Source organism: Marivivens donghaensis (assembly GCF_011806565.1).
Lineage (GTDB): Bacteria > Pseudomonadota > Alphaproteobacteria > Rhodobacterales > Rhodobacteraceae > Marivivens > Marivivens donghaensis_A.
Genome location: NZ_JAATOP010000006.1, coordinates 1 through 113,352, shown reverse-complemented (window position 1 = coordinate 113,352; position 113,352 = coordinate 1). Strand labels below are relative to the sequence as shown.

Below are 113,352 nucleotides of genomic sequence, written 5' to 3'. Positions count from 1 at the left end.
CAGCACGGCGTTCCTGTCCGCATCATCCCCGGCATTTCCGCAGGCATCGGCGGCCTGGCCTACGCTGGCGTACCCGTTACCCACCGCGATGTGAACCAGTCGGTCACGTTTGTCACGGGTCACGACCAGTCGGGCAACACGCCGCAATCGCTCGATTGGGAAGCGATCAGCAAGGGCTCGCAGGTCCTCGTGATCTACATGGGCATGAAGCACATCGCCCAGATCACCGAGTCGCTGCGCAATGCGGGCCGCCCCGCAAGCGAACCCGTTGCCGTGGTGACGAACGCCACGACCAAGAACCAACAGGTGTTGGAGACGACGCTCGGCACCATCGAGGCCGACATCGCCGCCGCCGGACTAGAGCCGCCCGCGATCATCTGCGTCGGCCGTTCGGTGCTGATGCGTCAGGTGCTCGATTGGCAAGGCATGGCCAACGGTGAAGCGCCGCGCAACCTCGATCCGCTGGGCCGCGGCAAGCCTGCCGAAAGCGCATGAGCGCTGGGCTGATCCTCGCGGCTCCGGCCTCCGGTTCGGGCAAAACCACGATTACACTCGGCATCCTGCGGGCCTTGGCGCGCATGGGTATCCCCGTGCGCAGCGGCAAGTCCGGCCCCGACTATATCGACCCGCGTTTCCATGAGGCCGCCACGGGCCAGCCGTGCCTGAACCTCGACGCTTGGGCGATGACGCCGGAGCGGATCAAGGGCATCGCGTGGGGCGACGATCTGATGCTGATCGAGGGCGCGATGGGCCTGTTCGACGGCGCGCCGCCTGATGGACGCGGCGCAACCGCCGACCTCGCCCGTCACCTCGGTCTGCCCGTCGTTCTGATCGTCGATGCGGCGAGCATGGCGGGGTCGATTGCTCCGCTCGTCGCTGGCTTCGCGGGCTTTGCGCCCGACGTCCGCATCGGCGGAGTGATCCTGAACAAGGTCGGCAGTCCGCGCCACGAAACGATGCTCCGCCACGCGCTCGAGCCGATGGGCATTCCCGTCCTCGGCGCCGTGATGCGGCAAACGGGGATCGTGACCCCTTCGCGCCATCTGGGTTTGGTCCAAGCCGAAGAGCGCACCGATCTGGAAGCGTTCCTCGACCTCGCCGCCGATCATGTCGCTGGGTCGGTTGATGTGGATGCCCTGACCGCGCTGGCCGAGCCGCTCCCCCAAGCGCGCCGTACACCTATTCAGCCACCCGCCCAGAGCATCGCCGTCGCCCGCGACCGCGCATTCGCGTTCAGCTATCCGCACCTCTTGCAGGATTGGCAGAGCGCGGGCGCCGAGGTGCGTCTGTTCTCTCCGCTCGCCAATGACCCGATCCCCGAGGCGGACCTGATTTACCTTCCGGGCGGTTATCCCGAGCTTTATGCTGGCCAGCTGACGGGTTTCATTGCAAGCCTTAAGAGTGCCGCTGAAACCACTGATATATATGGTGAATGCGGCGGATACATGGTGCTGGGCGATGGCCTCACCGATGCCGAGGGAACACGTCACGAGATGGCGGGCCTTCTGCGGCTGGAGACCTCGTTTGCCAAGCGCAAGCTCCACCTCGGCTACCGCGGTGTCCACGCAGAGCGCGGCCCGTTCACCGGCCACTGGGCCGCGCACGAATTCCACTACGCTACGACGCTGAAGGCCGAGGGCGAGCCGCTCTTTACCGCCAAGGATGCAGAGGGCAACGCGCAGCCACCTATGGGATTGCGACAAGGTCGCGCATACGGTTCCTTCGCGCACCTGATTGATCCGCGTTCATAAAGGCTTAAGAAGGTCGGGCCATATTTCGAGGTAACGATGACCGACTCTGTTTTGACGAACGACGCCCGCGCCAAACGCAACGTGACCGTACTGGTCATCGCCCAAGCGCTGCTGGGCGCCCAGATGCCGATGATTTTCGCGATCGGCGGTCTGGCAGGTAAGCAGCTTGCCTCAAATGCGTGCTTCGCGACGCTCCCGATTTCGATGATCGTTTTCGGGTCCATGACCACCGCGCCGTGGCTGTCGCCGTTCATGCAGAAATACGGTCGCCAGTCAGGATTTATGCTGGGCGCGACGGCGGGCATGATCGGCGCGATGATCTCGGCGGCGGGTCTTTACCTCGGTAATTTCGCGATCTTCCTGATCGGGTCGTACCTCACGGGTATCTACCAGTCCTCGCAGGGTTTCTTCCGCTTTGCAGCGACGGACACCGCGTCGGACGACTTCAAACCCAAGGCGATTTCCTACGTTATGGCGGGGGGCCTCGTGTCCGCCATCGTTGGGCCGCAGCTCAATAACTTCGCCAGCGGCACGATGAGCTACATCCCGTTCCTCACCAGCTACCTGATTATCATCGGGATTAACCTGTTCGGTCTCTTCCTGTTCCTCGGTCTCGACCTGCCCAAAGGCAGCCGCCGCGCGCCCGAAAGCGTTGCCGCCCTGCCCGCGCCGCGCTCCCGCAAGGAAATGTTACGCGACCAGTCGATCGTCGTCGCGATCATCGTCGGCATGGTCAGCTACGCGCTGATGAACCTCGTTATGACGTCCACGCCGCTCGCGGTCGTCGGCTGCGGCTACGGGACCGAGCAGGCGAACAACATCGTGACGGCCCACGTCCTCGCTATGTTCGTCCCGTCGTTCTTTACCGGCCACCTGATCGCCCGTTTCGGAGTAATCCGCATCATGAGCATCGGTCTGGTCATCCTCGCAGCCGCAGGCTTTGCCGCGCTGGCAGGCGTGCAATTGGCGGACGAGGCTGCGGCGCCGTCGCTCTTCAGCTTCTATGCGGGGCTGATCCTGCTGGGCGTGGGCTGGAACTTCGGCTTTATCGGCGCGACCACGCTGCTCGCGAAATCGCACGCCCCGCAGGAACGCGGCATCATTCAGGGCCTCAATGACCTCCTTGTATTCGGCGGAGTGACTGTGGCGTCAGTCGCATCGGGCGGTCTGATGAACTGTTCGGGCGGCGCGGCGATTGACGGCTGGACCGCCGTCAACCTCGCGATGGTGCCGTTTCTGACGCTCGCCGGCGGCGCGCTGATCTGGCTGGCGTTCAAGCCGAAGGGCTAATTACCAGCGGCCCGCAGCAGCCTTGAGCATGAGGCTGCCCTTGCGCCGGAACTCCGACGTATCGAGCCGACCTTCAGGCACTGCCTGCGGGTCGGCGATCGCCTTTTTCAGCAGCGCACGCGCACGCCATCCGGCACGCAGCGCGGGGGTCGCCGCACCGAAATCGGTTGACTGCTGCTTGTCCAGCATCCGCAAACCGTAGTCCGCAATATTCTTCACCTCGGCCAGCGTGCCGTGGGCGAAGGGCTTGCGGCCTGCCGCCTCAACCGCCGGCACGGCCATGAACCAGTTGGCGATGCCGCTAGCGATGGCCGCCTCGCGGATGTCTGCTTCCTGATCCTCGGAGGCTCCCAGAGCCAGCGCGGCAAGCACCATCAGGCTGCCCGCACTGCGGTCGATGTGGCCGATCACGTCTTCTTCGGAGGTGAACAGATCGCCGTTCAGGTCCCAGTACCGCGCGGTGATCATGGTCGAGAAAACCGACACCGGCAGCTGGGCCGACTGGATGACCGAGGCGAGCGGGCCGGCGACTTCGTGCGCGCGGGGCTCTGCGCCCTCGGCCGCTTCACCGACAATATCCTGCCACCACTGAAGCCGCATCTGCGCGATCATCGGCTCCTTGGTGATCCACGGTGCCTTCGCGATTTCGAGGTTGAAGGCGTAGAGCGGGAATAGCCGCTCGCGCGCCTCGGGCGGTGCGGACATCGCAGCGAGAAAGCGGTCCGGATCGCCCTTTTCAACCAGTTCGGCGCAAGCGGTCAGCGTCATACGGCCACGGCTCCGTCGCGGAAGAGCTTCCAGTTCACCGCGTCGAGCAGCGCCTCGAAGGACGCGTCGATGATGTTCTGCTTCACGCCGACGGTGGACCAACGGCGGCCCGTCGAGTCCTCGAAATCAATGATGACGCGGGTCACAGCTTCGACGCCGCCGTTGGTGATACGCACCTTGAAGTCGACGAGCTCCATGTCCTCGATGATCGCCTGATAGGGACCGAGGTCCTTGGCCAGCGCGTTCGACAGAGCGTTCACGGGGCCTGCGTCCTCTTCGCGGTCGGCCTGATCGTTCTCGTAGAAGCTGGTGACTTTCTGGGTGCCAATCCAGACGGAAACCACGGCTTCTGACACGGTCACGACCTCGCCTTTCGCATTGCGGCGGCGTTCGGAGATCACGCGGTAGCGGTCCACGTCAAAGAACGGACGCGGCTCGAACAGCATCTCGCGGGCCAGCAGTTCGAACGACGCCTGCGCGGTGTCGTAGGAATAGCCGAGCGCCTCGCGTTCCTTGATTTCGTCCAGAAGACGCGGCAGCGCGGGATCTTTGGGATCGACGTCGAAGCCAGCGTCGGCCAGACGGCGGCGCAGGTTCGACTGGCCTGCCTGATTGGACATCGGGATGATGCGGCTGTTGCCGACGAGGTTCGGCTCGATATGCTCGTAAGTGCTCGGGTCCTTGAGGATTGCCGACGCGTGCAGACCCGCCTTGTGCGCGAAGGCCGAGGCGCCGACATAGGGCGCCTGTTTCGCCGGAACGCGGTTCAGAATGTCGTCCAGAAGGCGCGACACCTTGCGGATACCGGCGAGCGCCTCTTCGGTGATGCCCGTCTCATAGGCCGACTTGTACGGCTCTTTGAGCAGCAACGTCGGGATGATCGTGGTGAGGTTGGCGTTGCCGCACCGCTCGCCCAGACCGTTCAGCGTGCCTTGGATCTGGCGCGCGCCTGCATCGACAGCGGCCAGCGAATTGGCGACCGCGTGGCCGGTGTCATCGTGGGTATGGATGCCAAGGTGATCGCCAGGGATGCCCGCCTCGATCACCTTGCCGACGATCTCGCGCACCTCGTGGGGCAGCGTGCCGCCGTTGGTGTCGCAGAGCACGATCCAGCGCGCACCGGAGTCGTAGGCCGCTTTGATCGCCTCAATGGCGTAGGGTGCGTTGGCCTTGTAACCGTCAAAGAAATGCTCCGCGTCAAACAGCGCCTCGCGGCCCGATTTGACGACATGCGCGACGGATGCGCGGATGTTCTCGGTGTTTTCTTCGAGCGTGATGCCGAGCGCGGTGCTCACGTGGAAATCGTGGGTCTTGCCGACCAGACAGACGGCGGGCGTGTTCGCGTTCATTACGGCGGCCAGAACGTCGTCATTTTCAGCCGAGCGCCCTGCCCGTTTGGTCATGCCAAAGGCGGCGAGCGTGGCCGTGTTCAGGTCCGGCACAGCGTTGAAGAAATCGCTGTCGGTCGGGTTCGCACCGGGCCAGCCGCCTTCGATGTAATCAACGCCCAGCTTGTCCAGCGCGGTCGCGATCTTCTGCTTTTCCGCGGTCGAGAATTGCACGCCTTGGGTCTGCTGACCGTCACGCAGCGTGGTGTCGTAGAGATACAGCTTTTCCTTGGACATCAGAGGCCCTCCAACTTGGCGGCGTCAAATCCGGCACCGGGTAACAGTTCAACGCCTGCCTTGGACATGCGGACCTCGACGCCCGCGTCCATCAGCGCTTTCTTCAACGCGTCGACCGCGCTGAAGTCCTTCGTTTCCATCGCCGCGGCACGGACAGCGGCGAGTTTGTCGGCATAGGCGGTCAGATCGACGCCCGCTGCCCATTCGCCCAGTTCGTCTGTCAGGAAACCCATGAACCGCGCGGAGGCTTTAAACGTGGCCGCGTCGCCTTTGGCCAGAACGTACAGGCGCGCGATGGCACCGGCGGTGTTCAGGTCATCGGCCAGCGTGTCGACCAGTTCGGCGTCGACCTCGCCCACGTCCACATCGGCGGTCAGGTTACGCCAGTTGCGCAGCGTCTGCTCCGCCTCGGCGCGCTTCTTGTCGGTCCAGTCCATCGGCTTGCCGTAGTGAGTGCCGAGCATCACCAGACGCACGACCTCTCCGGGGATGCCCTGATCCAGCAGGTCGCGGACGGTGAAGAAGTTGCCCAGCGACTTGGACATCTTCTTGCCCTCGACCTGAAGCATCTCGTTGTGCAGCCAGTAGTTGGCAAAGCCGCCCTCGGGGTGGGCGCAGCAGCTTTGGGCGATCTCGTTTTCGTGGTGCGGGAACTGGAGGTCGTTGCCGCCGCCGTGGATGTCGAAGGACGCGCCGAGCAGCTCATAGGACATGGCGGAGCATTCGATGTGCCACCCCGGACGGCCATAGCCCCACGGGCTGTCCCAACCGGGGGTGTCGGCATCGGACGGCTTCCAGAGGACGAAGTCCATCGGGTCCTCCTTGAACGGAGCGACCTCGACCCGCGCACCCGCGATCATATCATCGACCGAGCGGCCAGACAGCGCGCCGTAGTTTTCGTATGAGCGGACGCGGAACAGGACGTGGCCCTCTTTTTCGTAAGCGTGGCCCTTGGCGATCAGATCCTCGATCATGGTGATCATCGCACCAATCCACTCGGTCGCGCGGGGTTCCTGATCGGGGCGCATCGCGCCGAGGCTGTCCATATCGTCGTGATACCAGCCGATCGTCTCGTCGGTGATGTCGCGGATCGGGCGGCCCGTGGCGGCAGCGCGGGCGTTGATCTTGTCATCGACGTCCGTGAAGTTCCGCACGTAAGTCACGGATTTTTCGCCATAAACGTGGCGCAGCAGGCGATAGAGAATATCGAACACCAGAACGGGACGCGCGTTGCCAAGGTGGGCGCGGTCGTAGACCGTCGGGCCACAGACGTACATGCGCACATTCTGCGGGTCGATCGGTACGAAGTCCTCTTTCTTGCGGGACTTGGTATTGTGGAGTCGGATCGTCGTCATACGGCCTCTCTCGCGCACGGTTTTCGCCTGCGGGCTTTAGCAACTATCCTGTTCGGTGGAAACGTGAAAGAGCGGCCCGCGTGACTTTGTCAGCAGGTAATAATGCAGCAAATGATGATTGCGTTGCTCTTCATGTGCAAAGGGTTAGCACCCGTCTGCGGTCTGGTCCAGCATTTCTTGCAGCTTGCGAATGGTGTTGAGGTTACGAGCCGTGGTGTCGGTGCCCGTGGTGACCTTGTGCATCTTTTCGACCAGTTTGGAGCGGCCGATACCGTCGGGGGCATGGAGCCAGACAATCTGCCCAGATGCCGTGAGCGTTTCGCTTTCCGCCTTAAACTGAGCGAGCGCGTCCTGGTCGACGGTCGGCCTAGAGAAGCAGAAGAAGCCGTGGACGTGCTTGCCCTGTTCGGGGTCGAAGGGGCAGCTATTGGCCAGCGCGTCAAAGGTCTCGCGGTCATAAACGAGCGTCGGGATATCGAGGCCGAATGCGGACTTCATCGCCGATTGCAGAGCCGCAGCGTCTGCCTCTTCCGCTGCGAATGTCATGTTGCCAGACGCGATATATGTCTTTGCGTTCTGCCAGCCCAAGGTTGCCGCAAGCGCCTTCAGTTCCGCCATCGGCACCTTGTTGTTGCCGCCGACGTTGATGCCGCGCAGTAGCGCCACGTATGCCTGCATATCCGCCCCCTCTGGTTGCGGGCAGCGTGGCAAACGGCTTCTTAAAACGCAACAGGCCGCGCAAAAGCGCGGCCTGCCATCCAGTCTGAGGACCGGATTAGAAGTTGAAGCTGGCGCGAACAGCAACCGACGTCATGTCGATATCGTCGCCCGAACCTGCGTAGTCTTCGTATTCGTGCTTGAGGACTTCTGCACCAACGGTCCAGCTGTCGTTCCAAGCGTAGTCGGTACCGATACCGTAGACGTAACCGTCATCTTCGTACTCGGTGCCGCCGATGGTGGTGTTCAGCTGCGAGACACCTGCGGTTGCGTAGGGCAGCCACTGGCCGGCATCGTAACCAACGCGGACTTTGGCAGCCATTTCGCTGTCGACCGAGTTGTTGCCGTCTTCGATGTCGTAGCCGTCATAGGAGACTTCACCACCGACAACCCACGAACCCATGTCGTACTGGTAACCCGCGAATGCACCGTAGGATGCGCCGTCGGCTTCGTCTTCGTCAGTGACGTCAGCGTAGCCCAGCGACAGACCGGCGTAACCACCGGTCCAATCCATACCCATAACCGGTGCGGGCTCGACCACGACCACGTCTTGGACCGGTGCGGGAGCAGCCATGCCGCCAGCCAGAGCCGGACCAGCGAGGGTAGCAACAGCAGTGGAGGCGAGCAGAATATTTTTGATGAACATTGTATTTCCTTTCTGGGTGTGAACCCGTGTTCGGAAAGGGAAATGCGGCAGCGCGGCGATCAGTTCCGGCTGTTCCATCGATAGTTTGTGATGTGGTAAAAATACATCAACCCTTGGGTGGGGTGCTCACCGTTCCACCACCTACAGCTGCCTTCACGCCCGTGGTCGACGGGCAGGATGTCGGCAGCCCCCGCGCCACGCGAACAGCCAAGTATGCAAAGGCTTGCGCCTCCAGCATGTCACCGTCGAGGCCCACGTCCTCGACCGGCAGAACCTCGCAATCCATCGCCGCTTGGAGCATCTTCATCAGCGTGGCATTTTTCCGCCCGCCGCCGCAGACGAGCATCTTTGTGGGCTCGGTCGGGCAGTATTGCAGCCCTTGAACGACCGCCATCACGGAACAAGCCGTAAGGGTTGCCGCAGCGTCAGCGTCGCTGAGGTCCGCTACGGCATCGCTCAGACCTTTGAACTGGTCGCGGTCGAGCGACTTGGGCGGCAGGCGGTAGAAGTACCGATGCTCAAGGAAGTTCGCTACAATATCATCGTCCACATTGCCTTGCGCCGCCAGCGCGCCGTCCTCGTCATGAGACAGGCCGAGCCGCGCGGTCATCAGGTCGTTCACAGGCGCATTCGCGGGGCCGGTGTCGAAGGACAGCAAAGCGCCCTCTTCCTCCGGTTCGTCGTAGTCGGGATCGACCCAGGTGATGTTGCCAACACCGCCGAGGTTCAGGAAAGCGACCGGCTCGGTCGCGCCGATGAACTTGGCCAGTGCGAAATGGTAGAACGGCGCAAGCGGTGCGCCTTCGCCCCCGAGCTTCACATCGGCGCTGCGGAAGTCCCAGACGACCGGCTTTTCCAGCGCAGCCGCCAGCAGCCCGCCATCCCCGATTTGCAGCGTTCCGCGTCCGCGCGGTTCATGGGCGACGGTCTGGCCGTGAAAGCCAATCAGATCGACGTCCGCGAAACCTTCGAGGATCTCGCAATGCGCAGTTTCAACCACCTCTGCGGCGGCAACAAGCGCATCGCCCTGCCATTTGCCCAATGCGGCGCGCAGGATGGCGGTTTCTTCTGTGGTGTAGGGCCGGAATGCGGCCTCTCCGAACGATAAAATCTCAGTCCCGTCCGTCTCGATCACTGCGGCATCGACGCCGTCGAGTGACGTTCCGGACATAGCGCCAAGCGCTTTGACTGCCCCTGCCTTCAACATTGGCTTTCCCTTGTCCATTACCACGCTTATAGAGTGCCCCGTACTCAAACCAAGGACGAAATGATGACGTACCATCCCAAATCCGACTTCATGAATGTCATGATGCAACGCGGCTTCCTCGCGGACTGCACGGATTATCAGGGCCTCGACGAGGAACTAAGCAAAGGGGTGGTTCCGGGATATATCGGCTTCGACGCGACAGCGAGTTCGCTGCACGTCGGCTCGCTGATCCAGATCATGACCCTGCGTTGGCTGCAAAAGACAGGTCACAAGCCGATCACCCTCATGGGCGGCGGCACCACCAAGGTGGGCGACCCGTCGTTCCGTGCGGACGAACGCCCGCTGCTGACCGACGACAAGATCAACGAGAACATCGCCGGCATCAAAAAGGTCTTCTCGGCCTACATCGACTACGATGACACCACGCCGAACGGCGCGCTGATGCTGAACAACGCGGAATGGCTCGATGGTCTGAACTACCTCGAGTTCCTGCGCGATATCGGTCGCCACTTCTCGGTGAACCGGATGCTGTCGTTCGAGTCGGTGAAATCGCGCCTCGACCGTGAACAGTCGCTGTCGTTCCTCGAATTCAACTACATGATCCTTCAGGCTTATGACTTCCTCGAACTGAACCGCCGCTACGGCTGTCTGGTGCAGTTCGGCGGCTCGGACCAGTGGGGCAACATCGTCAACGGTATCGACCTGACCCGCCGCGTTCTGGATCACCAGATCTTCGGCCTGACCACTCCGCTGCTGACCACTTCGGACGGCAAGAAGATGGGCAAGACGCAGAACGGCGCGATCTGGCTGAACGAAGACCTGCTGTCCGCCTACGAGTTCTGGCAGTTCTGGCGCAACACCACCGACGCGGACACCGGCAGGTTCCTCAAGCTCTACACAGAACTTCCCGTGGAAGAGTGCGAGCGTCTTGGCGCGCTGGGCGGATCGGAGATTAACGAGGCGAAGATCATCCTCGCCAACGAAGTGACCGCGCTGCTGCACGGTGCCGAGGCTGCGAAAGCCGCCGAAGCCACCGCGCGTGAAGTGTTCGAAAAGGGCGGCGTCGGTGACGACCTGCCGACCCTGAGCATTCCGGCAGCCGAAGTCACTGACGGCATCTCGCTCGCGCAGCTCGTGGTGCGTTCGGGCCTCGCCAAGACCGGCAAGGAAGGCAAGCGCCTGATCGGTGACGGCGGTCTGAAGGTGAACGACGAGACCTGCACCGATGCGGGCCGCATGTTCTCGGCCGCCGATCTGGGCGAGCCGCTGAAGCTTTCGGCGGGCAAGAAGCGCCACGCGCTCGTCACGCTGGGCTGATCCGAGCGAAAACCAATTCAAACGCCGCTCCTTCGGGGGCGGCGTTTTGCGTTCTGCGGGCGGTTTGTGCGCCTATGCAGTCCGCAAGGCAAAGGCGGACCTTTTGCCGCACGTCCGAACCCGCTAAGGCTTGGCACAAGATATTTTCCAAAAGGTCGATTTATGGACAACGTTCGCGGTTCCATTCTCATGGTCTTGGCGATGCTCGGCTTCGCCATCGAAGACATGTTCATCAAACTGCTTTCCGCCCACCTGCCTGCGGGCGAGGTTCTGATGATCCTCGGCGTCGGCGGCGTGCTACTGTATTGGGTCGCGCTCCGCCGTCAGGGTGTGCCGCTGTTCAGCCGCGTGTTCTTCGAACGCGGCGTGGTCCTGCGCAACATTGCCGAGTTCGTCGGCACAGGCGCTTTCGTCGCGGCGTTCACGCTCGGCGAGATTTCGACGACTTCCGCGATCATGCAGGCGCTGCCGCTGGTCGTCACGATGGGCGGTGCGCTGTTCCTTGGCCAGCAGGTCGGCTGGCGCCGTTGGACCGCTATTTTCGTTGGCTTTATCGGTGTGGTGATCATCATCAACCCGCAGCCGTCGGGCGTTGATCCGCTGGCGCTTCTGGCGCTGGTCGCGGTGCTCGGCCTCGGATCGCGCGATGTCATCACCCGCCCGCTGCGCGGCCAGATCCACTCGCTGCAATTGGCGGCCTATGGCTTTGTGACAATCATTCCGCTCGGCGCGACGATGATGGTGCTGCAAGGCGAAACGCCCGTTGTGCCGCGCGGGATCGAGTATGTGTACCTGCTCGCCTGCATCTCTATCGGGGTCGTCGCCTACTATCTTCTGATCCTCGCGAGCCGGATCGGAGAGCTCGCTGTGGTTGCTCCTTTCCGTTACACGCGGATTCTGTTTGCGCTAACAGTGGGTGCTGTAGTATTTGCCGAGACGCTGGAACTCCACATGCTGGTGGGCTGTGCGATTATTGTCATGTCCGGAATCTATACGTTCTATCGCGAGTCCCGGGCGCGCCGCGCTTCCCTATCGTCAAGTGTACGGGTATAGCACTCGCGAAACTTTATTTTATTGACCGACAAGGATACGTCTCATGAGCATCATCATCGACATCCACGCACGAGAAATCCTCGACAGCCGCGGTAACCCCACCGTCGAAGTCGACGTCACGCTCGAAGACGGCACCATGGGCCGCGCCGCCGTTCCGTCGGGCGCTTCGACCGGCGCACACGAAGCCGTCGAAAAGCGTGACGGCGACAAGTCGCGCTACCTCGGCAAGGGCGTTCTGGAAGCAGTTGCTGCCGTGAACGGCGAAATCGCAGAAGCTCTCGTCGGTTACGACGCGCTGGAGCAGGTCGAAATCGACAATGCCATGATCGAACTCGACGGCACCGCGAACAAGGGCCGTCTGGGCGCCAACGCGATCCTCGGCGTCTCGCTCGCCGTTGCCAAGGCCGCTGCCGAGTTCACCGGCCAGCCGCTCTACCGCTACATCGGCGGCACCTCGGCCCGCGTTCTGCCCGTTCCGATGATGAACATCATCAACGGCGGCGAACACGCCGACAACCCGATCGACATTCAGGAATTCATGATCATGCCGGTTTCGGCAAACAACGTGAAAGAAGCCATCCGCATGGGTTCGGAAGTCTTCCACACCCTGAAGAAAGAGCTGTCGGCTGCTGGCTACAACACCGGCATCGGTGATGAAGGCGGCTTTGCTCCGGCACTGGAATCGACCCGCAAGGCACTCGACTTCATCCTCACCGCGATCGACAAGGCAGGCTACAAAGCCGGCGAAGACATCTTCCTCGCACTCGACTGCGCTTCGACCGAATACTACGTCGACGGCAAGTACGAGATGAAGGGCGAAGGCAAGTCGCTGACTTCGGAAGAGAACGCCGACTACCTCGCAGAGCTGTGCAACGACTACCCGATCATCTCGATCGAAGACGGCATGGCAGAAGACGACTGGGACGGCTGGAAGCTGCTCACCGACAAGATCGGCGAGAAGGTCCAGCTCGTTGGTGACGACCTCTTCGTGACCAACCCCGCCCGTCTGGCTGACGGTATCGAAAAGGGCGTTGCCAACTCGATGCTCGTCAAAGTGAACCAGATCGGCTCGCTGACCGAGACCCTGAAGGCCGTCGATATGGCTCACCGCGCGCGCTACACCAACGTGATGTCGCACCGCTCGGGCGAAACCGAAGACGCGACCATCGCCGACCTCGCAGTTGCCACCAACTGCGGTCAGATCAAGACCGGCTCGCTGTCGCGTTCGGACCGTCTGGCCAAGTACAACCAGCTGATCCGCATCGAAGAACTGCTCGGCACCACTGCCGAATACGCAGGTACCTCGATCCTGAAGAAGTAATTTCGGTCCACCCCGAAAAACGAAAAGCCCCGCGATTGCGGGGCTTTTTTGTTTTGCGGCCGTTTAGGCCAGAAGCCAGTCGGATGAACCTGCGCCGAAATCATCGACGTCCAGATCGGTCTTCATCACGATGACCTGCATGTCGGAGACGGCATCACCGTCCACATCGACATAAACAGTGGCGTGCTTGCCCTGATTGCTCCACCAGACCGAGTTCGCCGCCGCGCCGGTTTCCGAGATCAACAGCGTTTCGAAATCGTCGGTGGTGCTGTCGCCGTCCATCCAGGTGAAGTCAAGCTTGTCCGTGCCGCTGTCGAACTGCTTGATCTTGTCAGCCTTCTTGTTGTTGGCGCTGTCGCTGGTTTCCCAGAACACAAAGACGTCTTCGTCCTGATCCTTGCCAGCGACCATCAGATCCTTGCCGCCGCCGGAATAGAACACGTCAGCGCCCTTCCCGCCGTCCAGCTTGTCCTTGCCGCCGTCGCCCCAAAGTACGTCGTCGCCATTGCCGGACTTGATCTTGTCGTTGCCCTTGCCGCCGATCAAGAAGTCATCGCCGTTGCCGCTGGTGATCTTGTCGTTCCCTCCCGCGCCGTAGAACATGTTATCGCCGTACATCAGGCGGACGTTGTCGTTGCCCGCGAACACGCTTTCAAGGATCGCTTCGTCGTCATCGGTGGAGGGCGAGAGCACCGCAGAGATCAGATCCGCAATGTCGATATCAAGGCCGTAGATGTAGCCCATGATAGCCGGTTCATCACCCGAGATGTCCGCTTCGATCAACGCAGTGATCGTGCCCGACTGCGGGATGTTCGAACTGTCGATGACGAAATTCTCGCCGCCGAACGCGACTGCCCAATCGTAATCATAGAAGGCCGCCGCGAAGGCATCGCTGACATTGTCGCCGCCCAGATCGAAGTTGTAATCGAGGAATGTCAGGAATTCATCGGCTTCGCCAAATGCTTCGAGCGAGAAATCGGCAGGGAATTCAACGCCTGTATAGACCACTTTGACCATTGGGTAGCTCCATATTTTTCCGTTAGGTCAACTTAACCAGACGGGCAGCGGAGATGCGCAGGGTCAAAGGGGCAGCAAAAGCTATCAAACGTATGCAAGCAGGGGAAATGAAGTACCTCTTCGCACAACTGGAAACGGCGCGCCGCATGACCTTCCATGCAGCGCGCAGACGGCAGTGATCTGCCCTGATCAGATGTATTCGAACAGGAAATCGCCCTCGACGACGTCCTGCTTGAGAACCTTGATCTTCAGATCAGCCGACGCGTCCCCGTCGACATCGGCATAGACCCACGCGTGTTTACCGGAATTGTCGACCCAGACCGCATTGGCCGCCGCCGTAGCCGAGAACTCCAGTGCGTCGAATTCACTGGTGCTGGCGTCGCCGTCCATGCCGCGAAAATCGAACACATCCTCGCCGCTGTCGAACTGTTTCACACGGTCGTATTTATTGCCCGCACTTTCATTGGCGTCGCCATAGTGGACGTGATCCACATCTCGGTCTTTACCAACTTTGATCGTGTCCTTGCCCTTGTTGCCGTAGAAGTGGTCGGCCCCCTTCCCGCCGTCGAGTTTGTCGTTGCCGAAACCGCCGTCGAGCACATCGTCGCCGCCGTTCGCGATGATCTTGTCATTGCCGAGACCTCCCATAAGGCTGTCGTCGTAGCGGCCCGTTCTGATCGTGTCGTTGCCTTGGAAGCCCTTCATATACACGCCGTCGAACTTCAGCGTGATCTCGTCGTCACTGTCGAAAAGGCTCATCAGGAGATCGTATTCGTCGGAGTAATCAGACGCGTTCAGCGCATTCACCAACTGCGCGGCGTCAATCAGGAAGTCCGAGAAACTGCCAATCGCGTTCAAGGTGCTGCCGTCCATCTCGCCCTCTACGAGCGTTGTGATCGCGCCCGCTATGAGCGCGCCGTCGCTGTCGGTCATGAAGTTGTAGCCGCCAAAGGCGATGCCCCAATCGGTGTCGTCATACGTCACAACCACCCAATCCCGCGCCGTGATGCCCCCGATTGCCATGTCGGAGAGCAGATAGGGCGTGAACGTATCGCCGTCGATCACGTCCGCGATGCTGGCGAAATGGTTGGCGTCGGCGTCCATGTAATTGATGACTGTCATTGCAACATCCGATGTCTCTCGGGCTCCAGTCTGGGCGAGCGAGGCGAAGAACTGTACCGTGGCACAGGGGTGGCGCGGGTCTCATCGGTATTGGGAACGGCCCCGAAAGTCTTGCCGAAGCGGCCGCGCATGGTCAGGATGCGGGCATGACCACAGCATCCGACATCATCCGCAAACTCGACCTCAAACCCCACCCCGAGGGCGGGCATTACCGCCAAACGTGGATCGCGGACGGGGATGGACGCCCCGCTGGCACCTGCATCTATTTCCTGCTGGCGGCGGGCGAGCGGAGCCATTGGCACAAGGTCGATGCCGCCGAGATCTGGCACTATTACGCTGGCGCGCCGCTGCTGCTCCGCACGTCGGGCACGGACGAAGGCCCCGCAATCACGCGCCGCCTTGGCCCGGATGTCATGGCCGGTGACGCGCCGCAGTTGATCGTCGCGCCGCATGAATGGCAGGCCGCCGAGAGCACCGGCGACTGGACGCTGGTCGGCTGCACCGTCTCGCCTGCGTTCCGGTTCGCGGGCTTCGTGCTCGCCCCCGACGGGTTCGACATCCCTCAATAGCGTTACTGCGCCGCGATATTCGCCGCTGTCTCGTCGGCAATCTGGCCCGCCGCGCTTTCGACGTCGTGGATCGCGGTGAAGAGCTGGTTCATGTTCCGCATCTCGACGGCGCAAATGTCGTTCAACTCGCTGATCCGCTGCGCGATCTTCTGGGCGTTGTCGGAGGACGACCGCAGCGCGTGGGCGCTATCCTCGACCACCTTCACGCTGTTTTCCACCTGCCCGAGCGCCAGCTGAATCAGCTCGTCAATCTCGCCTGCGGCCTTGGTGGCGCGCGCTGCAAGCTGTTGGACCTCGCCCGCGACGACGGTAAAGCCCTTTCCCGCGCTCCCTGCCCGCGCGGCTTCGATCCGTGCGTTGATGGCGACGAGGTGCGTCTGGAACGCAATCTCTTCGATGTCCTTGACGAAGCGGCCCATGTCGAGCGTCGAGGCCGCGATTTCCTTCATCCGCACGTTCGCCGCATCAACGACGTTGCCGCCCTTGCTCGTCGTCTCGCGGATATGCGCGGAATCCTCTGCTGCGTCGTGAAGCGAGCTCTGCACCTTCTTGACGGTTTCAAGGATCGTGTTGGTCTGTTCGGTCAGCTTTACCATCTGGTCGGAGATATGGACCGACCGCGTCTGCGTCCGCTCGTAAAGTTCGTTCGTCTCCGCCAACTCGCGGCTGCGCTGGTCGAGAATGCGCTGCGTCTTCGCCTTTTGAGCCGCAACCTCGGCCTGCGCTTCCTCCAGCGCGTCGATCATGATGGAGATCTCGTTACTGCCGCGCGCGGGATAGCCGGACGTCCCATCGTGGACGCCCTCTTTGGCAGCCCGTGCGGTTCTGGCGAAGACCGTCAGGAACCCATTCACGATCAAACCGACCAGCACAGCGAACACGGCAAAACCGATGACTGCCATACCGAACTGACCGTAGATCGTTCTCAGCCGCGCGCCCGACAGTGCCTCCGCACTGCTCGCCAGCTCTCCAAACGCGATGTCCTGAATGCTGATGAGCCGGTCCAGCTGTTCGAGGCCCAGCGATAGCACCTGGACCACGCTGCCGGTGTCGACCTCGCCGCCATCAAGCGTGCCGCGCCGAAACCCCTCGGTAAACGCGGTGTCGACTTCAAGGAATTCGGCCACGATATCGGCATAGAGGGCATCGTCCTCCAGCGGCGCGACAATGCTCTTGATATACGTGCCATAGCGGAGCAAGGCGCTCGCGTTCACCTTGGTGCGGTCCACGCTGGCGAGGATGTTGATCTCCTGAATCATCAGGTTCTTGTACTCACGAATCGCTTGAGAGACTTCGCGCACACGCTCGAATTCCGCGTGGAGGTCGCCGCTCGGACCGACAAAAAGCTGCGATTGCAGCTTGCGGTATTCATCGAAAAACGCGGCAAAGTCCGCCTCGACCTCAAGCGCGTTGAAATCCTCACGCTGCGCCTGCTCGCGAATGGTGGGGATCGTCCGGGCGAATTCGACGATGTTGCCGAACTCGTCGAGCACCCCAAGCTCCTCATACTCGGGCCCGAATTCCAGCAATTCGGCCTCGGCCACGGCATTGTCGGTCCCCGACTGCTGCGCCGCCAACAGAGCGGCCGCCTCAGGCAGCCGCGTCACCACATAGGCGAAACCGGCGATATATTCGATCTCGGTCTTGTTCACGACCTCCCGCGCTGCTTCGAGCACAGCAAGCCGCCGCGCCGCATCCTGCGCATTCGCATAGTCACGGTAGTGGTTCGACAGGTCGTGAAAACTGACCCACCCGATCCACGCAAAAAGAGGTCCGATCACCAGCGCAGCAAGCCGCCCGATGGGCAGTTTCGTGACGATAGCCTGAGACAATTTCATGAGCACGTTCCATGGTTCCGCTCGAGTGGAAACGGCATAGATACGGCACTCTTTATCGCGCAGGGGTATAGGACGGAGTGATCAAAATAGACCCACGCTGTCCGACACCGTCCGCAGCGTGTGCGGGTATCGCAAAACGTGTCAGCAGGACGCGGGAAATGAGGAAAATGGCGCACCCAACAGGATTCGAACCTGTGGCCTTCGCCTTCGGAGGGCGACGCTCTATCCAGCTGAGCTATGGGTGCCTATGGCCAAGTTGCGTATGGGAACCTATAGCTTCGCAGCTATAGGCCCGCAATGGCAAAATCAGGCGAAGAGCTCGTGGCAGAGCTCTAGCGCGTCGACGAGTTTGTCGACCTCTTCGCGCGTGTTGTACATGCCGAAGGAAGCGCGGCAGGACGCGTTGATGCCCAGGTGATCCATCAGCGGCATGGCGCAGTGGCTGCCTGCGCGCACGGCGACGCCTTTTTTGTCCAGCACCGTGGAGATGTCGTGCGGATGGCCCGCGCCGTCGATGGTGAACGAGAAGATCGCGGCCTTGTCGTGCGGATTACCTTGGAGGTTCAACCAGTTGAGACCACGGAGTTTTTCGTCCGCGTAGGTGCGCAGATCGTGCTCGTGGCGGGCGACGTTCTCCATCCCGATGTTCATCAGGTAGTCGAGCGCTACGCCCATACCGATGGTCTGCACGATACCGGGGGTGCCGGCCTCGAACTTCATCGGGGCGTCGTTGTAGGACACCTCGTCACGACCGACTTCGCGGATCATATCGCCGCCGCCCATGAAGGGGCGCATTTCGGCCATACGCTCTTTGGCAATGAACATCGCACCGGAGCCCGAGGGACCGTAGAGTTTGTGACCCGTGATGGCGAAGAAATCGCAGCCGATGTCCTGCACGTCGACGGGCATGTGAACCGCGCTTTGCGAGCCATCGACAAGGACCGGAACGCCCTGTTCGCGGGCACCGGCGCAGATGGTTTTCACATCGACGATCGTGCCCAGAACGTTGGAGCAATGGGTGACCGCGACCAGCTTGGTCTTCGGGCCGACCGCATCCAGAACGGCCTGCGGATCAAGGTTGCCGTTGGCATCCGGCTCGACCCACTTCAGCACCACACCCTGACGTTCGCGCAGGAAATGCCACGGCACGATGTTGGCGTGGTGTTCGAGGACCGACAGCACAATCTCGTCCCCCGCTTCAAAGCGCGGCGCGGCCCATGCGTAGGAAATCAGGTTGATCCCCTCGGTGGTGCCGGAGGTAAAGACGATCTCGTCCTCGCTCGGCGCGTTGATGAACTTGCGAACGATGTCGCGGGTGCTCTCGTATTTCTCGGTCGCGAGGTTCGACAGGAAATGCAGGCCGCGGTGGACGTTGGAGTATTCCTCGGCGTAACCGCGCGTGATCGCGTCGATCACCACCTGCGGCTTTTGCGCAGATGCGCCGTTGTCGAGGTAGACAAGCGGCTTGCCGTTCACCTCGCGCTTAAGGATCGGGAAATCGGCGCGGATTGCATTTACGTCAAACATCTCAGGCCCCCTTTTCGGCCTCGATCAAAGTCAGCAGCAGGATCATGGCAAATGCCACGAGCCAGAGGCCACCGATAAAGTGGGTTCCCGGAACAGCGCCGTTCAGACCGAGCAGCAGCCCGTAGAACAGTCCGGCGGGCGACGTGGCGAGCAATGTCCAGAACATCGCGAGCCGCGCCGTAAAGAACGTGCCCTTCCCGCCAAGAACCTTGGCGATGAGGTGGGCGACGGCCGCGAGGCCGTAGAACAGCAGCGGCCACATGAAGATCCAGCCGAGCAGGCTGTAGGCCACAAGCTGGCTCATCTCTTCGCCGGTGATGTGGGCCTGACGGGCCAGCGCGGGCCACTGGGAAATGAAGACGATGAAACATCCGCCCATCAGGAAGGCCAGTGCACGGTCTTCGCGTTTCCCCATTGCCAGCAGTTTGCGCATCACCGCACGCGGCGCGCGCCACGTGCGGATCATGTCACGGCTCACGCTCATGCGCGGCGGCGCTCCAGCCAAGCAGCCAGACGCTCGGTCAGTTCGGCAGCAAGGTCGTCGTTCTCGATCTCAGCGACCGCTTCGGCGAGGAACGACAGCGTCAGCAGGTCGGTCGCTTCCGTTTTGCTCACACCGCGCGAACGCAGGTAATACAGAGCGGTCTCGTCGATCGCGCCAACGGTCGAGCCGTGCGAACACGCCACGTCGTCGGCGTAGATTTCCAGCTCGGGTTTGGCGAGGAAGTTGCTGTCGTCATCCAGCAGCAGACCCTGCGAGATCTGGTAACCGTCGGTCTTCTGTGCGCCTTGCTTCACGAGGATTTTGCCCTGGAACACGCCGGTCGCACCGTTGCGCAGCACCTTCTTGAACACCTGACGGCTTTCGCAGCGCTCGGCGTCGTGAGTGATGAACACGGTGTCGTCGTGATGGAAATCACGGCCATCACCGAGGCAGGCACCAGCCACATGCGCAATCGCATCGTCGCCGGTCAGTTCGATAACAGTCTCGTTGCGGGTGAGCACGCCGTTGACGGTCATGGTGAACGACTTGAACGCCGATTCAGTGCCAAGGCGGGCGAACAAACCCGTCACAGCGCGGCGTTCGTGGTCGCGGCCCTGCGCACGGATGTGGTGGAACGCGCCGGTGTCGGCCACGTCGACCTCGGTGACCTTGTTGAAGCGGGCCGCAGCGGGACCGTTTTCCAGCAGAGTGACCGAAGCGCCCTCTTCGACCTTCACAACGTGGTGCAGGATCGCGTCAGAGGTTTCGTTTTCGTGCAGGTACTGGATGTGGACCGGACGGCTGACGTTGCCGGTTGCGCGGATGACGATGCCATCGGTCGCGAACGCGGTGTTCAGCACGGCAAACGGACGCTCGACGGGGGTCTGGCCCGCAGATTCAAGCTTGCCGTAGAGGTCTTTGACCCAGTGGATATCGGCGGACATCGCGTCGGACAGACGTGCGATCTCCAGACCTTCTTGCGACAGATCGGACGACTGCGCGGCATCGAACACGCCGTCAACGAATACGATCTTCAGCGCATCGGCACCGGCGAACAGCGGAGCTTCGTCACCGTTGTCGAACACGGCAGCGACGGGCGCTTCGGGTGCGACAAGCGACGCGGGGTTGGTGTAGCGCCAGTATTCGTCACGCTTGATCGGCAGGCCCATAGCGGTCAGCCGGTTCAGCGCATCCTGACGGAGTTCGGTCGCCCACGCAGCGCCTTCCGGCAGCGTCAGAGCGGCCAGACGGGCCTCGGTCGCGTCAGCTTTGAGCTTCGGCAGCGCCATTACTGCACCTCCGCCAGAAGGTCTGCGTAGCCGTTGTTTTCAACTTCGAGAGCCAGTTCGGGGCCGCCCGACTTGATGATGCGGCCGTTTGCCATGATGTGCACGACGTCCGGTTTGATGTGGTCCAGAAGACGCTGATAGTGCGTGATGACGAGGAACGAGCGGCCTTCGTCGCGCAGCGCGTTCACGCCGTCCGACACCAGTTTCATCGCGTCAACGTCGAGGCCGGAGTCGGTCTCGTCGAGGATGCACATCTTCGGCTCCAGCATCGCCATTTGCAGGATCTCGTTACGCTTCTTCTCACCGCCCGAGAAACCGACGTTCACGGGACGCTTGAGCATGTCGGCGTCGATCTTGAGAGTCTTGGCCTTTTCGCGGACGATCTTGAGGAACTCGCCAGCGCTGTATTCTTCTTCGCCGCGTGCCTTGCGCTGTGCGTTCACAGCGGTGCGCAGGAAGGTCATGTTACCAACGCCCGGAATTTCGACGGGGTACTGGAACGCGAGGAACAGGCCAGCCGCAGCGCGCTCTTCCGGTTCCATTTCCAGAAGATCCACGCCGTCGAGGGTCGCTTCGCCCTCGGTCACTTCGTAGCCGTCGCGGCCCGACAGGACGTAGGACATGGTCGACTTGCCCGAACCGTTCGGGCCCATGATGGCGTGGACTTCGCCAGCGCCGATTTTGAGGTCGACGCCCTTGAGGATCTGCTTATCCTCTTCTTCAAGTTTGACGTGCAGGTTCTTGATTTCCAGCATTTAATTCTCCTAGCCGCCGGTGCGGCACATCGGCCCGAGGCCGTTCATTCCAAGCGCGAGACGCGCGATTAATCCAGCGAGACAGCAGTGCCCGAGGCCGAAACCATGAGCATCTGTCCGATAACTTCGTAGTCGAGATCGACACCCACCACCGCGTCGGCACCGCATTCGGCCGCGCGGACTTCCATCTCGCGCAGGGCGGTTTCACGGGCATCGGCGAGCTTCGCCTCGTAAGCGCCCGAGCGCCCGCCGATCACGTCGGTGATCGAGGCAAAGATGTCCCGTACGACGTTCGCGCCCATGATGGCCTCGCCGGTGACAATACCGTGGTATCCCGTCACGCGGCGACCTTCGATGCTGTTGGTGGTGGTGACGATCATCTTATTTCTCCGTCTTCAACTGAACATACTTGGCCAATCGCATACCCTTGCGGATTTCTGTGCCGTAGCTTGGATGTCCGGTTGCTTCTTCAGCGATGAGATGTACCGAAGCGCCTTGTAGCGCATCGGCAAACTCAATTCCGAAGAGGTGAATTGACAATGCCACCTCAGACTTTGAGGCGGACTGATATCGACGCTTTAACTCATCAACGAGAACACTGTGCTCCATTAGCCGACCGATCCTTCGAGCGAGATGGCAACCAGCTGCTGCGCTTCCATCGCGAATTCCATCGGCAGCGCCTGAAGCACTTCCTTACAGAACCCGTTCACCACGAGCGCCACGGCCTCTTCTTCGTCCATACCGCGCTGGCGGCAGTAGAAGAGCTGGTCGTCATCCACCTTCGAGGTGGTCGCTTCGTGTTCGACGCGCGAGGAATTGTTCTTCACCTCGATATACGGAACCGTGTGGGCACCGCACTCCGAGCCGATCAGCAAGCTGTCACACTGGGTGTAGTTTCGGCTGTTCTTCGCCTTCGGGTGCATCGACACCAGACCGCGGTAGGTGTTCTGCGCCTTACCGGCAGAGATACCCTTGGAGACGATGCGCGACTTGGTGTTCTTGCCAAGGTGCACCATCTTCGTACCGGTGTCGGCCTGCTGCATGTTGTTGGCAATCGCGATCGAGTAGAACTCGCCTTGGCTGTCATCACCGCGCAGGATGCACGACGGGTATTTCCACGTGACAGCCGAGCCGGTTTCGACCTGCGTCCACATCACCTTCGCACGGTCGCCGCGGCAGTCCGCGCGCTTGGTGACGAAGTTGTAGATGCCGCCTTTGCCGTTCTCGTCGCCCGGATACCAGTTCTGAACGGTCGAGTATTTCACCTCGGCGTCTTCCTCGACGATGATCTCGACAACTGCCGCGTGAAGCTGCGCGGTGTCGCGCTGCGGTGCGGTGCAGCCTTCGAGGTAGGACACGTAAGAGCCCTTGTCCGCGATGATCAGCGTGCGTTCGAACTGGCCAGTGTTCTCCGCGTTGATACGGAAGTAGGTCGACAGTTCCATCGGGCAGCGAACGCCCGGCGGTACGTAGACGAACGAGCCGTCCGAGAACACAGCCGAGTTCAGCGTGGCATAGTAGTTGTCGGTCGCCGGAACGACAGAGCCGAGGTACTTCTTGACCAGTTCGGGATGCTCGCGGATCGCTTCCGAGATCGAGCAGAAGATCACGCCGGCCTTTTCGAGCTCTTTCTTGAAGGTCGTGCCGACGGAAACGGAGTCGAACACCGCGTCCACAGCAACCTTGCGGTCACCTTCCTTGTAGTCCTCGGCGCCTTCGACGCCAGCAAGGATCATCTGTTCCTTGAGCGGAATACCGAGTTTTTCATAGGTCGCCAGCAGCTTGGGGTCGACCTCTTCGAGCGACTTGGGCTTTTCGACCATGCTCTTGGGACGCGCGTAGTAATACTGGTCCTGAAAATCGATCTTGGGATAGTCCACCATCGCCCAAGTGGGCTCTTCCATGGTTTCCCAACGCTCGAAAGCCGACAGACGCCATTCGGTCATCCACTCGGGCTCTTCGTTCTTGTCCGAGATGAGACGCACGATATCGGGGTTCACACCCTTGGGCGCGTACTCCATCTCGATATCGGTTTCCCAACCGTATTTGTATTTGCCCGAAAGCTTTGCAACGGCATCGACAGTTTCCTGATCGACCCCTTCCTTCACTTCGGTTCGGTCCAGTGCAGCCATGACCTTTCCCTTTCTTACGCGGCTTTTGCGCGCATCTTTTTATAGCGATCAACCCAAGCGTCGGCGAAGGCCAACACGTCGGCTTCAGTCGTTTCAATTCCCAGCGAAACCCGCGTCGCGCACGCGGCATCCGCTTCGTCAAATCCCATAGCGCGGAGCACTTTGCTTGCCTTCACTTTGCCGCTCGAACAGGCCGAGCCAGCGGAGATGGCGAACCCCGACAGGTCCATATTCATGACCTGCGTCTCGCCCTTCCAGCCGGGTGTCACATAGCAGGACGTGTTCGGCAACCGCTTGGCGGCCTTCCCCACAAAGATAGGTACGCCCGCGCCATCAGCAATGCGCTCTTCCATCAAATCGCGCAGCCTTGCGATCTCGTCCCAGCGGCCATCCGCCAGATCTTTCTGCGCAGCTTCAGCAGCAGCGGCAAAGCCTGCGATCCCGATGATATTCTCGGTGCCCGCTCGGCGCCCCATCTCCTGCCCGCCGCCAACCAGCTGCGCGGACAGATCATAGCCCTGCGGAATGACCAGCGCGCCAACACCCTTCGGACCGCCCAGCTTGTGAGCGGAGACAAACACCATCCCCACACCGGCCCACGCATAGGAAAACGGGATCTTCCCAAAGGCTTGGGTGATATCAGACACCGCCAGCCCCTCGGGCAGATCCTGGATGATACCGGTCTCCGAATTGGCAAGCTGCAACGTCGATCCCGCAGGATCACTCACAGCCACAGCACCATCACCGTGCACATCAAGCGAGGGCTCGACCCACGACAGTACGGCCTCGTGCTCGATCTCCGACCCCTGCAACCCGCGCCCCGCACAAGCCAGCGCCGCAGCCTCGGTCGAGCCGGAGACGAAGACGATATCCGCGTTCCCTGCCCCCAGAGCTTCCGACACCTGACGGCGCGCTTTTTCCATCAGCGACTTCGCAGCGCGGCCCTCGGAATGCACCGAACTGGGATTGCCCGCGACATCCATCGCGGCAACCATCGCATCGCGTGCCTCGGCGCGCAGCGGCGTCGTCGCATTATGATCGAGATAGACCCGCTTCACGCCGCGGCCCCTTTCACTTTGAAAAAAATACCTCGGGGGAGGCCGCCAACGGCGGACGGGGGCAGAGCCCCCACATATGCGGCGTCAAAAGTCACTCGTCGACCACTTCGAACAGCGACGGCACTGCCGGACACGGTGCGAGGCCATTGCTCACCACATCCGACAGACGCGCCTGATGGAGGAACACATAGACATGCGCCGACAGACCTTCCCAAAGGCGGTTCGTCAGCGATTGCGCACGGGTGCCGGAGTTCGCGCCGGATGCGCCAACGCCTTTGTGCATTGCACTTACGGTCTCGTCAACCGCAGCGAGAATATCGGCCACGCGGATGTCCGACGGAACCTTTGCCAGCTTGTAACCACCACCCGGACCGCGGACGGAATCCACCAGACCCTCGCGGCGCAGCTTCACAAAAAGCTGCTCCAGGTACGGCAGAGAGATGTTCTGACGCTTGGAAATTTCGGCAAGCGTCACCAGCGAGCCGGCAGGCTGCAAAGCAAGATCGGCAAGCGCGACAACAGCATAACGGCCTTTGGTGCTCAGTTTCATAGCTTTCAGACGGCTCCGATAAAGCGTTACAATATTGACGGATGCGGCTGACGTCATTACTTCGAGACCCAGCCCCGGCCCATCATGTAGGCCGGATTTAGAATCCTTCTAAGATGCCCGATGAATTTCGTCAAGAAATCCGGACACCAACTGCACAGGGACCCGAATGCCCGAAGTAATTTTCCCCGGCCCCGAAGGCCGGCTCGAAGGCCGTTACCACCCGCAGAAAGATCGTGACGCTCCGATCGCCATCGTTCTGCACCCGCACCCCCAGTTCGGCGGCTCGATGAACCAGCGCGTGGTCCACAAGCTGCACTACACGTTCTACAACATGGGCTTCACGGTTCTGCGGTTCAATTTCCGCGGCGTTGGCCGCAGTCAGGGTGAATACGATCAGGGCATCGGCGAGCTTTCGGATGCGGCATCGGCTCTGGACTACCTCCAGTCGATGAACACCGGCTCGAAGCACTGCTGGGTCGCAGGTTTCTCGTTCGGGGCGTGGATCGGTATGCAGCTTCTGATGCGCCGTCCGGAAATCACCGGCTTCATCTCGGTCGCGCCGCCCGCGAATATGTACGACTTCTCGTTCCTCGCGCCTTGCCCGTCCTCGGGTCTGATCATCAACGGCAGCGCCGACCGCGTCGCACCGCCCGCCGATACCGTCAGCCTCGTAAACAAGCTGCACGACCAGAAGGGCATCACCATCACTCACGAGGTTGTCGAGGGTGCGGGCCACTTCTTTGACGACGAACACCTCGAAACCATGAGCGATTCCGTCAAAGGTTACGTCCGTCGCCGCCTGACGGAGAATACGAGGTAATCCATGTCGCTCACCAACGAGCTGGCCGAAAAGCTCGCGCTTGATACCATCAACGCAGCCGACGCAATGGAAGACCCGAACCTCGTTCAGGACGTGTCCAATGTACTGGGCGCGTCCTCGCAGACCACGCAGGAAGCGTTCATGACGGCTGTGCGCGTCATCAACTCCGAGCGCCGCGCCCGCCGGTACCTCGAACAACGCATCGCAAAAGCGCGCGGCGACCAGTAATGGCCGCCGCATCCCGCATTGCCCGCCAGTTTGCCTTTCTGAACGAGGCAGACCGCCTGAAAGGCGTCGACCGCGCCAACCTGATCCTTGATTGCAGCCGCGAAGAAAACAGTGCCGAGCATAGCTGGCACCTGATGCTCTACGCGATGGTGTTCGGCGCGGGCCAGCCGCCCGAAGTCGACGTCGACCGCGCGATCCTGATGCTCATGCTACATGACCTGGTGGAGATCGACGCAGGCGACCATCCGATCCATCTGGACCGCGATCCCGCCGTCGTCGCCGCTGCCGAAAAAAAGGCCGCCGACCGCCTGTTCGGTATTCTGCCCGATGATCAGGGCGCGCATCTCCGCGCGATCTGGGACGAATTCGAAGCGGGCCAGACCCCGACCGCCGCCTTCGCCCGCCGCTGCGATATCGCGCAGCCGATGTTCCAGACGATCTGCGGCGCGAGCCCCCGCCCCGACCATATCGAGATCGTGCGTGATAACATGTCCGGTGGCCGCGCGCGCCCCTTGGCCGAGCATTGGGCCGAGGCATACGAGCACGCCGCCGCTCTACTGAACGGCGCAGATAGCACTGCCACCGACGCTTTCCTGAGCCAACTCGCTTTCGTCAACGAAGCGTGCCAGCTCAAGGGCATCTACCGCGCGACCCGCCTCCATGACGGCAGCCGCCACGAGAACAGCGCGGAGCATAGCTGGCACAGTGCGCTGCACATCTACATTCTCGCCGAGCACGCGACCCGCGAGATCAACGTCGAAAAAGCCGTGCGGATGCTTGTCCTCCACGATCTCGTTGAGATCGACGCGGGCGACAATCCGATCCACGGCAATGTCGATCACGCAGCCCAAGAGGCCGCCGAACTCGCCGCCGCTGACCGTCTGTTCAACATCCTCCCCGAACCGCAGAACGCCGTATTCCGCGCCCTATGGGACGAATTCGAAGAAGCGACGAGCCCCGAAGCCCATTATGGCAAGGCTATCGACCGCACCTCGACCCCGCTTGCGAACCTCGCCAATGGCGGCGGAAGCTGGGTGGACTATAATGTGGGCTACGCGCAACTGGTCGAACGTGTCGGAAAGCCGATCTCTCGCGGGGCGCCCGCGGTGTGGGAAGAGCTGGACCGGATGTTAAAGAGTTATCCGCTTTTCGCGGGCAGCTAAACTCGGTATACATTGGCATACAAAGTCTGGTCAAAACCCTCGGGCCGCGCTAGATACGCCTCATACTCACACATACACGGAGTCGCCTCATGACCAAGATCAAGGTGGAAAATCCGGTCGTCGAACTCGACGGCGATGAAATGACCCGCATCATCTGGGATTTCATCAAACAAAAGCTCATCCTCCCGTACCTCGACCTCGATCTGAAGTACTACGACCTCGGCATCGAAGTGCGTGACGAGACCGAAGACCAGATCACCATCGACGCGGCCAACGCGATCAAGGAATACGGTGTCGGCGTCAAATGCGCGACGATCACCCCTGATGAAGCGCGTGTCGAGGAATTCGGCCTCAAGAAGATGTGGCGCTCGCCCAACGGTACGATCCGCAACATCCTCGGCGGTGTTGTCTTCCGTCAGCCGATCATCTGCCGCAATGTCCCGCGCCTCGTTCCTGGTTGGACGCAGCCGATCGTTGTGGGCCGCCACGCATTCGGCGACCAGTACCGCGCGACCGACTTCCATTTCCCGTCGGCAGGCAAGCTGACCATGAAGTTCGTCGGCGAAGACGGCACGGAGATCGAACGCGAGGTCTACAACGCGCCCTCCGCCGGCGTTTACATGGGCATGTATAACCTCGACGACTCGATCATCGACTTCGCCCGCGCATCGCTGAACTACGGCCTCGCGCTGAAGTGGCCGGTGTATCTGTCGACCAAAAACACCATCCTCAAAGCCTACGACGGCCGTTTCAAGGACCTGTTCCAGAAGGTCTACGAGGAAGAGTTCGAAGAAAAGTTCAAGGCCGCTGGCATCTGGTACGAACACCGCCTCATCGACGATATGGTCGCTTGCGCGCTGAAATGGTCGGGCGGCTTCGTCTGGGCCTGCAAGAACTACGACGGCGACGTGCAATCCGACACCGTGGCGCAGGGTTACGGCTCGCTGGGCCTGATGGCGTCGCAGCTGATGACCCCCGATGGCAAGATCGTGGAGGCCGAGGCCGCCCACGGCACCGTCACCCGCCACTACCGCAATCACCAGGCGGGCAAGGCGACCTCGACCAACTCGGTCGCGTCGATCTACGCGTGGACCGGCGGTCTGAAGCACCGCGCAAAGCTCGACGGCAACGCGCAGCTGATGCGCTTTGCCGAGACGCTGGAGAAAGTCACCGTGCAGTGCGTCGAAGACGGCTGGATGACCAAGGACCTCGCCCTGCTGGTCGGCCCCGACCAGAAGTGGCTCACGACGATGGGCTTTCTCGAAAAGGTTGACGAGTACCTCAACAAAGCGCTCGTCGGCTAAAAAATATCAAGGGCGGCCTCGCGGTCGCCCTTTTCCTTTGTGATGCTTTTGGGTACGAATTGCTGACCTAAAGAGGTGCATCATGACCGACCCCAAGAAGCATTCCCTGATCGAAGACGCCCAAGGCATCGCCTTCGGTGTGATCCTCGCGTCCTTCGGCCTCCAGATCCTGACCTTCATGGGGTTCGTGACGGGCCAGACGGCAGGTCTTGCCCTGCTGATCTCCTACGCGACAGGATGGAGCTTCGGTGCGGTGTTCTTCGTGGTGAACATCCCGTTCTACTGGCTCGGCTACAAACGCCTCGGCCCGACCTTCGTGATGAAGACGTTCCTGTCGGTCGCGCTGCTGTCGGTCCTCGTCAGCTTTATGCCGTCGATGATCGCGTTCGAGTTTATGGCCCCGATCCCTGCGGCAATCCTCTTCGGCCTCGTCACCGGCTCGGCGCTCATCGCCCTCTTCCGTCACGGCGGCAGCCTCGGCGGGATCGGCATCCTCGCGCTTTACCTGCAAGAGAAAACGGGCTTCCGCGCGGGCTGGACCCAGCTTCTGTTCGACGCCGCGCTCTTTGCCATCGCGCTGACGATCCGCGATGTGCCGACCGTGTTCTATAGCTTCATCGGTGCGCTCGTCGTGAACCTCGTCATTGCAATCAACCACCGCAAAGACCGCTATATCGCGACCTGAGAGCGGTATGTGCGGGCGTATACGCTTGCCCGCCGCAATGCGGAAATCTAGGCTGGCCGCAAATCAGACTGACAGGTCCGGCCATGCCCACCCACATCATTGCCCTGCTCTTCGCCATCGTCGCGGAAACCATCGCGACGTCCGCGCTCAAGGCGTCGGACCAGTTCACCAAAATCGGCCCGACCGCCATCGTGGTCATCGGCTACGCGATCTCGTTCTACCTGTTGGCCTATGCGGTCCGCTTCATGCCCACGGGTATTGTCTATGCGATCTGGTCGGGGCTCGGTATCGTGCTTGTCGCTATCATCAGTTGGCTCTGGTTCGGGCAGAAACTTGACCTTGGGGCAATCATCGGGCTGGGCCTGATCCTCGCCGGAATTGTCGTGATTAACCTGTTTTCGGACACAGCCAGCCACGGTTAGGCCCTTTAGGACTAGCCTTTGCTGCATTTGCACGGTATGGGCCAGCCAACTTCCGAAAAAGGCTGACCTATGGATATCCGTAATATCGCGATTATCGCGCACGTTGACCACGGCAAAACGACGCTGGTTGATGAACTCCTCAAGCAATCGGGTGCCTTCCGCGAAAACCAGGCCGTTGCAGAACGTGCCATGGATAGCAACGATATCGAACGTGAACGCGGGATCACCATTCTGGCAAAGGCGACTTCGGTCGAGTGGGGCACCACTCGCATCAACATCGTCGACACCCCCGGCCACGCCGACTTCGGCGGTGAAGTCGAACGCATCCTGAGCATGGTCGACGGCGTTGTCCTCCTCGTCGACGCTGCCGAAGGCCCGATGCCGCAGACCAAGTTCGTGACCTCGAAGGCGCTGGCCCTCGGCCTCAAGCCGATCGTCGTTCTGAACAAAGTCGACAAGCCGGACGCAGAGCCGGATCGCGCGCTTGACGAATGTTTCGACCTCTTCGCCAACCTCGGCGCTGACGACGAACAGCTGGACTTCCCGCACCTCTACGCGTCTGGCCGTTCGGGCTGGTGTGACGAGACCCTCGACGGTCCGCGCGAAAACCTCGATGCCCTGTTCAAGCTGGTCGTCAAGCACGTCCAGCCGCCGAAGCAGCAGGCGAACAAGGACGAGCCTTTCTCGATGATCGCCACCACGCTCGGCGCCGACCCGTTCATCGGTCGTCTGCTGACCGGCCGCGTCGAGACCGGCACCCTGAAAACCGGCGACACGCTCAAGGCGCTGTCGCGTGACGGCACCAAGATCGAACAGTTCCGCGCCACCAAGATCATGGCGTTCCGCGGTCTGTCGCAGCAGCCGATCGACGAAGCCGTTGCGGGCGACATCGTTTCGGTCGCAGGTATGTCGGTCGCGACCGTTGCAGATACCCTCTGCGATCCGTCGATCAACACCGCCCTGCCCGCACAGCCGATCGATCCGCCGACCATCTCGGTCCTCTTCGGCATCAACGACTCCCCGCTCGCAGGCCGTGACGGCAAGAAAGTCCAGTCGCGCGTCATTCGTGACCGCCTGATGAAAGAAGCCGAAACCAACGTCGCGATCAAAGTCGAAGACACTCCGGGCGGTGAAGCGTTCATCGTATCGGGCCGCGGCGAACTCCAGATGGGCGTACTCATCGAGAACATGCGCCGCGAAGGCTTCGAGCTGTCGATCTCGCGTCCGCAGGTTATCTTCCAGATGGAAGACGGCCAGCGCATGGAGCCGGTCGAAGAAGTCACCATCGACGTCGACGAAGAGTACACCGGTTCGGTCGTTGAAAAGCTCACCGGCCCGCGCAAGGGTGATCTGGTCGAGATGAACCCCGGCGGCAACGGCAAGACCCGTATCGTCGCTCACGTTCCGTCGCGCGGCCTGATCGGCTACCACGGCGAATTCCTGACCGACACGCGCGGCTCTGGCATCATGAACCGCATTTTCCACGGCTGGACCCCGCACAAGGGCCCGATCGCTGGCCGTCGTCAGGGCGTTCTGATCTCGATGGAAGACGGTACCGCCGTTGCCTACGCGCTGTGGAACCTCGAAGATCGCGGCAAGATGTTCATCAACCCGCAGGAGCCGGTCTATCAGGGCATGATCATCGGCGAGCACAGCCGTGACAACGATCTCGAAGTGAACCCGCTGAAGGGTAAGAAGCTGACCAACGTCCGCGCCTCGGGCACCGACGAAGCCGTCCGCCTCACCCCGCCGACCGTTATGTCGCTGGAGCAGGCTATCGCCTACATCGACGACGACGAACTGGTGGAAGTGACCCCGAACGCGGTTCGCCTGCGCAAGCGCTTCCTCGACCCGCACGAGCGCAAGCGCCAAGCGCGTTCGGCATAAGCCATACGGAAACGGGCCTTCGGGCCCGTTTTTGTTTGATGTGAGTATGGGGGCGCTGCCCCCGCCTGCGGTGCAGGCTCCCCCGGGATATTTGGGGCACAAAGGCAAAAGGGCGCGACGGTGTTTCCGTCGCGCCCTTTGCTATTGGTTGGAAGCTGTAGTTACTCGGCTTCTTCGACGATCACGAGGTCGCGTTCGCTGGCGCCTTTGGCGAAGCTAAGCGCTTCCTGATAAGCGTCCGAGTAGTAGCAATCGTGAGCGGCCTGAAGGCTCGGGAAGCGGGCGACGACGTTGCGTTTGCGGTCGTTGCCTTCGAGCTGTTCGTATTTGCCGCCACGGGCCAGAAAAACGCCGCCGTGGTCAGCAATCGCGCCGGTCGCGCGCTTTGCGTATTCCATGTAGGCGTCTTCGTTCGTGACGTGGACGTGTGCGATCCAGAGTGCGGTCGGCATAAATCAGGCTCCTGCGATGACGGCTTCGGCTGCCTTGATAGCAGCTTCGGCGTTTTCGGTCGATGCGCCGCCGCCCTGCGCCATGTCGGGACGGCCGCCGCCGCCCTTGCCGCCGAGTTCCGGCGTGACAGCGCGCACGATATCCGCAGCGGAGACCTTGCCTTTGACATCATCGGTGACGCCGCAAGCGACTGCGGCCTTATCGCCGGCGTCAGCGATCAGGAGGATGACGCCGGAGAAGTCCGACTTCATCTCGTCGATAATGCCCGGAAGGTCCTTGCCGGTAACGCCGGACAGCACTTGCGCTTTGAATGCTACGCCGTTGATTTCCTTGGCAGGCTCTTCAGCCTTGGCACCACCAGACATCGCCAACTCGCGGCGCAGTTGGGCGACCTCGTTCGCGAGTTGTTTGCGTTCGTCCATCAGCGCCTTGACGCGGTCGGCGGCCTCATTAGCCGGAGCTTTGAGGACGGCGGCGACGGCGTTGAGGCGGCCTTCCTGCTCTTTGAGGTAGTCAATCGCGACCTGACCGGTGAGCGCTTCGACGCGGCGGACGCCGGCTGAAGATGCCCCGTCGGACAGCAGAACGAATGCGCCGATGTCGCCGGTGCTGATGACGTGCGTACCGCCGCAGAGTTCGAGCGAGTAGACGTCGCCCGAGGTGCCCTTGCCCGATTTCGCCTTGCGGCCCATCGAAACAACGCGCACTTCGTCGCCGTATTTCTCACCGAAGAGCGCCTGCGCGCCGAGGCCGCGGGCCTCGTCCGGAGTCATGATGCGGGTTTCCACCTTGGTGTTCTGGCGGATCATCGCGTTGACTTCGCTTTCAACCTTGGCGATCTCGTCGCCCGACATCGCCTTGTTGTGGCTGAAGTCGAAACGCAGACGATCCGGCGCGTTGAGCGAGCCGCGCTGAGCAATATGATCACCCAGAACCTCGCGCAGTGCCTCGTTCAGCAGGTGCGTGGCCGAGTGGTTCGCGCGGATAAACCCGCGGCGGGTGCTGTCGACATTCAGGCGCGCGGCCTGCCCTTTGCCCACGGTGCCTTCGGTGACTTCGGCGAAGTGGATGAAGACGCCCGCGACCTTTTTGGTATCGGTGATTTTGGCCGAGCCGGTGTCGGTGCCGATGGTGCCGGAATCGCCGACCTGACCGCCCGATTCCGCGTAGAACGGGGTCTGGTTCACGACGATCTGGACTGTGTCGCCGGCCTTGGCTTCGGCGGTTGCAGCGCCGTCCTTGAGGACCGTCAGGATCTGGCCTTCGGCCTTTTCGGAATCGTAGCCGAGGAATTCGGTCGTGCCGTGCTCTTCGGCGATCTCGAACCAGATCTGCGAGTTCGCGGTTTCGCCCGAGCCGGCCCAAGCGGCGCGCGCCTTGGCCTTTTGCTCAGCCATCGCAGCGTCAAAGCCGTCCACGTCCACAGCGCGGCCCTTTTCGCGCAGTGCGTCCTGCGTCAGGTCGAGCGGGAAGCCGTAGGTGTCGTAGAGTTTGAACGCGGTTTCGCCCGGCAGGTTTGCATCCGAAGGGAGGCCGGTCAGTTCTTCGTCGAGCAGTTTCAGTCCGCGATCGAGGGTCTGCTTGAAGCGGGTTTCTTCCGCCTCCAGCGTTTCCTGAATCATCGGCTGTGCGAGAACCAGCTCCGGATAGGCGGCGCCCATCTGCTTCACCAGTTCGGGGACCAGACGGTACATGACCGGATCCTGCGCGCCCAGCAGGTGAGCGTGACGCATCGCGCGGCGCATGATGCGGCGCAGAACATAGCCGCGGCCCTCATTCGACGGCATCACGCCATCAGCGATCAGGAACGAGGTCGAACGCAGGTGGTCAGCGATGACGCGGTGGTGCACGTTCTTCGCGCCATCAGCATCGGTCGAGGTCGCGTGTGCGGACGCTTCGATCAGCGCGCGCATCAGGTCGGTGTCGTAGTTGTCGTGCTTACCCTGAAGCAGCGCGCCGATACGTTCCAGACCCATGCCGGTGTCGATCGACTGCATATCGAGTTCGACCATCGAGCCGTCCTCGAACTGCTCGTTCTGCATGAAAACGTTGTTCCAGATTTCGATGAAACGGTCACCGTCCTCATCCGGCGAACCCGGAGGGCCACCGGCGATGTGTTCGCCGTGATCAAAGAAAATCTCGGTGCACGGACCGCAGGGACCGGTAGGGCCCATCTGCCAGAAGTTGTCCATGGTCGGGATGCGGATGATGCGGTGATCCTCGAAACCGGTGACCTTCTTCCAGATGTCGAAGGCTTCGTCATCGGTGTGGTAAACGGTGACCAGCAACTTGTCCTTCGGGATGTCGAAGTCCTTGGTCAGCAGTTCCCAGGCGTAGTTGATCGCGCCTTCCTTGAAATAGTCGCCGAACGAGAAGTTGCCGAGCATTTCGAAGAACGTATGGTGGCGCGCGGTATAACCGACGTTGTCGAGGTCGTTGTGCTTACCGCCAGCGCGAACGCATTTCTGCGATGTGGTGGCGCGGGTGTAATCGCGCTTTTCGACGCCGGTGAAGCAGTTCTTGAACTGCACCATACCCGAGTTCACGAACATCAAGGTCGGGTCGTTGCGCGGAACCAGCGGCGACGACGGAACAATGGTGTGCCCGTTGCGCTCGAAATAGTTCAGAAATGTGGAGCGGATATCGGCAAGGCTCGTCATGGCGGTCCATCAATTTAAGCGTTTTGAGTGGAATAGCTGCCTCTGCTCCCATCGTAAAGCCAAATGCAAAAGGCCGGGCAATTGCCCGGCCTTTCATTCGAATATTGTCGATCACATTTCGACCAGATCGTCGTCCGAACCGTCACTATCGGACGCATCGAAGTCCAGCCCGTGTGCCGCGCGGATCTTGTCTTCGATCTCCATCGCGATGTGCTGGTTATCGCGTAGGAACTGTTTGGAGTTCTCGCGCCCCTGCCCGATCCGTTCATCGCCATAGCTGAACCACGAACCGGACTTATCGACAACACCGGCTTTGACGCCAAGGTCGAGCAGCTCGCCCGTCTTGGAGATGCCTTCGCCATACATGATATCGAATTCCACCTGTTTGAACGGCGGTGCGACCTTATTTTTCACGACCTTCACGCGGGTGGTGTTGCCGACGACTTCGTCGCGGTCCTTCACCGAACCGATGCGGCGGATGTCGAGGCGGACCGACGCGTAGAACTTCAGCGCGTTACCGCCGGTGGTGGTTTCGGGCGAGCCGAACATCACGCCGATCTTCATCCGGATCTGGTTGATGAAGATCACCATGCAGTTCGAACGTGCGATCGAGCCGGTCAGCTTACGCATCGCTTGGCTCATCAGGCGGGCGTGAACGCCAACGCTGCTGTCGCCCATATCGCCTTCAAGCTCCGACTTCGGCGTCAGTGCGGCAACCGAGTCGACCACGACGAGCGACACAGCGCCCGAACGGACAAGCGTATCGACGATTTCGAGCGCCTGTTCACCGGTGTCCGGCTGCGAGATCAGCAGCTCGTCCAGATCGACGCCCAGCTTTTTCGCGTATTGCGGATCGAGAGCGTGTTCTGCGTCGACGAATGCGCAGACGCCGCCCTTTTTCTGCTCTTCGGCAACCGCGTGGAGCGTCAGCGTGGTTTTACCCGACGATTCCGGACCGTAGATTTCGATGATACGGCCTTTCGGCAGGCCGCCGATGCCCAGAGCGATATCGAGGCCCAGCGAGCCGGTCGAGGTCGCTTCGATATCCTGAACGGGGCTGTCCTTGCCCAGTTTCATGATCGAGCCCTTGCCGAACTGACGTTCGATCTGGGCCAGTGCTGAATCCAGTGCCTTTTGCTTATCGGCGGTGCGCTTGTCGTTCATGCTCAGTATGTCTGCCGTTGCCATGTTTGGCTCCTTATCCCACACCCGCTGCCGGGCGGCAATGACTTTATGTTCGCCTCTTGTTCTCACGCAATATGAGCACAAAGGGAGAACATTTCAAGCTTTATGTGGAACAGGTTATTGCACCCCTTTCGTTAAAAGGTAGTTTACTGCCAACGACATACAGGTGATCGGACGCTAAATGCTTGTCTTCTGGCGCGAAAAACTCGTGTTCCTCGCTGTTCCCAAGACCGGAACAACCGCCCTCGAAGGGGCCTTGGCGCCCAAAGCAGCGGCGGTTTTCCGCGATCCGCCGATCCTGAAGCACACACCTATATACCGCTACAAACGCTTCGTGCTACCGCTTTTGCAAAAGGCGGGCGATAACGATTTGGAAACCCTTGCCGTGGTACGCCACCCCGTAAGCTGGCTGGGGTCGTGGTACAGGTACCGTCACCGCGACGATCTGGTCGGTCATCAGAACAGCACGCGGGGGAAAACGTTTGACGAGTTTGTAGAAGAATACTGTCGCGGCAAACCTGAGCCCTATGCCGGTGTCGGCTCGCAGGCGAAGTTCGTTGGCGACGGCGAGGGCTCCGTCGATTGCCATCACCTGTTTCGCTATGAGTCGCAGGAACCGCTCTACCGTTTCTTTGAGGAACGGCTGGATATGAAGCTGGAGACCAAAGCGCTCAACGTCTCTCCGCCGATGGAGCTGACGCTGTCCCCGCGTGTCGAAGAGAAACTGCGCCGCAAGAAACCGGCCGAGTTCGAGGTCTGGGAAAGGGGCCGCAGTACGTGAGCGAATTTCATAATCATCTTGATCGACTTGAATTTCACTAATTGAACTGACCCGCGTATAGCCCTCCGCTTGAAGGAGACCGTTATGCCGCAACCCGTCCGTTCCCCCGTTTTTGCAGCCCTCGAAGCCGCCGCGAAAGACCGCATCCTCGTGCTTGATGGCGCGATGGGGACGCAAATCCAAAAGCTTGGTCTGCAAGAAGGCGACTTCACAGGCCATGGCGCGGGCTGCGCGTGTCACATCCACTCCGACCAGCCGCAGCAGGGTAACAACGACCTGCTAAACCTGACGCGCCCCGACGTGATCGAGGAAATTCACTATCAATACGCGATGGCGGGCGCGGATATTGTGGAGACGAATACGTTCTCCTCCACCACGATCGCGCAGGCGGACTATGCGCTACAAGACAAGGTCGATGCGCTGAACACCGAAGGCGCGCGTCTGGCGCGGAAGGCCATGGACCGCGCCGAGGCAGAGGACGGTCGCCGCCGTTTTGTTGCCGGTGCCGTCGGCCCGACCAACCGCACGGCTAGCATCAGCCCTGACGTCAATAACCCCGGCTACCGCGCTGTTTCTTTTGACGATTTACGCATCGCATACGCCCAGCAGATCCGCGCCCTGATCAACGGCGGTGCGGATATTATCCTGATCGAGACGATCTTCGACACGCTCAACGCAAAGGCCGCGATTTTCGCCGCGGAAGAAGTGTTCGAGGAAACCGGCACCATCCTGCCCGTCATGATTTCGGGCACCATCACCGACCTGTCGGGCCGCACCCTTTCGGGCCAGACACCGACCGCGTTCTGGCATTCTGTGCGCCATGCGCGGCCCTTCACCATCGGCCTAAACTGTGCACTCGGCGCGAATGCGATGCGCGAACACCTAGCTGAAATCTCGGGCGCGGCGGACACCTATGTCTGCGCCTATCCGAACGCGGGCCTGCCCAACGAGTTCGGCGAATACGACGAAACGCCCGCGCAGATGGCCGCGCAGATCGAAGGCTTCGCGAAAGAGGGCCTGCTCAACGTTGTCGGCGGCTGCTGCGGATCGACCTACGAGCACATCCGCGCGATTGCCGAGGCCGTCAAAGGCCACACGCCGCGCGCCATTCCCGATGCCATCCCGCTGATGCGTCTGTCGGGGCTGGAGCCGTTCACGTTGACCAAAGACATCCCGTTCGTGAACGTCGGCGAGCGCACGAACGTCACCGGCTCCGCCAAGTTCCGCAAGCTGATCACGAACAAGGACTACGCAACCGCGCTCGACGTCGCCCGCCAGCAGGTCGAGAACGGCGCACAAGTCATTGATATTAATATGGACGAGGGCCTCATCGACAGCCAGCAGGCGATGGTCGATTACCTCAACCTCCTCGCCGCTGAACCCGACATCGCCCGCGTCCCGATCATGGTCGACAGCTCCAAATGGGACATCATCGAAGCCGGTCTGAAGTGCATTCAGGGCAAGGCCATCGTCAACTCGATCTCGCTGAAGGAAGGCGAGGATCAGTTCCTGCACCATGCGCGCCTCTGCCGCCGTTATGGCGCTGCGATCGTCGTCATGGCCTTCGACGAGGACGGTCAGGCAGACACCGAGGACCGCAAGGTCGCCATCTGCCAGCGCGCCTATAAACTGCTGACCAAAGAGGTCGGCTTCCCGCCCGAAGACATCATTTTCGACCCCAACGTCTTTGCCGTCGCCACGGGTATCGAAGAGCACGACAACTACGGCGTCGACTTCATCAACGCGACCAAACGCATCACCGGAACCTGCCCGCACGTCCACATCTCGGGCGGCGTATCGAACCTGTCGTTCAGCTTCCGCGGCAACGAGGCCGTGCGCGAGGCGATGCACGCCGTGTTCCTTTACCACGCGATCCAGAATGGCATGGACATGGGCATCGTGAACGCAGGCCAGCTCGCTGTTTACTCCGAGATCGACCCCGAACTGCGCGAACATTGCGAGGATGTGGTGCTCAATCACCGCTCCGACGCGACCGAGCGGATGCTGGAACTGGCCGAGAAATATCGTGGACAAGGCGGTGCGCAGGCCAAGGAAAAGGATATGTCGTGGCGCGAACTGCCCGTCGAAAAACGGCTGGAGCACGCGCTGGTCAACGGCATCACCGAGTTCATCGAAGGCGATACCGAAGAGGCCCGCCAACGCGCGACCCGCCCCCTCAACGTGATCGAAGGCCCGCTGATGGACGGCATGAACGTGGTCGGCGATCTGTTCGGCTCGGGCAAGATGTTCCTGCCGCAGGTCGTTAAATCCGCGCGCGTAATGAAGCAGGCCGTGGCCGTTCTAACTCCCTATATCGAGGCGGAAAAGGACGGCTCCGCCAAGGCGGCGGGCAAGATCCTGATGGCCACGGTGAAGGGCGACGTCCACGACATCGGCAAGAACATCGTCGGCGTAGTACTGGCCTGTAATAACTACGAAATCATCGACCTCGGCGTCATGGTCCCGACCTCGAAAATCCTTGAGACGGCAAAGGCCGAGAACGTTGATATCATCGGCCTATCCGGCCTGATTACGCCCTCGCTGGACGAGATGGTCCACGTTGCGGCAGAGATGGAGCGCGCGGGCATGGACCTGCCGCTGCTCATCGGCGGCGCGACCACGTCCAAGGTCCACACCGCCGTGAAGATCGCGCCGAAGTATGTGGCCGGTCAGGCCATGTACGTCACCGACGCCTCGCGTGCGGTCGGTGTGGTGTCGTCGCTCCTCGGCAGCAACGCCGAAAAGGTAAAGGCCGACACCCGCGCCGATTACGCCGATATCGCCGAACGTCACGCTCGCGGCGAACGCGGCAAGAGCCGTATCACGTTGCAGCAGGCCCGCGACAATGCGTTGAAGCTGGATTGGTCGGAGTATGATGCGAAGCAGCCGTCGTTCCTCGGCACCCGCGTGTTTGACAACTGGTCACTGGAGGAACTTGCCCGCTATATCGACTGGACCCCGTTTTTCCAGACGTGGGAAATCAAAGGCCAGTATCCGGCGGTGCTCGACCATCCCGAACGCGGCGAGGCGGCGCGCAGCCTCTTTGACGACGCGCAGGCGATGTTGAAGCAGATCATCGACGAGCAGTGGTTGAAACCCAAAGCAGTCGTGGGCTTCTGGCCTGCGCAGGCGGATGGTGATGACATCAAGCTGTTCGCCGAGGACGGGACGGACCGCGCGGTGCTGCACACGCTCCGCCAGCAAACCGCGAAACGTGATGGCCGCCCGAACGTCGCCCTGTCCGATTTCGTCGCCCCCGAAGGCGACTACGTGGGTGGTTTCGTCGTGACCGCAGGCCCTGAAGAGGACGACATCGCAGCGAAGTTCGAAGCTGCCAACGACAACTATTCGTCGATCATGGTCAAAGCCCTCGCCGACCGCTTTGCTGAAGCCTTCGCCGAGCGGCTGCATCAATACGTCCGCACGGAGCTCTGGGGATACGCGACCGAGCACTACACGCCCGAAGAGCTGATCCGCGAGCCCTACGCAGGCATCCGCCCCGCCCCTGGCTATCCCGCGCAACCCGACCATACGGAAAAGGCAACGCTCTGGGATCTGCTGGACGCCGAGAATGCGACCGGCGTGACGCTCACCGAAAGCTACGCCATGTGGCCAGCCGCATCGGTCAGCGGCCTCTATATCGGCAATCCGGAGAGCTACTATTTCGGCGTCGGCAAGGTCGAGGCCGATCAGGTCGCCGACTATGCCGTTCGCAAAGGGATGACCAAGGAAGACGCCGAACGCTGGCTGGCTCCGGTTCTGAACTACACGCCATAACGAGAAAAGCCGGGCAATCGCCCGGCTTTTTCACTGCAATTTGCAGATAATCTTAGTGACCGGTGCGCTTGAGAACCACACCAACGGTCTTATAGATGAAGGTGGCATCGCCCTTCAGGCTCAGGCCGTCAACGTAAGTCTCGTCGTAGGCCACGCGGTCACAGAATGTCGTGATGCCGCGGCCGTCGACCTGCCACGGGCCGGTGATGCCCGGACGAACGCGGTAGTAGCCTTCGCCGCCAGCGTCGACATAGAGCTGCTCTTGCGACGGAAGGAACGGACGCGGGCCGACGAAGCTCATGTCGCCGCGGACAACGTTGAAGAACTGAGGCAATTCATCGAGGCTGGTTGCGCGTAGAAGTCGACCGATTTTGGTGATGCGTGGGTCACGCTCCAACTTCTGGTGCACGTGCCATTCATGAGCGACCTTCGGGTCCGACGCAATCATGTCGTCGAGCACCTTTTCAGCGTTCGGCACCATGGTGCGCAGCTTCATGCACGAGAAAACCTTGCCGTCTTTGCCAACGCGGTCCTGCATGAAGAAGCCAGCCGATCCGTCGCGACGCACGATGAACCAGAGCACCGCAATGACCGGAACGATCAGCGGCGCCAGCATCAGCGACAGGACGAGGTCCACAACACGCTTACCGAATTTTTCATAGATGCCGCCGGACGCGGAGACTGAGACGTCACTTTGTGTTGTCGCTTCGTAATTCGAAATATCAGTCATAGAAATTCTCCGGAACTGGATCGCACTCGTGAAATTTGCCGAGACCTGGTTAATTGCATTGTGGCTGGCGAGCTGTCTCGAAAGCTGTATTCAACCGATCTACCCCTTCGCTACAGCGTTAACCCTTTCGTATCAATCAGGATCACACCAAAAGGTAAATTTTTAGGCAATATTGGGAAGAAAGCCGCCTAATTTGCGATTTTCGGGGATCGTTTCCGCTCAATTTTGCAGCCGCAGAAAAACTTACGTTAGCGGAAAATACCAGTATTCCTTACCCAAGGTCACTCACCCTAACGCGAATCGATTCTCACTATCAGCGAGCCCTGCTGCGTCGCAGCAGGAGGGCGCACGCTCAAATTGTATGCAAAGAATTGCACTCTCTTTAAGCATGACGACTGCCGCATTGATGCACCATCGCTCATGAAAGCTGCATCGCGCATTGCACCCGCAGGCTGCTTGCGTATGTTGCGCCAAAGCAAACAAGGGCTCGGCGCCTTTCAAATGCCGACCAGCCGAACGAAACCAAATCTAAAGAAAATGGTCGTAGAACATGCGGCCAAGGACAGTGAGCTGCGCATGATCACCCTCTCTCAATACCGTCACCAGTGGACGCACAACATCCGGGCCGACCTCATTTCGGGCCTTGTTGTTGCGCTTGCCCTCATTCCCGAGGCCATCGCGTTTTCCATCATCGCAGGCGTCGACCCCAAGATCGGCCTTTATGCGTCGTTCTCGATTGCGGTGATCACCGCAATCACCGGCGGGCGTCCGGCAATGATCTCTGCGGCGACGGCTGCGGTGGCGGTTCTTCTGGTGACACTGGTGCGCGATCATGGCCTTGAGTACCTCTTCGCCACCACGATCCTTGCGGGGATCCTGCAAATCGGCGCGGGTCTCTTGAGGCTGGGCTATGTGATGCGGTTCGTGTCGAAATCGGTGATGACCGGCTTTGTGAACGCGCTCGCGATCCTGATCTTTATGGCGCAGCTGCCGCAGCTTGATCCGAATACTGTGCCGTTCCTGACCTTCCCGCTCGTGGCGTTCGGTCTGGCAATCATTTACATCCTGCCGCGCTTCACCACAATCGTGCCGTCGCCGCTGGTCAATATCATCGTCATGACCATCATCGTCGTCGTCATGGGCTGGGATGTGAACACGGTCGGCGAAATGGGCGAGCTGCCGGACACCCTGCCCGTCTTCCTGATCCCGCAGATGCCGCTGAACCTCGAGACGCTGTCGATCATCTTCCCTTACGCAGCCGCTGTTGCCGTTGTCGGCCTTCTGGAAAGCCTGATGACCCAGCAGATCGTTGACGATCTGACCGACACTTCCTCGGACCGTAATCAGGAGTGCGTCGGTCAGGGTCTTGCCAATATCGGCACCGGTTTCATCGGCGGTATGGCCGGTTGCGCGATGATCGGCCAGTCGATCATCAACGTCAAATCGGGTGGCCGCGGCCGTCTGTCGACCTTTGCGGCCGGTATCTACCTGCTGATCCTCTGCGTTGCGCTCGGTGATGTCGTCGGCATCATTCCGATGCCCGCGCTGGTCGCTATCATGATCATGGTGTCGATCGGCACCTTCTCGTGGTCGTCGATCAAGCAGCTCCGCACCCACCCCAAGTCGTCATCGATCGTGATGCTCGCGACCGTGTTCTTTGTGATCTATACCCACAACCTCGCCATCGGTGTGCTGGTGGGCGTGCTGCTGTCGGGCATCTTCTTTGCGTGGAAGATCGCGCAGCTGTTCAAGGTCGAGAGCGAGATCACCGCAGACGGCACCCACCGCACCTACCGCGTGTTCGGCCAGCTGTTCTTTGCGTCGTCGGAAGATTTCTCCAAGGCGTTCGATTTCCACGAAGCCCCCGAAAAGGTCACCATCGACGTCAGCCGCGCGCACATCTGGGACATTTCCTCTGTTGCCGCGCTGGACATGGTCGTGCTCAAATTCCGTCGTGAAGGCGCAGAGGTCGACATCGTCGGCCTGAATAAGGCCTCGGAAACCATCGTCGACCGCCTCGCGGTTCACGATAAACCGGGTGCGATGGACGAAATGCTGGGCCACTGACGGAGGATACAATGAGCACCACACTTATCGCTTTTGTCGACGGGTCCGAATATGCGGAGAGCGTCTGCCGCCACGCGGGCTGGATCGCGGGCCGTTCGGGCGCCGACGTCAAAGTCTATCACGTCATGGGCCGCCGCGAGGCTGTGGCGCAGTCGGACCTGAGCGGTGCGATCCGCCTTGGTGCCCGCACTGCCCTGCTCGACCAGTTGTCGCAACTGGACGCCGAGCGCAGCAAGCTCGCGCACGAAGTTGGCCGCGCGATTCTTGAGGACGCCGCGAACATCATCCGAGAGAGCGGCGTCGAAGTCTCGACCCGTTTGCGTCAGGGCGATCTGCTCGACACGCTGACCGCGAAAGAAGACCAAGGCGACATCATCATCATCGGCAAGCGCGGCGAAGCGGCGGGGCTGGCCTCCGATCACCTCGGGTCGAATCTGGAGCGTGTCGTGCGCGCCAGCCACAAGCCGGTGTTCGTCGCCAACCGTGCGTTCAAGCCGATCCAGAAAGTGCTGATTGCGTTCGACAATGGTGCGAATGCGCTCAAAGCGGTCGATATGTTTGCGCGCAACAGCGCCTTCGCCGGTCAGGAAGTGCACCTCGTCCACGTCGGCAAGCAGTCGTCCGAAATGGACACCGCGCTGGAGCGTGCGAAGGCGACGCTGGCCGCTGGGGGATACGACGCGCAGATCGACTACCGCGACGGCAGCGCATCGGATGTGCTGTCTGAAATGACTGCGAAAGAGGGCTACGACCTGCTGGTCATGGGCGCTTACAGCCACTCGCGCGTGCGGTCGCTGTTCCTCGGATCGCACACCACGGAAATGGTCCGCGCCTGCAAAGTACCGGTGTTCCTCGTCCGGTAGTGTTTCCTGCGATGAAATTCTCGAAAAAGCCGCCTAAACGGGCGGCTTTTTTGTTTGACGACACGGAAGGTTGAAACATTTCTACACATCAGGTTGACTGTCTGATTAAATTCATGTGACAATTTTGGTGACAGTAAAATTTGTTTACTCAATCGGACCTGATGAGCTCACCCACACCTGCCAATCCTGCACTCGCGCTCGGCGGACTGCTCCGCAAACGTCGCAAACAGATGGAACTCACTCTCAAGGTCCTCTCGGATCGTGCGGGTGTATCCGCCGGTTATCTGAGCCTGATCGAGCGCGACATGGCGGTGCCTTCGCTGGGCACCCTCGCCCAGCTCGCCGATGCGCTCGACGTGTCCATCGACTACTTCGTCAAATCCACGAAACCCGCCGATGCGCTCAGCCGCGCCTCCGGCCGCGAGAAGTTTTCCATCGCGGGATCGTCGATCACCTACGAGGCCCTGAGCAACGACTATCCGGGGTCCGAGATCTCCAGCTACATCATGCACGTGCCCGCCAAGTACACGTCGGAAACCGTGTCGCATGAGGGCGAGGAAATCATCTTCATTCTCGAAGGCACCATCGAGCAGACGCTCGACGGGCAGACCTTCTCGATGACCGCCGGTGACAGCCTGCACTATAGCGGAACCGTTCCGCATTCGTGGGCGAACCCGTCGGACAACGAAGCCAAGATTTTGTGGTCGGGACGGCTTACCGTCCTGAACGCAAGCGGCACCCGCAAGGTGCCACCCTCGAACCGCCCCCAGATCGTGGGCGCGGGCAACTAAGATTCCGCTTAAAACGGATGATATTCGGCGCAACGTCGCCGCAACACATGAAGTCAACAAGGAGGTTGATGAAATGAAATTCAAGACAACTCTGCTGGGCATGACCGCAGCAATGGCGCTGAGCGCCGGCGCCGCTTCGGCTCAAGCTCTGGTCTACTGCTCGGAAGGTTCGCCGGAGGGCTTTGACGCCGCTCTGTACACCTCGGGCACCACTTTCGACGCCTCGTCGAAGCCGATCTACAACCGTCTGGTCGAATTCGAAGTCGGCACCACCGAAGTGAACCCGGCTCTGGCCGAGAGCTTTGAAGTGTCGGAAGACGGCCTGACCGTCACCTTCCACCTGCGTGAGGGCGTCAAATTCCACTCGAACGACCAGTTCACCCCGACCCGCGATTTCAACGCTGACGACGTGATCTTCTCGTTCGACCGTCAGGGCAACCCGGACAACCCGTACAACGGCGTTTCGGGCGGTTCGTGGGAATACTACTCGGCCATGTCGATGCCCGACCTGATCGAGTCGATCGAAAAGGTCGACGACTACACCGTCGTCTTCAACCTGACCCGTCCGGAAGCGCCGTTCATGGCGAACATGGCAATGGACTTCGCGTCGATCGTTTCGAAAGAATACGCAGACGCGATGATGGAAGCCGGCACTCCGGAAATGCTGAACCAGGCGCCGATCGGCACCGGTCCGTTCAGCTTCCAGGCTTACCAGAAAGACGCCGTCATCCGTTTCGTCCGCAACGACGACTACTGGGGTGATGCGGCCAAGGTCGAAGCGCTGATCTTCGCGATCACGCCGGACGCTTCGGTTCGCTACCAGAAGGTTCAGGCTGGCGAATGCCACGTCATGGCCTACCCGAACCCCGCTGACGTCGAAGCGATGCAGTCGGACGAAGGCGTTGAAGTCATGCAACAGGAAGGCCTGAACGTCGGCTACCTCGCATACAACACCAACGTGGCTCCCTACGATAACCCGAACGTCCGTAAGGCGCTCAACATGGCTATCGACAAGCAGGCCATCATCGACGTCGTATTCCAGGGCTCGGGCCAGATCGCCAAGAACCCGATCCCGCCGACCATGTGGTCCTACAACGACGCCGTTGAAGACGACAGCTACGATCCGGAAGCCGCAAAGGCCATGCTGGAAGAAGAAGGCGTGACCGACCTCGACCTGAAGATCTGGGCGATGCCGGTACAGCGTCCGTACAACCCGAACGCACGCCGTATGGCCGAACTGATGCAGGCCGACTTCGCTGAAATCGGCGTCGACGTCGAAATCGTTTCGTACGAATGGGGTGAGTACCTCGAGCGTTCGAAGGACACCGACCGTGACGGCGCTGTTCTGCTCGGCTGGACCGGTGACAACGGCGATCCGGACAACTTCCTCGCAGTTCTTCTGGGCTGTGACGGTGTTGGCGGTTCGAACCGCGCCCAGTGGTGCTACGAGCCGTTCGACGATCTGATCCAGGAAGCCAAGACCATCTCCGATCAGGACGAGCGCGCTGCTCTGTACGAAGAAGCTCAGGTTATCTTCAAAGAGCAGGCTCCGTGGGCAACCATCGCTCACTCGGTCGTTTACATGACCATGCGTCCGGAAGTTGACGGCTACGTCATCGACCCGCTCGGCGGCCACTTCTTCAACGCGGTTGGCCTGTCCAACTAAGCGAATTCCAAATCAACCGAACCGGCGCTATCCAGCGCCGGTTCCCTTATTTGCGAGGGACGGATGGCAGCTTCAATGCCGCACGTTAACCCCATGAAAAGACTGATCAATCAAATCACAGACATGAAGGTGCCGACGTGCTGAAATACCTCGCCTCCCGTCTGCTTACATTCGTGCCGACCTTTATCGGCGTGACCCTGATTTCCTTTGCTTTCATCCGCGTACTGCCGGGCGATCCGATTATCGTCATGGCGGGCGAACGCGGGATGAGCGAAGAACGCTATGCCGAACTGACCACGCAATACGGCTTTGACCGTCCGATGTTGGCACAGTTCTGGGACTACCTGACCGGTGTTCTCCAAGGTGACCTTGGAACGTCCTTCGTGACGAAAAAACCGGTCTGGGACGAGTTCTTTACCCTGTTTCCCGCCACGCTCGAACTGTCGCTCTGCGCGATGATCTTCGCGATCCTGATTGGCCTGCCCGCAGGCGTGATCGCCGCTGTAAACCGCGGCAAGTTCTTCGACCGTGCGCTGATGTCGACCGCCCTCGTCGGCTACTCGATGCCGATTTTCTGGTGGGCGCTACTCCTGATCATCGTGTTCTCGGGCAACCTGCAATGGACGCCCGTGTCGGGCCGTATCGGGCTGCAATACTACTTCCCGAACGCCACGGGCTTCATGATCTGGGACGCGATCGCATCGGGCCAGAGCGGAGCGCTATCGTCCGCCGTGCGCCACCTGATCCTGCCGACCATCGTGCTGGGCACCATCCCGCTCGCGGTGATCGCGCGTCAGACCCGTTCGGCGATGCTCGAAGTGCTGGGCGAGGATTACATCCGCACCGCCCGCGCCAAAGGCATGTCGCCCCGCCGCGTCAACGCGATCCACGCCCTGCGTAACGCGCTGATCCCCGTGATCACGGTGATCGGCCTGTCGGTCGGTACGCTGCTCGCAGGTGCGATCCTGACCGAGACCATCTTCAGCTGGCCGGGTATCGGCAAGTGGATGGTCGATAGCATCTTCCGCCGCGACTATCCCGTCGTTCAGGGCGGCCTGCTGCTCATCGCCGTGATGGTGATGGTCGTGAACCTGACTGTCGATGTCCTCTATGGCATCATCAACCCCAAAATCCGGAAACGCTGATGACTGATACAGCACAAAGCGCACCCAAGCGCCCGAGCGCCCTCCGCGAGTTCTGGTACTATTTCCGCGAAAACCGCGGGGCCGTCATCGGCCTCTACGTTTTCGGCTTTTTCCTGCTCGTCGCGGCCCTTTCGCCGATTATTGCCCCTTACGATTCCACGCAGCAGTTCCGCGACCACATCCTCCAGCCGCCGGCATGGAGCGAAGGTGGCTCGTGGGCGTTCCCGCTGGGCACCGACCCGCTGGGCCGTGACATGCTCTCCCGCCTGATCGAAGGCGCGCGTTATTCGTTCTTCGTCGGCGTGGTCGTTGTGACCATCGCGTCGTTCGGCGGCATCATCATCGGCCTGATCGCAGGTTTCGCGCCGCGCTGGCTCGACACCATCATCATGCGCATCATGGACATCGTTCTGGCGTTCCCGTCGCTGCTGCTGGCGCTCGTGCTGGTGGCGATCCTCGGGCCGTCGCTGATCAACGCCATGGTCGCTATCGCGATCGTGCTCCAGCCGCACTACGTCCGCCTCACCCGCGCCGCCGTGCTGTCGGAAAAGCAGAAGGACTACGTGACCTCTGCCCGCGTTGCCGGTGCGGGCCGTATGCGCCTGATGTTCAAGACCGTTCTGCCGAACTGCCTCGCGCCGATCATCGTTCAGGCCGCGCTATCGTTCTCGACCGCGATCCTCGACGCCGCCGCGCTCGGCTTCCTTGGCATGGGTGCGCAGCCGCCGACGCCCGAATGGGGCACCATGCTGGCCGAAGCACGCGAGTTCATCCTGCGCGCATGGTGGGTCGTGACCTTCCCCGGCGTGGCGATCCTCATCACCGTGCTGGCGATCAACCTGATGGGCGATGGTCTTCGTGACGCACTCGACCCGAAACTGAAGAGGAGCTGATCCATGAGCCTCCTTCGTATTCGTAACCTCAGCGTCGAGTTCCAGACCGCGTCGGGCATGTTCCGTGCCGTGGACGGTGTGGATCAGGACGTTGCCGCAGGCGAAATCCTCGCCATCGTGGGCGAGTCCGGCTCGGGTAAGTCCGTGTCGATGCTCGCGCTGATGGGGCTTCTGCCGTGGACCGCGAAAGTCACCGCGGACGAGCTGACCTTTGACGGGCATGACCTGCTGAACATGGGCACGCGCGAGCGTCGCCGCATCGTCGGCAAAGACCTCGCCATGATCTTCCAAGAGCCGATGTCCTCGCTCAACCCGTGTTTCACCGTGGGTTGGCAGATCAAGGAAGCGCTGCGCATCCACCTCGGTATGGGCCGCGCCGAGCGTCACAAGCGTGCCATCGAGCTGTTCGAACAGGTGGGCATCCCTGCCCCCGAAAAGCGCCTGTCGTCCTTCCCGCACCAGCTGTCGGGCGGTATGAACCAGCGCGTGATGATCGCGATGGCGATTGCCTGCCGTCCCAAGCTGCTGATCGCGGACGAACCGACAACGGCGCTCGACGTGACCATTCAGGCGCAGATCCTCGACCTGCTGACCTCGCTGCGCGAGGAAAGCGGCATGGGCCTCGTTCTGATTACGCACGACATGGGCGTCGTGGCCGAAACGGCAGAGCGCGTGAGCGTCCAGTACGCCGGTCAGAAGATCGAAGAGCGCCAAGTGGGCGATCTGTTCCGCACGCCGCACCACCCCTACGCCGCCGCCCTTCTGGACGCGCTGCCCGAGCGTGCGACGGAAAAGCGTCTGCCGACGATCCCGGGCGTGGTGCCGGGCCAGTTCGACCGCCCCGAGGGCTGCCTGTTCAGCCCGCGTTGCCAGTTCGCTGACGACCACTGCCGCGCTGTCGAACCTGCCCCGCGTGGACCGGAGCTGGGCTACGCCCGCTGCCACTACCCCCTCAACACTGACCAAAGGAAAGTGTCATGAGCCAAGCCCCCGTTATGACCGCAGAAAACCTCGCACGTCATTACGAGGTCGGTGGTGGTCTGTTCCGCAAGCCGCAAGTGCTGAAGGCCGTGCAGCAGGTGGACTTCGAACTCTATGCCGGCAAAACGCTGGCCGTAGTGGGCGAATCCGGTTGCGGCAAGTCGACGCTCGCGCGCCTTGTGACCATGATCGAAGAGCCGACCCTCGGCTCGCTGAAACTCGACGGCAAGGACGTTCTGCCCCAGCACTGGGCCTCGTTGCGCCAGTCGGTGCAGATCGTGTTTCAGGACCCTTACGGTTCGCTGAACCCGCGTCAGCGCATCGGGCAGATCCTGATGGAGCCGCTGGTCATCAACCGCCCCGACATGTCCAAGAAGGACCGCGAGGAGAAAGCCCGCGAGATGATCCGTCTCGTCGGTCTGCGCCCCGAGCACTTCGACCGCTACCCGCACATGTTCTCGGGCGGTCAGCGCCAGCGGATCGCCATTGCGCGCGCTCTGATGCTGGAGCCGAAGGTGCTGGTGCTCGACGAGCCCGTTTCTGCGCTCGACCTGTCAATTCAGTCGTCAGTCCTGAACCTGCTGATCGACATTCAGGAACGCATGGGCCTCGCCTACCTCTTTATCAGCCACGACTTGAGCGTGGTGAAGCACGTCGCTGACGATGTGATCGTGATGTACCTTGGCCGCGCGGTCGAGAAAGGCACGAAAGAGGAAGTGTTCGGCAACCCGCGCCACCCCTACGCGAAGGCTCTGCTGTCCGCGACTCCGGTGGCCGATCCCGAACTTCGCAAGGAGCGGATCAAGCTGACGGGCGAACTGCCCTCACCGCTCGCCGTTCCGCCGGGTTGTGCGTTCGCGCCGCGCTGCTGGAAAGCGCAGGACAAGTGCCGTGCAGAGACGCCAAAGCTCGACGGCGGCGAACATCAGGCGGCCTGCTTCTTCCCCGAGGGCTGAAGCGTCACCACGATACCGGCCAAGGTAATCAGAACCGCGCCGATCAGACCCCAGTGGTCCGGCGCGGTGTTGAACAGCACCAGATCGAAGCCCAAAGCCCAGATCAGGCCCGTGAATTCAAAAGGTGCGAGCGTCGAAACCGGCGCTCGCGCTTGTGCTTCTACCGCCGCGATATGACCCGCGCCGCCCAAGAGGCCCGCGAGGCAGAGCAGCACCAGCATCCCCGCATCCGGCACCGACCAGCCGAACGGCATGGTCAGCAGCCCCACGACCGAACAGACAACGGCGAACCAGAACGCGATGGTCGACGGCTTCTCTGTTGCGGTCATATTCTTGATGTGCACGCGCACGAACGCCATCGTCACAGCGTAACCGATGCCCGCCAGTGCGCCGATGACTGCGCCCTCGCCCGGCATTTCCATCGCTTGCCACAGCATCGCGACCACGCCGCCAAAACCCAACGCGACCGCAACGATCAGCCGCGGCCCCAGCTTTTCCCGCAGCATCCACGACGCCATCGGCAGCGTGATCACCGGCGCGAGGTAAGCCAGCGCCTGCGCATTCGCGACCGGCAGATAGGCGAGCGAGATGAACGACAGCGCCATCGAGAACGCCCCGAACAACCCCCGCGTCAGGTGGAGACGCGGATAGCGGGTGCCGATGGCCTTCGGAAATTCGGCCTTCCACGCCATGTAGGCGCAGATCGGAAGTAGCGCGATAAACGACCGCCAGAAGATGATCTGGCCGACCGAAACGGTTTCAGCAGCGCCGTGAACGACGGCGGACATGGCGGTCATCAGGAACACGGCGAACAGGCGCAGTCCGATGCCGGACAAAGGGGAATCGTTACTCATGCGCATACTGTTAGCGCTATCACTCCAGTGCACAACCCATTCGTTCACCCTGCGCGATCTTTTCACGTGACCGTCGCAAATCTCCGTCTACAATAGGGCCAAAGCCATTGGAGATCCCATGAAATACGTTCTGCCCGCCCTCGCCGCGATCGTCACTGCCACCGCCGTTTTCGCCCATAACGGCGTCACCGATCCGGTCGTCCTTGCCCGTATGGAAGCGATGAAGCGTATCGGCGGCAACGTCAAAGTCATCGGTGACATGGCAAAAGGTGAAGCCGCCTTCGACGCCGATGCCGTCCAGACCGCGCTGAACGCCATTCAGGCCGAAGCCGCTGAAATCCCCGCGTATTTCGAACAGCAGGTGCTCGTCGAAGGCTCCGAGGCGCTGCCCGCCATCTGGCAAAACTGGGACGATTTCGTCGCCAAAGCGGGCGATCTGGAGGTGGCGGCGGGGAGCCTGAGCGTCAGCTCTGCCGATGACCTCGGCGCCGCGCTCCAACAGGTCGGCGGCGCCTGTGCGGGCTGCCACAAAACATACCGCGAATAAGCGAAAAGGCCCGCAGATCGCGGGCCTTTCCTTTTTAAAGCACGTCGGCGGTGATTTTCCGGAATGCATCAGCGAATTCAGCCGGTTGGCTGACGTAACCGATGTGGTGCCCCGGCACGACGGCCAGCTCGCACGGCATGGACTTCGCGATGTAACGGGCGGTTTCCGCGTAGCACGCATCGCCGCTCAGGTCGCCAGCCTGCATCACCACAGGAATGGCGTTCGATTTCAGCAGCCCCAGATCAGGCTTGAAGCTGTTGATGACGCGGAATTCGTGACGCAGGAAACGGTCGTGCGTGCTTTCGGACTGGTCACCCGGTTGGGCCGCAACGCCGAGGCCGACGGTCTCGCTCATGAACAGTTTCATTGCGGGCAGCGCGCCATCGGTGTCAAACGTGTACTTCACCTTGATGAAGAGTTCGCGCCATTCGGTCGCCTGCGGCTCGGGCAGAATTTCGGTCACGGGCGGCTCGTGGACGAGCAATTGTTTCACGATTTCAGGGTGTTGTTCCCCTACGTTCAGAGCAATTACGGCACCGGCGCTGCTGCCAAAGACAATCGCAGGGCCCATGTCCATCGCTTCGATCACTGCCTTCACATCGCGGGTAGCCTGTTTCAGATCCAGCGCAGCACCCGCATCACCTGTGCTTTCGCCAGCCGCGCGGCGATCAAGGCGTACGACGGTAAAGTCATCCTTCAGCGCCATCATCAGCGGCGTGTAGCGGACGCTCTCGCCGTTCGCGCCTGGGATCAGGACAACCAGCGGACCGGAGCCCATTTGCGTGTAGGCGATCTTTGCGCCTTCGTTTTCAACATAGTTCGTCATGTCAGACCTCTTCATTGAGCCAGACGTCAGCGTCCGACCGGATTTTAGTTTCAAGGGAGGAGAAGCGCGTCGGGAACGTCCCTTCGACGGGATAGCCCGCGACCGTCAGCAGATAGGCGAGCGGCGCGTATTCGGCGGGATGCGCGCCCACGATGCTCCAGTCGATATCGACAGGCCCGCGCGGGTAGTCGAAGCTGGAGATGTCGTAGCTGCAATGCCGCTCGACAATGCCCCAGCGCCCGCCGCGCTTTTCCACGCGGTCCAGCATCCGCCCGTGAGACGTCGCCCCGAGGTGCAGCGTATTGTGCTGCCCGACGATCATCGCGGGCGTTTCGACAAAGGCACGATTCCCGCGCTTGGTAATCATCGGCGACCCGATGACGTGGCGGCTCGTCAGATCGCTGGACCCCATCCTGCGCGATCCGGCGACAAACTCCGACGCGGTGCCTTTGAACCAAGTGATTTCGATTGTTGCATCATCATGGAAGAGCGCCGCGAGGTCGTCCCAGCGGCCCAGATCCCGATGCAGCCAGCCGTTCATCAGCTCGCCAATTTCGGTTCTGTCTTCGAGAGTAGTCATTGTGTCATCTCCTTTGATCAGAGATGTAGTGACACCCGGTTCATAAATGATCTGATTGATTAATAGTGATCGCTGATCAGTGAGAACTCATGGACCTCCGACAACTACGCTATTTCCTGACCGTGGCAGACGAATGCCACTTTGGCCGCGCTGCAGAAAAACTGCATATCGCGCAGCCCGCTTTATCAATGCAGATCAAGGCGCTGGAGGAAAACCTCGGCGGTCCGCTGTTCACCCGCACCACGCGGCGTGTCGAGTTGACCGACGCGGGGCGCACGCTGGTGCCCGAAGCGCGGCGCATCTTGTCGATGGTTTCGCACGCGGACGACGTGACCCGAAGCTCTTTGCGCGGCGATATGGGGCAGATCCGCATCGGCTTTGTCGGCAACGCGGTGCTGAGTGGCATCCTTGTCGAGGACCTGCGCGCCTTCCGCAAAGCGCATCCCAAGGTCGAAATTACGCTGGCCGAGGCCGCACCGAAGGCGCTCCGCGACGGCCTTCAATTATCGGAGATCGACGTCGCCTACATGTCCTTCCCCGGCAATGAACCTGAACTTCAGGCGCTGCCGGTGCAGAAATCCACCGTGGTCGCCACGATGTCCGTCGATCACCCGCTGACTGCTATGGACGAGCTGACGATCAAAGACCTCTCGGGCGTGGACCTGCTGCTCTACGGGGCAGAGATGGACGGGATGCTCGAAGGGCTGGGCGCGCACGGTTACACGCCCGCGATGGTGCATAAACTGCCCTCGACGCTCGCCATCATCGCGGCTGCCGCGGCGGGTATGGGCGTTGCGCTGGCGCCTGAGCAGGCCGAACAGCTTGGCGTGCCGGGGTTGGCGTTCAGACCGATCCCCGAACTCAGCAGGCAAGCCTCGCTTTTCATGCTCCACCGCAAACGCGAAACCAAGGGCGCGACGATGGCCTATATCCGCGAAGCGCAGGTCAGACAGAAGGCCGCTAAATAGTTTTCCAATCGCGCGGGGCTGCCCTACATAGGCGGCATGATTGATACGCTTCCGATCCTCTGGTCCTTCCGCCGCTGCCCCTACGCCATGCGCGCCCGCCTTGCTGTGCTCAGTTCCGGTGTTCAGGTCGAGTTGCGGGAAATCCTGCTGCGTGACAAACCCGAGGCCTTTCTCGCGACCTCTCCCTCCGCCACGGTGCCGTGCATGAAGGACGGCGATCAGGTGCTGGACGAGAGCTTTGACATCATGGTCCACGCCCTGCGGCAGCGCGATCCCGAAGGGCTGCTGGACATGCCAGATGATGGCTGGGAGCTGATCCGTACCAACGACGGCCCGTTCAAGGCCGCGCTCGATCACACGAAATATGCTGTGCGCTATCCTGACCTCGACCCGATTGCGGAGCGCGAAAAGGCAGTGCAGCACCTGATGGGTATGAACGACATGCTGGGGGACCAGCAGTGGCTCTATGGCGACCGTCCGACGATTGCGGACCTCGCCACCCTGCCCTTTGTGCGCCAGTTCGCGAACATTGATCGCGAGTGGTTCGACACGCAGGACTGGCCCGCGCTGAAGGCGTGGCTGGTGCGGTTTACGGACAGCGACCGCTTTGCCGCGATCATGCCGAAGTTCACCCCGTGGAAAGAGGGCGACGCGCCCGTTCTGTTCGGCTGAAACGAAAAACCCCGCCGAAGCGGGGCTGATTGGTTACGCCAGTTGCGGCATCCGTTTCCATTGCGCGGGACCGGTTTTGTGGACCGAATTGCCCTCGCTATCAACGGCGACGGTCACGGGCATATCCTCGACCCGCAGCTTGTAGATCGCTTCCATGCCGAGGTCCTGAAACGCGACCGGTTCCGCCTCGCGGATCGCTTTGGACACAAGGTACGCCGCGCCGCCGACCGCAATCAGGTAGACAGCTTTGTGCTTCTTGATCGCTTCGATGGCTTCCGGCCCGCGCTCTGCCTTGCCGATCATGACCTTGAGGCCCGTGTCGGTCAGGATGCGGTCGGTGAATTTGTCCATGCGGGTGGAGGTCGTCGGACCGGCGGGCCCGATGACTTCGTCGCCCACGGCATCGACCGGACCGACGTAGTAGATCGCGCGGCCCTTGAGGTCGACGGGCAGTTCCTCGCCCGCGTCCAGCATCGATACCATCCGTTTGTGCGCCGCGTCACGGCCGGTGTAGAGCGTACCGCTCAGCAGCAGCGTTTCCCCCGGCGTGAGGGTCGCGATGTCCGCGTCGGTCAGCGTGTCGAGGTCGAGGCGGCGCGCACCGGCGCTGGCCTTGTCGAGCAGAATCTCCGGCCAGTCCGACAGGTTCGGCGGGGTCAGACGCGCAGGGCCGCTGCCGTCAAGCGTAAAGTGGACGTGGCGCGTGGCAGCGCAGTTCGGGATCAGACCAACGGGCAAAGACGCCGCGTGGGTCGGGAAGCTGCGCACCTTCACGTCGAGCACAGTGGTCAGACCGCCGAGGCCCTGCGCACCGATTCCCAGCGCGTTAACGCGCTCGTAAATCTCGATCCGCAACTCTTCGGTCTTGTCCTTGGGACCGCGGCGCAGCAGGTCCTGCATGTCCAGCGCGTCGTTCAGCGACTGCTTCGCCATCAGCATCGCGCGGTCGGACGAGCCGCCTACACCGATGCCCAGCACGCCCGGCGGGCACCAACCAGCGCCGAGCGTCTCGACCGTGTTCACCACCCAATCAGCAACGGACGCTGAAGGGTTCAGCACGGTGAACTTGGCTTTGTTCTCGGACCCGCCTCCCTTGGCCGATACGTGGACGGAGACGTTCTCGCCCTCAATCATAGAGATGTGCAGCATCGCAGGCGTATTGTCGCCCGAGTTCTTGCGGGTGCCGAACGGATCGACAACGACCGAGGCACGCAGCGGGTTGGTGTCGGCTGCATAGGCGCGGCGGGTCGCCTCGTCGACGACGTCTTGCAACGGGCGCGACAGTTGAAGCTGCGCCTTGTGGCCGATCTCGATAAAGACGTTGGCCGTGCCGGTGTCCTGACAAATCGGACGCTTGCCTATCGCCGCCATGCGCGAATTGACGAGGATCTGCGCCATCGCGTCCTTCGCGCCCTTGCTTTCCTCGCGGTCGTACGCGGCAGACATCGCGCGGATAAAGTCGCTCGGGTGGTAGTAGGACACGAATTGAAGGGCTTCTGCGATGCTTTCCAGCAGATCATCTTCGCGGATCACGGTCATAGATTTCTCCATCAGTGTGGCGGCAATAATTGCGTACACGCTTGCAACGTGAGCACCCAAAATGTCACGCAAGCATCGGGATAGGTTAGCGAAAACGCCCCGCGCACGGGCCGAGCAAGCGGATTCGTTTCCGCTCTGGCGCGCGCAACCGAGATGGTAACGCCCAAAGGTCTACAAATGAAGGGTAATGGCGGACAGTGAGGGATTCGAACCCTCGAGACGGTTCCCCGCCTACACACTTTCCAGGCGTGCGCCTTCGACCACTCGGCCAACTGTCCGTGCAGCGGGGTTTACCCGCAAGCGGCGCCCATATGCAAGGGGGGCACCGCTGATTTTTCGTATGGTTTTGAGCGGTTAATTCACTCGGTCAGATGGATGGAGACGCGGCGGTTGCGGGCGCCTTTTTTCTCGACCTTGCCAAAGCGCATTTTGCCGATCTCGGCGGTCGATTTCACGTGCGTACCGCCGCAGGGCTGGAGGTCGATCTGGCTGTCGCCGTCGGTGATCCGCACGAGGCGGATTTTGCCCGAACCGCGCGGCGGCTGGACGGACATCGTCTTGACCAGTCCGGGGTTCGCGTCGAGGTCGGCGTCTGTGATCCATTCTTCGGAGATCGTCAGGTCGCGGGAGATGAGGTCGTTCAGGCGCTCTTCGAGCAGTTCCTTGTCCTCAGGCGCGTCGGGCATGTCGAAGTCGAGGCGCCCCTTCTCCGCACCGATCTGGCCGCCGGTGACGGGCAGCGGGATCACGACCGACAGGAGGTGCAGCGCGGTGTGAACGCGCATGTGGCGGTGGCGGCGGTCCCAGTCGAGCGTCTGGGTGACTTCGGTGCCGACTTCGGGGAGCGTTTCACCGTCCGCAGGGACCAGCACGACGGTTTCGCCCTCGGCCTTCACGGCGGTGGCGATTTTGCACGACCCACCCTCCCACGTCAGTTCGCCGCTATCGCCGGGTTGGCCGCCGGAGGTGGGGTAATAGAGCGCACGATCCAGAACCACGCCGCCTTGGTCGGTCAGTTCAACCACCGTGCCGGTGGCTTCGCGCATGTAGGCGTCTTCGCGGAAAAGGAGTTCGGTCATGAAATTTCATCCCCCTCATTATCGTTATCGTCGTCTTTTTTATCGGGTACATCAGGCGCAATCGGCTCTTGCGGCGGCTCGGATGTGACCGCCTTCTGCTCTGCCGCTTGCGACTTGATCTCTGTCTGCTCGGCCTCGCTAGGTTGCGACCGCGCCATTTCGCGAAGCGCTTCGGGATTGCGGAGCCACAGATCGCGCTGCGCGAACGGGATCTCGATGCCCTCTTCCGAGAAGCGGCGGTTGATCTCGTGGTTCATCTCGGACTGCACTTGGAAAATGAAGTGGATGTCGCGGATGATCGCGCGGATATCGAAGTCGAGGCTGTCCGCACCGAAACCGCGGAAATAAACGTTCGGCGGCGGGTTCAGCAGCACCATCGGGTGCGCCTCGGCCACTTCGCGCAGGATTTCCTCCACGCGGTGACTGTCGGTACCGTAGGCCACGCCCACAGGCACGATGACACGGCCAACGGAATTGCCGCGGGTCCAGTTGGTCACCTGCCCCGACACGAGGTCGGCGTTGGGGATGATGACGTCCTTGCGGTCAAAGGTTTCGATACGGGTCGAGCGGACAGAGATGCTCCGAACGTGGCCCATCTGGTCGCCCACCTGAATCCAGTCGCCTTCGGAAATCGGGCGCTCGATCAGCAGGATGATGCCCGACACGAAGTTCGATACGATGGTCTGAAGGCCGAAACCGACACCGACCGACAGCGCACCAGCCACGATGGCGAGGCTGGAGAGGTCGATGCCCGCCATGGTGATCGCGATGACCGCCGCGAGGAAAATACCGAGGTAGCCGATGCCCGACACAGCAGCGTTCTGCCCGCCGATATCAAGGCGGGTTTTAGGCAGAACGGTCGAGCGAAGCGTGCTCTGGATGAACCGCGTGATGCTGTAGCCGATGGCGAACACGGCGGCGAAGGTCACGAAATCTCCGGGAGAGATGCGCGTCTCGCCGATGATAAAGCCTTCGCGGAAACGGCTCCACAGCTCCAGTAGATCGGCTTCGCGCACGCCCCACATCAGGGCGAGGATCGGCAGCGAAACCACGATCAGCAGGAAGGCCGAAATCACCGGCATCAGCGCATCTGCGGCGCTATCGGGCGAGCCGGTCCAGACGATGTAGAGGTCGATAATCAGGCGCTGGATCAGCATGATGACAGCCAGCACCGACAGGGTCCGCACAGCAGGGTAAAGCAGCGCACGCGCGCCAACATCATAGCCCGCCAGCGCCAGCAACGCGCCGACGACAGCGATCACCATCGCGATACGGCCCGCCACGGCGAAGAAGCGGTAGCGGTAGACCTCTTTGTTTTCTTCCTTTTTCGAGGTGCGGAACAGGAGGCGGCCGAACTGATAGAGGAAGAACGCAAGCAGTAGCTCGATCGGCAGCAGCACGACGCCCGCAATGGTGTCGGGCTCGTCCGTGACGGTGACAAGGCGGGTCAGCAGGTAGCCGATGGTCAGCAGCCAGCCGAGGCTCCAGACAATGCGGCGGGCACGTCTGTGTTCCTCTCCCGGGGTGCCGAGGAGCGAGTCCTTTTCGGTGTCCTCGGGGAAGAATTGGAACGAAATCCACTTGGCGATGATGACGTGGAGCGAGGCATAGGGCAGCGCCTCGACCAGCAATTGCCCCCTGAACCCGAGCAGCCCCGACACATTGGCAGCCGTGGTGATGATCCACACACCCAGCAGCGGCAGCAGGATCTGACCGAGCGAGATGATGAATTGCAGCGCGTCAGCCCATGTGCCCGCACCCTTGATCACCCTGTCCTGCATACTGATGATCCAGCTGCGCCCCCGCGCGATCAGCACGGTGCCGACCACGAACATCAGGGCGGCCTGAATGAAGCTTTCCCAGATGCGACCGGAGCTGAAACGGCTAATGATACGAGCGTTGGTCTCGCTCGCGATGCTGGTGACGGCGTTCCACATGGCGGTCGCGCCATCGACCCAGTGCACAGGATTGAGCGGCAGCGGGCCGCGTTCGATCAGGTGCTGGGTCTGGCGTTCGCGGATCACGGCGTCGATTTCTGCCACAAGGCCATTGGCGCGGACGAAGGCTTCCTGCGCCAGAACGGCGGGCGCCATCAGCGTCTCAAGCTGCGTGTTCAGCGTCGTGCGGCGGTCGGCGATCGCCTGCGGCTCGCTCTCGCCGTCGGCCGGCTTTTCACCGAGCGCGGAAATCTGAGCTTTGACGGTGTCGATGCGGGTGGAGTTGGTCGACTCCGCCTCAAGCAGGTCATCGCGCCAGTTGACGATTTCGGACCGCAGACGGTCGAGCGCAAAGCTGGACACGGTCTCGTTCGCCAGTCCCTGCTCTGCCCTGACCGCAACGCGTTCCCACGCCTCGTAGTCGGGACCGGTTTCGGCAGAGAGCTGCTCGATCGCGGGCTGGGCGGAAGTGTCGATGGGCACGGGTTCGTCCTCGGCTGCGACGTCTTCGCCGCCGTCCGAAGAGCTGTCCGAACTTTCGCCGCTACTGTCACCCTCAGCGCTCTGCGTATCGGTGTTGGTCAGTCCATCAAGCGCCGAGGTCGCCATATCGGCCAGCGAGCCGGTTCCGTCCTGCGCATACGAAAAGGCTGGCAGCAGGGTAAATACCACTGCTACCAGCCAGAAAAACTTGCGAATAGAGGTCATTAGTCCTCGAAGACTCCAGGGATCGACGACGGGCCTTGCTCGATCCAACCCGGAACCGGAAGGCCCTTGGCCTTGAGGAATTCGGGGTTGAACAGCTTGGATTGGTAGCGGGTGCCGTAGTCACACAGGATGGTGACGATGGTGTGGCCCGGACCCATTTCCTTGGCCATGCGGATCGCACCGGCAACGTTGACGCCCGACGAACCACCAAGGCAGATGCCTTCGTTTTCAAGAAGGTCGAACACAACCGGCAGCGCTTCGCTGTCCGAGATGTTGTAGCTGTAATCGGGGGTGAAGCCTTCGAGGTTGGCGGTGATACGCGCCTGCCCGATGCCTTCGGTGATCGAGTCGCCCGACGATTTCAGCTCGCCCGTGGTGTAGTACGAATGCAGCGCAGCGCCGTCCGGATCGGCCAGACCGATCTTCACGCCCTTGGGCTGGAGCGCCATGCCGACACCCGCGAGCGTACCGCCCGAGCCGACCGCACAGATGAAGCCGTCAACCTTGCCGCCGGTCTGTTCCCAGATTTCGGGGCCGGTGGTTTCGATGTGGGCCTGACGGTTTGCGACGTTGTCGAACTGGTTGGCCCAGATCACGCCGTTTGGATCGGTCTTCGCCAGTTCTTCGGCCAGACGGCCAGAGTAGCGGACGTAGTTGTTCGGATTGCGATACGGAGCCGCCGGAACCTGCACCAATTCGGCGCCCGCCAGACGGATCATGTCCTTCTTTTCCTGAGACTGGGTCTCGGGAATGACGATGACGGTCTTGAAGCCCATCGACGCACCGACCAGCGCGAGGCCGATACCGGTGTTACCGGCGGTGCCTTCGACGATCGTGCCGCCGGGCTTAAGTTCGCCGCGTTCGATGGCGTCCTTGATGATGTAGAGAGCAGCGCGGTCCTTGACCGACTGGCCGGGGTTCATGAACTCGGCCTTGCCCAGAATGGTACAGCCCGTCGCCTCGGACGCGGCACGAAGCTTGATGAGCGGCGTGTTACCGATAGCTGCGGCGAGGTCTGGTTTGATCTGCATTCGAGGGCCTTTCTTGCTTTCCTCTTGTGTAGGTCTGCTGAGGTGGGAACTCAAGCCGATGTCCGCAAGCTCTCGCGCTTTCTTGCGACCCAGTTGAGCATCGCGATGAAAGGCAGAACCGTAATCTCGCCGCTGTCGACGAGGTCCAGCGCATCGTCCAGTTGAATGGTGTGCACGCGGATGTCCTCCTGTTCCTCCTCGAGACCGCCTGTGTAGCTGTCACGTTCTGGAAGATCAGTTAGTGCGACAAAACAATAATGGTACTCCGAAGCGTTACCGGGGCTCGGATATCCACCGAAAAGGGTGATGACCTTGTCCAGCTTGAGGCCCGCCTCTTCCTCGGCCTCGCGCACGGCGGCCTCCAGCGGGGTTTCGCCCGCGTCGACCATGCCCGCGATCGGCTCCAGCATCCACGGGTTACGGTCCCCGCGCAGGAGCGGCCCGACGCGCATCTGTTCGACCATCATCACGCGGTCGGTCTTGGGATCATACGGTAGAATGAGCGAGGCATCGGCACCGTGAAACCCTTCGCGTGGCATTTTCGGAGACATGCCGCCGGTGAAGGTGTCGTGTTGGACCTGCATCTCACGGTACTTGAAGAAATTCCCGTAAAATCCTGACGTGACTACGATTTCTGCGTGACCTGCCTCGCGGCGCACCCTGGCCGTGCCGTCGTTGTGTACGGCGCGGTAGCGGCAGAAAGCGCGGTGGCGGATGCGGTCCCACCAGCGCTTCAGTTCATCAGGCGAAAGCGGCGGATTGTTCGCCGCGATCTCTTCGGCGGCGTAGCGGCTGACTTCGCCATGCTCACGTTGCCAGATCGTCAGGTCCCACACGTCGCCCGTCACCGAACCTTCGGGCGGCATGTAGACGGTCGCCGCCTGCCCGTTCACTTCGCGCGTGACCTTGTCGTAGCCGAACGGCACCTCGTAGGCGTCGAGCGCATCGGACTCCGCATCGCTCAGCCCCGTGAGCAGCAGCCCTTTGGCCTCTGCTCCGGCGCGTTCTACAAGCACAGGAAGGCCGGTGCCTTTTTCAACCAAAACGATATGATCAGGCAGAACCGCAGGCTCGAATGTGATCGGCCCACGGCAAAGGGTTTCGCGAAGCGCCTGATCGCGCAGCGTTCCATAAACAAAAATAGCAGTCATCAATCGACGTATTTGGCCACGAATTGAGAAAGAAGTCCTGCGGCCAATGCTCCTACCGCGAACATACCCAGCGTGCTCGGCTGCGCAATGACAACCAGCACATCAAGGCCAAGGTCGACAATGCTCACCACCGCTTCGAGCACATTGTCATAGCGCATCTGTAGCGCCAGATCGATCATGCGGATAAAGCCGTTGGCCAGAAGCGCGAAGACGAGGCAGAGAATACCGCCCGAAATGCCGTTACTGAGGCCGCCAGCAAGAAAAGTCGGCATACGGCGTCCCAGCACCGTCCAGCCGATGATCACACCACAAAGCACGTTGACCTCGAAATAGAACGGAAGTCGCATATACCCGTGTAGAAGCGGCGCAGTCGGGATCGAAATAGCTCCCATCACTGCGCCGAGGCACAAAGCTCCCGCTAAACGGGATAAAGTCAGATACATTAAGTTAAGCCGGTTTAGAAACCGTGATCTGCGTCACGTCGCAGTTCCCACCGTGGAACGTTCCGGCGCACGAGGCAAGATAAAGGTTCCACATACGCTTAAAACGTTCATCAAATCCTAGTGCTGCGATATCGTCCCACTTGGCGTTGAAGGTGTCATACCAGCGGCGCAGCGTGACGGAATAGCTCTCGCCGAACTCGATGGATTTGTCGACGTTGAGGCCCGATTTTTCAACCTCTTGGCGAAGCACGGTCGGCCCCGGAAGCATACCGCCGGGGAAGATGTATTTCTGGATGAAGTCGACGCTCTTGCGGTAGATCTCGAAGCGGCGGTCCTGCACGGTGATGATCTGGAGGGTCGCCTTACCACCGGGGCGGAGGCACTCGCGGATCTTGCCGAAATAGACGGGCCAGTATTTCTCGCCCACGGCCTCGAACATCTCGATCGAAGCGATGCCGTCGTACTTGCCCTTTTCGTCGCGGTAGTCCTGAAGGCGCAGCTCCACCATGTCGGAAAGACCTGCCTTTTCAATACGTTCCTGCGCGTACTTTAACTGCTCCTGACTGATGGTCAGGCCGGTCACCTTAAGACCGCGTTCCTTCGCTGCGTACTCGGCAAAGCCGCCCCAGCCGCAGCCGATTTCCAGCACGTGATCGCCCGCTTTCACGCCCATCTGGTCGATCATGGAGGCGTACTTTTGCTCCTGTGCCTTCTCCAGATCCTCCTGTCCGGTGAGGTACAGCGCGGACGAATAGGTCATACTGTCATCTAGCCAGATCGAGTAGAAATCGTTGCCCAGATCGTAGTGATAGCTGATGTTCTTGCGCGCTTGCGTCTTGGTATTCGACTGGAGCCAGAAGCGCATCCGCTCGTACATCCGCACCAGCGCCTGACCCGGGAATCCGTCGAAAATCTCGTCGGCTTCGTCCTGGATCAAATCCATGAACGTCATCAGATCGGGCGTCGACCACCAGCCGTCCATATAGGCTTCGCAGAAGCCAAGATCGCCTTCGCGGATGAGGCGGCTGAACAAATCCTTGTTGTGGATGTTCAATTCGGCCACGAATCCGGGCTCTTTGCCTTCGGCGCGGAACACCCGCCCGTCGGGCAGAGTGATGTCCACGCGGCCCCGCTTCATGGTGGAAACGACGTCGAACACCTGCGGGAAATAGCGCGGAAGATCCGACTGCCCCTTTGTCGAAGTCAAAATCATCGAAATCCCCTCGTCCAATCAATTTGAGATTAGCGGTTTGGACACACTTGTCACGCAAACCGCAAAAAATGGTTACAGAAAATCAGTCTTTGTAGCCTTGGTAGGCTTCGAGCGCCCGCTGACGACCTTCGTCGAGGTCGATGATCCGGCCCGGGTACGCATCATCCGCCGACATGTTCCAGCGTTCGGGGATGGCATCGAAGTATTGCAGCGCCTCCTTGGCGGGGTTGCTGCGACCCTCGGCGATCCACGTGTCGCGGTAGGTGCCGTTCTCGTCGAACTTGTCACATTGGGTCGCGGGGTTGTAGATGCGGAAATACGGCGCTGCGTCGGGGCCCGATCCTGCGGTCCACTGCCATCCGAGTGCGTTCGACGCAGGGTCCCAGTCGGTCAGGCAATCCTCGAACCAGCGCATTCCGACGTCCCAGTGGGTCATCAGGTGCTTGGTCAGGTAGGACGCGACGATCATGCGCGAGCGGTTGTGCATCGTGCCTGTCACGTACATCTCGCGCATAGCGGCGTCGACGAAGGGCTCGCCGGTGCGGCCCTGTTTCCACGCCTTCACCTCTTTCTTGCGCTCATCGGTATTCCAAGGGAAGTCGTTCCACTTCTCGCGCCAGTTATCGTTGGTGATGTGCGGCGTGTGGTAAATCAGGTGATACGCAAACTCGCGCCAGACCAGTTCCTTGAGGAAATGCTCGGCCCCCGCCTTGCCTTCGTCGCGAGCGCGCTGGCCGGCGTACCAGATGGAAAGCGGAGCAATCTCGCCGTAGGTGAGGTTTTCCGACAGCCGCGAACCTGCGTCGATGGCGGGATAATCGCGCTCTTCTTTGTATGTCTCGATCCGGTGCGCGGTGAAGGACGACAGGCGGCTGCGGGCAGAGGTTTCTCCGACGACCTGATAGGATTTGACGATATCAGCGCCGCGGCGCATGTCCACGTCCATGTTCCAGTCGTCCAGCTTGTCGGACTTCGGCCAACTATCGGGCGCGGGGATGTTCGACGGCGCCGACAGCTGCGAGGGCAGTTCGCGCCCCTTCACCGCGTTCCACATCGGCGTGTAGACCTTGTAGAACCCGCCGTCCTTTGTCTCCACCGTCCACGGCTCGAACAGCAGGTGGCCGGAGTGGCTTTCGGCCTCGATATCCATGTCCTTGAGCGCCGACTTTACGTCAGTATCGCGCTCGCGGCAGGCCGGATCGTAGAGGCGCGACCAGTGGACGACCCCCGCTCCGGTTTCCTTGATCAGGTCTTTGAGAACCTCCAGCGCGTTCCCTTTGCGCAGGATCAGCTTGCTGCCCTTCTCCTCCAGCGATTTCGCCAGCGCCTCGATCGACATGCCCCAGCGCATCCGTGCGGCGGCGCCCGTGGTTTCGACAATCTCGTCATGGATAAAAACCGGAATGACGGGGCCACCCGAATTGCAGGCGGCGGTCAGTGCGGGATGGTCGGAAAGGCGCAGATCGCGGCGGAACCACATAAGTACGGGGCGGTTGTCGGACATAAGGTCTCCGGTCGAAGGGATACCGCACAATTTGTGGCGCAGCGGGGTTTTGACAAGAATACGCACGACCCGACGCCTTGGATCGGCCAAGAACTTAAATTTCCACAATTTTCTTTTGCCGCTCACCCCTTGAGCGTCACCCCTCCGTCCACTATATCTGTCCTGTCGCTTCGGCGACTATGGACATAAACGCGCTCGTAATAAGCGGATCGGACCCGGGGGCGGTACCCGGCGGCTCCACCATACATCCTTCATTTGGGGATCATGGGGCCGAAATAGGATCGACGAACGTCTAAAGGGGTTTGCTTTGTCTCGGTGAGATACCACCGTTATCGGTTCAAACAGTATAGTTGCAAATGACAACCGTGCTCCGGTAGCTCTCGCTGCGTAAGCAGTGCGAAACACCGAAAATTAAGCCCTTGCGCCTAGCAGCGTAAGGCGGGGTTCGGAGGTACCTGGCAACAGAAACCTCCACTTCCTCCTCCCTTTATAGAACGCCCCATATCCGCAAATGCGGTTGCAGTGCGCGTGACATTCGGCATATTCGCCGCGACGGGCTTTTGGGCTTTGTGAGGTTTCACTTTCCTCCCATTCCGAATCCCGTATGCTGGAAGAAAGACAAGCCGAAAGGACAGACCGTGAGCCGCTCTATCGACTACGGAAACCTCATGCACGACGCGATGCGTGGCCTCATCCAGAAGGTCCTCACCCGCGTTTCCCAAGAGGGTCTGCCCGGCAAGCACCACTTCTTCATCACCTTCGACACGCAGCACCCCGACGCCGAACTGGCCGACTGGCTTTCGGACCGTTATCCAGGCGAAATGACCATCGTGCTCGAACACTGGTTCGACGGTCTTGAGGTCACGGACGAAGGGTTCTCTGTCATCCTGAACTTCGGTGACAAGCCCGAGCCGCTCTACATCCCCTACGACGCGATCCGCACATTCGTGGACCCATCGGTGGAGTTCGGCCTGCGCTTTGAAACGCACACCGACGAAGGCGATGACGACGACGATGATGACGACGAAGCGCCGATGGAAATCGTCGAGGACGACGAGGACGAGCCGCGCAAGGAAGCCGAGATCGTCTCGCTCGACAAGTTCCGCAAATAAGCGTCTGAACCCACTCGTTTGTTAGCGTTAAAGCGCGGTATCCCACGGTATACCGTATTGCTTTCGGTTGGGTATGGAGTATGACAGGGCAACCCTTTGTTGAGGAGAGCCCTATGACCGCTACCCGCACCGAAACCGACAGCTTCGGCCCGCTCGAAGTTCCTGCCGACAAGTACTGGGGTGCACAGACCCAGCGTTCCATCATCAACTTCCCCATCGGCTGGGAAAAGCAGCCCGTGCCGATTATCCGCGCGCTTGGCGTGGTGAAAAAAGCCTGCGCAATGGCGAACAAGGAACTCGGCACCATGGACGCCGAGATCGCTGACGCCATCATCGCCGCCGCTGGCGAAGTCATCGACGGCAAGTTCGACGACAACTTCCCGCTGGTCGTCTGGCAGACCGGCTCGGGCACCCAGTCGAACATGAACGCGAACGAGGTCATCTCGAACCGCGCTATCGAAATGCTCGGCGGCGAAATGGGTTCGAAAAAGCCCGTCCACCCGAACGATCACTGCAACATGGGCCAGTCGTCCAACGACACCTTCCCGACCGCCATGCACGTCGGCATCGCCATGCAGGCGCGTGACGTCCTGCTGCCCGGTCTGCGCAAACTGCTTGCCGCTCTCGAAGCCAAGCAGGAAGAGTTCAAGGACATCATCAAGATCGGCCGCACCCACACGCAGGACGCCACCCCGCTCACGCTGGGTCAAGAGTTCTCGGGCTACGCGCATCAGGTCCGCAAGGGCATCGAGCGCGTCGAGGCCTGCCTTGGTGACATCTACGAACTGGCGCAGGGCGGCACCGCTGTCGGCACCGGTTTGAACACCAAAAAAGGCTGGGCCGAGATGGTCGCCGGCAACATGGCCGAAATCACCGGCCTCCCCTTCGTCACCGCGCCGAACAAGTTCGAAGCACTGGCCGCACACGACGCGATGGTCATGCTCTCGGGCGCGCTGAAGACCGTTGCGGCCTCGCTGTTCAAGATCGCCAACGACATGCGTCTGCTGGGTTCGGGCCCGCGTTCGGGTCTGGGCGAGCTGATCCTGCCGGAAAACGAACCGGGTTCGTCGATCATGCCGGGTAAAGTGAACCCGACCCAGGCCGAAGCACTGACCATGGTCTGCGCGCACGTTATGGGCAACGACGCAGCCGTCGGCTTCGCAGGCTCGCAGGGCCACTTCGAACTGAACGTCTACAACCCGATGATGTCCTACAACGTGCTGCAATCCATGCAGCTCTTGGGCGACTCGGCTTCGGCCTTCACCGACAACATGGTCGTCGGCACGCAAGCCAACACCGCCCGCATCGAAAAGCTGATGAAAGAGTCGCTGATGCTGGTCACCGCGCTGGCCCCGACCATCGGCTACGACAACGCCACCAAGGTCGCCAAAACCGCGCACAAGAACGGCACCACCCTGCGCGAGGAAGCCATCGCGCTCGGCTTTGTCGACGGCGAAACTTTCGACCGCATCGTACGCCCCGAAGACATGGTCGGCCCGAAGGACTGATCGCGTCTGTGAGAAAATGCAAAGGCCGCCCCGCAACGGGCGGCCTTTTTCTTTGCGCGCAGCAGGCGTAAGGTCGCGCCATGGCAGATGTTGTGAACCTCAACCGTTTCCGCAAGCAAAAGCAAAAGGCCGACGCCAAGCGTCAGGCCGACCAGAACGCTGTGAAGTTCGGACGCACCAAGGCCGAGCGCGAACGCGAGGGAGCGATTGCGGAATTGACGACAAAACGGCTCGACGAGCTGAAGCGGGACGACGAATGACCACCCGCCCCGTCAAGCACTCGGTCACGCTGCACGGACACCGCACGTCCATTTCGCTGGAGCCCGAATTCTGGGACGCCTTCCGCGCGGCGGCCAAGGAAGACGGCAAGGGCCTCAATGAGTTGACGGCAGAGATTGACGAGACGCGCGGCGACGTGGGCCTTGGCTCGGCGATCCGCGTCTACATCCTGACGCGCCTGCAAGCCAAACTCGCCTAGCGCGGCGTGATCATCAGCCAGATCCCGTTGGCAGAGCGCACGGTCAGATGCGCCTCGGGGATCGGCGTGCGGTCAGGGGCAGGCTCGAACCGGAATTTGCGCACCAGCATCGCGAGCAGCAGCGGCCCTTCGACCATCGCGAAACCCGCGCCCGTGCATACCCGCGCACCGGACGAGAAGGGAATGAACGCCTCGCGCATGCAGGTCTTGCCGTTTTCGGTGTGCCAGCGCGCAGGGTCGAAATCGTCGGGCTTTTCCCAGAGCCGTTCGTGCCTATGCAGGTGCCAAGGCGACAGCACGACCTGCGCGCCTTCCTTCACTGGTCGATCGCGGAAGGTTTCGGGATAGGTTGTTTCGCGCACCATCATCGGCACGGGCGGATAGAGCCGTAGGCCTTCGCGGAACACATCGCGAGCCGTTTTCAGCTTTGACACCTGCGAGAAATTTTCCGTCATATCAGCAGCTTCAGCGGCGATCCTGTCCTGCCATTCGGGGTGGGTCGCCAGCAGATAGAGCGTCCACGCTAGCGCCGAGGCGCTTGTCTCATGCCCCGCAAGGAAGAAGATCGCGACCTGATCGACCATCTCCTCGACGCTGAATTTCTCTCCTGTCTGCGGGTCGGTCGTCGTCATGATCTTGGTCGCGAGGTCGTCAGGCGCGGTGCCCGCCTCGATCTGTTCCAGCCGTTCGGCGGTCAGAGAGCTGATGAGTTGCCGGATCACCTTGGCCGTCCGCTTCGTCTCGCGCCTGAAAAAGCGCGGCATCCAGCGCGGTCCGGGAACGAAAGCCGCGAGGTTCAGGATCGGCATCGTCCGCTGGTGCAGGCGGAATTCGTGGAATACTCGGGCGGCCGTGTCATGCTCGATCGGGATCGAAAATAGCGTGCGAAAGATTACGTCGGCGGCGGCGTGGCTGGCCTCCTGCTCGAACTCGATAGGCTCGCCGTTGGCGTAGTGATCCACGCGCGCCACCATCGCCTCGCCCGCCGCCCACATCGCGGGGAAGGTATCGCGCAGGCGACCGCCCTCGAACGCGGGGTCGATGATGCGGCGCTGGCGCTTCCACGTCTCGCCATTGGTCAGGAACACCGAGTTGCCGAGCAGCGGGCGCAGTCCGGCCCCCACACGGTTCGACTTCGGAAAGTCGTCGGGCCGTTCATTCAGTACTAGCCGCACCAACGCGGGATCGTTGCACATGTAGCTGCGGAAAAACGGCGTTTTGAACTCCGCCATCCACGCCCGATAGAGCCGCGCTGGCTGGGCGCTCAGGATGTCCTGCCGGAACATGCGCACATAGCGGCGGAGGCTGACTTTTTCGGGCCGCGCCTCTGGTTTCGGCGGCTTCGTCATGCGCGGACCGAGGTGAATTTGTTCACCGGCTTGGTCATGCGGCTGCGCGAATGGGTGCGTTCGGCGTAGCGGTCGCCCAAGGCCACCGGCCCCGCTGTGATCCGGAAATAATCGTAGTCCTTGGGCCGGTCGAAGGCGCAGAGGTACTGGAAATGCAGGCGGAAGAACCGCCAGCGCAGTTCCTTCCACCGCGCGGGCGACAGGGTCTGCGTGAACGATGCCGAGATCACCAGCGGCCACTTCTGCGCCGCCGTCGCCACCCCGCTCACTGCCACCGGATCGCAGAGCGCGAATGCGCAGCCATCCCCTGGCGCGGTCACGTCGACCCATGTCAGCTCGCCGCGCTCCGACAGATACGCCAGATCGGCGCGGAGGCGGTCCGCTTTGGGCAGGAAACTGACCATCGGCACCACTTGCCCGAGGCTGAGGAACGACAGGCGCTTGCCCTCTGGCACCCTGCTCGCGCGGATCAGATCGGCGAGGATCGACACCGCGAGGTGCGCGCCCGACGAATGGCCGACCACGAGCACTTCGTCATAGTCGGCGGTCAGCGCCTCCGCGATGGTATCGCCAAATTCGGCCATGCGGGCTTCGAGTTCGGGCGGGTTCGCACCGCGGTAGTGTGCCGAATAGGCGTAGTCGTGCATGAGGTAGTAGGCGAAGAACTTGCCGTCCTTGGCCTTGAACCAGTTCAGGAGCCGCCAGCCAAGGAATGTGCCAACAGCCAGCCCGATGATCTCTCCGAACGGGACCAGCCCGCCGATTTCGATGCAGAGCCACACGAGCAACAGCGCCAAGAGAGCCTGCACCAGCAGCGCCCCCACGGGGTACAAGGCGGCGATCACCGGTCCTTTGCGCAGTTGCATCAGGCGGAACAACGCGCCGGTGGAGATATAGACCCACGCGGTCTCGACCAGTTGGCGGTAGGTGGCGGGGATCGACTGGCTCATGGAGCCGCGCACGATGTCGGACCAGACCAGCACGTCGATGTCGGCATGGGCCGCCTGCCCGTCCATCACCGCGTCGGCCTGCCAGCCGTAAGCGCCGCCCGTGGCTTTGGGTTGGAGCGCGATCTCGTAGCCGGAGACCTTGGATTGTTCGGCGGATTCTTTGCGGTAAAGTTCGCGGTAGCGGCGCGGATGGATCGGGTCGTATCCGGGGATGTAGAACACCCGCCGCCGTTCGACCTTACCCTGCCCAGTTTGCGCCATTCCAGATTCCGCGTGTCTTTTCACGGACCTTAGCGACGAAAACGGGCGAGAGTAAGACTTAACCGATATTGGCGAGAACGGGGAATGCCTCCAGCAGCCAACGGCTGAGGTCGGTGAAACGGCCCGTGAGCAGCATCAGACCGACAGTCCAGAGCAGCAGACCCGAGATACGTTCGATCCGGTCCATGTGGCGGCGCATCCATGCCATCGGCCCCTTGAGACGCGAGAAGAACGCGGCAACCAGCAAGAACGGGATGCCGAGGCCCATAGCGTAAGCAAACAGCAGGATCGCGCCGCGCGTGGCGGAGCTTTCGTTGGCGGCCACCGCGAGGATCGCCGACAGGATCGGGCCGAGGCACGGGGTCCAGCCGAAGGCGAACGCGAGGCCCAGAAGGTACGCGCCAAGGATCGAGCCGCCCTGATCCTTCACGTCCACGCGGGCTTCGCGCATGAAGAGCGGGATGCGGATCGCGCCGACGAAATGCGCGCCAAACAGCATGATCATCAGGCCGAAGAAGATGTTCGCCTTGTCCGAAATCTCGAAATAGAACTGCCCGACCATCGACATCGCGTAGCCGAGGAACAGGAACACCGTCGACAGGCCGAGCACGAAGGCCACCGCAGCGACCATCACGCGGCGGCGCGCGCCGGTGTCTTCGTCCATCTCGTTGACGCTGACGCCGCCCATATAGGCGAGGTACGGCGCGGAGACGGGCAGAACGCATGGGCTGAGGAACGACAGCAGACCCGCAAGCGCAGCAACGAGCATGGCCAGAATGAGGCTGGCATCGACGAGCGACTGGGTCGAGGCGAAGTTTTCCATCATGTCCCCTTAAACATTCCGTCTTTTGGATAACTCAAAGCCGGAGCGAGGTCAGCCGGAAACGCCCGCGCAGATCGTCACAGTTTGGCGAATGGCTGAAATGAAAACGCCGCCCCTCGGGGCGGCGTTTCGTGTTCTTAGCGGGACCACCAACCGGTGCGCTTGGGCTTGGGCGGTGCGGCAGGTTCTTCCGCTGCGACCAGTTCGGGCTCCTTCGGCTCTTCCGGAGCGGCCTCTGCAACAGGTTCCGCCGCGGGCTCTTCGGCCTTGGCTTCTTCGGCTGCAGGCTCTTCCGCTTTGGGTTGTTCGGCCTGCTCTGCGGCCTCGGTCACTTCGGCAGCGGTCGTGACCACTTCTTCGGGTTCCTGAGCGGCAACGTCCACGACTTCCGGCGCGGGCTGCGCTTCGGGGGCTTCCGGCTCGGCGGGAGCTTCCTCGGCAGGCGCTTCGGCAGCGGCTTCGGTCGGCGCTGCAGCAGTGACCTCGGCAACCGGCTCTTCGACCTTCTTGCGCGAGCGGCGAACACGCTTCTTCGGCTTCTCTTCGGCAGCGGCTTCTTCAGCCGGAGCTTCCGCAGGTGCCTCGGCAGCCTCGGCGGGCTTTTCTTCGCCCTCGGCAGCCGGTTCGACCTTCTTGCGCGAACGGCGAGTACGCTTTTTGGGCTTCTCTTCGGCAACCGCTTCTTCGGCGGGCGCTTCGGCAGTAGCCTCTTCAGCCTTGGCTTCGACAACTTCGGTCAGCTCGGCAGCGGCTGCGGTCTCTTCGACCTTGGCTTCGCTGTCGTCCGAACCCTCGGAGTCGTCCGAATTGTCATCCGACTGATCCGAGTCCTCATCGTTGTTGTTGCCACCCCGACGACGACGGCGACGACGACGGCGCTTCTTGGGCTTCTGTTCTTCTTCCTCGGCAGCCGGAGCCTTCGCTTCGACCTCTGCCTCTTCGTCCTCGGTCTCCTCGACGATATCGTCGAGTTCCTCGTCCAGTTCGGCCATGGATACCGACGAGGTCGAAATCACCGGCTGGGCTTCGGGAACGATGCGGGTTGCGGTCTTGAACTTCTCGATCTCGAAATCGGGCGAGATCATCGACGGATCACACTCGATACGCACAGCCATGCCGTAGCGCATTTCGATGGCCGCGATGTGTTCGCGCTTCTGGTTCATCAGGAAGTTGGCGATCGCAGTCGGTGCCTTGACCAGAACCTCTTTCGAACGGCCGCGAACGCCCTCTTCTTCGAGCTGGCGCAGAATGGCGAGCGATACCGAGTCGTCCGAACGCAGCAGACCTGTGCCGTGGCAGTGCGAGCACGGCTGGGTCGTGGCTTCGAGCATACCCGGACGCAGACGCTGGCGCGACATCTCCAGCAGGCCGAAGCCCGAGATGCGGCCGACCTGAATGCGGGCGCGGTCGGTTTTCAGCTTGTCCTTGAGGCGCTTTTCAACGGCGGTGTTGTTCTTGCGCTCGTCCATGTCGATGAAGTCGATGACGATCAGACCGGCAAGGTCGCGCAGACGCAGTTGGCGGGTGATCTCTTCGGCAGCTTCGAGGTTCGTCTTGACCGCAGTCTGCTCGATCGAGCCTTCTTTGGTCGCACGGCCCGAGTTCACGTCAATCGCGACGAGAGCTTCGGTGATGCCGATGACGATGTAACCGCCCGACGGCAGTTGAACGACCGGATTGAACATGCCGGCAAGGTAACCCTCGACCTGATAGCGCGCGAAGAGCGGCAGTTGGTCGGCGTAGGGTTTCACGTTCTTCGCGTGCGACGGCATGATCATACGCATGAACGCCTTCGCGGTGCGGTAACCTTCGTCGCCCGCAACGATCACTTCGTCGATCTCTTTGGAGTAGAGATCGCGGATCGTACGTTTGATGAGGTCGCCCTCTTCGTAGATTTTCGAAGGGGCAGAGGATTCCAGCGTCAGTTCGCGGATCTGCTCCCACAGGCGCTGGAGGTATTCGTAGTCGCGCTTGATTTCCGCCTTGGTACGCTGGGAACCGGCGGTACGGATGATGAGACCTGCACCATCCGGCACGTCCATCTCGTTCGCGATTTCCTTCAGCTTCTTACGGTCGGCTGCGTTGGTGATCTTGCGGCTGATGCCACCGCCACGCGCGGTGTTCGGCATCAGGACGCAATAACGGCCTGCGAGCGACAGGTAGGTGGTCAGCGCAGCGCCTTTGTTACCGCGCTCTTCCTTGACGACCTGAACCAGCATGATCTGGCGGACTTTGACGACTTCCTGAATCTTATAGCGCTTGGGGCGCGGCTTGCGCACCGGACGCACGTCCTCGGAGTCGTCTTCGTCAGCAACGGACTCGATCGAGTCGTCCTTGTCGTCATCGTTATCGTCTTCGTCGTCCGACGCCTCTTCCGATGCCTCGTCAGCGCTTTCTTCCGTTTCGGCAGTCTCTGCTTCGGCGGTTTCGGGCTGCTCCTCTTCGTCGTTCGACGGGGTGTCGACCGGCGTTTCGGCAACGGTTTCCATGGGGCTTACGGCGTCGTCGTCATTGTCCGACTTGGCCTCGCCTTCACCATCTTCGCCCTCGTCGAGGTCGATGGTTTCCATGCCCGAGATTTCTTTGGTGGCGACGGGATCGTTGGTGTTGCTCTCTGCGGCTTTCGCCTTGGAGCGGCCACGACCACGGCGCGAACGGTTTACCTTGCGGGGCTTGTCGTCCTCGTCGTCATCCTTGTCGTTCTCGGCGGCGAGGCTTTCAGCGTAGGCGCGTTCTTCGGCCAACAGAGCTTCGCGGTCGGCGACCGGAATCTGGTAGTAATCGGGGTGAATTTCCGAAAACGCGAGGAAGCCATGGCGGTTGCCGCCATAGTCAACGAAGGCCGCCTGAAGCGACGGTTCGACGCGAGTTACCTTTGCGAGGTAGATATTACCGGCGAGCTGCCGTTTGGACTGACTTTCAAAATCAAATTCTTCGACTTTGTTTCCGTCCACCACCACAACGCGGGTTTCTTCCGCGTGGGTGGCATCGATGAGCATTTTCTTTGCCATTTGATCCAATTGCACGGCACATGGCCGCCCACCCTGGCGGGGCGGCGGCAGATGTAGCGTGTCTATTAGGGGCGATGGGCGCTACGCAGACAGAGAGGCCCCTCGGGGCCATCATCGTTCTGCCTGTGTTCAGCGCGCGTTGCATCGCGGTTCTTCTCCGACGCCCGTCGAGGGGCGCCCGTTTAAGGCCCGGCGCGTCCGATTAACTCGCGCAGCCAGGGCGTTCTTCTGGCCTGATACAGGCCAAATGCCGTCTGCCAGAGGCCACGTATCAACTCGCTGGCCTGAGGCAGTGAAACTTTCCGGTGTCGGCCACGCCTTTGTGGACGCCATCACGTATCCCCCACCTAATACGGGTTGGGGATAAATTACAATGATCAAGTTTAATGATCCGTCAACGCAACGAAATTTCAGCGGCGGTTACAGGTAATCCGCGCGCTGAAGGCCGTATTTCGCCATTTTTTCGTTCAGGGTCCGGCGCGGCAGGCATAGCTCGTCCATCACCGACACGATCGAGCCCTTGTGGCGGCGCATGGTGTTGTCGATCAGCATGCGTTCGAACGCTTCGACGAATTCCTTGAGCGGTTTGCCCTCGGTCGTCATCGCAGGGCGCGAGGTATCGTCGCTGTCGTTCATCAGCAGCGAGGTGATCGTGCCCGACCCGCGGCGCGATTGCAGAACGGCGCGTTCCGCCACGTTGATCAGCTGGCGCACGTTGCCCGGCCACGGCGCTTGCAGCAGCTGGGCTGCTTCCTGCGCATTCACCTGCGGCGCGTCGCAGCCGTATTCTTCGGAGAACTGTTCGGTCAGCGACGTGAACAGCGTCAGGATGTCCTCACCACGCGCACGCAGCGGCGGCACAGTGATACGCAGCGCTGCAAGGCGGTAGAACAGGTCGGCACGCAGCGAGCTTTCGCAGGTTCGGTCCTGTTCCTGAAGGTTACAGATCGCGATAATGCGGGTTTCGGACGGCGTGCCCTGCTCGTTGATCGCGGTCATCAGGCGGGCCTGCTGAGCGGGGCTGAGCGCTTCGATATCCTCGAGCACCAGCGTACCGCCGCGCGCTTCTTCCATCGCGGGGATCGGCTCGTCTTCGCGGACGGGACCGAACAGGCGGCGGGTCAGGCTGTCTTCGTCATAGGCAGCACAGGCCAGCAGCACGAATTTCTTGTTGGCACGGGCACTTACGGCGTGAAGCGCATGTGCGATCAGCGTCTTGCCGGTGCCGGTTTCGCCTTCGATCAGGACGTGACCATCGGACTGGCCGAGGTCGAGGATGTCCTCTTTCAGGCGCTCCATCGCAGGGCTGACACCGATGAGCTTCTTCATGATGGCCGAGCCGTCCGACAGCTCGCGGCGCAGCGCGCGCGCGTCTAGCGTCAGGCGGCGGGCGTTGGTGGCTTTCTTCGCCAGCTCGGTCATCCGGTCGGGGTTGAACGGCTTCTCAAGGAAATCATAGGCCCCGATCCGCATCGCCTCCACCGCCATCGGAACGTCGCCGTGGCCGGTAATCATGATGACGGGCAGCGAGCTGTCGATGCCCTTCATTTTGCGCAGAAACTGCATACCGTCCATGCCAGGCATCTTGATGTCACTGACGATAATACCGGGGTAATCGGCGGTCATCGTTTTCAGCGCATCTTCGGCCGAGGCAAAGGTTTCGGTGTCGAAACCCGACAGAGCCAGCCACTGGCTGATCGACTGACGCATGTCTTTCTCGTCATCGACGATCGCAATCTTCATGGCCTTGCTCATGGTTCCTCACTCTGCAGCTTCAATATCGTTGATCTTAAAGATAGGGAGCGAAAGCTCAAAGACAGCCCCGCCCGACGCACCATTTCGTGCGGTAAGACGACCACCTAGGTCTTTTACGATCCCTGACGAGATAGCGAGGCCCAATCCGACCCCGTCTCCGGGTAGTTTTGTGGTGTAAAACGGCTCGAATAGCGCGTCCAGATCGTCGATCCCTGCCCCGTTATCACGAACGGTCAAATGTACGCTGTCACCAACGGACAGCAGAACGTCGATCGACGGATCGCCCGCGGTCTTGGTCGCGTCGAGCGCGTTGCGCAGCAGGTTTATGATGACCTGCTCCAGACGCAGACGGTCGCCGTAGATCATCGCGGGCTCTGCCGGCATCGCGCTGGAGATCGAGATCTTCCGCGTTTTCAGTTGCGGCTCCATCATCGACAGCGCGGTCGACACGGCATCGCGCACGTCCACGGGCTCGAACGCTTCCTTGCCTTTGCGGGCGTAGGATTTCAGCTGGCGGGTGATGACGCCCATGCGGTCGATCAGGTCGTCGATGCGCTGGAACGAGGCCAGCGCTTCTTCCGACCGCTTGCGTTGCAGCAGCAGACGCGCGCCCGCGAGGTACGTTTTCATCGCGGCGAGCGGCTGGTTCAATTCGTGACTGACGGCAGCAGACATCTCGCCCAGTGCGGCCAGTTTCGACGATTGCGCGAGGGTCTGTTCTGCGACTTCGAGGGTCTTCTCGACCTTTTCGCGTTCCGCGATCTCGCGCTGGAGGCGGATGTTCAGCGCACGAAGGTCAGCGGATTCGCGCTGGAAGAACACCACGCGCGACGCGGATTTGCGGGATGATACCCAGAAGCCGAGCGCCAGCAGGATCGCGAAGCCCATGATTTCGAGCGCGAGGAAGCCGTTCACCTTTTCCCGCACGGAATCGTAGGTGGTGAAGCTGACCATGCGCCAGCCTTGGAACTGGACGCGGGTCTCCATCCGCAGCACGGCTTCGCCCTGAAGGTAGCCGTCGATCGGAATAATCGACCAGTCCTGCGTGGCGCGAAGGGCGCGCTCGATCGCGGATTTCGGTGACTGGACGGCGAGCGCCTCGGCCTCCGTCCGGCCCCGCCAACGCGGTTCGGTCGACAGGATCACGGTGCCGGAACTGTCAGTCACGAACACGGCGTCCGAGATGCTCGCCCAACTGCGTTCGAGCTTGTGGAGGTCCACCTCGATCGCGATGACACCCAGCGCGCCCGTTGGCCCATCGATGCGGCGCGAGTAAACAAAGGAATAACCGCCCGTTTCGGCTTCGAGCAGCGTGAAGATCGTCGCGTTCGAGCGCAGGGCATTGATGTAGAACTGGTCGTTGCGATGCGTCTCCCCCAGACGGGTTCGGTCCGTCGCGGCCACGGTGCGGCCATCGCGGTCGAACAGCATCAGGGACGCGGCGCCGATTTCGTCCACGAACGACAGAAGGCGTTGAGTGGAGAGCGAGTATTCCTGCGCCGACAGCGCACGGATCAGCTCGGGGTCACGGGCCAGAAGCTGAGGGACGATGGAGTTGCGCTGAAGCTCTGACGTGAGGTTGCCGACGTAGAGCGTCATACGAACCTCGGCGCGGTTGCGCGTGGATTCCGTGAAGCGTTCTGTCAGGAGAAGGTTGGTGAAATAGATCACCACCATTGCCACGATGACAAGCAAGACCACGCTGATGCGTGCGAGCCAACGCCCTAGCGTTATGGGATCTGCTTTCATCGGGGTCTTCGCGGCCATGGGGCGAGTTTACGCTCGCCCCTTGGGATCGGCAATCAGGCGCTGACCACTTGGTCAATCAATCCGCGGAAAAGCGCCTGTCCATCGGTGCCGCCGTGGTTGGCGTCGATGGCGCGTTCGGGGTGCGGCATCATGCCGAGAACGCGGCGGTTTTCGGACAGGACACCGGCGATGTTGCCGACAGCACCGTTGACGTTCTCCGTGTAGGTGAACGCGATGCGGTCCTGATCGCGGAGCATGGCCAGCGTTTCGTCGTCAACGGTGTAGTTGCCGTCGTGGTGCGCAACCGGAACGCTGATCACGTCGCCCTTGGCATAGCCTTGGGTGAACGCACTGTCAGCGGTTTCGACGGTGAGGCCGACCGACTTGCACACGAACTTCAGACCGGCGTTGCGCATCAGCGCGCCCGGCAGAAGGCGGGTTTCGGTCAGAACCTGGAAACCGTTGCAAACGCCCAGAGCGTAACCGCCACGGTTCACGTGATCGACGAGGCCCTTGCAGACCGGCGACTGGGCGGCAATCGCACCGCAGCGCAGGTAGTCACCGAACGAGAAACCGCCCGGAACCGCAACAAGGTCGACGCCCTCGGGGAGCGCGGCGTCCTTGTGCCAGACCATGGTGACGTCAGCGCCGGCATTCTCCAGCGCGACTTTCATGTCGCGGTCGCAGTTGGACCCCGGGAAAACGAGGACTGCTGCCTTCATGCCGACAGCTCCACCTTGTAGCTTTCGATCACGGTGTTCGCGAGCAGCTTCTCGCACATTTCCTTGACCGTCTCTTCGGTGGTGCCTTCAGCGAGATCGAGCTCGATCACCTTGCCCTGACGGACACCTTCGACACCATCAAAACCAAGCGCGCCCAGAGCGTGACGAACAGCCTCGCCCTGCGGATCGAGCACACCGTTTTTGAGCATTACGTAAACGCGGGCTTTCATCGATCCGTATCCTTTTAGTTGATGAGCGTAGGCTTGTGGGCGTGGGTGACGTTCGAAGGCAGAACGCCCAGACGGCGTGCGACTTCGGTGTATGCGTCGGTGAGGTTGCCAAGGTCCTGACGGAACACGTCCTTGTCCAGCTTCTGGCCGGTTTCGATGTCCCACAGGCGGCAGCTATCGGGGCTGATTTCGTCAGCAACGACGAGGCGCATGAAATCGTTGTCCCAGACGCGGCCGAGTTCGATCTTGAAGTCGATCAGCTTGATGCCGACGCCGTGCATGACGCCCGACATGAAATCGTTCACGCGCAGAGCGATGGCGACGATGTCGTCCATGTCCTGCTGCGAGGCCCAGCCGAAAGCGGCGATGTATTCTTCGGGAACCAGCGGGTCACCCAGAGCGTCGTTCTTGTACGAAAATTCAACGATCGGGCGCGGCAGCTGGCGGCCTTCTTCCATGCCGAGGCGCTTGGCCATCGAACCGGCGGCGTAGTTACGAACGATCACTTCGAGCGGAATGATCTCGACCTGACGGCAGAGTTGTTCGCGCATGTTCAGACGGCGGATGAAGTGGGTCGGGATACCGACGCCCTGCAATCCGGTCATGAAGAATTCGGACAGGCGGTTGTTCAATACGCCCTTGCCTTCGATGACGGCTTTCTTCTCGGCGTTGAAAGCAGTCGCATCATCTTTGAAGTACTGGACGATCGTTCCCGGCTCCGGGCCTTCGTACAGGATTTTAGCCTTACCTTCGTAGATTTTCTTGCGACGCGCCATGGAGGTCCCCTCGTCTGTCCGCATTTACGCGGCGTGAGTCATGGCGGTGCGTATAGGGCAAGGTCTCAAAACCTGCAAGAATGCAGGGCCATAACGGCATTGCTATTTTGCGATAGCTTTTGCAGGCGTTTTTGACCGCTTGGACAGGTTTGAGCGTTTTTCGTGGTCCATAGGCGTTTCGCGTTATAATTGGTGTTTGAAAACCCTGCTGGCTCGTGCCATGGCGGGACTGAAACGACTCCAAGGATGGTCAGACATGACGAATGCTCTTTCCCGCATGCTCGAAACCCGCGACTGGCTTCTGGCCGACGGCGCGACCGGCACCAACCTGTTCAATATGGGTCTGAACTCGGGCGACGCGCCGGAGCTCTGGAACGTCGACCACCCCGAAAAGATCAAGGCACTCTATAGCGGTGCCGTCGATGCGGGCAGCGACCTGTTCCTGACGAACACTTTCGGCGGCAACGCATCGCGTCTGAAGCTGCACAGCGCCGAAGGCCGCGTGCGCGAACTGAACCGCGTTGCGGCAGAGCTGGGCCGTGAAGTCGCCGACGCATCGGGCCGTCAGGTCATCGTTGCGGGCTCCGTCGGTCCGACCGGCGAAATCATGGCGCCGATGGGCAACCTCACGCATGAACTGGCTGTGGAGATGTTCCACGAGCAGGCAGAGGGCCTCAAGGAAGGCGGCGTAGACGTGCTCTGGGTCGAAACCATCTCGGCCACCGAAGAATACAAAGCCGCCGCAGAAGCCGCCAAGCTGGCGGGTATGCCGTGGTGCGGCACCATGAGCTTCGACACCGCTGGCCGCACCATGATGGGCGTGACCTCGGCCGATCTGGCGAAGATCGTCGAAAAGCTGGACTACAAGCCGCTCGCATTCGGCGCGAACTGCGGCGTTGGCGCGTCCGACCTGCTACGCACCGTTCTGGGCTTCTCGGCCACCGGCACCAACACCCCGATCGTGTCGAAGGGTAACGCCGGCATCCCGAAATACCACGACGGTCACATCCACTATGACGGCACGCCGGAACTGATGGGCGACTATGCCGTTCTGGCCCGCGATTGCGGCGCGACCATCATCGGCGGTTGCTGCGGCACCACGCCCGAGCACCTGCGCGCCATGAAGGAAGCGCTGGAAACCCGTCCGCGCGGCGAGCGTCCGTCGCTGGAAGAGATCTCCGAAAAGCTAGGCGGTTTCTCGTCGGCATCGGACGGCACGGGCGGCGACGAGCCGACCCCGACCCGCCGCAGCCGCCGCCGCGGCTAAGGCAATCGGTAACCTAGGGAAAGCGCCTCGCATTGCGGGGCGCTTTTTCGTTCAGAACAGCCTCAGTTGATCGCCCTTCTGCGGCGGCTTGCAGAACAGATCCGTCCGCAGCTCAGGCAGTGGTTTGTCGAGCCCATAGCGCCGCTTTGCGATCCTGAACCGTGCGCGCAGAAGGTCCGCCCACTCGCCCTGCCCCGTCATGCGCTGGCCCCACTGCGGGTCATAGTCCTTGCCCCCGTGCAGTTCGCGTACCCGCGCCATGATGCGATGGGCGCGCAGGGGAAAGTTCTCCTCCACCCACTCGGTGAACAGTGGCGACACCTCTCGCGGGAGGCGCAGCACGATATAGGACGCCGCCAAGGCACCCGCTGCGGCCCCCGCCTCCATGATCGGCTCCAACTCGTGATCCGTCAGCGCAGGGATCATCGGAGAGGCCATGACGCGCACGGGTATCCCCGCCTCCGACAGCCGTTTGATCGTCTGGAGCCGCCGCTTGGGATGAGGCACACGCGGCTCCATCGCCCGCGCGATTTTCGGGTCCAAGGTCGTCACCGAAATCCCCACCCGCACGAGGTTCCGCTCCGCCATCGAGGCGAGGATATCCACGTCCCTTTCGATCAGCGTCCCCTTGGTCACGATGCCCACGGGATGGTTGAAATCAGACAGCACCTGCAAGAGCCGCCGCATGATCTGGCGGTCCTTTTCAATCGGCTGGTACGGGTCGGTATTGGTCCCGATCGCAATGGTTGCAGGCACATAGGAGGTCTTGGATAGCTCCCGCGCCAGCACCTCTGGCGCGTCGGGCCGCGCGATCAATTGCGTCTCGAAGTCCAAACCCGGCGACAATCCAAGGTAGGCGTGGCTCGGCCGCGCAAAGCAATAGATGCAGCCGTGCTCGCAGCCGCGATACGGGTTGATCGAGCGATCAAACGGGATGTCGGGCGAGGTGTTGCGGGTGATGACCCTGCGCGGCACCTCCTCGGTGACGGTTGTCCGCAGCGGAGGAACCTCCTCTTCTATGTCCCAGCCGTCATCCTCCGCCACCGATGAGAAACGGTCGAAACGGTTGGCAGGATTGTACGTCGCGGCGCGCCCTTTGCGCCTGTCTTTGGGGATCGGAAGCTGCATATCCTGCAAAATAGAACAAAACAGGAACTTCGCAAAGTTGTTAATTTTGTACATGCGGTCGTTTCCGCTACGTCCGAAGTCGCAATCGGTCCAGACCATTTGTCGCATATGGGGGAAAGGAAGAAAAACGCCCTCTTTTTAGCGAAAGATAGCTTCATGGCTGAAGACGACGAGATCATCCTCTCCGAACTGAATGACGAAGAACTGGTCGAACAGATGTTCGACGACCTTTACGACGGTCTCAAGGAAGAGATCGAAGAAGGCGTCAACATTCTTCTGGGCCGCGGATGGGCGCCCTACCGCGTGCTGACCGAAGCTCTGGTTGGCGGTATGACCATCGTCGGCAAAGACTTCCGCGACGGCATCCTCTTCGTTCCCGAAGTTCTGCTCGCTGCGAACGCGATGAAGGGCGGCATGGCCATCCTCAAGCCGCTTCTGGCCGAAACCGGTGCACCGCGCGTCGGCAAGATGGTCATCGGCACCGTCAAAGGCGACATCCACGACATCGGTAAGAACCTCGTTTCGATGATGATGGAAGGCGCCGGTTTCGAAGTCGTCGACCTCGGCATCAACAACGCTGTCGAAGCCTACCTCGAAGCGCTGGAAGCTGAAAAGCCGGACATCCTCGGCATGTCGGCTCTGCTGACCACCACCATGCCCTATATGAAGACCGTCATCGACACGATGGTCGAGATGGGCATCCGTGACGACTACATCGTTCTCGTTGGCGGCGCGCCGCTGAACGAAGAGTTCGGCAAGGCCATCGGCGCCGACGCATACTGCCGTGACGCGGCTGTTGCTGTAGAGACCGCGAAGGAATTCTGCGCTCGCCGTCACAACCAGATGAATGCCTGATCTTTCAGACAACATTCTGACAGAGCGCGGTCTGCCCCCTTCCGGGGCGGGCCGCGTTCTCGTTGTGGCCTGCGGTGCGCTGGCTCACGAGATTGTCGCGCTCAAAAGCCTGAACGGTTGGGATCACCTCGACCTCCAGTGCCTGCCCGCGATCCTGCATAACCACCCCGAAAAGATCACCGACGCGGTCGTTGCCGCCGTCGAGGAACACCGCGCCGACTATGCCCGCGTGTTCGTCGCCTACGCCGATTGCGGTACGGGCGGCTATCTGGAAGCGGCGTGCAAGAAGCTCGGCGTGGAGATGATCCGCGGTCCGCACTGCTACGCTTTCTTCGAGGGCGTCGATGCGTTCGAGCAGCGCGGAGAGATCACGTCGTTCTACCTGACCGACTTCCTCGCGCGGCAGTTCGATGCCTTCGTCTGGAAACCCCTCGGCCTCGACCGTCACCCGCAGTTGCTGGAAATGTACTTCGGCCACTACGAGACGCTCGTCTACATGGCGCAGACCGATGATCCCGCGCTCACCGCCAAGGCCGAAGCCTGCGCGGAGCGGATGGGCCTGACGTTCGAGCGTCGCTTCACCGGCTACGGCGAACTTGCCACGGCGCTCGCGAACGCTTGAACCAATCTGACACGATTTGCGCCGCGCTCTCTCAATTCGATTGCGAGGGAACGGGATACGTCTAACGTGGGCCTCGTTTTGGAGGAGCAACCATGTCCCAGCAATTGATTGATGCCATTAAAGAACAGGAACAGCGGCTCGTTCTGGATGCCTTCGACGAAGATATCGCGTTCGAGATCGGATGCGACCTGCGCGCCCGCGCCAAGGCGGTGAATGCGCCCGTTAGCATCGAAATCCGTTCGTCCTCGCGCCGTTTCTTTTTCGCGACTCTGCCCGGTGCAACGCCTGAAAATCAGGACTGGGGCCGCCGCAAGATCAACACCGTACTGCGGACCTACAAATCATCCATGCGTGCGGGTCTGGAATACAACGCAGAAGGCCGCGAGCAGTGGCCGGACGTGGGCCTGCGCTACGAGGATTTCGTGATCCACGGCGGCGGTTTCCCCGTCACGGTCAAGGGCGTGGGCGTGATTGCCGCGATCGGCATCTCCGGCCTGCCCTCTATCGAGGATCACGAGATGTCGGCCTTTGCACTGGCCGACCGTCTGGGCATCAAGATGGACAGCCTGCCGCGTTAAGCGGCAGCAGCCGTCTGGCGGATGCGCTCGATCATCGCGCGCACGCCGTTGGAGCGCTGCGACGACAGATGCTCGTTCAGGCCAAGACGCCCGAGTTCCGCTTGGGCGTCGACGGCGAGGATCTCTTTGGCCGACAGACCATTATAGAGCGCCAGAAGGATCGCGATCAGGCCGCGCACGATGATCGCGTCACTGTCACCGCGGAACGTGAAAGTGCCGCCCTCTTCGTGCGGCATGAGCCAGACCTGGCTCGCACAGCCGTCCACCTTGGTCGCCGGAACCTTCAGCGCGTCTTCGAGCGGCGGCATCTCCTTGCCCAGTTCGATCACGTGGCGGTAGCGGTCTTCCCAGTCGTCGAGGAAGTCGAACGTGTCTGCGATATCTTCGAATGCTGCGGTGGCCATGATGCGTCCTTTCGTTCGTCCTAGGACTTAGGGAACGCGCCGCGAAAGGTCCAGAGGAGGCTTCCCAGAAGCATATGGTTCGGCTACCAATTTGACCCAAGGGAAGGTCAGGAGGCGAAAGTATGCTGCGACGATTGGTTTTGACGGGTCTGGTGTGTGTCACGGTGACGGGGTGTGCGCGCATCGCGGAATCGCGGCTCAATCCGATGAACTGGTTCGGCCGCAGTCAGGCAGTCGCCGCGCAGCCGCAGGACATCCGCCCCCTCGTCCCCGAAGGTCGCCGCACCGTGACCGTGGACCAGCGCGTGCTGATCGACACCGTCACGGACGTGCGGATCGAACGGATGCCAGACGGCGCGATCATCCGAGCGACGGGCTACGGCGCTACTGGCGGGTCATATAATGCCGAACTGGTGCTGGAGAGCGTCGATGGCGGGAACCTCGTCTACGGTTTCCGCGTGATGCCGTCGAATACCTCGGGCAATGGCCGCGTGACCGTCGCGACGGTTCTCACCAATGCGGAGCTTGCCGCAACGCGCAGCGTCACAGTGCGCGGCGCCACGGGAGCGCAGCGCACCAGCCGCTGATCAGAGCTGGATTGTCTGGACGTTGTTGCCTTTGACGGCGAGCGCAACCTTGCCGTCACACAGCGCCAGCGCATCGTCACCGAACACCTCACGGCGCCAGCCGTGCAGCGCGTCGACATCACGCTCGCCCGCCGCAATCGCGTCGAGGTCGGCAGAGGTCGCGATAAGCTTCTGCGCCACGCCTTCACGGTCGGCTTTGGCCTTCAGCAGCACGCGCAGCAGATCGGCGAGCGCGGGGTTCACCTGTAGCTTTTCGCGGCCTTTGGGCATCTTCGGCGCATCTTCGGGCGGTGTTTCCAGACCGCGCTTGATCGCGGCAAGGATGCCGTCGGCGATCTCGCCCTTGCGGGCTTCGCGGAGCAGCAGACGCGAGCGACCCAGATCGCCTTCGTTCTGCGGCTTGGTCGAGGCCAGTTCGACAAGCGCATCGTCCTTGAACACGCGGCTGCGCGGAATGTCGCGGCGCTGGGCGTAGGCTTCGCGGAATTCAGCGAGTTCCTTGACGATCGACAGGAAGCGGCCCGAGGTGGTGCGGGTTTTCACACGCTGCCACGCGTCTTCGGGTTCGGTCTTGTAGGTGGCTGGATCGTTGAGAACCGCCATCTCTTCGGACACCCAGCGGGCGCGGCCGGATTTCTTCAGACGCTCCGACAGGGATTCGTAGATGTCGCGCAGGTGGGTCACGTCAGCGACCGCGTATTTCAGCTGTGCATCGGTCAGCGGGCGGCGCGACCAGTCGGTGAAGCGGCTCGATTTATCAAGGTCAGCCTTCGCGATCTTGCGCACGAGGGTCTCGTAGCCGACCTGCTCGCCGTAACCGCAGACCATCGCCGCGACCTGCGTGTCGAACAGCGGCGCGGGGATGAGACCTGCGTTGACAAAGAAAATCTCGAGGTCCTGACGGGCCGCGTGGAAAACTTTGGTGACGGTGGGATTGCGGAACAGCTCGTACATCGGCTCCAGCGAAAGGCCATCGACCAGCGGGTCGATAATGACAGCGTCCTCACCCGCGTCGTCGCGGTAGGCCATTTGCACGAGGCAGAGCTTGGAGTAATAGGTGCGTTCCCGAAGAAACTCAGTGTCGACAGTCACATAGGGACGTTTGGCAGCTTCGAGGCAGAAGTCGGCAAGAGCCTCGGTCGTCGTGATTGTCTTCATCTGTGGTGGTTCCTCCGCCAGTAACGGAACTGTCATAAGTCAAAGGCGGAGCGTTGAAAAGAGCAGCGCGCGGCTGCTCTGATTTGTGTTGCAGATGCGCCTAGCGCAGCACGATCATCGAACGGTCGCCCGCCGCGTAATTGCGCAGCACTGCGGGATAGAGCTTGTGCTCCATCGGCAGGACGCGGGCCGCGAGAACGTCCGATGTATCGCCGTCCAGCACAGGCACGATCGCCTGACCGAGGATCGGACCACCGTCGAGTTCCGCCGTCACTTCGTGCACCGAGCAGCCGTGCTCCGCATCGCCCGCTTCGATGGCACGCTGATGGGTGTGCAGGCCCTTGTACTTGGGCAGCAGCGACGGGTGGATGTTCAGCATCATCCCGCCCCAACGGCCGGTGAAGCCTTCGGTGAGGATACGCATAAAGCCCGCGCAGCAGATGATGTCCGGCTTGGCTTCTTCGAGAACGCGGGTCAGTTCCGCTTCGAACGCGGCGCGATCCTTGCCGAAGGGCTTGTGGTCCACGACAGCAGTCGCAACACCCATGCCTTCGGCTTTGGCGAGGCCGCCGGCGTCAGGCACGTTCGACACCACGAGCACGGGCTCGCAGGGATGGTCACCCGATTGCATATCCTGAACGAGGGACACCATGTTGGAGCCCCCGCCCGAAATCAGGATCGCGACACGTTTGGTCACAGAAGGTTGCCCGAGTAGGAAACGCCTTCGCCTTCGACTACGCTGCCCATACGCGCGACGGTTTCGCCCGATGCCAGAAGCAGCGCTTCCAGATCGTCGGCCTGCTCCGCGTCCGCGACAACGATCATGCCGATGCCAGAGTTGAAGGTCTTGAGCAGTTCCGCCTCTTCCATGTTGGCGGTTTCGGCCAGCCAACGGAACACGGCCGGAAGCTCCCAGCTCGACAGGTCGATCTGCGCGCCGAGGCCCTCGGGCAGAACGCGCGGAAGGTTTTCGGTCAGACCGCCGCCGGTGATGTGGGCCAGCGCGTGAACGCCGCCAGCGCGGACAGCCGCCAGCGCCTGCTTGACGTACAGGCGGGTCGGCGCCAGCAGCGCCTCGCCCAGCGTCTCATCCGCGAACGGAGCTTTGTCGTCCCACGCGAGGCCCGACATTTCGACAACCTTGCGCACGAACGAATAGCCGTTCGAGTGAACGCCGTTCGAGCCGAGGCCCAGAAGAACGTCGCCGGCCTTGACGCCAGCCGGAAGGTCGGTGCCACGCTCCATCGCGCCAACAGCGAAACCTGCGAGGTCGAAATCGCCAGCTTCGTACATGCCAGGCATTTCGGCCGTCTCGCCGCCGATCAGCGCGCAACCGCTGTCTTCACAGCCCTTGGCGATACCGTTGATGATGCGGGCGGCGCTATCGACGTCCAGCTTGCCGGTGGCAAAATAGTCGAGGAAGAACAGCGGCTCAGCGCCCTGACAAACGAGGTCGTTCACGCACATCGCAACGAGGTCGATACCCACGGTGTCGACATTGCCCGTGTCGATGGCAATGCGCAGCTTGGTGCCCACGCCGTCGGTGGCCGCCACGAGGATCGGGTCGTTGTAGCCCGCACCCTTGAGGTCGAACAGCGCGCCAAAGCCGCCAAGACCTGCCATCACACCAGAACGGGCGGTGCGTTTCGCCGCCGGTTTGATACGTTCTACGAGAGTGTTACCTGCATCGATATCCACGCCTGCATCTGCGTAAGTGAGGCCATTCTTGCCAGTCATCGCTGTCCCCTTGAATGAATTGGCGCTCCGATAGCCCAATATTCACCTTAGGGCAATGTAACATCGCACAATAACGACGCTGCGCGCACGAACCGTTCGGCAGGTTCTTGACCATGCTCGCGCAGTAGGGGTATCTGCTGCGCGGGGGCCTATAGCTCAACGGTTAGAGCAGAGCGCTCATAACGCTTTGGTTCCAGGTTCGAATCCTGGTGGGCCTACCATTTTCCCCTGCTTTTCTGAACGCCTTGGCCTCGCGTCAATCTGCGGCTCGCCTTGAAATGCCGCAGCGCGGGTCACAGGTGGGGAGATGCGGCGCCCGTGCCGCGCGGGAATTGTCCTCGCGCATGTGGGACGGGGGTCCGCCGCGCCTCCACTCGAAAAGGCATTTCCATGCAGAAATTCTCGCTCCTCGATCTCGCACCCGTGGCCGAAGGGTCCTCCATCGCTCAGGCTCTCGCCAATTCTGCCGACCTAGCGGTTGCTGCGGAAAAGGCGGGCTATCATCGCTTCTGGGTGGCCGAGCATCACAACATGATCGGTATCGCCAGCTCCGCGACGGCTGTTCTGATCGGTCGTCTGGCGTCGGTGACGAACTCCATGCGGATCGGCTCGGGCGGGATCATGCTGCCGAACCACTCACCGCTGATGGTGGCAGAGCAATTCGGCACGCTGGCAGAGATGTACGGCGACCGCATCGACCTCGGCCTTGGCCGCGCACCTGGCACCGATCAGGGCACCGCGCGGGCGCTGCGCCGCAACATGGCTCAAGAGGACACCTTCCCGCAGGATGTGCAGGAGCTGATGGCGTACCTCGGCGATATGCCCGAAGGCTCCCCTGTTCGCGCCATTCCGGGAATGGGCACGAAGGTGCCGGTCTATATTCTGGGATCGAGCCTCTATGGCGCGCAGCTTGCGGCCTACTACGGCCTGCCCTATGCGTTCGCGTCGCACTTTGCCCCTGATATGCTGGGTGAAGCGCTAGAGGTCTACCGCCACCACTTCCAGCCGTCGGAGCATCTGGACAAACCCTACGCCATCGTCGCTGCAAGCGTCTGCGCTGCCGATACCGATGCCGAGGCGGAGTATCTGCGGTCGTCGCAAATTCAGGCATTTAGCGGGATTATCACCGGCAAGCGCGGCAAGCTGCCCCGCCCTGTCGACAACATCGCAGAGGTCACGCCCTCGCACGTCATGGCGCAGGTGAACCGGATGCTGGCGGTGTCGGCAAACGGCGGGCCCGAGGCGGTCAAAACGCAGCTCTCACAGATCGTATCGACCTACCAACCCGACGAATTGATCGTCACCGGCATGATCCACGACCACGCCGCGCGTGTCCGCTCGTTCGAAATCACAGCAGAGGTGCTGAAGGGACTCGTGGATTAAGCCGCGGCCTGCGGCTGATACCCTGCCGAGCGCGCGGCGTTGATGAAAGCGTTGCGCGCATCGGCGACAGGACGGATACAGTCCATCGCGTCCTCGACATTGCGCAGCGCATCGATTCGCGCACCGTCAGCGACGGGCCACTTGCGTTTCAGCCAGTACTGGACCTTTTCGATGGTGCAGAAACGCTCGGTTTCGCCGGCATCATTCAGGACAAGGTGGACGGGTTGGCCCCAGTTAATCTCGATCATTCTATTTCCATTCGTTTTGTCCAAGCGCGCAGATATCTCCCAACGGCCCATTAGACCGCGGTCGCTCGCTCAAAGACATTGAGGGTGTAATTCGTGGCAAATGGCATTCGTGCCGATTTGCGAAACGGACAACTTATTTCGTTCGCCGCTGCTTTTTATATTTAGCGCGGAAATCCGAATTTCAATATTGCCGGATATTTTTATTTGGGGTGCCGCGGCGGACAGTTGCCCGCCGTGGCCCCTTCGGTCCGGCATCAGCGGAACCTCGACCGATCCAACCGAGATCAATGAAGCTCAACGCGCCAGTCCGAAATTCTTTGCCGCAACCAGATGTGCGGATCAGGCGGAAGACTAACCTTTATCCCGATTTTCGCGCGCCTCTTTCAAACGGCGGCGCTCTTCAGCACGAGCAGCCTGCTCGTCATCTAGCACCTGTTTGACAATGGCGGTCGTCTTATCGAGCTGGGTCTGGCGGCTGGCTGATGCCTTCAAGTCGGGGAAAGTCGGCGAAGGGACTTCGCCGTTATTCCCGTTCTGAGCCGGAACACCGGCCAGCAGGTCTTCCAGTTTCGAACTCAAGCGAGCTCGATGTCCGAAGCGGACTCGCGGCCGTCACGGCCGGTCTGGATTTCGAAGTTCAGCTTCTGGCCTTCTTCGATGCGGCTGATGCCAGCGCGCTCGACAGCCGAAATGTGCAGGAAGATGTCCTTGCTGCCCTGATCGGGTTGAATGAAGCCAAAACCTTTGGTTGCGTTGAACCATTTCACGGTGCCGGTGGCCATATCCGTGTCTCCTATAAAAAATGCTGCCCGCGTGATTGCGCAGCTTCGGCGAAAGTCGATCCAAGTCGATCAACTGAAACCGGATAGTCGGGTTTAGCATTTCGAAGAGAAGTAACGTAAGCAGCCCCCGTCTGACAGAGTTTCGGATATTTAGCAAGCGGTATTTCGAAACTAGCGTACTATTTCGCGAAATCGGTCTTTCGATTTTTCCGATAATTTTGCGCAGAATTCTCTGTCGACTTCTTCCTTGCCATCCGCGCGTCAGGCTCCATCTCTTCGGGCAACCCCAGAGATGATTGTTATGATTGATTTCCTTCGCAGCCTACCCCGCCAGATCACCCGTTTCGAACCTGTCACCTTGATTGCCACCTTCTTGGCGGCGGGCGGGTTCCTTCTGTTCGGCAAACTCGCAGACGAAATGGTCGAGGGCGATTTGGGCGACATGGACAAATACATTTTCATGTTGCTGCGCGAGCCGAACGATCCCTCGAATCCTATCGGCGGGCCGCAGATCGAGGTTGCGATGCGCGACCTCACGGCGCTTGGGGGCGTCACTGTGCTGACGATCATCACGGTGGCCGTGTTCACGTGGCTGTTGATGTCGCGCAACCGCGCTTCGGCTCTGCTCCTGCTGGCGTCCGTGATCGGCGGGCAAATCCTGTCGACGATCTTCAAGATGGGCTTTTCGCGCCCCCGCCCCGATCTGGTGCCCCACGCGGTCGAGGTCGCGACCGCGTCGTTCCCCTCGGGCCATTCGCTGATGAGCAGCGTGACCTACCTCACCCTCGCCGTGATGCTGGCCAGCGTGACCCAAATGCGGCGGCTCAAGGTGTTCTATTTCGTCCTTGCGAGTGCGCTGATCATGCTGGTCGGCCTCAGCCGTCTTTACCTCGGCGTGCACTGGCCTTCGGACATTCTGGCAGGCTGGACGCTGGGTGCGGCGTGGGCAATGTGCGTGTGGCTGGCGTCAAAATACATCCGCTTCCGCCTTAGCGCGCGATAACGATATCCGCCTGTAGCCCGCCGAGCCTTTCGCTGTCGGTCAACCGCAGCGTCCCGCCGTGCAGTCGCGCCACGTCTGCCACGATGGCAAGGCCGAGCCCCACGCCCGTCCCTTTGTTCTGATTGCGCGCGGGATCGAGCCGCACGAAGGGCCGCATCGCTTCTTCGCGCCGCTCGAACGGAATGCCGGGGCCGTTGTCTTCGACCGTGATGCGCAGTGTGCGCTCGGTCAGCACCATGGACACCTCGGCCTTCGTCGCGCCATAGCGCAGCGCGTTTCCGATGAGGTTCTCGACTGCGCGGCGTAGCGCCAGTTCGCGCAGCGGCATCACCATCGACGGGCTGACGTTGCCCGTGTCAGTGAGCGTCACGTTCTGCCCTGCCCTCACCGCGTCCTCGACCGCGCGGGTGACGAGCGTCAGCGGAGACGTCGGCTCTGCCACCTCGCCAGCGTCCGCACGCCCGTAATCAAGGAACGCCGCGACCAGTTTTTCCATGTCCGCCACATCTTCGATCATCGGGGAGGCGTCGTCTTCGTCGATCAATGACAGCCCGAGCCGCAGCCGCGTAATCGGTGTCCGCAGGTCGTGGCTGATCCCAGCAAGCATCATCGTCCGGCTCTGGTTCAGGCGTTCGATCCGGCTGCGCATCTCAATGAACGCCGTACCCGCCGCACGAACCTCGTTCGCGCCGCCGGGGTTATAGGTCACCATGCGGCCCTTGCCGTACTCCGCCGCCGCATTGGCCAGCCTGCGGATCGGGCGCAGTTGGTTACGAAGAAAGATATAGGCGACGATGGTCAGCACCGTCCCCATGACGACCATGATGACGATCAGCTGGTGCGGGTTCGAAGCGGAGACCCTGACCCGCTGAAATTCCAGCCTGTAGATCGGCCCGCGTTCGATCCAGACGACCACCTCTCGGCGGTTCGACAGGTCCACCGCCAGTACGCCGTCGAGACGGTCGCGCAGGGTCGAAATCATCGCCCGCCCCGAAAAATCGAAGAACCCGCGTCGGTCGACCGTGGGCGCGTCCTCGACCGTCCTTATCTCGATCTCCAACGCCTCTGCCAGCGCGCTCTGGCTGGCGGGCGGACTGTCGAGGATCAACGTCAGTTCCCGCTCGACCGCTTTGGTCATCAGAACCGTCACGCCCTCAAAATGGCGTTGAATAAAGACCACCGATACCAGAAGCTGGAGCGAAATGACCGGCAAGAGCAAAATGAGCGCGGCCCGCCCGTAAAGGCTTTTCGGCAGATAGGATTTCAGCGGTTTGAAGCTCATGCGCGAAGGCTAACCGCCACGCAGCAAAGAAGAAAGCGAAACGATGCGGCAAGTAATCACGGACGACATCGTTCTGGTCCGCGCGGACAACCCGTCGCCCATGACCTTTACGGGCACGAACAGCTATGTGGTGGGCACAGAGAGCGTCGTGGTCATCGACCCCGGCCCGCCGAGTGACGCCCACCTGAACGCCCTGCTGGCCGAGATCGCGGGCCGCCTCGTGGACGGCATCATCGTCACCCACGCGCACCTCGACCACTCGCCGCTGGCCCGCCCGCTGGCCGATAAGACAGGCGCAAAGGTCTATGCCTTCGGCCGCGCAGAGGCTGGCCGCTCCGACATGATGACCGACCTCGCCGCACGCGGACTGGTGCGCGGCGGCGAAGGTGTGGACCACGATTTCGACCCCGATGTCATCGTCTCGGACGGCGACACCGTTTTGGGCATGACCGTCCACCACACCCCCGGCCACATGGGCAACCACATCTGCTTACAGCGCGGAGAGGTCATGTTTACCGCCGACCATATCATGGGTTGGGCGACCTCGATGGTCTCGCCGCCCGACGGCGATCTGAGCGACTTCATGGCGTCCTGCCGCAAGATGCTGACCATCCCCAGCACTCGCTACCTGCCCGGTCACGGCGATCCCGTGACAGAGCCGCACGACCGCGTCCGTTGGCTCATCGCACACCGCCTCGAACGCGAGGCGCAGATCATGGACGCACTCTTGGACGGCCCCGCAGATGCGGACACCCTGACCCGCCGCATCTACGCCGATGTGCAGGAATCGCTCTGGCCAGCCGCCAAGCGCAACGTGATCGCGCATCTCGTTGATCTCACGAAGCAAAACCGCGTTTCACCCGACGGCGAATTGACGCCGGACGCCAAGTTTTTCAGGCTCTGAAAGCCCCTTCACGGAAGGTTCAAAAAACTTGCATCTCCCCTCTTGCGGACCCTGAACACCATGGCTATACACCGCCGCAGATGTTCCGGCGTAGCTCAGCGGTAGAGCAGTTGACTGTTAATCAATTGGTCGTAGGTTCGATCCCTACCGCCGGAGCCATCTCAAACCCTCTCGCATCAGGGTTTCAAACATAGACGCGAACGGCATTCCGGCGTAGCTCAGCGGTAGAGCAGTTGACTGTTAATCAATTGGTCGTAGGTTCGATCCCTACCGCCGGAGCCAATTCAACAACTAAGCCCTTAATATTCAAGGCATAGGCTGAATTTGGCAGGTACAGTGTCACACAGCACTGTAGCACAACTTCCTGAAATGCGGGTCGCTCGTCTCCAATTCTGGAGGCCGCATCTTGGCGACCACCCCTTACCTCCTACAACGCGGCTCCACCTGGAGCTGGCGTCGGCGCGTGCCTGAGTTTTCCACAAAAACCCGACATTGGCAGTTGTCTCTGCGCACCACGGACCGGTCGATCGCGTGTATCATCGCACGCAGATTGAACTACGAGTGCGACCGGATGCTGGATGCAATCACCGATGGAAAGCTGCCCCCAGCCCAGGCCAAGGCCTGGCTGACCTCTGTTGTCCGCAGCGAGCTTGATCGCATCGAGCGCCAGCGCATGATCACCCGGATGGACCCGGTGGGCTCATCCGAGGAAGCCCAGCGTCTCGACTGGGCGACGGCGCGCGCCTGGTCTCACCTGGCGAGCAAGGGACTGCATCCGCAGCTTTCTGCTCAAGACCGACGCACCGTACTCAACGAAGGTTCGAGTGAGACAGACATCGCGTCGCTAGAGGCGATGCTTGGCATCCTGTCGCGCGACGTACTGTCCGAGGCGGGCGTCAACAAGATGCTACGCGCCGCGCGGGACAGCATTCAAACGGCGACAGGCGAGACCTTGAACCCTGCGGCCGAGACGATTCTCTCTCTGCGGCAACTGCTGCTGGCGGGAAAAGCCGCGGCCTGGTCCGCATCTGAAGGTCGGGAAGATCCTAGCCTTGAACAAGCGCGCGCGCCTGCCGAGATCATCGATCCCCGAGAGCCCCTTCACATCTCCGGGGAAACCACTCTGATCGAGGCACCTACCCCACCTCAAGTCTCAGACCAAAGGCCAGAGTTCAGTTTCGATCCGGACATTGTCGCGCTCGTAGAGCGCATCAACGCCGAGAAGGACCGCGAGCATATCAAGGAAGACACCAGAAAGCAGCTTTCATCGCAGGCGCACCTCTTCGTCAAGGCTACGGGCGTCACCGACGTTCGAGGTATCACGCAAGGTCACCTCAAGTTCTACAAGTCGATGCTGCAGCGACTGCCTACGAGCTACGGAAAAAGCCCGATAGACGCGGACAGGACCATCGATGAGATTCTGGCACGCGCAGAGGATCTTCCCGAGAATAAGGTCGGCCTCTCGCCGCGCACGATCAACGGTCATCTGGACCGGTTCAAGCTCATCTTCCAGTTCGCCAAGAGCGAAAGCATCCCGATTGCCGACACGATTGAGCTCGGCCTGCTCCGCGTCCGGGAAGACAAGCGTAACCGCGACAAGCGCGAAGCCTTCAACTTGCCGGAACTGCAGCAGGTCTTCCGGCACCCGATCTGGACGGGCTGCAGGTCAACGTCGCGGCGCCATGAGCGCGGCAACATCGTAAAGGCGGATGGGCTCTACTGGGGGCCGATCCTGGCTGGCTACAGCGGCGCCCGCCGGGAGGAAGTTCTCGGGCTGGAACCCCGGGATGTCGTGTCCGTCGACGGCATTCCCTGCTACCACATCCGAGACAACGTGCACCGCGGGGTCAAGACCTTCAGTTCGGAGCGCCTGGTTCCAATTCACGAGTACCTGATCGAGTTGGGCTTTCTCAGACATGTCGACCACATGCGCAAGCGCGGTGCCACGGCCCTCTTCCCCGAGTTGATCGCGACAAATGATAGCCAGTCCTTCGGTGACAAGATCTATTACAACTGGGCGAAGGCGCTGGTGCTGCAGCTGGACGGTAATCCGAGGGAGCTCTGCTTCCACTCGTTCCGCCATTATGCCATTGCCCACCTGAAGGAGTTACCCGAGGTCAGCGAGAAGCATCGCCTTGACCTTGTCGGACACAGCGGCGGTGACGTGCATGACGAGCAATATGATGTCGCCACGCCGATGCCCGCGATGAGTGGCGTGGTCGCAAAGCTGCCGCGATTGTTCTGACGCGCTGACGAGATCACTGCCTGGCGGGCCTACCGAACATGATGACGAATGGCGCGAATGGTCACATCAGGATCAGAAAATCATTTTCGACATATCGGATACTTCGGCTCGCGATTGCCCGCCAGAGGCCCCTCCCCCTTAGGTTCTTACGCGCGCAAGCATCCCTGGCTCGGCACGAAGCGACAATCGCGATCCGATAAACATGTTGGTCGGGGCCATTCTGAACGGTAATCACCCTTGGCGAAAAATACGGATTTTCCCGTCAAGGTCATCTCAGCCGGCACATGCCGGACGCTTCACCAGCCACTCGGCCCACCAGGCCAGCGCAGTTATCCACATTATAGCGACGTGAGGCGGGCTCGCACCGCCATTCGGGCTCGGCTGGGCAACCCTGCAACAGTTATCATGTCGGCCAGAGAAACTGCAAAAAGAACAACCACGTTGACCGACAATCCGGCCAGCATCTGCGCCCGTCCCCACCGTATGTCCCCCCAGATCGCCGGTCACACTGACTGGGGCCTTGCATGACCGCCCTGCGAGACAAGCTCGTAGAGGTGCGCTTCTCGCAGGAGGAGTTCTCGCTGCTGGAAACGCTGCGCCAGTCTGCGAGATCGGAGAGCCGCGCTCTGTTCATCCGCAGACGGGCTCTGGAACCCGAAATCGGCACATAGGCGATCGCGGATCTTATCGGTCAGGTCGGTGTGACGCTGAACACCGAAGATATCGCTCCCAAACAGCTCGACCACTTGGCGCTTCTCCTCGAAGAACTCACGCTGGAGCTCCGCAGGGTTAAGAAAGGCTGATCGATGCGTGCGCATAACACCTTCCCCAAAACGGCCGGCGTACTACCCGACGATGACCTCCGCGACGGTGCGGAGTTCATCGGTGGCACCATCCTCCGCGCGGATCCCGTGTTCATGCGCGACCGCTTGGACAACCTCGCGGATGGTGCGGGAGTGATGCACATGACATTGTCACTGCCCGTAGGACTGCAGGCCAGTCGCGAAACATGGCATGCGATTGTCATGGCGCAGCTCCACCTTATTGGCCTGCCCGCCCTGCGTACTCCGTGGGTCGCGGCCCGTCATACGGATGCCAACTGCGACCATGTGCATGTTGCCATCGCCTTGCGTGGCTTTGACGGGTCCCGCCTGCGCCCCGAGACCGGCGACATCAGGACAAGTCGCAATCACCAGATGCTGACTCGGCGCCTCGGCTTGCCCGTACCCGACTACTTCAACGCTCAGATCCCGCGCCTCGACCCACCGATCATCACCCGTCGGCTAACCACGGCGCCCAAGAAAAGGCTGAGCGAGGCCCTCAGAACCATCTTCACAACCGAAAGACCCAGAACCCTCGGCGACCTCGATCGTGCCCTGGCGAGGCAATCCCCTGCCATCCTGCGCACCGCGACCCAGAATACGCATGGGACAACGAGCCACCTGTTCAGCCTGGATGGAGCCAAAATCTTCGGAGGCGAGTTGGGGCCGGCCTGGGAGCCGTGACATCTCGAGGAGCGTCTCGCTCATGCAGATGCCCTTCACCGCCTTCGAATGGGCCTCAGCGCCCAGATTGTTCTCGCGGCTCTCCGGCCCCACGCGAAACCCTTGATGGAGTTTGAACATGGACAAGAAACCGACAACTCTGACCCTGCCCCAGGAATACGAAGTGTTGCTGAAGGCGATTCTCACCACGGACGAGAAGGTAACTTAGTTGCTCCGTCTGCTCGATCTGCTGAACGAGCCGGACCATCCGATGACGGAACTTGGCCAAGCTCTGATCGAGGCGCTCCAGAGGATCGCCGAGGATTTGCGGAAGGCGACGCAACTCAGGGAAGAGCACCGCGCAGCCTTGGATCAGGCGAACGAGACCAACGCCGCACTGTCACAGATGCTCAAGACCATCTCGGGGCAGCTTCAGGAGATCCGGGCAGAGAACCGCAGCTTGAAGCAGCAGATCTCCGAGATCCACTGCCTGATGTTCAGTCCGGTCGACTGACCTTTGGTCAGCAGCTCAGGCAGCTTCTCCGGCTTCTGCATGTGCGCTTCAGTGGATGGAGCTGGCGCCGCTTGGACAAATCAGGGATCCAAGTAACGTTCCGGGATGGAAGCGTTGCCGAGGTGATCGGCGGCGTCCTGGTCAACGCGCCTGAGGAAGGTGAAGTCACCCAGTTCGCCAAAGCCTGGCGTCAGAAGTTCAGGGAGGTGGAAATTGAGATACCCGGAACGTCGGACGACCACTCCCCGGAACCGATGTAGTAAAAACGTTCTATCCCCTTTGACGGATGCCACGAGACGTCTGCGGCAGCAGACCGATGCCTCACTATGCGAGCCCCTACTCGCCATTGATATGGAACACTTCCCCCTTGGGGTACATCTGGTATGTCTGGATCCGAACTTGACCTCTGGATTTCGATGAAACTCGTATCGCGCCCACTGCCTGCCTTCCTGTTCGACCCCTTCCGCAAGCACCCGCTAGCGCTGGCCCTCTAGGACGACACCATTGCGGCGTCTGGCGGCGCGCATGCTAGGGTTCACCTCTCGGAAATCGCAGCAGCTCCCGTCGTTCAGCGTGGCCGTGTCTCCGCCCGCCTCACCCTAGATCTCGGCAACCAGTCCTGCGTCCTGCTGCCCGGGGTCCAGGAGGCACCCGCCAGAGCCTGCGCGCAAGCTGTCCAGGCAGCCTGGTCGGGCTACAATCTTGCCTAGCTTTCCAACGAAGACGACGCGATTGCGGCCCTGCTGACGGCGATCGAAGGATTGAATGCACCGGCGATGTATCCAGCAGCCTGCCTGGTAAACCCAGTCGCAAGCCAGGCCGCCGACCTCGACGCCCGCGTCCTGAAGAAGCTCACCCCGGCAGCCCTGGGCGACGAAGCGATGGCGCGGCTGGCTCCGATCATGGAACTCGCGCGCAATCCAGAGCAACTCCGCAATGCGTCGATCGCAGCCTTCATCAACCAGCAGCTGACGGACTGGAAAGAGTTCTTCGATACCGTCGAGTCCATGCCGCTGACGCCGGAGCAGCGAATGCCCGCCGTGGTCGATGGGGATGCAATGCTGGTCCTCGACGCTCGATTAGAGTCCGCCCCAACCTGAGGACGGACAATGAAGCGAACGAGATTTACGGACGAGCAGATCATCGGCATTCTGGGCGAGCACGAGGCAGGCGCGAAGTGCGCCGACCTGTGCCGGAAGCATGGCATGTCGGAAGGCACCTTCTACAACTGGAAGGCCAAGTTCGGTGGCATGACGGTGTCGGAGGCCAAGCGACGGAAGGCGCTCGAGGACGAGAACGCCAAGCTCAAGAAGTTTTTGGCTGAGCAAATGCTGGATTTGGCGGCGATGAAGGAGCTAGTTTCAAAAAAGTGGTGACGCCTGTCGAGAAGCGCGAGGCGGTCGCGCATCTGAGGTCCATGCTCGGGCCTTCGGAACGGCGGGCGTGCCGGATTGCCGGTGCGGATCGCAAGATGGTCCGCTACGAGGCGCGGCGTGATCCGGATACGGAGCTGCGTGGGCGGCTGCGGGAGCTGGCCAACGAGCACCGGCGGTTCGGCTATCGACGGCTGTTCGTGCTGCTGCGCCGCGAAGGCGAGCCTTCCGGCATCAACCGGATCTAACGGCTCTACCGCGAGGGAGGACTGACGGTGCGCAAGCGGAAGGCCCGGCGCAAGGCTGTCGGGACACGGGCACCAATCCTGATCGAGGCGCGGCCCAATGCGCGCTGGTCACTGGATTTCGTCCATGACCAGTTCGCCAACGGCCAGCGCTTCCGCGTGCTCAACGTGGTCGATGATGTTACCAGGTTGTGCCTCGCGGCGATCCCGGACACCTCGATCTCGGGGCGCCGAGTAGCGCGTGAACTGACGGCCTTTATCGAGCGCCGCGGCAAACCCGACATGATTGTCAGTGATAATGGGACGGAGCTAACAAGTAACGCGATCCTGCGGTGGTGTTCCGAGCACCGGATCGAATGGCATTACATCGCGCCGGGCAAGCCCATGCAGAACGGTTTCGTCGAAAGCTTCAACGGGCGGATCCGCGACGAGCTGCTCAACGAGACAACGTTCCGCAATCTGGCACATGCGCGCGTCGTGATCGCGGCTTGGGCCGCAGACTACAACACCGAGCGTCCCCATTCGGCATTGAATTACTAAACCCCGGCTGACTATGCGCGGGCCTTGACCACCGCAATCGGCGTAAGCATCAACCGGGCTCAAGTCGCAGCTGGATGAAAGTTCAATGGCAGGTCACTTTCGTTTAGGGCGTCCATCATCTGCTCCCAGAGCCCTGCCAGTGTCCAACGCCAGAACTGGCGGTAGACGCTTGACCACTTGCCGAACTCTTCCGGCAGATCGCGCCAAGGAGATCCCGTGCGCGCGATCCAGAAAATCCCATCAAGAGCAAGGCAATGGTTGGTAGGTTTGAGTCCGTTCGGGGCGCGGACTGTCAGGATGAACCGTTCAAAAAACTTCCATTCCTCGTCCGACATCAGGTCTCGTGCCAAGTTGGTCTCCGTTGCAGATACCAGCTTGAATCACGCCCGCGCTGTGGTGTGATTCCCTTTTGTCAAAAGAACTTGGAACGTATTGAGACCTCAGCGTGCCCTGCAACAGTCATCACGGTCCGCAGCGCCAAAACCCGTCAGAAGTCACGTCAGCCATATCTTCTGACTTGACTGTCAGCGTTGCCGGAAGCGCCGGGGACTCGCCGCCTTCAGTCGCATTACCCGTCACCTCGACCGTCACCTCGACCGTCGCAGAGTTGCTGTTGCTGTTGTTGGTGAATACCGCGCCGTCAATGATCGCATCAAATCCACCTTGAGCCTCCAACCTCATCAGCTGGCTGAACGGCTTCACCGCCGCTTCTGCCGGCTGGTCCGAGGCAACGTAACCCCCAGCAAGCAGTAATGTTCCGGTTTCGGCCTCGAAGCTACAAAACAGTTCTCCCGCCAAACTCGCACTCTCAAAGTCCTGCTCTGACAGCGGTTGCAGCCCTGTCCTTGTGACCGCGATTTCAAGCTCACTGCCGATCTCAACAGCGCGCGTTCCTTTGTCCATAACGCATATCATGCTCGCGCTACGGTCATTAACAGTTCGCCCCGTGACGATAGCCATTCCGTAGTTTTCGCTTCCGAAAGAATCGACAACTGCTGACGCATCAACAAGCGCATTGCCGGCAGCAGCGAGGCAAGCGTCTTCAACCTCGGCTGCGAAGGCGGACCAAGCATCATCACTGGCACCGAAGGCAGGACCAGAAACTAAGAGGGCAATGGATAGTGGCTTAAGCATTCAAATGGTCCTTGCGTCTCGTATGAAAATCAGAGGGGCATACATGGTGAGGGCTGTATGCCCCATAAGGCGCTGTTGTACAAATCAAATGATGACCGCAGTTCCCCTTTCTCCGGACACACTTATCCCAGTGCCACGGTGACTGGGATGCCGAGGGCAGTGAAGCGGTTCATTACCGCCGCACGGATCTGAACTTCGGCAACCTGGCGGTCGAAGTCGCGGGACATCAGCTTCTGTCCGAGTAGCTTTACGCAGTTCATTTTCGTCTCCACCCTGCTCCGTTGGTTGTAGCCGCTCCAGTTCCGCCACAGCGCCCGGCCAAGATGCTTTGACGTCCGCAGTATCTCGTTGCGCGCTCGGGCTCCTGCCGTGTCCGGCTTGCAGGGTCTCGCGTTGCGGCGGGGCGGAATGATTGCTGCCGCACCGCGGTCAGCGATGGCGTCGTGGCAGGCGCGCGTGTCGTAGGCACCGTCTGCTGTAACGGTGGCGATCTCCTGATCCGGGGGCAGCTGGACAAGCAGGTCCGGCAGCACCGGCGCGTCGCCGACATTTCTGGAGGTGACCTCGACTGCCCGGATCTCCAGCGTCTCCTCATCGATCCCGAGGTGGAGCTTGCGCCAGACCCTTCGTTTCGAGCCGCCATGATTGCGCGTGTGCCACTCGCCGTCGCCTTCCACCTTGATGCCGGTGCTGTCCACGAGCAGATGCAGCGGCCCCTTGGAACCGCGATACGGGATCGTCACGTTCAAGGTCTTCTGGCGACGTGACAGAGTGCTGAAGTCCGGCACGGACCAGCCGAGCCCGGACAGTTCGAGCAGGCTCGCCACGAAACCGCGTGCCATTGTCCTCGGACCAATGGCGGACAACGGCACGCCTTGGCGGAGCGGCAGCCCAAGGAGTGTCTTGAAGGTGAGGCAGGCCTGGATCGCAGCGTCGCTATAGGCCTGCTGACGGCCGCGACGCCCCGACGGAATGGCTTCCCAGTGCATCGAGGGATCGAACCAAACGGTCAGTGATCCGCCCTGCCTCAGCGCCTGATTGTAGCTTTGCCAGTTGGTGGTCTTGTAGGTCGTCTTCGGAGGTCTGCTCATACCTTCCGGCTACTACATTGGATTCGCGAGGTGAATCCCTCGCCCCTTTGTGCAACAACGCCCTCCAGATGGCTATTGAAACTGGCACCGGTGATCCGCTGTGGCTGGCTTGAAGGACCGAGCAGGTCCGGGCACGACGAGGTGCGTCTCCTAGCAAATGCAACGAGGATAAGAAGCGCCGCGGTCAGATTGGGCGCGAAGCGGACCTGCCGCCGCGCACCTGACGAGCCGCAGCGCCCGTCGCTCACGGCCCTGAGCCGACCTTCGTCACTGAACCGGATCTCTGCGGTAGAGCCAGTAAAAGCTGCCATACGCAGCACTTACTCAAAATTGCGCTGTCATAGCAAAGCCAGCCTGACGGATGGCCGTAGATGCCACCCTCCCCACGTCAGGCTCGACACCGCCTTCTGCGCGAAGCCCGCACACGTCCAAGGATCATCGCTTTCGCAGCATGCTTCCCGAAGAAAGCCGCTCTCACTCAACAAAGAAGTGCGAGACGGGTTTTCGAAGCGCCTGTGCGTTTCTATCCCGCAAGAAAAAGACTTCATTGGGCTGAAACCGTGCCGCCGGTTCATCCGTGGCTAGCTGCATCTGGCCAGATTGATGCTGGCCAATCTCAACAACAGGATGACCTATGCTTTTCAAGACCACGCTTCCCGTTACCGCTCTTGCACTCGCTTTCGGCTCGAGCGCTCTGGCCCAGGACGATGCAGGCATGATGGGCTACGCGTTGGCCGAAGACGGCGGGACGCTCGTCACCATGGCCGATATCACCCAGCCGGGTGACGTGGAAACCTACACGCCGGAAAACCCGCTCCGCGCCATTGCGTATCGTCCCGTGACGGGCCAGCTCCTGGGGTTTGCCGACGGCATGATCTACGAGGTCGATCCGATGTCCGGTGAGCTGACCGATCTCGGCGCCACCTTCATGGACGACGCCACGATCGGGGAAGGCGCCGTCGCGTTCGACTTCAACAACCAGATCGACGCGGTCCGCACCGTGGGCGCAGACGGTTCCAACCTCGTCTACTTCCCCGAAGGCTTTGGAGACGGCGACGAGCGCGCCAACTCGGTCCGCCGCTTCACTGACGCGTTCTACGTCAACGGTGACATGTCGGCCGACGCCGAACCCGAGATCTTCGCCAACGCGTACACCAATGCGATCTCCAGCGAGACGGCCGGATCGACGGCCCAATACGCCATCGACGCGCAGGCCAATGCGCTGGTCACCTTGGCAAACAATGCAGGCGAGCTTGCGAGCGTCGGATACCTGACGCTCGACGGCGAAAAGGTCAACGTGAGCGACTGGGGTGGCTTCGACATTGTCTCGCCCGAGGAAGGCACCGACATGGCCTATGCGCTTCTGCAGTTCGATGGCGAAGATACAGCCGGGCTCTATTCAGTGGATCTTGAAACCGGCGCACTGACCGAACTCGCCGAGCTCGGCATGGGCGGTTTCAGCGGCTTCGCCGTTTCGCGCGTTATGTAATTTCTCAGGCTACGCCACCCTCTCGAGGATGTGCCATGCCACTCCTGGGCCCCCAGTTTGTTTGAGCCGGGGGCTGACCAAAGCGGCGCGTTTCTGACCTTCGCCCCTGAAGCGACGGAAGGCGCGACCGGCCCGTTGCTGCCGTTCGAGGCAACCGTCGATGCGCCGTCGCATCCACACCAAAGCAGCCAGTCGTGCGACGCGTAGCATTTTTTCTTGGGTGATGGTCGGGCGAACGGACAGAGCGGACAGTCGGCATGCTCGTAAGCACGCGCCGACCGCCGCTGGTCACTTCAACTCATTTCCCGAGCATGCGGTTGATCAGGTCGTGGGTCGCGCGGACCCGGGCCTCGTTGGGGTAGTTGCGGTTTGCAAGGACCACGACCCCCAGATTTTCGCCCGGCACCATCGCGACATAGCCGCCGAACCCGTTCGTGGACCCTGTTTTGTTCAGGATGACATCCCGGTCGGGCAGCCCTGCCACCTCCTGCATCGGCTGGGGCTTGAGGATGAAATCATAGCCATTTCCACCGACCAGGCGTTCTTGCTCAACAGGCCATGGGTAGGCCTCCCAGATCATCGCCTGCGTAAAGAGCCGGGTCTGGAATTGTCCGATTTGGGTGCGCGACACTGCATCCTGGATTTCGGCGGAGACATCCGCATTCAAAAGCTCGATATCCAGAAGTTTCAGCATGTCGCGAGCAGACGATTTCACACCATAGGCTTCGTCGTCGAGAACACCGGGCGTGACACGGATCGGCGCATTCGTCTTGCGGTCATAGCCGAAGGCATAAGAGTCCGCCGCGTCGCCCGGAACATTGATCCACGTATTGTTCAGCCCGAGCGCAGGAAGGAGGTCCTTCTGCAGGGCATCAGCGTAGCTCATGCCCATGGCGTCGGAGGTGATGTGGCCCAGCAGGCCGATGCTGAGGTTGGAGTAGCTGCGCGCACCGGGCTCGGAGGGCTGCCAATTCCCCAGCCACTTCACAAGCTGATCGACATTCTCGGCCTCGCTCGGGACTTGCAGCGGCAGGCCACCGGAATGATGCGTCGCCAGATCCATCAGCGTCAATGCTCCGGCGGGCGTCCCCTGCAGGGGCGCAAGATAGCTCGAAACCGGGGCATCGAGCGATACTTGACCGCGCTCATCGGCTAGGGCCGCTAGTGTGACACTGAATATCTTGCTGATGGAGCCAAGCTCGAACAGCGTGTCCGGCGTCACGGGGCGCTGGTCTTCGCGCGATGCCAGTCCGGTCTGGTAGAACCGGTGCTGCCCGTCACGGGTCACCCCCACGATCAGGCCGGGGATGTCGTAATCCGCGATCGCCGCCTCGAAACTTGCAGCAGCGTTGGCTTCGAACGCCTGCTGGCTGTCTTGCGCGAGAACGTTCGTGAACGAAGCGGTCACTATCAGGGTGGAGAGGATCAAAGGGGGGGGCATGTCTGGTCCATGTCATTGTTCGAGACTGGAAATATCCGGGGCTGCGGACAATAAGAAGACGACAACATATTGAACTGCGCATAAGTTCAGCTCATGCCAGGCCGTCCCGACAACACCCTGAACGCCCTGCGCACCTTCGAGGTGGCCGCCCGTCAGGGCAGCTTCACCCGCGCCGCCATCGAACTTCGCGTCATGCAAGCCGCCGTCAGCCACCAGATCGCGCGGCTGGAAGATGTGCTGGGCGTGACCCTGTTCCACCGCACCCCGGCGGGGCTGGTCATGACCGATGCCGCCCAGGCGCTGTTTCCGGTGATGGAACGGGGGCTGGACGACATTGCCCGCGTGCTCGACCGTCTGGCAGGCGGGCCGCCGACCGAAGCGCTCAACATCGGGGCGGTGACGACCTTTGCGGTGGGCTGGCTCATTCCCCGACTGCAGGCCTTCGACCAGGCGCATCCCGGGATCAAGCTGCGGCTGTCCACGCATAACAACCGCGTGGAGATCGCCCGCGAAGGCCTGGATGCCCCGATGACGCCGCTCTGCTCCCCGAGACTGGACATCCAGACACCAGCCGATATGCGACGGCACACGCTGTTGCGCAGTTACCGCGCCGATGAGTGGACCGCTTGGTTTGCCCAGGCCACAGAGGCCTGCCCTCCCCTCACGGGGCCGGTTCTGGACAGCTCGATCGGGCTCGCCGATGTGGCGACCGAGGGGTTCGGCATCGCGCTGCTGCACGTCGCGATGTTCGAACGTCATCTGCTTTCGGGTCGGCTGATACGCCCTTTTGCTACGACGGTGACACTTGGAAGCTACTGGCTGACGGTGCCCAAGGACCGGCGGATCACGAGCGCCTCAAAGATGCTGCTGAATTGGATGCGAACGGCGGCGGCAGATCATCGACCGCTCGAATGACCCCATAGGGTTAGCACTTCAGTCCGCCATGCAGCTCCAAAGTGGCAAACGGCTGCCCCTGCCCTGCGCGGCATCGCTCCCGGCCCGTTGCTGCCGTTCGCCAGCCGGTTCATCGCTGCCGCGCAGAGAAAAAGCGCGAGGATCAGGTGGTCGTCGCGCACATAGCCCCAAGTGCCGTGCAGCACGAACCCCATGATGGGGCCGACGATCAGGATCGTGAGGTAAGCCCGGCCGTTATCCGCGCGGTGGTGGTTGAGTTCCGCGCCGCAGTAAGGGCAGCTATCGTTGACCCTGAGATACTGGTAAAAGAGCTTCCCTTTCCCGCAGTTCCGGCAGCGCTCTTTCAGTCCGCGCAGGACGGCGGGCTTCACTTCGCGTTCGGACACGGTTTGGGTGGGGGGCGATGTCATCTTCGATATTCCGCGACAGCGGTCCGGGTGCGTTGCTGTCACTCCGGGTGTCATGGCGTGCCACCCCGACCCGGGTGGCACCTGAGGCCCTCGTCAATAGCCGACGGTGAACCGCGCCCTGCTGTGCTCGGGCTCTTCGAGCTCGTCGACCATGGCGACCGCAAAATCCTCGTAGGATATCTTGCTACCGTCTGATCCGACGAGCAGCTTATCGGTTCCCAAGCGGAACGCGCCGGTTCGCGCACCGAGTCCGAACATCCCGGACGGGGCGAGGAACGTCCAGTTGAGCCTCTCGGTCTGCTTCAGGCGTTCGTAATAGGCGATGCCTGCCTCGGATTCGGGCCGGGCGGCCTCGGGGAAATCGGGACTGTCGAGGAACCGGACACCGGGCGCGACTTCGAGCCCGCCGGCACCGCCGACGACAAGGTAGCGCGGCACGCCGGAGTCGATGACGGCTTCCAGCAGCTTCTCATGATCGAACATCCGGAACATGACCGAGCTGATCACGGCATCGTGGCCGGACAGGGTCTTGGCCAGCGTCTTGGGCGCGTCGATATCTCCGGCCACGGCCTCTGTCCTGTCGAGCAATTCAATCTTGTCGGGGTTGCGTGCGATTGCGGTCACGTCGTGGTTGCGCGCGACGAGTTCTTTGTGAAGACGTTGTCCGGCATTGCCGGAGGCGCCGATAACAGCGACTTTCATGATGATATCTCCTTTCTTTGAGTGTTAGGCAGGTTCGCGAAGCGCTGCGAGAACGGCATCTCCGCCCGCATAGAGGGTCTGGCTGTCGAGAGTCCGGGTGCCGCGGGCATCTGTAATGACCAGCTGCGGAATGCCTCGAATGCCGAGAGCCGCCATTGTCGTCCGACCCTCCGAAATCCGGCGATCGGTCTCGATCTCGAGCGCCGGATCGTCCTCGATCTGGACACGTAGTATGTCCGCATCGAGCGCGACGCCCGCATCCAAGGCGACCCGAGCGGCAAGTTCGGCCACGATGTCAGCGCGGGACGTGTCCTGTCCGTCGACATAGCGGGCCGTCTGCGCCGTATTGAGAAACACCGGCTCGAGTGCCGGGGCGATCTGCCCCAGCGCGACCAGCGCACGGGTCAGGGCCGCGGAACTGAAGACGCCACCGGGGGCGCGCATCACACCCTGATGATACGCTTCGGTAAATGCCTGGCCGGTTATCTCCTGGATGCGACCATCGTTCGTGCGGGCATGATCGGCGATATGCGAAACCGGGCGCGGGTCTACGAAAAGGCCGGTCGGCATTAGGCGCAGCCGGTCTCCGTGGGTGTCGGAGATCCGCTTCAATGCGGGAGCCGATGCATAGCACCAGCCGCAGAGCGGATCGAAAAGGTAGGTGAGCTGAAGTGTCGAGGTCATGGCGTGTCCTTGTCTTGCCACGCTAAGATGATGTTTCTTGTTTTGGTTTAATATAGTAAAGTGGGCACGGCAGTGTTGCATGAAGTGAGCGAATAGATGTTGGACAGGATCATCGCCGCGAAGGTCTTCGTTGAAACGGTCGAGCGTGGCAGCGCGACCGCTGCCGCCGAGGCGCTTGGCATGTCCCGCGCCATGGCCTCGCGCTATCTCAGCGCGATGGAAGATTGGGCCGGCACGCGCCTTCTGCATCGCTCAACACGTCACTTGTCCCTGGCGCCGGCCGGGGAGGCTGCACTTGGCCGTTGCCGCAGGCTGATCGAGGTCGCGGAGAGCATTTCCGGGCAATCAACCGATGCGGCTGCGCCACATGGTAATCTCCGCGTCGCCATGCCCGGCGTGCTGGCGGATGCGGTCTTCCTTCCCCTCATTCCCGCGTTCGCAAAGCGTTACCCGAAGGTCTTTATCGATCTGCGGATCACCGACCGGCTGGTCGACCTCGTGCAGGACCGTATCGACGTCTCGCTGCGCATCACCGCGTCGCTCGATCGGGCCGTGATCGCGAGACGGCTCGGCGGTGTCAGCTCCTTCCTGTGTGCCGCGCCTGATCTCATTGCGCAGTTCGGCCAGCCAGACGCGCCCGAAGGCCTCGCGGAGCGTCCCTGCATCAGCTACGCGCAGTTTGGCGGCCGGACCTGGTCGCTGTCCGGCCCCGACCGCACTGCGAAGGTCGATATTACAGGGCCGCTGCAAACGAACGAGGCCTATCTGCTGCTGCGCGGCGCGCTTGAGGGCATCGGCATCGCGATGCTGCCGGCCTTCGCGGCTGCCCCGCACATCGCCAAGGGCACGCTTGTGCGCGTTCTGCCAGGGTGGGCCCCGGCAGACTTTTCGCTCTACGCCCTATACGCGTCCCGAAAGAACCTACCCGCGGCCACCCGTGCATTCATTGATTTCGCCGCAGAACGGACAAGAAACAGCTCGGTATTCCAGCCGGTGTGAGCGACTAATTTCCTTCAGAGCACTGGTGTTCCCGCTATGAAGTCCGAGCTCTTGGGCGGCCGCGGTCCAACGTTGAAGGCATTCGGCGCGTATCGATATTCCAGCCCGGTGAGCAGCTCGGTTGCGATCGCCTGTCGTGCCGCGCTTTCTGCACGGATGTAGCCGATGATCTCATCGGCGGTGCCGTCCTCGATCCAGCGGCTTGCCAGCGCGGAGGAGATCGGTGAAGCCATGACGGCCGTGCTTCGCATGGCGTGCCCCAGGCTGAGGGCACACCGGCTGGAGGGTGCAACGCTGTAGGCGAGCCGCAATCCGCCTCCAAGGCACTTCGACAACCCTCCGATATACAAGGACACCTGCTCCGAATGCGGCGAGGAGTTGCACCATCATCGCGCCGACGATGGCCCGGCCTACCTGACGATCCTGATCGTCGGGCACGTGATGGGCTTCGCCCTCCATGGCCTCTTTGGCTACATGCGGGATGATCCCCTGATTCTGGCGCTCGTGCTCTGCACGATCGCGACGGTGCTCGCTCTGTTGATGCTGCCCAGAATGAAAGGACTGATGGTCGGCCCCCAGGCGATTTTGGTCTGGGTTGATGGACGGTCAAATGCAGACTTCCGCGTCCGCTCCTTGGCCTCTGGGACACGGCGGTTCCGTCGCCAGACGATCTCGTCCAAATCCCGCTGGAGCGCCTCGCTCGTTGAGTTGCCTTGGCGGTGCCCCCTGTTGGCAGATCGAACCCAGCGACTTTCGATCTATAAAGTTCTATCCCCTTTGGCGGGCGCTATTGATGCCATGGCCGTCTGCGTCGGGAAGTCAGAACCCAAGCTGGAGGAAGGTTTTCATGTCTGACCTGTTCGCATCACCGATATTCGCACCGGATGCAGCCAAGGACAGCTTTCCGCCCCTGGCGTCGCTCGAACGGAGTTCGGCCTCGGTCATCGCCTGAATGTCCGCTTCTGCGGTGCGGCCGGACTGCGTTCGCGAACGAAGCGAATGCCAGCTTTCCGCCCTTCGTGGCGGCGCCTGGCGTCATGCTGCGACAGCCAAGGAGGACAGCTTTGAACTGCTTGCCGACATCGGTGAAACCCTCCGCATGACTGAGCAAGCTCTGCTGGCGGAAACTGTCACCCGACCGTTCAGAGCGGCAAGGGATCCGTGGTTCCGCTCTCTTCGAATTCCCAGGTCGCGTTCCAGACGTCTGCCTTGCGCTCGAGCATCAGATAGTTCCGCTCGGCCACGTAGCGCGACGCGTGCCCCGGTAGGCGCTCGATGCGGATCGGATGCCCCCTTAGTGGCGAGTCACCCAGCCATGACAATGCGCCCAGCAGGTTGGCCCAGGCTTTCGGCGGCGCGCGGTGCGCGACTCCTGAGGCGACCAGCTGCTGCATCCGCTGGCCGTGACCAAGATCCATGCTCCCACGCGTCGCGAGGTGGATCTCTCCCGACACCACTGTAAGGCTCTGTCCGTCCGGCAGCGCCATGGAGCGGACGAGCCGAAGCATTCGGCGCCACTCCGCGCGATGGGCGCGGCTCTGCCACTGGTCGCGAAGATCGTCTTCGTATTTCTGCATGCTCGGCACCATGACCATCAGCGCCTCGAGGATTGAGAGCCTTGGCCCCAGGAGGGGAACACTCGACATGAGGAAGGTGTGCCCGGGAGCCGGGCGCTTTGCTTCCTCCTCCATCATCTGCCAGCCGCCTTGCCCCATGACCGCACGGCGGCTCCGTTCAGAGCGCAGATCCGGAGCGACAATCCGCAGGCCAGTGGTGCGCACCGCCCAGCCGAGGTGCTGACCATCCTCGTCCGCAAAGCGGCCGGGCAGATCGCCATCGACTGCAGCATGCTGGAAAATAAGAAAGCTCTCGCGAGCGGCCGAGAACAGTGTCTGACCCACGCCGGAATGCGTCTTGGACGAAGGCAGGGATCCCCAACCATCGCAGATGTCATGATCGTCCCATTGCATCAGCGACGGCACGCGCGCGGCGAGCCAAGCAAATTCCGGCGAAGCATAGAGCGTCGCGTAGCGTTCAAAGAGAGCTTCCCTCAAATTCTCACGGAGATCGGCCAATTCCTCGTGCGACGGGTCCTCCGGGATGGCGTCCGGCCAGCCCTTGCTGAGGGCATGCACCTCGGTGACCTCATCGGCATAGACTTGATCACCGCCATGAAGCAGAAGTGCGAACTCCTGCGCCTGATGGTTGTCCCTGAGGCGAGCCCACATGGCGTTCCGCTCGGAACCTTCGCGGAGGAGGTCTCCGATCTCTTCCCCGTTGCACGATACGTAGGCGATGCGGGGCTTGCCCGAGAAATCGCAGCAGACCGGATAGCGGGTGCCGTTCCACTCGTATTCCGACCGGCCGCCAAGAGGAAGGCCGAACCGCACGCGCCAGACAGTCGCGTCCTTGAACTCCGCCAGGCGCCCGGCGGGCAGGGATGCCCCGTCCACCCTCACTTGAGGGACCGAAACGCCTCTCGGTGCAATGAAGAGCGCCGCGATCTTGATCGAGGTGTCGTCTATGTCGTCCAAGAACAGGATCGGGCCGATGATGGGTGTTGTGCTCATGGTCTAGTAGATAGGCGCCAATCAGCTGCAAACTAGATGCCGGCACACCCGATCGGCCGGTACCCGCTCTCGCCGCCCGCGCCAACGGTAATGATCGGCCGGAGCCAACCCAAAGTGAACGGTCGCACCTCTCCGCGGCGTCAAGCGTGGCGCGGTCCCGAAGGGCGGTAAGCACATGGGGTGGATGTCTCCCGCTCCCGGCGTCGCAATGCGCCATATTGCAGGTGTCAGAATCTGCAATTGAGAGGAGCCACCCCATGCAAGTTACCACTGTCGGCCTCGACCTGGCCAAGAACATCTTCCATGTCCACGGAGTTGCCGAGACCGGAGAGGTCGCTTTCAATCGGCCTTTGCGCCGGGCGCAGGTGCTGGCCTTCTTCGAGCGACTGTCGCCCTGCCTCATTGGCATAGAGGCCTGCGCATCGAGCCACCACTGGGGCCGCGAGCTTATGAAGCTCGGTCAGACTGTCCGGCTGATGCCGCCGATGTACGTCAAACCCTAAGTGAAACGGGGCAAGTCCGACGCGGTCGATGCAAAAGCGATTTGCGAAGCCGCAACGCGGCCGACGATGCGCTTTGTCGAGATCAAGTCAGAGGACCAGCAGGCGCTTCTCTCCATGCATCGCGCACGGGACTTCGTGGTTCGACAGCGCACCCAGTTGATCAACAGCTCCAAAGCCTGGCCGTGGAGTTCGGGATCACCATTGCTCGGGGCGTCGCGCGGGCCATCGATTTTGCGAAAGGGATCATCGAGGGCAAGCAGTCCGGGTCCCAGAGCTCGCCCAGGACGTTCTGCGCGTTCTCAGCCGCCAGCTCGTCGAGCTTCACAACGACCTTGTTGCGCTAATCGGACGTCAGGATCATCCGCCCCTTTCCTCGTGGGCGTCAGGCGACGGGTTCGATCTCGGCCCTTTCCAGGGCCGAGCAGCGGTTCATGATGGCGATGCGGATCTG

107 protein-coding genes, 5 tRNA genes, 1 other RNA gene and 3 pseudogenes (1 of these 116 only partly in view) are annotated in these 113,352 nt (G+C 61.4%); 54 read left to right on the top strand and 62 right to left on the bottom strand.

Going from position 1 to position 113,352, the window contains the following annotated elements; all coding sequences use genetic code 11:
- The 3 genes in view from cobA to HCZ30_RS10485 are tightly spaced (at most 36 nt apart) and all read left to right on the top strand, a layout consistent with a single transcriptional unit that may run on beyond the window.
- Positions 1-495, top strand: partial view of a uroporphyrinogen-III C-methyltransferase gene (gene cobA, locus HCZ30_RS10495; protein ID WP_167638244.1) — the 3' portion only. Its footprint begins 357 nt before the window's first position; 495 of the gene's 852 nt are visible here — the last part of the coding sequence; its start codon lies off the left edge, out of view; it ends in the stop codon at positions 493-495.
- On the top strand, positions 492-1,751 hold the full coding sequence (locus tag HCZ30_RS10490; protein WP_167638243.1) for a cobyrinate a,c-diamide synthase: 1,260 nt from the start codon (positions 492-494) through the stop codon (positions 1,749-1,751). Before cobA ends, HCZ30_RS10490 begins: the two co-directional genes overlap by 4 nt.
- 36 nt (positions 1,752-1,787) lie before the next feature.
- Positions 1,788-3,041, top strand: a complete 1,254-nt coding sequence (locus HCZ30_RS10485; RefSeq protein WP_167638242.1) for an MFS transporter — start codon at positions 1,788-1,790, stop codon at positions 3,039-3,041.
- On the opposite strand, the gene HCZ30_RS10480 is transcribed toward HCZ30_RS10485, so the two are convergent.
- The 6 genes from HCZ30_RS10480 to HCZ30_RS10455 all read right to left on the bottom strand — a co-directional run bounded on the left by HCZ30_RS10480 (position 3,042) and on the right by HCZ30_RS10455 (position 9,359).
- On the bottom strand, positions 3,042-3,809 hold the full coding sequence (locus tag HCZ30_RS10480; protein ID WP_167638241.1) for a squalene/phytoene synthase family protein: 768 nt from the start codon (positions 3,807-3,809) through the stop codon (positions 3,042-3,044).
- Entirely contained in the window at positions 3,806-5,434 is a 1,629-nt protein-coding gene (gene cimA / locus HCZ30_RS10475) for a citramalate synthase (protein WP_167638240.1), read from the bottom strand. Before cimA ends, HCZ30_RS10480 begins: the two co-directional genes overlap by 4 nt.
- Positions 5,434-6,789, bottom strand: a complete 1,356-nt coding sequence (cysS, locus tag HCZ30_RS10470; protein WP_167638239.1) for a cysteine--tRNA ligase — start codon at positions 6,787-6,789, stop codon at positions 5,434-5,436. The genes cimA and cysS overlap by 1 nt, the downstream gene beginning before the upstream one ends.
- 144 nt (positions 6,790-6,933) lie before the next feature.
- Positions 6,934-7,467 (bottom strand): DUF1697 domain-containing protein, encoded by a 534-nt coding sequence (locus tag HCZ30_RS10465; RefSeq protein ID WP_167638238.1) that lies wholly within the window; start codon positions 7,465-7,467, stop codon positions 6,934-6,936.
- 97 nt (positions 7,468-7,564) lie between these two features.
- A complete protein-coding gene (locus HCZ30_RS10460) occupies positions 7,565-8,152 on the bottom strand; it encodes an outer membrane protein (protein WP_167638237.1) in 588 nt (195 codons plus the stop codon).
- A gap of 106 nt (positions 8,153-8,258) precedes the next feature.
- Positions 8,259-9,359, bottom strand: coding sequence for an anhydro-N-acetylmuramic acid kinase (locus HCZ30_RS10455; RefSeq protein WP_167638236.1), 1,101 nt, complete (start codon positions 9,357-9,359; stop codon positions 8,259-8,261).
- A 63-nt stretch (positions 9,360-9,422) separates the two neighbouring features.
- Between HCZ30_RS10455 and tyrS the strand changes: the two genes are divergently transcribed.
- The 3 genes from tyrS to eno all read left to right on the top strand — a co-directional run bounded on the left by tyrS (position 9,423) and on the right by eno (position 13,050).
- Positions 9,423-10,676: a tyrosine--tRNA ligase gene (tyrS, locus tag HCZ30_RS10450; RefSeq protein ID WP_167638235.1), complete on the top strand. Its 1,254-nt coding sequence runs from the start codon at positions 9,423-9,425 to the stop codon at positions 10,674-10,676.
- Between the two features lie 162 nt (positions 10,677-10,838).
- The gene (locus tag HCZ30_RS10445; protein ID WP_167638234.1) at positions 10,839-11,729 is read left to right on the top strand and encodes a DMT family transporter; all 891 of its coding nucleotides are present in this window, start codon (positions 10,839-10,841) and stop codon (positions 11,727-11,729) included.
- Positions 11,730-11,772: 43 nt separating this feature from the next.
- A complete protein-coding gene (gene eno, locus HCZ30_RS10440) occupies positions 11,773-13,050 on the top strand; it encodes a phosphopyruvate hydratase (RefSeq protein WP_167638233.1) in 1,278 nt (425 codons plus the stop codon).
- A 63-nt stretch (positions 13,051-13,113) separates the two neighbouring features.
- On the opposite strand, the gene HCZ30_RS10435 is transcribed toward eno, so the two are convergent.
- Together HCZ30_RS10435 and HCZ30_RS10430 are read right to left on the bottom strand one after the other, a co-directional pair.
- Positions 13,114-14,067: a calcium-binding protein gene (locus tag HCZ30_RS10435; RefSeq protein WP_167638232.1), complete on the bottom strand. Its 954-nt coding sequence runs from the start codon at positions 14,065-14,067 to the stop codon at positions 13,114-13,116.
- Positions 14,068-14,256: 189 nt separating this feature from the next.
- Positions 14,257-15,189, bottom strand: coding sequence for a calcium-binding protein (locus HCZ30_RS10430; protein WP_167638231.1), 933 nt, complete (start codon positions 15,187-15,189; stop codon positions 14,257-14,259).
- Positions 15,190-15,335: 146 nt separating this feature from the next.
- On the opposite strand from HCZ30_RS10430, the gene HCZ30_RS10425 reads away from it, so the two are divergent.
- The gene (locus HCZ30_RS10425; protein WP_167638230.1) at positions 15,336-15,758 is read left to right on the top strand and encodes a cupin domain-containing protein; all 423 of its coding nucleotides are present in this window, start codon (positions 15,336-15,338) and stop codon (positions 15,756-15,758) included.
- 2 nt (positions 15,759-15,760) lie between these two features.
- Here the strand turns inward: HCZ30_RS10425 and HCZ30_RS10420 are convergent, their stop codons facing one another.
- The 11 genes from HCZ30_RS10420 to HCZ30_RS10370 form a co-directional block, all read right to left on the bottom strand.
- Positions 15,761-17,596: a methyl-accepting chemotaxis protein gene (locus HCZ30_RS10420; RefSeq protein ID WP_167638229.1), complete on the bottom strand. Its 1,836-nt coding sequence runs from the start codon at positions 17,594-17,596 to the stop codon at positions 15,761-15,763.
- A gap of 168 nt (positions 17,597-17,764) precedes the next feature.
- Positions 17,765-17,841, bottom strand: a tRNA-Arg gene (locus HCZ30_RS10415).
- Between the two features lie 61 nt (positions 17,842-17,902).
- Positions 17,903-19,123 (bottom strand): cysteine desulfurase, encoded by a 1,221-nt coding sequence (locus HCZ30_RS10410; protein ID WP_167638228.1) that lies wholly within the window; start codon positions 19,121-19,123, stop codon positions 17,903-17,905.
- A 1-nt stretch (position 19,124) separates the two neighbouring features.
- On the bottom strand, positions 19,125-19,607 hold the full coding sequence (locus tag HCZ30_RS10405; protein WP_167638227.1) for a YIP1 family protein: 483 nt from the start codon (positions 19,605-19,607) through the stop codon (positions 19,125-19,127).
- On the bottom strand, positions 19,604-20,896 hold the full coding sequence (locus tag HCZ30_RS10400; protein WP_167638226.1) for a SufB/SufD family protein: 1,293 nt from the start codon (positions 20,894-20,896) through the stop codon (positions 19,604-19,606). The genes HCZ30_RS10405 and HCZ30_RS10400 overlap by 4 nt, the downstream gene beginning before the upstream one ends.
- Complete coding sequence (gene sufC / locus HCZ30_RS10395) at positions 20,896-21,651, bottom strand: Fe-S cluster assembly ATPase SufC (protein ID WP_167638225.1); 756 nt, start codon at positions 21,649-21,651, stop codon at positions 20,896-20,898. The genes HCZ30_RS10400 and sufC overlap by 1 nt, the downstream gene beginning before the upstream one ends.
- A gap of 68 nt (positions 21,652-21,719) precedes the next feature.
- A complete protein-coding gene (locus tag HCZ30_RS10390) occupies positions 21,720-22,031 on the bottom strand; it encodes a heavy metal-binding domain-containing protein (protein WP_167638224.1) in 312 nt (103 codons plus the stop codon).
- A gap of 1 nt (position 22,032) precedes the next feature.
- Positions 22,033-22,260: an HTH-like domain-containing protein gene (locus HCZ30_RS10385; protein ID WP_167638223.1), complete on the bottom strand. Its 228-nt coding sequence runs from the start codon at positions 22,258-22,260 to the stop codon at positions 22,033-22,035.
- Positions 22,260-23,783 (bottom strand): Fe-S cluster assembly protein SufB, encoded by a 1,524-nt coding sequence (gene sufB / locus HCZ30_RS10380; RefSeq protein WP_167638222.1) that lies wholly within the window; start codon positions 23,781-23,783, stop codon positions 22,260-22,262. Before sufB ends, HCZ30_RS10385 begins: the two co-directional genes overlap by 1 nt.
- Positions 23,784-23,797: 14 nt before the next feature.
- Entirely contained in the window at positions 23,798-24,841 is a 1,044-nt protein-coding gene (locus HCZ30_RS10375; protein ID WP_167638221.1) for an aminotransferase class V-fold PLP-dependent enzyme, read from the bottom strand.
- Positions 24,842-24,932: 91 nt separating this feature from the next.
- Positions 24,933-25,391, bottom strand: a complete 459-nt coding sequence (locus HCZ30_RS10370; protein ID WP_167638220.1) for an Rrf2 family transcriptional regulator — start codon at positions 25,389-25,391, stop codon at positions 24,933-24,935.
- Between the two features lie 166 nt (positions 25,392-25,557).
- Here HCZ30_RS10370 and HCZ30_RS10365 point away from each other — a divergent pair, with 166 nt between their 5' ends.
- From HCZ30_RS10365 to typA, 7 genes are all read left to right on the top strand, one after another.
- Positions 25,558-26,211 (top strand): alpha/beta hydrolase, encoded by a 654-nt coding sequence (locus tag HCZ30_RS10365; RefSeq protein WP_167638219.1) that lies wholly within the window; start codon positions 25,558-25,560, stop codon positions 26,209-26,211.
- A 3-nt stretch (positions 26,212-26,214) separates the two neighbouring features.
- Positions 26,215-26,439: a hypothetical protein gene (locus HCZ30_RS10360; RefSeq protein ID WP_167638218.1), complete on the top strand. Its 225-nt coding sequence runs from the start codon at positions 26,215-26,217 to the stop codon at positions 26,437-26,439.
- Entirely contained in the window at positions 26,439-27,602 is a 1,164-nt protein-coding gene (locus tag HCZ30_RS10355) for an HD domain-containing protein (protein ID WP_167638217.1), read from the top strand. Before HCZ30_RS10360 ends, HCZ30_RS10355 begins: the two co-directional genes overlap by 1 nt.
- A gap of 89 nt (positions 27,603-27,691) precedes the next feature.
- Complete coding sequence (locus HCZ30_RS10350; protein ID WP_167638216.1) at positions 27,692-28,906, top strand: NADP-dependent isocitrate dehydrogenase; 1,215 nt, start codon at positions 27,692-27,694, stop codon at positions 28,904-28,906.
- 82 nt (positions 28,907-28,988) lie between these two features.
- Positions 28,989-29,591, top strand: coding sequence for a YitT family protein (locus HCZ30_RS10345; RefSeq protein ID WP_167638215.1), 603 nt, complete (start codon positions 28,989-28,991; stop codon positions 29,589-29,591).
- 83 nt (positions 29,592-29,674) lie between these two features.
- Positions 29,675-30,013 carry a DMT family transporter gene (locus tag HCZ30_RS10340; RefSeq protein WP_167638214.1) on the top strand — a complete coding sequence of 113 codons (339 nt, stop codon included), beginning with the start codon at positions 29,675-29,677 and terminating at the stop codon, positions 30,011-30,013.
- 69 nt (positions 30,014-30,082) lie between these two features.
- Complete coding sequence (gene typA, locus HCZ30_RS10335) at positions 30,083-31,900, top strand: translational GTPase TypA (protein ID WP_167638213.1); 1,818 nt, start codon at positions 30,083-30,085, stop codon at positions 31,898-31,900.
- Positions 31,901-32,061: 161 nt separating this feature from the next.
- On the opposite strand, the gene HCZ30_RS10330 is transcribed toward typA, so the two are convergent.
- From HCZ30_RS10330 to recA, 3 genes are all read right to left on the bottom strand, one after another.
- Positions 32,062-32,352, bottom strand: coding sequence for a DUF1330 domain-containing protein (locus HCZ30_RS10330; protein WP_167638212.1), 291 nt, complete (start codon positions 32,350-32,352; stop codon positions 32,062-32,064).
- 3 nt (positions 32,353-32,355) lie between these two features.
- On the bottom strand, positions 32,356-35,013 hold the full coding sequence (alaS, locus tag HCZ30_RS10325; RefSeq protein WP_167638211.1) for an alanine--tRNA ligase: 2,658 nt from the start codon (positions 35,011-35,013) through the stop codon (positions 32,356-32,358).
- Between the two features lie 111 nt (positions 35,014-35,124).
- Positions 35,125-36,201: a recombinase RecA gene (gene recA / locus HCZ30_RS10320; RefSeq protein ID WP_167638210.1), complete on the bottom strand. Its 1,077-nt coding sequence runs from the start codon at positions 36,199-36,201 to the stop codon at positions 35,125-35,127.
- 178 nt (positions 36,202-36,379) lie between these two features.
- Between recA and HCZ30_RS10315 the strand changes: the two genes are divergently transcribed.
- Together HCZ30_RS10315 and metH are read left to right on the top strand one after the other, a co-directional pair.
- Positions 36,380-36,979: a gamma-glutamyl kinase gene (locus HCZ30_RS10315; RefSeq protein ID WP_167638209.1), complete on the top strand. Its 600-nt coding sequence runs from the start codon at positions 36,380-36,382 to the stop codon at positions 36,977-36,979.
- Positions 36,980-37,063: 84 nt separating this feature from the next.
- Positions 37,064-40,756 (top strand): methionine synthase, encoded by a 3,693-nt coding sequence (gene metH / locus HCZ30_RS10310; RefSeq protein ID WP_167638208.1) that lies wholly within the window; start codon positions 37,064-37,066, stop codon positions 40,754-40,756.
- A 52-nt stretch (positions 40,757-40,808) separates the two neighbouring features.
- Here the strand turns inward: metH and HCZ30_RS10305 are convergent, their stop codons facing one another.
- Positions 40,809-41,486, bottom strand: a complete 678-nt coding sequence (locus HCZ30_RS10305) for a sugar transferase (protein WP_167638207.1) — start codon at positions 41,484-41,486, stop codon at positions 40,809-40,811.
- Between the two features lie 576 nt (positions 41,487-42,062).
- On the opposite strand from HCZ30_RS10305, the gene HCZ30_RS10300 reads away from it, so the two are divergent.
- The 8 genes from HCZ30_RS10300 to HCZ30_RS10265 all read left to right on the top strand — a co-directional run bounded on the left by HCZ30_RS10300 (position 42,063) and on the right by HCZ30_RS10265 (position 50,848).
- Positions 42,063-43,553: a SulP family inorganic anion transporter gene (locus HCZ30_RS10300; protein ID WP_167638206.1), complete on the top strand. Its 1,491-nt coding sequence runs from the start codon at positions 42,063-42,065 to the stop codon at positions 43,551-43,553.
- 11 nt (positions 43,554-43,564) lie between these two features.
- Positions 43,565-44,416 (top strand): universal stress protein, encoded by an 852-nt coding sequence (locus tag HCZ30_RS10295; protein ID WP_167638205.1) that lies wholly within the window; start codon positions 43,565-43,567, stop codon positions 44,414-44,416.
- Between the two features lie 161 nt (positions 44,417-44,577).
- Entirely contained in the window at positions 44,578-45,207 is a 630-nt protein-coding gene (locus HCZ30_RS10290) for a helix-turn-helix domain-containing protein (RefSeq protein ID WP_167638204.1), read from the top strand.
- 73 nt (positions 45,208-45,280) lie between these two features.
- Entirely contained in the window at positions 45,281-46,873 is a 1,593-nt protein-coding gene (locus HCZ30_RS10285) for an ABC transporter substrate-binding protein (RefSeq protein WP_175581018.1), read from the top strand.
- Between the two features lie 137 nt (positions 46,874-47,010).
- Entirely contained in the window at positions 47,011-48,018 is a 1,008-nt protein-coding gene (locus tag HCZ30_RS10280; protein ID WP_167638203.1) for an ABC transporter permease subunit, read from the top strand.
- Positions 48,018-48,911 (top strand): ABC transporter permease subunit, encoded by an 894-nt coding sequence (locus HCZ30_RS10275; RefSeq protein ID WP_167638202.1) that lies wholly within the window; start codon positions 48,018-48,020, stop codon positions 48,909-48,911. Before HCZ30_RS10280 ends, HCZ30_RS10275 begins: the two co-directional genes overlap by 1 nt.
- Before the next feature lie 3 nt (positions 48,912-48,914).
- Positions 48,915-49,892, top strand: a complete 978-nt coding sequence (locus tag HCZ30_RS10270) for an ABC transporter ATP-binding protein (protein ID WP_167638201.1) — start codon at positions 48,915-48,917, stop codon at positions 49,890-49,892.
- The gene (locus tag HCZ30_RS10265; RefSeq protein ID WP_167638200.1) at positions 49,889-50,848 is read left to right on the top strand and encodes an ABC transporter ATP-binding protein; all 960 of its coding nucleotides are present in this window, start codon (positions 49,889-49,891) and stop codon (positions 50,846-50,848) included. The genes HCZ30_RS10270 and HCZ30_RS10265 overlap by 4 nt, the downstream gene beginning before the upstream one ends.
- On the opposite strand, the gene HCZ30_RS10260 is transcribed toward HCZ30_RS10265, so the two are convergent.
- Positions 50,818-51,702 (bottom strand): DMT family transporter, encoded by an 885-nt coding sequence (locus tag HCZ30_RS10260; RefSeq protein ID WP_167638199.1) that lies wholly within the window; start codon positions 51,700-51,702, stop codon positions 50,818-50,820. The two genes, HCZ30_RS10265 and HCZ30_RS10260, sit on opposite strands and share 31 nt — an antisense overlap.
- Before the next feature lie 118 nt (positions 51,703-51,820).
- On the opposite strand from HCZ30_RS10260, the gene HCZ30_RS10255 reads away from it, so the two are divergent.
- Positions 51,821-52,249 carry a c-type cytochrome gene (locus HCZ30_RS10255; protein ID WP_167638198.1) on the top strand — a complete coding sequence of 143 codons (429 nt, stop codon included), beginning with the start codon at positions 51,821-51,823 and terminating at the stop codon, positions 52,247-52,249.
- 34 nt (positions 52,250-52,283) lie between these two features.
- Here the strand turns inward: HCZ30_RS10255 and HCZ30_RS10250 are convergent, their stop codons facing one another.
- Positions 52,284-53,075 (bottom strand): alpha/beta fold hydrolase, encoded by a 792-nt coding sequence (locus tag HCZ30_RS10250; protein WP_217703046.1) that lies wholly within the window; start codon positions 53,073-53,075, stop codon positions 52,284-52,286.
- A 1-nt stretch (position 53,076) separates the two neighbouring features.
- A complete protein-coding gene (locus HCZ30_RS10245) occupies positions 53,077-53,655 on the bottom strand; it encodes a nuclear transport factor 2 family protein (RefSeq protein WP_167638196.1) in 579 nt (192 codons plus the stop codon).
- 89 nt (positions 53,656-53,744) lie between these two features.
- On the opposite strand from HCZ30_RS10245, the gene HCZ30_RS10240 reads away from it, so the two are divergent.
- Positions 53,745-54,623 (top strand): LysR substrate-binding domain-containing protein, encoded by an 879-nt coding sequence (locus HCZ30_RS10240; RefSeq protein WP_167638195.1) that lies wholly within the window; start codon positions 53,745-53,747, stop codon positions 54,621-54,623.
- A gap of 36 nt (positions 54,624-54,659) precedes the next feature.
- The gene (locus tag HCZ30_RS10235; protein ID WP_167638194.1) at positions 54,660-55,295 is read left to right on the top strand and encodes a glutathione S-transferase; all 636 of its coding nucleotides are present in this window, start codon (positions 54,660-54,662) and stop codon (positions 55,293-55,295) included.
- A 33-nt stretch (positions 55,296-55,328) separates the two neighbouring features.
- Here HCZ30_RS10235 and HCZ30_RS10230 read toward each other — a convergent pair whose 3' ends face one another.
- The 9 genes from HCZ30_RS10230 to HCZ30_RS10190 form a co-directional block, all read right to left on the bottom strand.
- Positions 55,329-56,834 carry a fumarate hydratase gene (locus tag HCZ30_RS10230; RefSeq protein WP_167638193.1) on the bottom strand — a complete coding sequence of 502 codons (1,506 nt, stop codon included), beginning with the start codon at positions 56,832-56,834 and terminating at the stop codon, positions 55,329-55,331.
- 188 nt (positions 56,835-57,022) lie between these two features.
- Positions 57,023-57,112, bottom strand: a tRNA-Ser gene (locus tag HCZ30_RS10225).
- 81 nt (positions 57,113-57,193) lie between these two features.
- Positions 57,194-57,913 (bottom strand): alanyl-tRNA editing protein, encoded by a 720-nt coding sequence (locus tag HCZ30_RS10220; protein ID WP_167638192.1) that lies wholly within the window; start codon positions 57,911-57,913, stop codon positions 57,194-57,196.
- Positions 57,910-60,558, bottom strand: coding sequence for a DUF3772 domain-containing protein (locus HCZ30_RS10215; RefSeq protein ID WP_246212747.1), 2,649 nt, complete (start codon positions 60,556-60,558; stop codon positions 57,910-57,912). The genes HCZ30_RS10220 and HCZ30_RS10215 overlap by 4 nt, the downstream gene beginning before the upstream one ends.
- Complete coding sequence (locus tag HCZ30_RS10210) at positions 60,558-61,589, bottom strand: cysteine synthase A (protein ID WP_167638191.1); 1,032 nt, start codon at positions 61,587-61,589, stop codon at positions 60,558-60,560. Before HCZ30_RS10210 ends, HCZ30_RS10215 begins: the two co-directional genes overlap by 1 nt.
- Before the next feature lie 50 nt (positions 61,590-61,639).
- Positions 61,640-62,740, bottom strand: coding sequence for an NUDIX domain-containing protein (locus HCZ30_RS10205; RefSeq protein ID WP_167638190.1), 1,101 nt, complete (start codon positions 62,738-62,740; stop codon positions 61,640-61,642).
- Positions 62,740-63,183, bottom strand: a complete 444-nt coding sequence (locus HCZ30_RS10200) for a TrgA family protein (RefSeq protein WP_281352627.1) — start codon at positions 63,181-63,183, stop codon at positions 62,740-62,742. Before HCZ30_RS10200 ends, HCZ30_RS10205 begins: the two co-directional genes overlap by 1 nt.
- Positions 63,184-63,187: 4 nt before the next feature.
- Positions 63,188-64,396: an SAM-dependent methyltransferase gene (locus HCZ30_RS10195; RefSeq protein ID WP_167638188.1), complete on the bottom strand. Its 1,209-nt coding sequence runs from the start codon at positions 64,394-64,396 to the stop codon at positions 63,188-63,190.
- 82 nt (positions 64,397-64,478) lie between these two features.
- Positions 64,479-65,900 carry a cryptochrome/photolyase family protein gene (locus HCZ30_RS10190; protein WP_167638187.1) on the bottom strand — a complete coding sequence of 474 codons (1,422 nt, stop codon included), beginning with the start codon at positions 65,898-65,900 and terminating at the stop codon, positions 64,479-64,481.
- A 125-nt stretch (positions 65,901-66,025) separates the two neighbouring features.
- Here HCZ30_RS10190 and ssrA point away from each other — a divergent pair.
- From ssrA to HCZ30_RS10165, 5 genes are all read left to right on the top strand, one after another.
- Positions 66,026-66,376, top strand: a transfer-messenger RNA (tmRNA) gene (ssrA, locus tag HCZ30_RS10185).
- A gap of 162 nt (positions 66,377-66,538) precedes the next feature.
- Complete coding sequence (locus tag HCZ30_RS10180; RefSeq protein ID WP_167638186.1) at positions 66,539-67,012, top strand: ClpXP protease specificity-enhancing factor SspB; 474 nt, start codon at positions 66,539-66,541, stop codon at positions 67,010-67,012.
- Between the two features lie 113 nt (positions 67,013-67,125).
- The gene (gene fumC / locus HCZ30_RS10175) at positions 67,126-68,520 is read left to right on the top strand and encodes a class II fumarate hydratase (protein WP_167638185.1); all 1,395 of its coding nucleotides are present in this window, start codon (positions 67,126-67,128) and stop codon (positions 68,518-68,520) included.
- 80 nt (positions 68,521-68,600) lie between these two features.
- Positions 68,601-68,780: a DUF4169 family protein gene (locus HCZ30_RS10170; protein WP_167638184.1), complete on the top strand. Its 180-nt coding sequence runs from the start codon at positions 68,601-68,603 to the stop codon at positions 68,778-68,780.
- Complete coding sequence (locus tag HCZ30_RS10165; protein WP_167638183.1) at positions 68,777-68,998, top strand: ribbon-helix-helix domain-containing protein; 222 nt, start codon at positions 68,777-68,779, stop codon at positions 68,996-68,998. The genes HCZ30_RS10170 and HCZ30_RS10165 overlap by 4 nt, the downstream gene beginning before the upstream one ends.
- Here the strand turns inward: HCZ30_RS10165 and HCZ30_RS10160 are convergent.
- The 9 genes from HCZ30_RS10160 to purC form a co-directional block, all read right to left on the bottom strand.
- The gene (locus tag HCZ30_RS10160) at positions 68,995-70,347 is read right to left on the bottom strand and encodes a cytochrome P450 (RefSeq protein WP_167638182.1); all 1,353 of its coding nucleotides are present in this window, start codon (positions 70,345-70,347) and stop codon (positions 68,995-68,997) included. The genes HCZ30_RS10165 and HCZ30_RS10160 overlap by 4 nt on opposite strands.
- Positions 70,344-71,558, bottom strand: coding sequence for a hypothetical protein (locus HCZ30_RS10155; protein ID WP_167638181.1), 1,215 nt, complete (start codon positions 71,556-71,558; stop codon positions 70,344-70,346). Before HCZ30_RS10155 ends, HCZ30_RS10160 begins: the two co-directional genes overlap by 4 nt.
- Positions 71,559-71,616: 58 nt before the next feature.
- Positions 71,617-72,381, bottom strand: coding sequence for a cytochrome c biogenesis CcdA family protein (locus tag HCZ30_RS10150; RefSeq protein WP_167638180.1), 765 nt, complete (start codon positions 72,379-72,381; stop codon positions 71,617-71,619).
- A gap of 137 nt (positions 72,382-72,518) precedes the next feature.
- Positions 72,519-75,392, bottom strand: a complete 2,874-nt coding sequence (locus HCZ30_RS10145; RefSeq protein WP_167638179.1) for an Rne/Rng family ribonuclease — start codon at positions 75,390-75,392, stop codon at positions 72,519-72,521.
- 420 nt (positions 75,393-75,812) lie between these two features.
- On the bottom strand, positions 75,813-77,147 hold the full coding sequence (locus HCZ30_RS10140) for a sigma-54-dependent transcriptional regulator (protein WP_167638178.1): 1,335 nt from the start codon (positions 77,145-77,147) through the stop codon (positions 75,813-75,815).
- 6 nt (positions 77,148-77,153) lie between these two features.
- Complete coding sequence (locus HCZ30_RS10135) at positions 77,154-78,896, bottom strand: sensor histidine kinase (protein ID WP_246212743.1); 1,743 nt, start codon at positions 78,894-78,896, stop codon at positions 77,154-77,156.
- 53 nt (positions 78,897-78,949) lie between these two features.
- Complete coding sequence (gene purQ, locus HCZ30_RS10130; protein WP_167638176.1) at positions 78,950-79,618, bottom strand: phosphoribosylformylglycinamidine synthase subunit PurQ; 669 nt, start codon at positions 79,616-79,618, stop codon at positions 78,950-78,952.
- On the bottom strand, positions 79,615-79,848 hold the full coding sequence (purS, locus tag HCZ30_RS10125; RefSeq protein WP_167638175.1) for a phosphoribosylformylglycinamidine synthase subunit PurS: 234 nt from the start codon (positions 79,846-79,848) through the stop codon (positions 79,615-79,617). The genes purQ and purS overlap by 4 nt, the downstream gene beginning before the upstream one ends.
- A gap of 14 nt (positions 79,849-79,862) precedes the next feature.
- Complete coding sequence (purC, locus tag HCZ30_RS10120) at positions 79,863-80,624, bottom strand: phosphoribosylaminoimidazolesuccinocarboxamide synthase (protein ID WP_167638174.1); 762 nt, start codon at positions 80,622-80,624, stop codon at positions 79,863-79,865.
- Positions 80,625-80,880: 256 nt separating this feature from the next.
- Here purC and bmt point away from each other — a divergent pair, with 256 nt between their 5' ends.
- On the top strand, positions 80,881-81,891 hold the full coding sequence (bmt, locus tag HCZ30_RS10115; protein ID WP_167638173.1) for a betaine--homocysteine S-methyltransferase: 1,011 nt from the start codon (positions 80,881-80,883) through the stop codon (positions 81,889-81,891).
- Between the two features lie 51 nt (positions 81,892-81,942).
- Here the strand turns inward: bmt and HCZ30_RS10110 are convergent, their stop codons facing one another.
- The gene (locus HCZ30_RS10110) at positions 81,943-83,073 is read right to left on the bottom strand and encodes a PA0069 family radical SAM protein (protein ID WP_432442763.1); all 1,131 of its coding nucleotides are present in this window, start codon (positions 83,071-83,073) and stop codon (positions 81,943-81,945) included.
- Positions 83,074-83,175: 102 nt separating this feature from the next.
- On the opposite strand from HCZ30_RS10110, the gene HCZ30_RS10105 reads away from it, so the two are divergent.
- The 3 genes from HCZ30_RS10105 to HCZ30_RS10095 all read left to right on the top strand — a co-directional run bounded on the left by HCZ30_RS10105 (position 83,176) and on the right by HCZ30_RS10095 (position 85,074).
- Positions 83,176-83,874, top strand: a complete 699-nt coding sequence (locus HCZ30_RS10105) for a corrinoid protein (protein ID WP_167638172.1) — start codon at positions 83,176-83,178, stop codon at positions 83,872-83,874.
- On the top strand, positions 83,867-84,496 hold the full coding sequence (locus tag HCZ30_RS10100) for a DUF1638 domain-containing protein (protein WP_167638171.1): 630 nt from the start codon (positions 83,867-83,869) through the stop codon (positions 84,494-84,496). Before HCZ30_RS10105 ends, HCZ30_RS10100 begins: the two co-directional genes overlap by 8 nt.
- 92 nt (positions 84,497-84,588) lie before the next feature.
- Complete coding sequence (locus HCZ30_RS10095; RefSeq protein WP_167638170.1) at positions 84,589-85,074, top strand: heme-degrading domain-containing protein; 486 nt, start codon at positions 84,589-84,591, stop codon at positions 85,072-85,074.
- Here the strand turns inward: HCZ30_RS10095 and HCZ30_RS10090 are convergent.
- Positions 85,071-85,478 (bottom strand): SufE family protein, encoded by a 408-nt coding sequence (locus tag HCZ30_RS10090; protein WP_167638169.1) that lies wholly within the window; start codon positions 85,476-85,478, stop codon positions 85,071-85,073. The two genes, HCZ30_RS10095 and HCZ30_RS10090, sit on opposite strands and share 4 nt — an antisense overlap.
- Positions 85,479-85,600: 122 nt before the next feature.
- On the opposite strand from HCZ30_RS10090, the gene HCZ30_RS10085 reads away from it, so the two are divergent.
- Positions 85,601-86,065, top strand: coding sequence for a hypothetical protein (locus tag HCZ30_RS10085; protein ID WP_167638168.1), 465 nt, complete (start codon positions 85,601-85,603; stop codon positions 86,063-86,065).
- Here the strand turns inward: HCZ30_RS10085 and rnd are convergent, their stop codons facing one another.
- The 3 genes from rnd to purM all read right to left on the bottom strand — a co-directional run bounded on the left by rnd (position 86,066) and on the right by purM (position 88,960).
- Positions 86,066-87,223: a ribonuclease D gene (gene rnd / locus HCZ30_RS10080; protein WP_167638167.1), complete on the bottom strand. Its 1,158-nt coding sequence runs from the start codon at positions 87,221-87,223 to the stop codon at positions 86,066-86,068.
- Positions 87,224-87,323: 100 nt separating this feature from the next.
- The gene (gene purN / locus HCZ30_RS10075; protein WP_167638166.1) at positions 87,324-87,920 is read right to left on the bottom strand and encodes a phosphoribosylglycinamide formyltransferase; all 597 of its coding nucleotides are present in this window, start codon (positions 87,918-87,920) and stop codon (positions 87,324-87,326) included.
- A complete protein-coding gene (gene purM / locus HCZ30_RS10070; RefSeq protein ID WP_167638165.1) occupies positions 87,917-88,960 on the bottom strand; it encodes a phosphoribosylformylglycinamidine cyclo-ligase in 1,044 nt (347 codons plus the stop codon). Before purM ends, purN begins: the two co-directional genes overlap by 4 nt.
- A 145-nt stretch (positions 88,961-89,105) precedes the next feature.
- Between purM and HCZ30_RS10065 the strand changes: the two genes are divergently transcribed.
- A tRNA-Ile gene (locus HCZ30_RS10065) sits at positions 89,106-89,181 on the top strand.
- 169 nt (positions 89,182-89,350) lie between these two features.
- Positions 89,351-90,343, top strand: a complete 993-nt coding sequence (locus HCZ30_RS10060) for an LLM class flavin-dependent oxidoreductase (protein WP_167638164.1) — start codon at positions 89,351-89,353, stop codon at positions 90,341-90,343.
- On the opposite strand, the gene HCZ30_RS10055 is transcribed toward HCZ30_RS10060, so the two are convergent.
- The 3 genes from HCZ30_RS10055 to HCZ30_RS10045 all read right to left on the bottom strand — a co-directional run bounded on the left by HCZ30_RS10055 (position 90,340) and on the right by HCZ30_RS10045 (position 91,373).
- On the bottom strand, positions 90,340-90,591 hold the full coding sequence (locus tag HCZ30_RS10055; RefSeq protein ID WP_167638163.1) for a DUF982 domain-containing protein: 252 nt from the start codon (positions 90,589-90,591) through the stop codon (positions 90,340-90,342). The genes HCZ30_RS10060 and HCZ30_RS10055 overlap by 4 nt on opposite strands.
- Positions 90,592-90,942: 351 nt before the next feature.
- Positions 90,943-91,170 (bottom strand): hypothetical protein, encoded by a 228-nt coding sequence (locus HCZ30_RS10050; protein WP_167638162.1) that lies wholly within the window; start codon positions 91,168-91,170, stop codon positions 90,943-90,945.
- The gene (locus HCZ30_RS10045) at positions 91,167-91,373 is read right to left on the bottom strand and encodes a cold-shock protein (RefSeq protein WP_167638161.1); all 207 of its coding nucleotides are present in this window, start codon (positions 91,371-91,373) and stop codon (positions 91,167-91,169) included. Before HCZ30_RS10045 ends, HCZ30_RS10050 begins: the two co-directional genes overlap by 4 nt.
- Before the next feature lie 301 nt (positions 91,374-91,674).
- On the opposite strand from HCZ30_RS10045, the gene HCZ30_RS10040 reads away from it, so the two are divergent.
- Complete coding sequence (locus HCZ30_RS10040; protein WP_167638160.1) at positions 91,675-92,376, top strand: phosphatase PAP2 family protein; 702 nt, start codon at positions 91,675-91,677, stop codon at positions 92,374-92,376.
- Here the strand turns inward: HCZ30_RS10040 and HCZ30_RS10035 are convergent.
- Positions 92,363-93,658 carry an ATP-binding protein gene (locus HCZ30_RS10035; protein WP_167638159.1) on the bottom strand — a complete coding sequence of 432 codons (1,296 nt, stop codon included), beginning with the start codon at positions 93,656-93,658 and terminating at the stop codon, positions 92,363-92,365. The genes HCZ30_RS10040 and HCZ30_RS10035 overlap by 14 nt on opposite strands.
- Before the next feature lie 43 nt (positions 93,659-93,701).
- On the opposite strand from HCZ30_RS10035, the gene HCZ30_RS10030 reads away from it, so the two are divergent.
- The 9 genes and pseudogenes from HCZ30_RS10030 (at position 93,702) to HCZ30_RS09990 (ending at position 101,041) form a co-directional block, all read left to right on the top strand.
- Positions 93,702-94,562 carry an MBL fold metallo-hydrolase gene (locus HCZ30_RS10030; RefSeq protein ID WP_167638158.1) on the top strand — a complete coding sequence of 287 codons (861 nt, stop codon included), beginning with the start codon at positions 93,702-93,704 and terminating at the stop codon, positions 94,560-94,562.
- An 84-nt stretch (positions 94,563-94,646) separates the two neighbouring features.
- A tRNA-Asn gene (locus tag HCZ30_RS10025) sits at positions 94,647-94,721 on the top strand.
- Between the two features lie 48 nt (positions 94,722-94,769).
- Positions 94,770-94,844, top strand: a tRNA-Asn gene (locus tag HCZ30_RS10020).
- 124 nt (positions 94,845-94,968) lie between these two features.
- A complete protein-coding gene (locus tag HCZ30_RS10015; RefSeq protein ID WP_167638157.1) occupies positions 94,969-96,807 on the top strand; it encodes a DUF6538 domain-containing protein in 1,839 nt (612 codons plus the stop codon).
- 524 nt (positions 96,808-97,331) lie between these two features.
- Entirely contained in the window at positions 97,332-97,478 is a 147-nt protein-coding gene (locus HCZ30_RS10010) for a hypothetical protein (RefSeq protein WP_167638156.1), read from the top strand.
- 135 nt (positions 97,479-97,613) lie between these two features.
- Positions 97,614-98,312 (top strand): relaxase/mobilization nuclease domain-containing protein, encoded by a 699-nt coding sequence (locus tag HCZ30_RS10005; protein ID WP_167638155.1) that lies wholly within the window; start codon positions 97,614-97,616, stop codon positions 98,310-98,312.
- A 208-nt stretch (positions 98,313-98,520) separates the two neighbouring features.
- Positions 98,521-98,805, top strand: coding sequence for a hypothetical protein (locus tag HCZ30_RS10000; protein WP_167638154.1), 285 nt, complete (start codon positions 98,521-98,523; stop codon positions 98,803-98,805).
- A gap of 776 nt (positions 98,806-99,581) precedes the next feature.
- Positions 99,582-99,905, top strand: a complete 324-nt coding sequence (locus HCZ30_RS09995) for a hypothetical protein (protein WP_167638153.1) — start codon at positions 99,582-99,584, stop codon at positions 99,903-99,905.
- A gap of 9 nt (positions 99,906-99,914) precedes the next feature.
- Positions 99,915-101,041, top strand: a pseudogene (locus HCZ30_RS09990) (IS3 family transposase).
- Between the two features lie 11 nt (positions 101,042-101,052).
- Here HCZ30_RS09990 and HCZ30_RS09985 read toward each other — a convergent pair.
- The 3 genes and pseudogenes from HCZ30_RS09985 to HCZ30_RS09975 form a co-directional block, all read right to left on the bottom strand.
- A pseudogene (locus HCZ30_RS09985) lies at positions 101,053-101,298 on the bottom strand (transposase); the annotation flags it as partial.
- Between the two features lie 127 nt (positions 101,299-101,425).
- Positions 101,426-102,097, bottom strand: a complete 672-nt coding sequence (locus HCZ30_RS09980) for a hypothetical protein (RefSeq protein ID WP_167638152.1) — start codon at positions 102,095-102,097, stop codon at positions 101,426-101,428.
- A gap of 122 nt (positions 102,098-102,219) precedes the next feature.
- Positions 102,220-103,188 (bottom strand): IS5 family transposase, encoded by a 969-nt coding sequence (locus HCZ30_RS09975; RefSeq protein WP_167638151.1) that lies wholly within the window; start codon positions 103,186-103,188, stop codon positions 102,220-102,222.
- Positions 103,189-103,822: 634 nt separating this feature from the next.
- Between HCZ30_RS09975 and HCZ30_RS09970 the strand changes: the two genes are divergently transcribed.
- Entirely contained in the window at positions 103,823-104,677 is an 855-nt protein-coding gene (locus HCZ30_RS09970) for a DUF4394 domain-containing protein (protein ID WP_167638150.1), read from the top strand.
- A gap of 298 nt (positions 104,678-104,975) precedes the next feature.
- Here the strand turns inward: HCZ30_RS09970 and ampC are convergent, their stop codons facing one another.
- Entirely contained in the window at positions 104,976-106,106 is a 1,131-nt protein-coding gene (gene ampC / locus HCZ30_RS09965) for a class C beta-lactamase (protein ID WP_246212741.1), read from the bottom strand.
- 105 nt (positions 106,107-106,211) lie between these two features.
- Between ampC and HCZ30_RS09960 the strand changes: the two genes are divergently transcribed.
- Complete coding sequence (locus tag HCZ30_RS09960) at positions 106,212-107,033, top strand: LysR family transcriptional regulator (protein WP_167638148.1); 822 nt, start codon at positions 106,212-106,214, stop codon at positions 107,031-107,033.
- On the opposite strand, the gene HCZ30_RS09955 is transcribed toward HCZ30_RS09960, so the two are convergent.
- From HCZ30_RS09955 to HCZ30_RS09945, 3 genes are all read right to left on the bottom strand, one after another.
- Complete coding sequence (locus tag HCZ30_RS09955; RefSeq protein ID WP_167638147.1) at positions 107,015-107,443, bottom strand: DUF983 domain-containing protein; 429 nt, start codon at positions 107,441-107,443, stop codon at positions 107,015-107,017. The two genes, HCZ30_RS09960 and HCZ30_RS09955, sit on opposite strands and share 19 nt — an antisense overlap.
- A gap of 93 nt (positions 107,444-107,536) precedes the next feature.
- A complete protein-coding gene (locus HCZ30_RS09950; protein ID WP_167638146.1) occupies positions 107,537-108,145 on the bottom strand; it encodes an NAD(P)-dependent oxidoreductase in 609 nt (202 codons plus the stop codon).
- Between the two features lie 24 nt (positions 108,146-108,169).
- Positions 108,170-108,829 (bottom strand): DsbA family protein, encoded by a 660-nt coding sequence (locus HCZ30_RS09945; protein WP_167638145.1) that lies wholly within the window; start codon positions 108,827-108,829, stop codon positions 108,170-108,172.
- A gap of 96 nt (positions 108,830-108,925) precedes the next feature.
- Here HCZ30_RS09945 and HCZ30_RS09940 point away from each other — a divergent pair, with 96 nt between their 5' ends.
- Positions 108,926-109,828, top strand: a complete 903-nt coding sequence (locus HCZ30_RS09940; protein ID WP_217703045.1) for a LysR family transcriptional regulator — start codon at positions 108,926-108,928, stop codon at positions 109,826-109,828.
- Between the two features lie 14 nt (positions 109,829-109,842).
- Here the strand turns inward: HCZ30_RS09940 and HCZ30_RS09935 are convergent, their stop codons facing one another.
- Positions 109,843-110,061, bottom strand: coding sequence for a hypothetical protein (locus HCZ30_RS09935; protein ID WP_167638144.1), 219 nt, complete (start codon positions 110,059-110,061; stop codon positions 109,843-109,845).
- Positions 110,062-110,170: 109 nt separating this feature from the next.
- On the opposite strand from HCZ30_RS09935, the gene HCZ30_RS09930 reads away from it, so the two are divergent.
- A complete protein-coding gene (locus tag HCZ30_RS09930) occupies positions 110,171-110,683 on the top strand; it encodes a DUF983 domain-containing protein (RefSeq protein WP_167638355.1) in 513 nt (170 codons plus the stop codon).
- A 287-nt stretch (positions 110,684-110,970) separates the two neighbouring features.
- Here the strand turns inward: HCZ30_RS09930 and HCZ30_RS09925 are convergent, their stop codons facing one another.
- Positions 110,971-112,398 carry an alkaline phosphatase D family protein gene (locus HCZ30_RS09925; RefSeq protein ID WP_167638143.1) on the bottom strand — a complete coding sequence of 476 codons (1,428 nt, stop codon included), beginning with the start codon at positions 112,396-112,398 and terminating at the stop codon, positions 110,971-110,973.
- Positions 112,399-112,655: 257 nt separating this feature from the next.
- Here HCZ30_RS09925 and HCZ30_RS09920 point away from each other — a divergent pair.
- Positions 112,656-113,235: pseudogene (locus HCZ30_RS09920) on the top strand (IS110 family transposase); the annotation flags it as partial.
- Between the last annotated feature and the right edge of the window lie 117 nt (positions 113,236-113,352).

Coding starts and splice junctions, on each gene's coding strand:
- HCZ30_RS10490 (WP_167638243.1), top strand. CDS start 492: ATGAGCGCTGGGCTGATCCTCGCGGCTCCGGCCTCCGGTTCGGGCAAA.
- HCZ30_RS10485 (WP_167638242.1), top strand. CDS start 1,788: ATGACCGACTCTGTTTTGACGAACGACGCCCGCGCCAAACGCAACGTG.
- HCZ30_RS10480 (WP_167638241.1), bottom strand. CDS start 3,809: ATGACGCTGACCGCTTGCGCCGAACTGGTTGAAAAGGGCGATCCGGAC.
- cimA (WP_167638240.1), bottom strand. CDS start 5,434: ATGTCCAAGGAAAAGCTGTATCTCTACGACACCACGCTGCGTGACGGT.
- cysS (WP_167638239.1), bottom strand. CDS start 6,789: ATGACGACGATCCGACTCCACAATACCAAGTCCCGCAAGAAAGAGGAC.
- HCZ30_RS10465 (WP_167638238.1), bottom strand. CDS start 7,467: ATGCAGGCATACGTGGCGCTACTGCGCGGCATCAACGTCGGCGGCAAC.
- HCZ30_RS10460 (WP_167638237.1), bottom strand. CDS start 8,152: ATGTTCATCAAAAATATTCTGCTCGCCTCCACTGCTGTTGCTACCCTC.
- HCZ30_RS10455 (WP_167638236.1), bottom strand. CDS start 9,359: ATGTTGAAGGCAGGGGCAGTCAAAGCGCTTGGCGCTATGTCCGGAACG.
- tyrS (WP_167638235.1), top strand. CDS start 9,423: ATGACGTACCATCCCAAATCCGACTTCATGAATGTCATGATGCAACGC.
- HCZ30_RS10445 (WP_167638234.1), top strand. CDS start 10,839: ATGGACAACGTTCGCGGTTCCATTCTCATGGTCTTGGCGATGCTCGGC.
- eno (WP_167638233.1), top strand. CDS start 11,773: ATGAGCATCATCATCGACATCCACGCACGAGAAATCCTCGACAGCCGC.
- HCZ30_RS10435 (WP_167638232.1), bottom strand. CDS start 14,067: ATGGTCAAAGTGGTCTATACAGGCGTTGAATTCCCTGCCGATTTCTCG.
- HCZ30_RS10430 (WP_167638231.1), bottom strand. CDS start 15,189: ATGACAGTCATCAATTACATGGACGCCGACGCCAACCATTTCGCCAGC.
- HCZ30_RS10425 (WP_167638230.1), top strand. CDS start 15,336: ATGACCACAGCATCCGACATCATCCGCAAACTCGACCTCAAACCCCAC.
- HCZ30_RS10420 (WP_167638229.1), bottom strand. CDS start 17,596: ATGAAATTGTCTCAGGCTATCGTCACGAAACTGCCCATCGGGCGGCTT.
- HCZ30_RS10410 (WP_167638228.1), bottom strand. CDS start 19,123: ATGTTTGACGTAAATGCAATCCGCGCCGATTTCCCGATCCTTAAGCGC.
- HCZ30_RS10405 (WP_167638227.1), bottom strand. CDS start 19,607: ATGAGCGTGAGCCGTGACATGATCCGCACGTGGCGCGCGCCGCGTGCG.
- HCZ30_RS10400 (WP_167638226.1), bottom strand. CDS start 20,896: ATGGCGCTGCCGAAGCTCAAAGCTGACGCGACCGAGGCCCGTCTGGCC.
- sufC (WP_167638225.1), bottom strand. CDS start 21,651: ATGCTGGAAATCAAGAACCTGCACGTCAAACTTGAAGAAGAGGATAAG.
- HCZ30_RS10390 (WP_167638224.1), bottom strand. CDS start 22,031: ATGATCGTCACCACCACCAACAGCATCGAAGGTCGCCGCGTGACGGGA.
- HCZ30_RS10385 (WP_167638223.1), bottom strand. CDS start 22,260: ATGGAGCACAGTGTTCTCGTTGATGAGTTAAAGCGTCGATATCAGTCC.
- sufB (WP_167638222.1), bottom strand. CDS start 23,783: ATGGCTGCACTGGACCGAACCGAAGTGAAGGAAGGGGTCGATCAGGAA.
- HCZ30_RS10370 (WP_167638220.1), bottom strand. CDS start 25,391: ATGAAACTGAGCACCAAAGGCCGTTATGCTGTTGTCGCGCTTGCCGAT.
- HCZ30_RS10365 (WP_167638219.1), top strand. CDS start 25,558: ATGCCCGAAGTAATTTTCCCCGGCCCCGAAGGCCGGCTCGAAGGCCGT.
- HCZ30_RS10360 (WP_167638218.1), top strand. CDS start 26,215: ATGTCGCTCACCAACGAGCTGGCCGAAAAGCTCGCGCTTGATACCATC.
- HCZ30_RS10355 (WP_167638217.1), top strand. CDS start 26,439: ATGGCCGCCGCATCCCGCATTGCCCGCCAGTTTGCCTTTCTGAACGAG.
- HCZ30_RS10350 (WP_167638216.1), top strand. CDS start 27,692: ATGACCAAGATCAAGGTGGAAAATCCGGTCGTCGAACTCGACGGCGAT.
- HCZ30_RS10345 (WP_167638215.1), top strand. CDS start 28,989: ATGACCGACCCCAAGAAGCATTCCCTGATCGAAGACGCCCAAGGCATC.
- HCZ30_RS10340 (WP_167638214.1), top strand. CDS start 29,675: ATGCCCACCCACATCATTGCCCTGCTCTTCGCCATCGTCGCGGAAACC.
- typA (WP_167638213.1), top strand. CDS start 30,083: ATGGATATCCGTAATATCGCGATTATCGCGCACGTTGACCACGGCAAA.
- HCZ30_RS10330 (WP_167638212.1), bottom strand. CDS start 32,352: ATGCCGACCGCACTCTGGATCGCACACGTCCACGTCACGAACGAAGAC.
- alaS (WP_167638211.1), bottom strand. CDS start 35,013: ATGACGAGCCTTGCCGATATCCGCTCCACATTTCTGAACTATTTCGAG.
- recA (WP_167638210.1), bottom strand. CDS start 36,201: ATGGCAACGGCAGACATACTGAGCATGAACGACAAGCGCACCGCCGAT.
- HCZ30_RS10315 (WP_167638209.1), top strand. CDS start 36,380: ATGCTTGTCTTCTGGCGCGAAAAACTCGTGTTCCTCGCTGTTCCCAAG.
- metH (WP_167638208.1), top strand. CDS start 37,064: ATGCCGCAACCCGTCCGTTCCCCCGTTTTTGCAGCCCTCGAAGCCGCC.
- HCZ30_RS10305 (WP_167638207.1), bottom strand. CDS start 41,486: ATGACTGATATTTCGAATTACGAAGCGACAACACAAAGTGACGTCTCA.
- HCZ30_RS10300 (WP_167638206.1), top strand. CDS start 42,063: ATGATCACCCTCTCTCAATACCGTCACCAGTGGACGCACAACATCCGG.
- HCZ30_RS10295 (WP_167638205.1), top strand. CDS start 43,565: ATGAGCACCACACTTATCGCTTTTGTCGACGGGTCCGAATATGCGGAG.
- HCZ30_RS10290 (WP_167638204.1), top strand. CDS start 44,578: ATGAGCTCACCCACACCTGCCAATCCTGCACTCGCGCTCGGCGGACTG.
- HCZ30_RS10285 (WP_175581018.1), top strand. CDS start 45,281: ATGAAATTCAAGACAACTCTGCTGGGCATGACCGCAGCAATGGCGCTG.
- HCZ30_RS10275 (WP_167638202.1), top strand. CDS start 48,018: ATGACTGATACAGCACAAAGCGCACCCAAGCGCCCGAGCGCCCTCCGC.
- HCZ30_RS10270 (WP_167638201.1), top strand. CDS start 48,915: ATGAGCCTCCTTCGTATTCGTAACCTCAGCGTCGAGTTCCAGACCGCG.
- HCZ30_RS10265 (WP_167638200.1), top strand. CDS start 49,889: ATGAGCCAAGCCCCCGTTATGACCGCAGAAAACCTCGCACGTCATTAC.
- HCZ30_RS10260 (WP_167638199.1), bottom strand. CDS start 51,702: ATGAGTAACGATTCCCCTTTGTCCGGCATCGGACTGCGCCTGTTCGCC.
- HCZ30_RS10255 (WP_167638198.1), top strand. CDS start 51,821: ATGAAATACGTTCTGCCCGCCCTCGCCGCGATCGTCACTGCCACCGCC.
- HCZ30_RS10250 (WP_217703046.1), bottom strand. CDS start 53,075: ATGACGAACTATGTTGAAAACGAAGGCGCAAAGATCGCCTACACGCAA.
- HCZ30_RS10245 (WP_167638196.1), bottom strand. CDS start 53,655: ATGACTACTCTCGAAGACAGAACCGAAATTGGCGAGCTGATGAACGGC.
- HCZ30_RS10240 (WP_167638195.1), top strand. CDS start 53,745: ATGGACCTCCGACAACTACGCTATTTCCTGACCGTGGCAGACGAATGC.
- HCZ30_RS10235 (WP_167638194.1), top strand. CDS start 54,660: ATGATTGATACGCTTCCGATCCTCTGGTCCTTCCGCCGCTGCCCCTAC.
- HCZ30_RS10230 (WP_167638193.1), bottom strand. CDS start 56,834: ATGACCGTGATCCGCGAAGATGATCTGCTGGAAAGCATCGCAGAAGCC.
- HCZ30_RS10220 (WP_167638192.1), bottom strand. CDS start 57,913: ATGACCGAACTCCTTTTCCGCGAAGACGCCTACATGCGCGAAGCCACC.
- HCZ30_RS10215 (WP_246212747.1), bottom strand. CDS start 60,558: ATGACCTCTATTCGCAAGTTTTTCTGGCTGGTAGCAGTGGTATTTACC.
- HCZ30_RS10210 (WP_167638191.1), bottom strand. CDS start 61,589: ATGCAGATCAAACCAGACCTCGCCGCAGCTATCGGTAACACGCCGCTC.
- HCZ30_RS10205 (WP_167638190.1), bottom strand. CDS start 62,740: ATGACTGCTATTTTTGTTTATGGAACGCTGCGCGATCAGGCGCTTCGC.
- HCZ30_RS10200 (WP_281352627.1), bottom strand. CDS start 63,183: ATGTATCTGACTTTATCCCGTTTAGCGGGAGCTTTGTGCCTCGGCGCA.
- HCZ30_RS10195 (WP_167638188.1), bottom strand. CDS start 64,396: ATGATTTTGACTTCGACAAAGGGGCAGTCGGATCTTCCGCGCTATTTC.
- HCZ30_RS10190 (WP_167638187.1), bottom strand. CDS start 65,900: ATGTCCGACAACCGCCCCGTACTTATGTGGTTCCGCCGCGATCTGCGC.
- fumC (WP_167638185.1), top strand. CDS start 67,126: ATGACCGCTACCCGCACCGAAACCGACAGCTTCGGCCCGCTCGAAGTT.
- HCZ30_RS10170 (WP_167638184.1), top strand. CDS start 68,601: ATGGCAGATGTTGTGAACCTCAACCGTTTCCGCAAGCAAAAGCAAAAG.
- HCZ30_RS10165 (WP_167638183.1), top strand. CDS start 68,777: ATGACCACCCGCCCCGTCAAGCACTCGGTCACGCTGCACGGACACCGC.
- HCZ30_RS10160 (WP_167638182.1), bottom strand. CDS start 70,347: ATGACGAAGCCGCCGAAACCAGAGGCGCGGCCCGAAAAAGTCAGCCTC.
- HCZ30_RS10155 (WP_167638181.1), bottom strand. CDS start 71,558: ATGGCGCAAACTGGGCAGGGTAAGGTCGAACGGCGGCGGGTGTTCTAC.
- HCZ30_RS10150 (WP_167638180.1), bottom strand. CDS start 72,381: ATGGAAAACTTCGCCTCGACCCAGTCGCTCGTCGATGCCAGCCTCATT.
- HCZ30_RS10145 (WP_167638179.1), bottom strand. CDS start 75,392: ATGGCAAAGAAAATGCTCATCGATGCCACCCACGCGGAAGAAACCCGC.
- HCZ30_RS10140 (WP_167638178.1), bottom strand. CDS start 77,147: ATGAGCAAGGCCATGAAGATTGCGATCGTCGATGACGAGAAAGACATG.
- HCZ30_RS10135 (WP_246212743.1), bottom strand. CDS start 78,896: ATGAAAGCAGATCCCATAACGCTAGGGCGTTGGCTCGCACGCATCAGC.
- purQ (WP_167638176.1), bottom strand. CDS start 79,618: ATGAAGGCAGCAGTCCTCGTTTTCCCGGGGTCCAACTGCGACCGCGAC.
- purS (WP_167638175.1), bottom strand. CDS start 79,848: ATGAAAGCCCGCGTTTACGTAATGCTCAAAAACGGTGTGCTCGATCCG.
- purC (WP_167638174.1), bottom strand. CDS start 80,624: ATGGCGCGTCGCAAGAAAATCTACGAAGGTAAGGCTAAAATCCTGTAC.
- bmt (WP_167638173.1), top strand. CDS start 80,881: ATGACGAATGCTCTTTCCCGCATGCTCGAAACCCGCGACTGGCTTCTG.
- HCZ30_RS10110 (WP_432442763.1), bottom strand. CDS start 83,073: ATGTACAAAATTAACAACTTTGCGAAGTTCCTGTTTTGTTCTATTTTG.
- HCZ30_RS10105 (WP_167638172.1), top strand. CDS start 83,176: ATGGCTGAAGACGACGAGATCATCCTCTCCGAACTGAATGACGAAGAA.
- HCZ30_RS10100 (WP_167638171.1), top strand. CDS start 83,867: ATGCCTGATCTTTCAGACAACATTCTGACAGAGCGCGGTCTGCCCCCT.
- HCZ30_RS10095 (WP_167638170.1), top strand. CDS start 84,589: ATGTCCCAGCAATTGATTGATGCCATTAAAGAACAGGAACAGCGGCTC.
- HCZ30_RS10090 (WP_167638169.1), bottom strand. CDS start 85,478: ATGGCCACCGCAGCATTCGAAGATATCGCAGACACGTTCGACTTCCTC.
- HCZ30_RS10085 (WP_167638168.1), top strand. CDS start 85,601: ATGCTGCGACGATTGGTTTTGACGGGTCTGGTGTGTGTCACGGTGACG.
- rnd (WP_167638167.1), bottom strand. CDS start 87,223: ATGAAGACAATCACGACGACCGAGGCTCTTGCCGACTTCTGCCTCGAA.
- purM (WP_167638165.1), bottom strand. CDS start 88,960: ATGACTGGCAAGAATGGCCTCACTTACGCAGATGCAGGCGTGGATATC.
- HCZ30_RS10060 (WP_167638164.1), top strand. CDS start 89,351: ATGCAGAAATTCTCGCTCCTCGATCTCGCACCCGTGGCCGAAGGGTCC.
- HCZ30_RS10055 (WP_167638163.1), bottom strand. CDS start 90,591: ATGATCGAGATTAACTGGGGCCAACCCGTCCACCTTGTCCTGAATGAT.
- HCZ30_RS10045 (WP_167638161.1), bottom strand. CDS start 91,373: ATGGCCACCGGCACCGTGAAATGGTTCAACGCAACCAAAGGTTTTGGC.
- HCZ30_RS10040 (WP_167638160.1), top strand. CDS start 91,675: ATGATTGATTTCCTTCGCAGCCTACCCCGCCAGATCACCCGTTTCGAA.
- HCZ30_RS10035 (WP_167638159.1), bottom strand. CDS start 93,658: ATGAGCTTCAAACCGCTGAAATCCTATCTGCCGAAAAGCCTTTACGGG.
- HCZ30_RS10030 (WP_167638158.1), top strand. CDS start 93,702: ATGCGGCAAGTAATCACGGACGACATCGTTCTGGTCCGCGCGGACAAC.
- HCZ30_RS10010 (WP_167638156.1), top strand. CDS start 97,332: ATGACCGCCCTGCGAGACAAGCTCGTAGAGGTGCGCTTCTCGCAGGAG.
- HCZ30_RS10005 (WP_167638155.1), top strand. CDS start 97,614: ATGCGTGCGCATAACACCTTCCCCAAAACGGCCGGCGTACTACCCGAC.
- HCZ30_RS09995 (WP_167638153.1), top strand. CDS start 99,582: ATGTATCCAGCAGCCTGCCTGGTAAACCCAGTCGCAAGCCAGGCCGCC.
- HCZ30_RS09980 (WP_167638152.1), bottom strand. CDS start 102,097: ATGCTTAAGCCACTATCCATTGCCCTCTTAGTTTCTGGTCCTGCCTTC.
- HCZ30_RS09975 (WP_167638151.1), bottom strand. CDS start 103,188: ATGAGCAGACCTCCGAAGACGACCTACAAGACCACCAACTGGCAAAGC.
- HCZ30_RS09970 (WP_167638150.1), top strand. CDS start 103,823: ATGCTTTTCAAGACCACGCTTCCCGTTACCGCTCTTGCACTCGCTTTC.
- HCZ30_RS09960 (WP_167638148.1), top strand. CDS start 106,212: ATGCCAGGCCGTCCCGACAACACCCTGAACGCCCTGCGCACCTTCGAG.
- HCZ30_RS09955 (WP_167638147.1), bottom strand. CDS start 107,443: ATGACATCGCCCCCCACCCAAACCGTGTCCGAACGCGAAGTGAAGCCC.
- HCZ30_RS09950 (WP_167638146.1), bottom strand. CDS start 108,145: ATGAAAGTCGCTGTTATCGGCGCCTCCGGCAATGCCGGACAACGTCTT.
- HCZ30_RS09945 (WP_167638145.1), bottom strand. CDS start 108,829: ATGACCTCGACACTTCAGCTCACCTACCTTTTCGATCCGCTCTGCGGC.
- HCZ30_RS09940 (WP_217703045.1), top strand. CDS start 108,926: ATGTTGGACAGGATCATCGCCGCGAAGGTCTTCGTTGAAACGGTCGAG.
- HCZ30_RS09935 (WP_167638144.1), bottom strand. CDS start 110,061: ATGGCTTCACCGATCTCCTCCGCGCTGGCAAGCCGCTGGATCGAGGAC.
- HCZ30_RS09925 (WP_167638143.1), bottom strand. CDS start 112,398: ATGAGCACAACACCCATCATCGGCCCGATCCTGTTCTTGGACGACATA.